This window comes from Microbacterium sp. RG1, assembly GCF_005347485.1.
Lineage (GTDB): Bacteria > Actinomycetota > Actinomycetes > Actinomycetales > Microbacteriaceae > Microbacterium > Microbacterium binotii_A.
In genome coordinates, this window is record NZ_CP034121.1 from 625,273 (window position 1) to 738,413 (window position 113,141).

Sequence of the window (113,141 nt, forward strand, 5' to 3'; positions counted from 1 at the left end):
AGCACAACGCCATCAACGCGGCCGGCGCGATCGCCGTCCTCCTCGCGCTGGGATACGCGTTCGCCGACGCCGTGCGGGCCGTCGCCGGATTCTCGGGCACCGTACGCCGATTCGAGCTGCACGGCGTCGAGCGCGGTGTGAGCGTCTACGACGATTACGCGCATCACCCGACCGAGGTGCAGGCCGCGCTGAGCGCCGCGCGCACGGTCGTGGGCTCGGGGCGGTTGATCGCGCTCCACCAGCCGCACACGTACTCGCGCACGCAGCTCATGTCGGGCGAGTTCGCCCGCGTGCTCGAGGAACTCGCCGATCACACGGTCGTGCTCGACGTCTACGGAGCCCGCGAGGATCCGATCCCCGGCGTGACGGGAGAGCTCGTCAGCGACGCGTTCGTCGACGCCGCGCGTGTGCACTATGTCGCCGACTGGCAGGAGGCCGCCGACTACACCGCCGAGATCGCCCGTGAGGGTGACTTCGTCATCACGCTCGGCTGCGGGAACGTGTACCAGATCATTCCGCAGGTGCTCAGCGCGCTCTCCGCCTCGGCGACGCCCGAGGACTGAGAATGCGTCGACCCGCGCCGTTGCCGCCGCAAGGCGGGAAGCCCGCCGACGCGCCCCTGCGCGCGCGCCCGGCGAAGCCGCCGCGCGAGGAGACTCCTCGCCCCGACGCGGGCGAGGATGTCCAGGAGACGGCGCCGATCGCGCCGCTGTTCCTGAACCAGGGCCCGCCCGCGGCCCCGATGACCGACGCGGCGCCGACCGCCGACGGTGAGGACGCCGCACGCGCCGACACGGATACGGCCCCCGTCGGGTGGCGTGACGTGTGGCGCGCCGCCCGCTCCCGCCGCAAGGCGCTGCGAGCCGAGGTCCGACGGTTCACGGTCCGCCAGCGCCGTCGGCGCATCATCTGGCTGAGCGTCGCCGCGTCTCTCGGGCTCGTCACGATCGCGACCGTCGGTGCGGCCTACAGCCCGCTGTTCGCGGTGCAGCAGATCACCGTCGTGGGGACGTCGCAGCTGGCGGCCGCCGATGTCGAGGCCGCTCTCGACGATCAGCGCGGCACCCCGCTCGCCGCGATCGACACGTCCTCGATCAAGGCGGCGCTCGTGGCGTTCCCGCTCGTGGAGAGCTACACGCTGGAAGCACGCCCGCCGCATGAGCTCGTCGTGCGGATCGTGGAGCGGACGCCGATCGGGGTGATCTCCGGTGCGGCCGGCTACACCCTCGTGGATGCGGCCGGTGTCGCGCTCTCGACCTCGCCGACACCGCCCGCGGGATACCCCCTCGTCGACGCGGCGGGGGGTGAGGACGGGGTCGCGTTCGCCGCGATCGGCAGGACGATGCGCGCCCTGCCGGCCGATCTGCGCGCGCAGGTGACGCAGGTCGAGGCGAAGACCGCCGACGATGTGACGCTCACCCTCGGGGGGACGAACACGCGCGTGGTGTGGGGGAGCGCGGACGAGTCCGCCCTCAAGGCGCTGGTGCTCCAGAAGCTGACGGCGACGCGGCCACCGGACGGCGTGGCCGTCTACGACGTCTCCTCGCCCGAGGTCCCCGTCATCCGCTGACGTCTGCGGCGACGAATCCCGAGGGACTTGGGCGACACGCCCGCGCGCCTGCGGGCGCCACGACGTGCGGCGCATACCTTCGATTCAGGAATTGCATACCGGGCAATACTTTAACCCTTTACATGAGGTTTAAGGTTCAACGCTTCGGTAGGGACGTCGGTTCAACGAGACGAAAGGGCTGGGATGAGCCAGAACCAGAACTACCTCGCGGTCATCAAGGTCGTCGGGGTGGGTGGCGGTGGAGTCAACGCCGTCAATCGGATGATCGAGCTGGGTCTGCGCGGAGTGGAGTTCATCGCGGTGAACACCGACGCCCAGGCGCTGCTGATGAGCGACGCGGACGTCAAGCTCGACGTCGGTCGCGAACTCACGCGCGGTCTCGGAGCGGGAGCGGATCCCGAGGTCGGACGACGTGCCGCCGAGGATCACGCCGAGGAGATCGAGGAGGCGCTGGCCGGTGCCGACATGGTCTTCGTGACCGCCGGCGAGGGCGGCGGGACCGGCACGGGCGGCGCGCCCGTGGTGGCACGCATCGCCAAGTCGATCGGCGCCCTGACGATCGGTGTCGTCACCAAGCCGTTCTCCTTCGAGGGCCGTCGTCGCCAGAGCCAGGCCGAAGCGGGCGTCGCGAAGCTGAAGGAAGAGGTCGACACCCTCATCGTCGTCCCCAACGACCGTCTGCTGGAGATCAGCGACCGGGGCATCTCGATGATCGAGGCCTTCGCCACCGCGGACCAGGTGCTGCTCGCCGGTGTGCAGGGCATCACGGACCTCATCACGACCCCGGGTCTCATCAACCTCGACTTCGCCGACGTGAAGTCCGTCATGCAGGGGGCCGGCTCCGCCCTCATGGGCATCGGATCCTCTCGCGGCGCGGACCGCGCCATCAAGGCTGCCGAGCTGGCCGTCGAGTCGCCGTTGCTCGAAGCGTCGATCGAGGGTGCGCACGGTGTGCTGCTGTCCATCCAGGGCGGTTCGAACCTCGGCATCTTCGAGATCAACGATGCGGCGCAGCTCGTGAAGGAAGCGGCGCACCCGGAGGCGAACATCATCTTCGGTACCGTCATCGACGACACCCTCGGCGACGAGGTGCGCGTGACGGTCATCGCGGCGGGATTCGACGGCGGCGAGCCCAGCCCGCGCCTCGAGCCCGTCACGGCGACGCGCCCCGCGGTCAATCCGCTCACGACGCCGGCCGCGCCGGCCGTCGCCGCCGAGGAAGCCGCCGCGTCGACCCCGGCTCCCGCCGTGGAGGAGCCGCCGGCCGTACCCGTCACCGCGGGTGTGTCGGAGTCGTCCTCGTACGACTCCGCCTTCGGCGATGACGACCTCGACATCCCCGACTTCCTGAAGTAAGCCGCACGCAACGGGCGGGTCGCGGACATCCGCGACCCGCCCGTTCCGATTCTCCTGGAGGACGAGTGGGCGACACCCTCGCATCCCGTCTGGCATCGATCGACGAGCGCATCGCGGATGCGGCGCGAGCCGCAGGCCGAGACGCGACCGACATCACCCGGATCGTGGTCACCAAGTTCCACCCCGCGTCGCTCGTGCGCGAGCTTCACGCGCTCGGCGTGCGCGAGGTGGGGGAGAACCGTCAGCAGGAGCTGTCGACGAAGCGCGAGGAGACGTCCGACCTCCTGGATCTCGTCTGGCACTTCATCGGTCAGGCCCAGACCAACAAGGCGCGCGCTATCCGCGATGCCGCATCCGCCGTGCACACGATCGATCGCGCGCGCCTCGCCGACGCGCTGCAGCGCGCGGGCGGCGAAGGTGACACCCCGCTCGATGTGCTGGTGCAGGTCAACCTCACCGACGACCCCGGACGCGGGGGAGTCGCCCCGGGCGATCTCGAGGCGCTGGTCGAGCATGTCCTCGGTTGCGACACCCTCCGCCTGCGCGGGGTGATGGCGGTGGCGCCGCTGGACGAAGAACCCGCCGCGGCTTTCGCCCGCGTGGCCGAGTACGCTGCGCGCGTGCGCCGACTCGAGCCCGCGGCGAGCTGGATCTCCGCCGGGATGACCGGTGATTTCGTCGAAGCGATCGCCGCGGGCGCGACACACCTGCGGATCGGGTCGGCAATCACGGGTCCGCGCCCGCTACACGGTTAGCCTCGAAGAGGACGAGCAAACGGAGGATGCGATGTCGAACCCGCTGAAGAAGACCATGGTCTACCTGGGCCTCGCTGACGAGGAAGAGGTCTACGAGGAGCAGCCCGCTCCGGTGCGCGAGCGCCGCAGCAAGCCCGAGCAGGTCGTCGAGAAAGCCGCGCCCGTGACCCCCATCCACCGCCCCGCGGTCGTCCGTCAGCCGTCCGTCGGCGCGGTGACCGAGATTCTCACCGTGCACCCCAAGCAGTACCGCGATGCCCAGATCATCGCCGAGAACTTCCGCGAGGGCGTGCCGGTCATCATCAACCTGTCGCAGATGAGCGACGCCGACGCGCGCCGTCTCATCGACTTCGCGAGCGGACTCTCGCTGGGCCTCTACGGCCGCATCGAGCGCGTGACGAGCAAGGTGTTCCTGCTCTCGCCGGAGAACGTCGCCGTCTCGGGCGACGGAGCCGTCGCGCAGGCCGACCCCGAAGCGACGCCGTTCGCTGCACAGCAGTAACGCGTCGTGGAGGTCGTCCGCCTCGTCGCCTCGATCGCGAACATCCTGCTGCTGATCTACCTGCTGGTGCTGTTCGCGCGGTTGGTGCTGGATTACATCCCCATCTTCAACCGCGAATGGCGCCCTAGCGGTGCGGGTCTCGTGGCCGCTGAGCTCGTCTACACGGTCACGGACCCGCCCATCAAGCTGTTCCGTCGTTTCATCCCCCCGCTGCGCGTCGGCCCGATCGCGATCGACTTCGCGTTCACGCTGACGATGCTGCTCTGTTTCATCCTGCTGTCGGTCACCGGTTCCCTCGCAAGGTGATTCACGGCCGACTATGCTTGGCTGAAGCGGCCCGTCCGCGGGCATCATCCCCCTGAAATCGGCACGCCGCCACGCCCCGAAAGAGGAATCATCATGGCATTGACTCCGGATGACGTCGTCACCAAGCAGTTCCAGCACGTCCGGTTCAAGGAGGGCTTCGACCCGGACGAGGTCGACGACTTCCTCGACGAGATCGTCGTCGAATGGCGTAAGACCATCGCCGAGAACGATGAGCTGAAGGCGAAGGTCGCGGCCCTCGAGTCCGGCGCCCCCGCCGCTCCCGCTGCTGCGGAGACCGTCGTCGAGGAGCCCGTCGCAGAGACGCCGGCTCCCGCTCCGACCCCCGCTCCGGCTCCGGCTCCCGCCGAGGGTGCCGCAGCCACCGCCGGCATCATCGAGCTCGCGCAGCGTCTGCACGACGAGCACGTCGCCGAGGGCAAGGCGCAGCGCGACCAGCTCATCGCCGACGCCCAGGCTCAGGCCGCGACCATCGTCGCCGAGGCCGAGGCCAAGGGTCGTGACGAGATCGCCCGCCAGGAGAAGGAGCGCAAGGCGCTCGAGGCCCGCATCACCGAGCTCCGTCAGTTCGAGCGCGACTACCGCGCCGAGCTGCGCAGCTTCATCGAGGGCAAGCTCCGCGACCTCGAGACCTCGCCCAGCGGTTCGTCCAGCACGCCCGTCTCGGCCATCGGTCTCTGAGTAAGGCCTTGTCGGACCGACGACCCCTGCGTCAGGCGGCGGCCGGCATCATCATCGCGTCTCTCGCGGTGCTGGTGCTGGCCGCCGACCAGTTTGCGAAGCTCCTCGCGATCGCCCAGCTGCCCCCGGAGCAGCCGGTGCCCGTCATCGGGGACTTCCTGATCTTCTACCTCGTGCGAAATCCCGGGGCCGCGTTCTCGCTGGGCGAGGGTGTGACCTGGATCTTCACGATCGCGATGGCGGCTGTCGCCGTGGCCATCGTGGTCATCGCTCGCCGCATCCGCTCTCGGATCTGGGCGGTCGTTCTGGGTCTGCTGCTCGGCGGTGTCCTGGGCAACCTCACTGACCGCTTGTTCCGCGAACCCGGATTCGCGGTCGGCCACGTGATCGACTACATCTCGACGCCGTGGATGATGCCCGCGATCTACAACGTCGCCGACATCTTCATCGTGACGATGATGATCTCCGTCGCCCTGCTCGTCCTCGTCGGACTTCGTTTCGACGGGACGCGCGAGCGTCGCTCGAATGCCGCTCCGCAGGCCGAGGATGCGTCCGAGTCGGGCGACGCGACGCCGCTCGGCACCGGTGAGCTGCGCGATCCGCTGTTCCCCACGGCAGACCCCGACGCGGGCGCTCCGCCGGCGGCGGGTGACGGCCGCCGCGAGAGCTGATGGAGTCGCGCAGCCTGCCCGTTCCCGACGGGCTCGACGGCGTCCGTGTCGACGCCGCGCTCGCGAAGATGCTCGGCTTCTCACGGACGTTCGCTGCAGAGATCGCCGACGCCGGCGGCGTGGAGCTCGACGGCCGGATCGTCGGACGCTCTGACCGCCTGCGTGCCGGCGGGTGGCTCTCGGTGAGTTGGGAGCCCAAACGCGAGCCCGAGGTCGTTCCCGTCGAGGTGCCGGATCTCGGCATCGTCCACGACGACGACGACATCGTGGTGGTCGACAAGCCGTCGGGCGTGGCGGCGCATCCCTCCCTAGGGTGGGACGGTCCGACCGTGCTCGGTGCTCTCGCGGCCGGCGGCTATCGAATCGCGACGACCGGTGCCGCCGAGCGGCAGGGCGTCGTGCACCGCCTGGATGTCGGCACCAGCGGCCTCATGGTGGTCGCGAAGACCGAGAGCGCCTACACCGCGCTGAAGCGCGCGTTCAAGGAGCGCGAGGTCGAGAAGATCTACCACACCGTCGTCCAGGGACACCCCGACCCCCTCGCGGGCACGATCGACGCGCCGATCGGGCGGCATCCGTCGCACTCCTGGAAGTTCGCGGTCCGCCCCGAGGGCAAGGACTCGGTGACTCATTACGAGACGCTGGAGGCCTTCCCCGGCGCATCCTTGCTCGAAGTGCACCTCGAGACCGGCCGCACGCACCAGATCCGCGTGCACATGGCCGCGCACCGGCATCCGTGCGTCGGTGACCCGCTCTACGGCGCCGATCCCACGATGTCGGCGCGCCTCGGCCTCACCCGCCAGTGGCTCCATGCCCGCGAGCTCTCGTTCACGCATCCGCTGACCGGGGAATGGGTCACCTTCACCTCCGAGTACGCGCCGGATCTCGCCGCCGCTCTCGCGATCCTCCGGCGCGACTGACCCGCATCTTCCGCGCGCAGTCTCGCGAGACAGAGACAGGAGACGGAGACCGCGCGACGCGGGAGGGGGAGCGTCAGGGCTCGCCGAGGCGGTCGGCCAGCGCGCGCATGTCGGCGCGGGCGGCCACCAGCGCGTCGACCAACGAACGGTGCGCGGTCTCCAGTGCGGTGGGATCGCCGTGCGCCGCGGCCAGCTCGAGCCCGCCGCGGAGGTTCGTCGCGGCGGCGCCGAGACCCGCGGCGGCGATGTCGGCCGCGACGGCCAGATCCGACATGAGGTGGCGATTGCCCAGATCCGCCACCGTCCGAAGCTCCCGCACCAGAGCGAGCGCGAGCTCTCCGAGGGCAGCGGATGCGGCGCAGGCATCCGTCGCGGCGTCGAACACCGTCGGTGACCGGTCCGGGGACTCGGGCAGCGCGAGCGCCGCGCCCAGCCTCTCCGAGGCCTCGGCGTCCGCGTCAGCGCCCGCGACGAGTCGATCGCCCAGCAGATCGAGGGCGAGCGCCCGTTCGCGTGCACGAGGCTCACCGGGCGTGTAGTTGCAGACCATCGTCCCGAGCGCCGCGCCGATCGCCGCCACGACACCTCCCGCGGCGCCGCCGCCCGGGTTCCCGGTCGCCCGGCGCAGCCCTCGGAGGAACGCGTCGAGCGTCCGCGTCATCAATGCGTCCGCGGCCATCACCGACCCCCGGCGAAGCGCGTCGGTCCGTCCTCGAGTGCCGCGGTGACGCGCGCGCGCATCTCGTCATCCAGCCCGGAGAGGTCGTCGAGCGGGTACCAGCCCACGTCGGTCATCTCGCCGTCTGCGGGGTACGGGTCTCCGTCGAGCCATGTGCATCGGAAGGTGAGGTCGAGGTAGTCCGTCTGATCACCGTTCGCGTAGACGACGCGAGGAATCTGGTGCACCCAGGCGAGGCGATCGACCCGGATGCGGACACCCGCCTCCTCTTCGGCCTCCCGGCGCGCGGCATCGGCGGGCTCCTCGTGCGGATCGACGATCCCCGTGATCGGGGTCAGCGCGCCGTTGTCGCTGCGCCGCCCCAGCAGGATGCGGCCCTCGTGCACGATCACCGCCGTCACGCCCGTGAGGGTGAGGGGATGCGTGCCGACCATGCGGCGCAGTTCGAGGATGAACTCGGGGGTGGCCATGCCGCAACGCTAGTCCAAGGCGCTCATCGGGCGCCCGATGTCGGGGGGCTGCGCGTACCCTGGACAGGTGGCAGACTCCTTCGTTCACCTCCATGTGCACAGCGAGTACTCGATGCTCGACGGCGCCGCCAAGATCGGCGCGATGACGCAGGCGGCGTCCGAATACGGGATGCCGGCGATCGCCGTCACCGACCACGGGAACACCTTCGCGGCGTTCGAGTTCTACCGCGCCGCGCAGGGCGCGGGCGTGAAGCCGATCATCGGGCTCGAGGCCTACGTGACTCCCGGAACGCACCGCAGCGACAAGTCGCGCGTGGCCTGGGGCTCGCCCGACCAGAAGAGCGACGACGTATCGGGTTCGGGTGCGTACACCCACATGACGATGTGGAGTCAGACCACCGAGGGCATGCACAACCTCTTCCGGTTGAGCTCGCTGTCCAGCATGGAGGGGTACTACTTCAAGCCCCGCATGGACCGCGAGCTCCTCCAGACCTACGGCAAGGGGCTCATCGCGACGACGGGCTGCCCCTCCGGCGAGGTGCAGACGCGCTTGCGTCTGGGGCAGTACGACGCGGCGCGCGCGGCCGCGGCGGAGTTCCAAGACATCTTCGGCAAGGAGAACTACTTCGCCGAGATCATGGACCACGGCCTCTCCATCGAGCGACGTGTCATGAGCGATCTGATCCGCCTGGCGAAGGATCTCGACATCCCGCTCGTCGCGACGAACGACTCGCACTACACCCACCAGCACGAGGCCGATGCGCACGAGGCCCTGCTCTGCGTGCAGTCCGGATCCACCCTCGATGACCCCAACCGCTTCAAGTTCGACGGTGACGGCTACTACATCAAGACCGCGCAGGAGATGCGTCAGCTTTTCCGTGATCACCCGGAGGCGTGCGACAACACCCTGCTGATCGCAGAGCGCTGCGAGGTCGAGTTCAACACCTCCGCCAACTACATGCCGCGATTCCCCGTGCCCGACGGCGAGACCGAAGACAGCTGGCTCATCAAAGAGGTCGAGAAGGGGCTGCACTACCGCTATCCGCAGGGCATCCCCGACAAGGTGCGCAAGCAGGCCGAATACGAGACCGGCATCATCCTGCAGATGGGATTCCCCGGCTACTTCCTCGTGGTCGCCGACTTCATCAACTGGGCCAAGGACAACGGCATCCGGGTCGGTCCCGGTCGCGGCTCCGGCGCCGGATCCATGGTCGCCTACGCGATGAAGATCACCGATCTGGACCCTCTCGAGCACGGGCTCATCTTTGAGCGCTTCCTCAACCCCGACCGCGTCTCCATGCCCGACTTCGACGTCGACTTCGACGATCGTCGCCGCGGCGAGGTGATCGAGTACGTCACCGAGAAGTACGGCTCGGAGCGCGTCGCCCAGATCGTCACGTACGGCACGATCAAGTCGAAGCAGGCGCTGAAGGATGCGGGCCGCGTGCTCGGCTTCCCGTTCTCCATGGGAGAGAAGCTCACCAAGGCCATGCCCCCCGCCGTCATGGGCAAGGACATGGAGCTCGGCGGCATGTTCAACAAGGAGCATCCGCGATACAAGGAGGCCAGCGAGTTCCGCACGCTCATCGAGAGCGACCCCGAGGCGAAGACGGTCTTCGACCGCGCGTTGGGGCTCGAGGGCCTGAAGCGTCAGTGGGGCGTGCACGCGGCCGGCGTCATCATGTCGTCGGAACCGCTGCTGGACATCATCCCGATCATGCGCCGCGAGCAGGACGGCCAGATCGTCACGCAGTTCGACTATCCGTCTTGCGAGACGCTCGGGCTGATCAAGATGGACTTCCTCGGGCTGCGAAATCTCACGATCATCTCCGATGCGCTCGACAACATCCGCAGCAACCGCGGCGAGGAGCTCGACCTCGAGCATCTCGAGTTGGACGACCGGCCCGCATACGACCTGCTCACCCGCGGCGACACGCTCGGCGTGTTCCAGCTCGACGGCGGGCCCATGCGGTCCCTCCTGCGGCTCATGAAGCCCGACAACTTCGAAGACATCTCGGCCGTCATCGCGCTGTACCGGCCCGGGCCCATGGGGGCGAACTCGCACACCAACTACGCCCTGCGCAAGAACGGGCTGCAGCCCATCACCCCCATCCATCCTGAACTCGAAGAGCCGCTGCGAGACATCCTCGACACGACCTACGGCCTGATCATCTATCAGGAGCAGGTCATGGCGATCGCGCAGCGAGTGGCCGGCTTCTCGCTCGGTCAAGCAGACATCCTCCGCCGCGCGATGGGCAAGAAGAAGAAGTCCGAGCTCGACAAGCAGTACGAGGGCTTCTCGGGCGGAATGAAGGAACGCGGGTTCGGCGACGGCGCGGTCAAGGCGCTGTGGGACATCCTGCTGCCCTTCTCCGACTACGCCTTCAACAAAGCGCACTCCGCGGCCTACGGCCTGGTGTCCTACTGGACGGCTTATCTGAAGGCGCATTACCCCGCCGAGTACATGGCGGCGCTGCTGACCAGCGTCGGCGACTCCAAAGACAAGATGGCGATCTACCTGAACGAGTGCCGTCGCATGGGGATCCGCGTCCTGCCTCCGGATGTGGGGGAGTCCATCAACTTCTTCGCCGCCGTCGGCGACGACATCCGCTTCGGGCTCGGAGCGGTGCGCAACGTCGGGTCGAACGTCGTCGACGGGATCGTCGCCTCCCGAGAGAAGGAGGGCTTCGCCTCCTTCCACGACTTCCTCGCGAAGGTGCCGATGCACGTCGCGAACAAGCGCACCGTCGAGTCGCTCATCAAGGCCGGCGCGTTCGACTCCATGGGCCACACCCGGCGTGCGCTGCTGGAGATCCACGAGGACGCGACCGAACAGGCGGTGCTCGACAAACGGCGCGAGGCCAACGGCGAGGTCGGGTTCGACTTCGACAGTCTGTGGGGCGACGATGAGCCCCAACAGGTCTCGAAGGTGCCGGAGCGGCCCGAATGGACCAAGAAGGACAAGCTGGCCTTCGAGCGGGAGATGCTCGGACTCTATGTGTCCGACCACCCACTCGCCGGTCTCGAGATCCCGCTCGCGAAGCATGCCTCGACCTCGATCCACGACCTGCTGTCCTCGGAGAGCGTGCAGGACGGCGACCAGGTCACGGTGGCGGGCCTGGTCACCAGCGTCCAGCATCGTGTGGCGAAGCAGAGCGGCAATCCGTACGGCATGATCACCGTCGAGGATTTCAACGGCGAGGTCACCGTGATGTTCATGGGTCGTACGTACACGGAGTTCCAGTCGGCGCTGCAGGCCGATTCGATCCTGGTCGTGCGGGGGCGCGTGTCACGCCGGGACGACGGATTGAACCTGCACGCCCAGAGCTGCTTCAGTCCGGATCTGGGAGCGGTGGACGCCACATCCGCTCTCGTCCTCGTGGTCCCCGAGCAGAAAGCGACGCAGTCCGTGGTGGAGGAGCTGGCCGCCGTGCTGCATCGCCACCCGGGCGAGACCGAGGTGACGCTGAAGCTGCACCGCGCGGGCACCGCGAAGGTGTTCGAGGTGCCGCATCCGGTCACGATCAGCGCCGATCTGTTCGGCGACCTCAAGGGCCTGCTCGGTCCCAGCTGCCTGGGTTGACCGTCCTGTGGACGCTATGAGCTCTCATAGCCGTCGCCGTTAGGATCGACTCGCTCTTTCCCCTGCCCGCGCCGAGAGGATGCGACATGACCGATGAGAACCCCGTCGTGAGCGGTGACGACGAGTTCGTCGACGCCGTGGAGGACGACCAGTTCGACGCGCTCGAAGAAGACGACGAGCCGGCGGCGCCCCCGCAGTACGGCGTCTGGCCGTTCTCGATCCGTGAGGTCGTGCTCCTCGGGATCTGGGCCCTCGCGTTCATCGTCTCCTTCTTCTCCCTGAGCTACTTCGCCCCCGTCTCGGTCTGGACGATGGGCATCGCATGGGTGCTGACGATCGGCCTGCCCACCGTGGCCGTGTTCCTGATCGTGCTGCGTCGGCTCTCGCCCCAGGGCATCCGCCGAGTGGGCTCGCTGGGCATCGACCAGTTCGCGTCCGTCGCGTTCGCCGTCTCGGCGGTCGTGTGGGTGCAGATGATCTGGGAGTCCTTCGCGCTTCCGGGGCTGGGCAGCTGGGTCCATTGGGTCGAACTGGTGCTGATGGCCGCCGGGGTCGTCTTCACGGCGATCGCCCCGTTCATCCCCGGCCTCAAGGACGACTTCGAGTACCGCGCGGAGACCGTCTCCCACCGCGTCGCGAGGGGCGCCCGCCCCATCGCGCAGCGTCCGGCACCCGAGCCCGTCGCGCACGCCGCTGCGCCCGCCGCGACCTACCCGGTCGCGCACTCGGAGGCAGGATGGGCGCCGTCCGCCGAGCCCGCCCGTGACGAGGCGGCCGCGCTGTTCGCGACCACGGGCGACGTGTACGCCGACCCACACGCGCAGACCGCCGCATACGACGAGGGCCTCACCCCCGCCGCGGAGCCCGCCACCGAGCAGATCCCGGTGTCGCAGGCGTTCTGGGCGCTCGTACCCGAGGAGCGCGAGGTGCTCGACGAGATGGGCGTGCCGATCTTCCGCGTGGACGCGACGGCGTGGGCGCTGGTCATCGAGGACCGCGGGGAGGTCTTCGTGGTGCGCCACGAGGACGGTCGCATCGGCTACCTGCACGACGTCTCCGGCGTCACGCGCGGCTGACGTACGCGCGGAACCGGATGCTCGAGACGGTAGCCTGAAGGGATGCTTCAGACGATCGATCTCCGCGGTCGCACGCTCTCCGCGAGCGAGCTCTTGGCGGCTGTCCCGCGTGCGGAGATGGCGCGCGAAGCTGCTCTGACGGCGGCGGCGCAGATCGTCCATGATGTCGCCGCGCGCGGCGAGCAGGCGCTGCGCGAGCAGGCGGAGCGTTTCGACGGCGTCGCCGACCACGCGGTACGGGTTCCGGCCTCCCACCTCGACGAGGCTCTCGCGGAGCTCGCCCCCGAGGTCCGCGAGGCGCTCGACGAGGCGATCGTCCGGGTGCGGACCGCCTCTGCGGCCCAGGTCCCGCCGCCCACGACGACCGAGCTGGCCCCCGGCGCCCGCGTGGTGCAGCGGTGGCAGCCGGTTCGACGCGTCGGCGTGTACGTGCCCGGGGGGAAGGCCGTCTATCCCTCGAGCGTCGTCATGAACGTGGTGCCCGCGCAGGTGGCGGGCGTATCGGTCGTTGCGCTGGCATCGCCTCCGCAGCGGGAGTTCGGCGGCCGCATCCACCCCGTGATCCTCGCGGCGGCACGGTTGTTGGGCGTCGACGAGGTCTACGCGATGGGTGGTGCCGGCGCGATCGGAGCCCTCGCCTACGGCGTGCCGTCGCTCGATCTCGACCCTGTGGATGTGGTCACCGGTCCCGGCAACAACTTCGTCGCCGCGGCCAAGCGTGCCGTGGCGGGGCTCGTCGGGACGGATGCGGAGGCCGGCGCGACCGAGATCCTCATCGTCGCCGACGACTCGGCGCAGCCGGCGCTCGTGGCCGCCGATCTCATCAGCCAGGCCGAGCACGACGAGCAGGCCTCAGCCGTGCTGGTCACCCCCTCCGCCGAGCTCGCCGAGAGGGTGAGCGTCGAGCTCACCGTCCGGCGGCCGCGCACCCGCCACGCGGAGCGGGTCGCAGCGGCGCTGTCCGGCCCGCAGTCGGCGATCGTCCTCGTCGACGACATCGACCAAGCGATCGCCTTCAGCAACGCCTACGCGCCCGAACACCTCGAGATCCACCTGTCCGAGCCCCGTGTCGACGAGTTCGTCAACGCGGGTGCGGTCTTCGTGGGCGATCACGCACCCGTCAGCCTCGGCGACTACCTCGCCGGGAGCAATCACGTCCTGCCGACCGGTGGCCAGGCGCGGTACGCGGCGGGTCTGTCCGCATCGACGTTCCTCCGACCGCAACAGGTCATCGAGTACGACCGCGCCGCCCTCGCCGAGGTGCGCGACGCGATCGTCACGCTCGCGCGCGCCGAAGCGTTGCCCGCGCACGGCGAGGCCGTCGAGGCCCGGTTCGAGGACTAATCTGGCCTGGTCATGCATTGCCCGTTCTGCCGCCATCCCGATTCCCGCGTCATCGACTCCCGTACGACCGATGACGGACTCAGCATCCGTCGTCGTCGTCAGTGCCCCGAGTGCGGCGGGCGTTTCTCGACCGTCGAGACGGCGAGCCTGAACGTCATCAAACGCTCGGGGGTCATCGAGCCCTTCAGTCGCGACAAGGTGGTCTCCGGGGTGCGCAAGGCCTGCCAGGGACGCCCGGTCACCGACGGCGATCTGGCCCTGCTGGCCCAGCGCGTGGAGGAGATCCTGCGCCGCACCGGCAGCTCGCAGATCGACACCAACGAGATCGGACTGGCCATCCTCGATCCGCTGCGCGAGCTGGACGAAGTCGCCTATCTGCGGTTCGCGAGCGTCTATCAGGCCTTCGAGTCGCTCGAGGACTTCGAGTCGTCGATCGCGCAGCTGCGCGCCGATCACGAGCTGCGCACGGCCGCAGCCTCGGAGCCTGCCGCCGACTGACGGTGCGCGACGCCGGGCTCGGCAGCGATAGCCTGGCTGTCGATGTATGACCTGCTCTTTCGCCGCGTCCTGTCCCGCATGGATCCTGAAACGGCGCACCACGCCGCCATGTTCGTCATCCGGGCGCTGGGGGTGCGTCCGCTGACGCCGATCGCGCGTGCGTTGACGCGTCCGGCACCCCAGTCCAGGGTTCGCGCCCTCGGGCTGCAGTTCGACTCGCCCTTCGGTGTCGCCGCGGGCTTCGACAAGAACGCGGTGGCCGCCGCCGGTCTGTACGCGCTCGGTTTCGGACACGTCGAGGTCGGGACGGTGACCGCCGTGCCGCAGGACGGCAACCCCCGCCCGCGTCTGTTCCGCCTGATCCCCGACCGCGCCGTCATCAATCGCATGGGCTTCAACAACGCGGGGGCGGATGCGGCTGCCGCGCGTCTGCGGCGACTGCGCCGGAGGCGCAACCGACCCGTTCTGGGCGTCAACATCGGCAAGAGTCGCGTCGTGGATGTCGACGATGCCGTCGACGACTATGTCCGCAGCGCGCGTCTGCTGGCACCCCTCGCCGATTACCTGGTCGTCAACGTGTCGTCGCCCAACACGCCGGGGCTGCGCGGCCTGCAGGAGATCGACACGCTCCGCCCCCTGCTGCAGGCGGTGCGCGCCGCATCCGGCACGACGCCGCTACTGGTCAAGTTCGCTCCCGACCTCTCCGACGACGGCATCCGCGCCGTGGCGCGCCTGGCGGTGGAGCTGGGGCTCGACGGAGTCATCGCCACCAACACCACGATCTCCCGTGAGGGGCTGCGCACAGCGCCCGACATCGTGGAGGCCGCGGGAGCCGGGGGTCTGTCAGGCGCGCCGCTGCGCGAGCGTGCGATCCAGGCGCTGCGGATCGTCCGCGAGGAGGTGCCCTCGGACTTCTGCGTCATCGCGGCCGGCGGCATCGAGACCGCGCAGGATGTCCAGGACCGATTGGATGCCGGAGCAACGCTGACACAGGGCTACACCGGATTCCTGTACCGGGGTCCGTTCTGGGCGCGGCAGATCAACAGGGGCCTCGCCGTCTCGTCGTCGCGCGTGCGCTGAGACGAGAAAGCGGCCGGTCCCTGAGGGGCCGGCCGCTTCGTCGATTCGATCAGGCGGGACGCTGTCCGCGCTTCACCTGGGGCTTGGGCAGGCGCATGAAGCGCATCTGGACCGTCCGCATGGCGCCGTAGAAGCCGAGCCCCTTCTCGATGCGGTCCTCGCCGAACTTCGCGCGTGCGGCGCGCTTGACCCGGATCGAGGTGATCACCATATCGAGCACGGCGACGATGATGAAGGCCCACAGGACCAGGTACGCATAGACCTGGATCGCCGGGATGCCGACGAACATGAGCAGGAGCACCGCGACCATGATCGGCATCACGAGCTCCGCGACGTGCCACGTGGAGTCGACCCAGTCGCGCACGAAGCGGCGCTGCGGGCCCTTGTCGCGCGCCTGCAGGTAGCGGTCGTCGCCGTTGGCCATGCCGATGCGCGCCTTCTCCTGCCGCTCTCGCAGCTCGGCGCGGGCCCGGGCCTTCGCTTCCTTCGTGTCGGCGACGAGGGGGCGCTTGCGCGCGGCTTCGCGCTCGGCACGGGTGGGCGTCGCGCGCCCCTTGCCGGTCGTCGGAGTGCTCGGCGCGTCGTGCGCGGCGGAGTCGGCAGAGGTCTTGGCCACGATGGTCCTCAAAAGAACGGGGGAGGGGTGCGCCTTAAGATTACCCGCATGACCTCCGAGAATCCCAGGAATGGGGCCGTTCACGAAGCGGCCGCCGCCGGCATCCCCGTCGCCCTCGCCGATCTGGGTGCGCTCGTGCGCATCCCCTCGATCGCGTGGCCCGCCTTCGACCAGGACGCACTCGTGCGCAGCGCCGAGGCGATCGCCTCGCTCGCGAAGGGGATCGGCATCTTCGACTCGGTGGAGATCGCCCGCTCGGCGGTGCCCGGGACCGACGAGGTGGGTCAGCCCGCCATTCTCGCCACGCGCGCCGCGCGCGACGGTGCGCCGACCGTGCTCCTCTACGCGCATCATGACGTGCAGCCGCCCGGAGACGACGCCCTCTGGGAGACGCCTCCCTTCGAGCCCACGGTGCGCGACGGGCGTCTGTACGGACGCGGCGCCGCCGACGACAAAGCAGGGGTGATGGCGCACATCGCCGCCTTGCGCGCGATCCACGAGGTTCACGGCGAAGACCTCGCGCTGGGTATCGCGCTGTTCGTCGAGGGGGAAGAGGAGTACGGCTCCCGCTCCTTCGCGCAGTTCCTCGCCGATCACCGTGATCAGTTGCGCTCCGATGTGATCGTCGTCGCGGACTCGGGCAACTGGGATGCGGTGACTCCCGCGCTGACGGTGTCGCTCCGCGGCAACGCCCGTTTCACGCTCACGGTGCGCACGCTCGAGCACGCCTCGCACTCGGGGATGTTCGGCGGCGCCGTTCCCGACGCGACCATGGCGGCGATCAAGCTGCTCGCGACGCTCTGGGACGACGACGGCGCCGTGGCTGTCGAAGGTCTCACGGAGCGCGACGCGCCCACCCCGGCCTACACGGAGGAGACCCTCCGCTCGGAGGCGGGTCTTCCGGCCGGGGTCGCGCCGATCGGACGTGGCACGATCCTGTCGCGCATCTGGAACAAGCCCTCGGTGACGGTGACCGGCATCGACGCGACGAGCGTCGCCGCCGCATCCAACACGTTGGCGCCGGAGATCTCGGTCGTGGTGAGCGCCCGCGTGGCTCCCGGGCAATCGGCGAGCGAGGCGTACGCCGCGATCGAGGACCACCTGCGCCGTCACGCTCCGTTCGGTGCAGAGCTCACCTTCTCCGACATCGACCTCGGCGACGGCTTCCTCGTCGACACCGAGGGCTGGGCCGTCGAGGTGGCCCGCACGAGCCTCGCCACCGGATACGGCGTCGACCCGGTCGATGTCGGCGTGGGCGGTTCCATCCCGTTCATCGCGGACCTCGTGGAGCAGTTCCCGGGTGCGCAGATCCTGGTGACCGGAGTGGAGGATCCGCATTCGCGGGCGCACAGCCCGAACGAGTCCCTGCACCTGGACACCTTCCGTCACGCCGTGCTGGCCGAGGCGTCGTTGCTGGAGTCGTTGAACGAACGGCGCTGAACCCGCCCTCGATGCGGATCGGCGGCGTAGAATCGGCGTGATCCGTCCCCGCGCGGGCGAACCGCCTCGCATCCGACGTCATCGCACCGTACCCAGCAGTACACAAGGAGAGTCATGACCGACACCGCCCTGTCGAACGAAACGACGGCCCGCGCACACGGCGTGGCCCTCACCGACGACGCCGCCGCCAAGGTGAAGAACCTGCTCGAGCAGGAAGGCCGCGACGATCTGCGTCTGCGCGTGGCCGTGCAGCCCGGCGGGTGCAGCGGACTGATCTACCAGCTCTACTTCGACGAGCGCCTGCTCGACGGCGACCAGACCGTCGACTTCGACGGCGTCGAGGTCGTCGTGGACGACATGAGCGTCCCGTACCTCGACGGGGCGAAGATCGATTTCAAGGACACCATCTCGGAGCAGGGGTTCACGATCGACAACCCCAACGCGGCGGGATCCTGCGCCTGCGGCGACAGCTTCCACTGACCCCGCGACACGCCGTGAATCGGCGCGGTCGGGCTCGCTTTCACGCGATCCGGCCGCGCCGATTCGTCGTTCCGGGCTGGAAGCGTGGCCTGAATCAGGTGTGAGCTTGCTCTAGACTGAAGGAAGCTCTGTTCGTGACCTGGAAAGGTGCACCGTGCCTTCGAAACGTCGAATCCGACTAGCCGTTCTTCCGCTGGGGATCGCGACGGCTGCCATCCTCGCTGGATGCAGCCCGACCCAGCTGCACGGCTTCCTTCCCGGATTCACCGAAGACGGCCAGGCTGCGACGAACCACACCGACATGGTCGCCGGGCTGTGGGTCAACTCCTGGATCGTCCTGCTCGCCGTCGGCGTGATCACGTGGGGGCTGATGCTGTGGGCGATGATCGCCTACCGTCGTCGCCGCGGCCAGACGGGCCTGCCGGTCCAGCTGCGTTACAACATGCCGATCGAGATCTTCTACACGATCGTGCCGTTGATCCTCGTGGTCGGCTTCTTCGCCTTCACCGCGCGTGACCAGGCGGTCCTCGAGACCCAGACCGACGACCCCGACGTGTCGATCGTCGCGATCGGCAAGCAGTGGGCGTGGGACTTCCAGTACAACGGCGAGGAAGCCTCCGGCGACGACGCCGTCTGGTCCATGGGCATCCAGGCCCAGACCGACGCCGCCGGCAACGTCGACCAGTCGCAGCTGCCGACGCTCTACCTGCCCGTCGACAAGAGCGTCAAGATCAAGCTCGAGTCCCGCGATGTCATCCATTCCTTCTGGATTATCGACTTCCTGTACAAGAAGGACATGTACATCGGCCGTGACAATTACTGGTCGTTCACGCCGACCCGTGAGGGCACGTACGCCGGCAAGTGCGCCGAGCTGTGCGGCGAGTACCACTCGATGATGCTCTTCAACGTCAAGGTCGTCAGCGACGCCGAGTACGAGCAGTACCTCGAGAGCCTGCGCGACAAGGGTCAGACCGGCGACATCCAGGACGCCTACGACCGACTGGGCAACCTGCCGGGCACCGGCGCAACCGCCAAGGGAGACGAGTGATCATGGCGACGACAGTCCCGCTTCAGGAAGCGCCTTCCCGCCCGACGACCCTGCCGCCGCGTCAGGCAGCTCTGCTGAGCTCCTCGCGGATCGAGCAGAAGGGCAACATCATCGTCAAGTGGATCACCTCCACTGACCACAAGACCATCGGGTACATGTACCTGATCGCGTCGTTCCTGTTCTTCCTGCTGGGCGGCGTGATGGCGCTGATCATCCGCGCCGAGCTGTTCGAGCCCGGGATGCAGATCATCCCGACCAAAGAGCAGTACAACCAGTTGTTCACGATGCACGGCACGATCATGCTGCTCATGTTCGCGACGCCGCTGTTCGCAGGCTTCGCGAACGCGATCCTGCCGCTGCAGATCGGTGCCCCGGATGTCGCGTTCCCGCGACTGAACGCCTTCGCCTTCTGGCTGTTCCTGTTCGGTTCCACGATCGCCGTCGCCGGATTCCTCACGCCCGCGGGCGCCGCCTCCTTCGGTTGGTTCGCGTATCAGCCGCTCGCGAGCGCATCCTTCACCCCAGGCGCCGGAGGAAACCTCTGGATGCTGGGTCTGGGCATCTCGGGCTTCGGAACGATCCTGGGTGCGGTGAACTTCATCACCACGATCGTCACGATGCGTGCCCCCGGCATGACCATGTGGCGCATGCCGATCTTCTCGTGGAACACGCTTGTCACGAGCATCCTGATCCTGCTCGCGTTCCCCGTTCTGGCCGCGGCCATCTTCGCTGCTGCCGCGGACCGCGTGCTCGGCGCTCACATCTACGACCCGCACAACGGCGGCGTGCTGCTGTGGCAGCACCTGTTCTGGTTCTTCGGTCACCCGGAGGTCTACATCATCGCGCTGCCGTTCTTCGGCATCGTGTCGGAGATCTTCCCGGTGTTCAGCCGTAAGCCGATCTTCGGATACAAGACGCTGATCTACGCGACCATCGCCATCGCCGTCCTGTCGGTCGCCGTCTGGGCGCACCACATGTACGTGACGGGCGCAGTGCTCCTGCCGTTCTTCGCCTTCATGACGATGCTCATCGCGGTGCCGACCGGTGTGAAGATCTTCAACTGGATCGGCACGATGTGGCGAGGATCGGTCACGTTCGAGACGCCGATGGTGTTCTCGCTCGGCTTCCTGGTGTCGTTCGTCTTCGGTGGTCTCACGGGCGTCATCCTCGCTTCGCCGCCGCTCGACTTCGCACTGAGCGACTCGTACTTCGTCGTCGCCCACTTCCACTACGTCGTCTTCGGAACCGTCGTCTTCGCGATGTTCGCCGGATTCTACTTCTGGTGGCCGAAGTGGACCGGCAAGATGCTCAACGAGCGTCTCGGCTACATCCACTTCTGGATCCTGTTCATCGGCTTCCACATGACCTTCCTCATCCAGCACTGGCTGGGCGTCGACGGCATGGTCCGGCGCTACGCGGATTACTCGTCCGCCGATGGCTGGACATGGCAGAACCAGGTGTCGACGATCGGCTCGATGATTCTGGCCGCATCGGTCATCCCGTTCCTGCTGAACGTCTGGATCACCGCGCGCACCGCACCCAAGGTCACCGTCAACGACCCGTGGGGCTACGGCGGATCGCTGGAGTGGGCCACGAGCTGCCCGCCTCCGCGCCACAACTTCACGTCCATCCCGCGCATCCGTTCCGAGCGTCCCGCCTTCGATCTGAACCACCCCGAGGCCGCCGTGCCGGTGGGTGTGGGACCCGCGAAGGATGCCCCTGACGCCCCGGTCGTCGATGCGGCCGACGGAGAGGTCAAGTAAGTGCGCACCAATATCAACCTGTGGTGGATCCTGGTCGGGTTCTTCGTCTTCATCGACGTCGTCTACACCGGCTGGAACATCCTGGCCCACCCCGATCTCGCCTGGCACAACGCCATCGAGTGGGTCGGCTCGGTCGCCCTGCTGTTCGGTGCCTTCATGGCGCTCATGATCGGGTTCTACACCCACCGCGTCTACAAGGCGCAGCAGGGCGAGCTTCCCGAGGACACGCTGACGGCCGACATCGACGACGGCGATCCTGAGCTCGGCGAGTTCAGCCCGTGGTCGTGGTGGCCGCTCGTTCTCGCGGCCTCCGCAGCAGTGGCGGCGATCGGTCTCGCGGTCGGCACCTGGATGCTTCCGATCGGTCTCGGCATCTTCGCCGTGGCGATCGTCGGCTGGGTGTACGAGTACTACCGCGGGTACTTCGCGCACTGATCCGTGCCGATCAGGCTCGACGCGGCCGCCGTTTCAGACATCGGCCGCTACCGCACGTCCAACCAGGATGCGGCCTTCACCGCGTCCTGGGGGGCTGCCGTCGCCGACGGCGTCGGGGGAGGACCCTCGGGAGATCTCGCTTCGGCAGCCTTCGTGCACCGGCTCGTCCCCTCGCCGCTGGCGGCGACGGATGCCGAGCAGCTGCTGGTGCAGATCCGCGAGGCGAACTGGGACCTGCGCGCCCACGTACAGCGTGATCCTTCACTTCAGGGCATGGCGACGACCTTCACCGGTGTCTTCGTCGCACCCGAGGATCGGCTGCTGCTCGCCCACACGGGGGACTCCCGTGCGTATCTTCTGCGGCATGCGCAGCTGCGCCGGGAGACGCGAGACGACTCGTACGTGCAGGCGCTCGTCGACAGCGGTCTTCTGACGCCCGAAGCCGCGGCGTCGCATCCGCGGCGCAACATCATCACGGCATCGCTCGGCGGCGGTGAGGAAGACGTCGTGTCCATCGCCGAGCGCGACACCGTCATCGGCGACCGGTGGCTGCTGTGCAGTGACGGGGTCAGCGACTACCTGGACGACGAGGAGATCGGCCTGACACTTCTCCGCCACCGTGGCGTTGCGCAGGCCGCTGCGGCCCTCGTAGCTCTCGCTCTCGACAGCGGATCGCGCGACAACGTCACGGCCGTGGTCTGCGACGTCGTGGACGGCGACGCCGCCGCCGAGCCCGCGGCGTTCAGCGGCTCGGCCGGCGAGCTCTTCCAGGAGAACCTGGACATCTCCGCCTGAGCGCGGAGACTACTCGGGCGCGACGATCGACACGAGCGGGTCACGATGCCGCGGGAGAGGCCCGGAGGCGTTCTCCGCGGGATAGCCTTCGCGCACCCAGTACTCGTACCCACCGATCATTTCTCTCACCTCGTAGCCGGCTTCGGTGAAAGCGAGCGCGCCCTTCGTACCCGCGTTGCATCCTGGGCTCCAGCAGTACACGACGACCGAGGAACCGGTGGGAATCAGCTCCGCAGCGCGCTCGGCGATGTCCCGGTACGGCAGGTGGATCGCGCCGGAGATGTGACCTTGATCCCAGGCGGCGGCGCTGCGCACATCCACGAGGACGAGCTCCTCACCGGCACGCTGAGCGGCGTAGACATCCGAGGCGTCGGTCTCGTGGGCGAGCTTCGCGGAGAAGTAGCTGCGTGCATCCTGCATGGTTCGACTCTAGGGAGTGCGCGGTCGGACGATAGCGATCAGACTGTCGCCGATCAGCGGGATCCTGCCTGTCAGCTCAGGAGCCCACCGATCGTCACGGGACTGTCGACGATGTTGCCGACGATTCCGCGGATGACGTTCTCGCCGGTCTCCTGGCGCAGCCCCGCATACCACGCGGCGGTCGTCTCGGGGTCGAAACCATGGGTCTCGGCCGCCCGCTTGCGCGCCCGGAGCACGAGGTCGCCGGCACGCGCCGTACGGGCCGCCTCGTATCGCCGGAGCGCATCTGCGACACCGAGGGTCGTGGTGGCGAAGACCAGCCCGAGCACGAAGCTGTCCTCGAGAGCCGAGCAGGCGCCCTGACCGATGTCGGGGGCGGTGTTGTGCGCGGAGTCCCCGAGGAGAACAACGCGACCGCGCGTCCACGTGTGGAACGGATCGATGTCCCAGATTTCGACGCGGTTGAGCGACGCGGTCGGGTCGATCGCGTCGAGGAGCACTTGCACGCCCTCGGACCAGCCGGCGAATGCCTCCCTCAGCGGTGCGACGCCCTCGCTGCGGTCGTAGGGGATCCCCGAGGGCTGGGGCACGTCGAAGAAGAAGTAGAAGCGGTCGCCGGCGACGGGCATGACCGAGACGCGCTTGCCCTCACCGACGTACGTGGTCCACTGGTCGATGGGGGAGATGCGGGGATCAGCAGGGACGAGTCCGTTGAAGTTGGTGTAGCCCGAGTAGCGGCGCTCGGTCGGCGTGCCCAACACATACTCGCGCGTCAGGGATCGTGCGCCGTCGGCACCGATCACGAGATCGGCCTGGGCGCTGCTGCCATCCTCGAATGCGACGGTGACCTCGTCGTCGGCTTCCGAGATGCCGGTCATCCGCATCCCGAGATGGATGCGGTCGGCACCCACCGTGTCCATGAGCAGTGCCTGCAGGTCGGCGCGGGCGACCGGGTAGGCGCGCTGGCCCGTCTGCTGAGTGACGGGGTCGAGGCTGAAGCGGCACATCTCGTCGCCGTCGAGCCCGTCGACGTAGGCCATGTAGTCCATGCGGCCGCCCAGCGCGGCCACCTCGTCGCCGAGGCCGAGCCAGTTGAGAACCTTGACTCCGTTCGGCCACAGCGACAGTGCGGCGCCGACAGGACGGTTCTCGCGGATCTGGTCGTAGACGTGGACGTCGTGGCCGAGCCGAGCGAGCGCGATGGCCGCGCTCGTTCCGCCGATGCCTGCTCCGATGATGATGACTCGCACACGGTCACGGTAGCGAGGCGCTGTCACGGGAATGTTACAGACACCAACATCGATGGGCAGAGATGAAGAGAGGGCCCCGATCCGCGGATCGGGGCCCTCTCTTCATCGGGACGAGGTCACTTCTTGTCGTCATCCGTCTCGGGCTTCTCCGCGCCCTCCAGGAACTTCGGAGCGGGGATCTCCACCTCAGCCTTGTCGTGCAGGGCGACGGTCGGGCGACCCTCGGCGGCAGCGCGCTCGGCGGCACCTTCGAGCTCGGCCGCTTCCTCGGTGTCGATGTGGTCGATCTCGTGGTGCTGGTGCGCGAGCGCGGCATCCACCTCGGCCTGCGTGACAGGAGTGAGGCGGTCCTCGAAGAACCAGCGCGAGAGCGACGCGCGCATGTTCTGGTGCCACGGGATGCGGCCCTGGGCGTTCGGGCGCACGACCAGCGGCTCGTTGACCTCGAAGTCCACCAGCTTCCAGCGCTCGTACTCGTCGACGGGCTGGTGCACCTCGATGTACTCACCGCCGGGCAGCCGCACGATGCGGCCGGACTCGTAGCCGTGCAGCGCGATCTCGCGATCCTTCTTCTGCAGCGCGATGCACAGACGCTTGGTCACGAAGTACGCGATGATCGGGCCCACAATGAGCAGGGCCTGAAGCGTGTGGATCACGCCCTCCATCGTCAGATGGAAGTGCGTCGCGATGATGTCCGACGAAGCGGCGGCCCACAGCACGGCGTAGAACGTGACGCCCGCGGCGCCGATGGCCGTGCGGGTCGGCGCGTTGCGCGGACGCTGCGCGATGTGGTGCTCGCGCTTGTCGCCCGTGATCCATGCCTCGATGAACGGGTAGATCAGCACGAGGACGATGAACAGACCCAGGATCCCCAGCGGCAGGAGGATGTTCCACGACCACGTGCGGTCGAGGAAGACGAACTCCAGGTGCGGCGGGACGAGGCGGAGCGCACCGTCGGCGAAGCCGATGTACCAGTCGGGCTGCGTACCGGCCGACACGGGGGACGGGTCGTACGGACCGTAGTTCCAGATCGGGTTGATCGTGAACAGCGAGGCGATCAGGACGATCACGCCGAAGGTCAGGAAGAAGAATCCGCCCATCTTGGACGCGTACACCGGAACCATCGGGTAGCCCACCACGTTGCTGTTCGTACGGGCGGGCCCGGCGAACTGGGTGTGCTTGTTGATGATCATGAGCACGAGGTGCAGTGCCAGCAGCGCGATCAGGATCGCCGGCAGCAGCAGGATGTGCAGCGTGTAGAGGCGCCCGACGATGTCGGTGCCGGGGAACTCGCCGCCGAAGAGCAGGAACGAGATCCAGGTGCCGACGACCGGGATGCCCTTGACCATGCCGTCGATGATGCGCAGGCCGTTGCCGGAGAGCAGGTCGTCGGGGAGGGAGTAGCCGGTGAAGCCTTCCGCCATCGCGAGGATGAAGAGGATGAAACCGATCACCCAGTTCAGCTCGCGGGGCTTGCGGAACGCGCCCGTGAAGAAGACGCGCAGCATGTGCACGCCGATGCCGGCGACGAACACGAGGGCCGCCCAGTGGTGGATCTGACGCACCAGCAGACCGCCGCGCACGTCGAACGAGATGTGCAGCGCGGACTCGAGGGCCGCGGACATCGCGATGCCGCGCATCGGCTCGTACGCACCGTAGTAGTGCGTCTCGACCATGGAGGCCTGGAAGAAGAACGTCAGGAACGTGCCCGACAGCAGCACGACGACGAAGCTCCACAGCGCGATCTCGCCGAGCATGAACGACCAGTGGTCGGGGAAGATCTTGCGGCCGAGCTCCTTGATCAGACCCGACAGGCTGGTGCGCTCATCCAGGTAGTTCGCCGCGGCACCGACGAAGCGGCCGCCGAGAGGCTTGCTGCGCTCCGAGGAGCCTGCAGGCATCGCGGGTTCCGTCGTGACGTTCTCCGTGGGGTGGGTTGCGGTGCTCAATGGCGCTCCCAGAAGCTCGGACCGACGGGCTCGGTGAAGTCACTGCGGGCGACGAGGTAACCCTCGTCGTCGACCGCGATGGGCAACTGCGGCAGCGGACGTGCGGCCGGACCGAAGATGACCTTCGCGCCGTCGGAGACGTCGAACTGCGACTGGTGGCAGGGGCAGAGGAGGTGGTGCGTCTGCTGCTCGTAGAGGGCGACGGGGCATCCGACGTGGGTGCAGACCTTGGAGTAGGCGACGATCCCGTCGTACGACCAGTCCTTGCGATCCTCCGCCTCGATCAGCACCTCCTGCGGCATGCGCATGAGCAGCACGATCGCCTTCGCCTTCTCCTCGAGGTAGCCGTCGTGGTGGCTGAGGGAGGCGAGCTCCTCCGGGATCACGTGGAACGCGGAGCCGAGGGTGACGTCCGACGCCTTGATCGGGCGACCGCTCGGGTCGTGTGCGAGACGCATGCCCTGCTTCCACATGGTGTGGCTGAGCAGGTGCACCGGGTCGCCGGCGTAGGGGTTCTCCGGGCTCGACTCGGGAGCAAGGCCCCGGAAGAGGACCACGCCGGGCACGACCGATGCGACGAGGGCGGCGAACAGCGAGTTGCGGATCATCGCCCGACGCCCGAATCCGGACTCCTCGTTGGCCACGGTGAGCGCCTCGACGACCGCCTCGCGGGTGGTGTCACGGCCGCGCGTCGCGTGGCGCGGCTCGATGAACTCCTTGTCGGACATGATCGCCTTCGACCAGTGGATCGCGCCCACGCCGATGGCCAGCAGCGCGAAGGCGATGCCGAGTCCGATGAAGAGGTTGTTGTCGCGGATGGCCGCGATGGAGCCGCTCTCGATGGGGAACACCATGTAGGCGACCACGGCCCACACGGAAGCCGCCACCGACAGGTAGAACAGCGTGTACACGGTGCGGACGGCGCGCTTCATCGCGGCGGGGTCCTTATCGGTCACGCGCTCGCGGTGGGGCGGCAGACCGGGGTTGTTCACCGGGTCGGACACCGTCACGGCGAGCCCGCTGGAGGGCTTCCAGGAAGCCCTCTCGTGCTCGAGCGCGTCGTCCTCGTGTGCCATGGTGCTCCTCGTACGTTCCGTCAGTTCGTCAAAAAGATCAGTTGGACTTCGCGGTGATCCACACCGTGATGGCGATCAGCGTGCCGATGCCGAAGATCCAGATGAACAGGCCCTCCGAGACGGGGCCGAGAGAGCCGAGCGAGAAGCCACCGGGGGATTCGGTCTTCTGCATGTACAGCAGCGCCGAGATGATGTCGCGCTTGTCCTCGGGGGTGAGGTTCATGTCGCTGAAGACCGGCATGTTCTGCGGTCCGGTGACCATGGCGGCGTACATGTTCAGCGCGCTGGTCGTGTGCAGGTCGGGGGCGTACTTGCCCTCGGTGAGTGCACCACCGGCTCCGGCCACGTTGTGGCACATCGCGCAGTTGATTCGGAAGAGCTCGGCTCCCGCGGAGACGTCTCCCTCGCCGTCGAGGACCTCCGACGCCGGGTAGGTCGGACCGGGAGCGATCGACTGGACGAACTTGGCGATCGCCTCGGTCTGCTCGTCCGTGAACTGAACGGGCTTCTGCGGCGCCTGCGGTGCCTGAGCCTGCAGGGGCATGCGACCGGTCGAGACCTGGAAGTGCACCGAAAGCTCGCCGACGCCGTAGAGCGACGGGCCGTTCTCGGTGCCCTGGAGATCCATACCGTGACAGGTGGCGCAGTTCGCCTGGAACAGCTTCTTGCCGTCTTCCACGGTGAGCTGGGATGCGGCGGTCTGCGTCTCGGTGGTGGCCGCCATCGCGGCCGACGCGCCGGCGTAGATGCCGCCGGTCATCAGGAGGCCGATGCCGATCAGGGCGGCGGCGGCCAGGGGGCTTCGACGACCGGAGGTGCGCCGCTTCTTCTCACGTGCCATGGTGCAGGACTCCGGCTTCTTATTTCAGGAAGTAGATGACGAGGAACAGGGCGATCCAGACCACGTCGACGAAGTGCCAGTAGTAGGACACGACGATCGAGGTGGTCATCTCCTTGCGCCCGAAGTTCTTGACCGCGTAGGCGCGGCCGATGACGAGGAGGAACGCGACGAGGCCGCCGGTGACGTGCAGGGCGTGGAAGCCGGTCGTCAGGTAGAAGGCGGAGGCGTAGGCGTTCGCCGAGATCGGCATCCCCTCGGTGACGAGCTGGGCGTACTCCCACACCTGGCCGGACACGAAGACCGCGCCCATGAAGAAGGTGAGGAAGAACCACTCGACCATGCCCCAGCGACGCAGGTTCCAGATCGAACCGGTGCGGTAGGGCTGGAAGCGCTCGGCCGCGAAGACGCCGAACTGGCAGGCGAAGCTGGACAGCACCAGGATCATGGTGTTGACGGCCGCGAACGGAACGTTCAGCAGCTCGGTCTCCTGGGCCCAGAGGTCGGGGGAGGTGCTGCGGAGGGTGAAGTAGATCGCGAACAGACCCGCGAAGAACATGACCTCGCTGCCGAGCCAGACGATTGTCCCCACGGCGACCGGATCTGGCCGTTTGACCGAACGGAGGGCCTGGTTATATGTCGCTGGCGTCGTCACGCTCACCATTATGACCGATATTCACGGCCGACTCTTGCACCTCGCGCCCTCGAACGCGCCTTGTCGCAGCTTAGGGCGACCTAAGAGATTGGGGCGAGCCCGCCGTGAAGACGCTCGGGATCTGGTGATCCGCGCAGCCCGGGTCGTTTCCGTCCCCGTCGAACGCGCTCGGTAGGATCGGGAACCATGTTCCCCGCGCGCACCTGGTCCGACATCCTCACGGAATTGCTCGGGGGTGCCGACCTCAGCGTGTCGGATGCGACATGGGCGATGCAGCAGATCATGGCCGGCGAGGCGACCCCCTCCCAACTCGCCGGATTCCTCATCGCGCTGCGCGCCAAGGGCGAGACCGTGGACGAGATCGTGGGCTTCCGCGACGCGATCCTCGCGGCCGCCCTCCCGCTTCCCGTGCCCGCCGATGTGCTCGACATCGTCGGGACCGGCGGCGACCGCTTCGGCACCGTGAACATCTCGTCGACAGCCGCGATCGTCGCCGCATCCACCGGCGTCCCGGTCGTCAAGCACGGCAACAAGGCGGCGAGCTCCTCCTCGGGGTCCTCCGACGTTCTCCGCGAGCTCGGCATCGACCTCACCCTCAGTCCGGATGCGGTGGCGGCGACCCTCGAGCGCGCCGGCATCACGTTCGCCTTCGCCGCAGCGTTCCATCCGGGATTCCGTCACGCCGGTCCCACGCGGGCCGAACTCGGTGTTCCGACGGTCTTCAACTTCCTCGGACCGTTGTGCAACCCGGCACGCGCCGAGGCCAACGCCGTGGGTGTCGCGCATCTGGACCGTGTGCCTCTCATCACGGGGGTGTTCCGCACCCGCGGTGCGACGGCGCTCGTGTTCCGCGGCGACGACGGGCTGGACGAGCTGACCACGACCGGACACAGCCGGATCTGGGAGGTCTCCCGAGGCGACGTGCACGAGCACGACCTGGATCCGCGGGATCTTGACATCCCGCTCGCCGACATCTCGGAGCTCATCGGAGGCTCGCCCGCCCACAACGCCGACGTCGTACGGCGGGTGCTCGCGGGCGAACGGGGTCCGGTGCGCGACATCGTGCTGCTCAACACGGCGGCCGGACTCGTGTCGTACCGTCTGTCGCAGGACGCGGCCGAGGTGCAGCGTCCGATCCTCGAGCGACTCGCCGAGGCGAAGGACGAGGCGGCAGCCGCGATCGACAGCGGTGCTGCCGCGCGCACGCTCGCCACGTGGGCGGCGACGACGCAGGAGCTCGCGGCGGGCTGAGTGCGGGCAGGCCGATATTCACGGCGCCCTGCCTTCCGGCGGCTCACAGCTCACCCCTAGGTTCGAAGCACCACCGTTCGAACCCACCGAGGAGCAAAGATGTCCACCGCCACCACCGCCGACACCATCGAGGCGCCCGCCAAGAAGGTCGGCTTCGTCAAGATCGCCGCAGTCCTGGGAATCCTGGGCGGCGTTGCCCTCATCGTCGTGGGCATCGCCGTCTGGGTCATGGTCTCGTCGCAGCTGCGGGCCGAGAACATCGTCGTCCCCGACGATGCGATGGCCTTCCAGGGGCAGGTCGTCGACGGCCCCTTCACCGCCTACGTGCAGGCCGACATCATCCAGCACCACGCGCTGGAAGCGTCTAACGGTGCCACCTATGCCGAACTCGACCGCGACGACCCGGTGCGTGCCACGATGATGAACGCCTCGTTCCTGCGCGCTTCGCTGTTCACCTCGGTCGTCTCCTTCGGCGTCGCCGCGTTCGCGATGGGAATCGGCGTGCTGTCGATCCTGTTCGGCTCGGCCATCTACCGGCTCGCCGCGGTTCCGGTCGTCGTTCGTCGCTCGAACGTCTCCGGAGCCTGATCCGGTCGCGGGTCGGCGCAACGCCCGATCCGACCCGCGTTCATAGACTGGACGGATGAGCCCGCCCGCCCCGCCCCATGCTGGGGGTGCGGGGCGGGCGTTTCCGTTCCTCGTCGTCATCGGTCTGCTCGTCGCGGCGCTGAGCCTGCGCGGTCCGATCGTGGCTCCGACACCGGTGATCCGTCAGATCGAGGACGATCTGGGCATCGGGGCGGCATCCGCGGGGCTGCTCACCACCGCGCCGGTGCTCATGTTCGCGCTGCTCACCCCGATCGCCGCGCTCGTGATCCGCCGGGCGGGTGCCGAACTGGCGTTGCTGGTGACGCTGAGCGGGGTTCTCCTGGGCACCGCCATCCGCGCGCTTCCCGGCTATCCCGCGGTGCTGACGGGGATGATCGTCATCGGTGCGGCGATCACGATCGGAAACGTCGTGATCCCCGTCGTGATCCGCCGCGATGTGCCGCCCGACCGGGTCGCGTTCGTGACCGCGTCATACACCGCGACCCTCAACGCGGGCTCGCTGGTGACCTCGCTCCTGACCGCTCCGATCGCCGAGGTCGTCGGCTGGAATCTGGCGCTGGTGGGCTGGTCCGTGCTGACGTTCGCCGGGGTGGCCGTGTGGAGCGTGCACCTCGCGCGGGAGCGCCGGCGTGGCGCCCTGCGGGGCGAACGCTTCTCCGGCGCGCCGTCGACCGCATCCGCCGGCGTGACGCCCGTCGACGACGTCGCCGCTCTGACAGGCCCGCTGCCGGTCGTCTCCACGAGGGGTGGCGTCTTCCGACGGCCGGTGGTCTGGTTGCTGCTGGGCGCCTTCTCGCTCCAGGTGACCATCTACTACGCGCTCTCGACCTGGCTGCCCTCGATCGGTGCCGACGAGCTGGGGCTCGACCGATCCGGTGCGGGCGCGCTCGCCTCGATCTTCCAGGGCGTGGCCATCGCCGGCTCCTTCCTCGTCCCCGTTCTCGCCCGCTACACCCCGCGCATCGTGGTCCCGCTGACCATCAGCGCGTGCTGGCTGACGCTGACCGCGGGCATGCTGTGGGCACCCGAGCTCATGTGGGTGTGGCTGTCCTTCGGTGCGCTCGCGCACGCGGGCGGGTTCGTCGCGATCTTCTCGGCTGTCGTCACGGTGGCCCGCACGGATGCCGAGGCCACGACGATCTCCGCGCTGGTCCAGGGCGGCGGCTACGGCATCGGTGCCTTCGGCGCCCCGATCGCGGGTGCCCTGCACGAGGCGACCGGCGGGTGGCAGGGGCCGCTTGTGCTCATGCTGGTCGTCGCCGTCGGTTATGCGGTGGCGATCCTCGCGGCGATGGCCTTCGTGGCGCGGGCGAACGCCGTTCCCAGACCCCACTGATCGGCGAAGGCTGCGGCGTCCGGGGAGACCTGACGAAGGGTCGCGTCGAACGTCGGCAGATCGAGGTCTCGCACCACGCGCACGACGGTGGGGGCGACGGCCAGGTAGTCGGCGCCGGCGGCGATCTTCGTGCGCACCCCCGCGCTCATCCCTTCCCCGGCTGTCGCCGCCGCGACGATGCCCGCGAGGTCAGCGTGAGCGGTGAGGAGCGTGGCCGCCGTCTTCTCCCCGATGCCCGCGACTCCCGGAAGTCCATCGGAGGCATCGCCGCGGAGCACGGCGAAGTCGGCGTACTGGCGCGGTGCGACGCCGTACTTCGCATGCACGACGTCGTCCGTGACGATCTCGAGGTTGCTCATGCCACGCGCCGTGTAGACGACGCGGACGGCGGCCGCGTCGTCGACGAGCTGGAAGAGGTCCCGGTCGCCGGTGACGATGTCGACGGGCATGCCCGCATCCGTCGCCAGAGTGCCGATGACGTCGTCGGCCTCGTGCTCGGCGGCGCCGACGATCGGGATGCCGAGCAGGTCGAGGGACTCGCGGATCAGCGGGATCTGCGCCTCCAACGGATCGGGCATCTCCTCCACATCCGGGCCGGTCTCCACCTCGACGACCACGCGATGGGTCTTGTAGCTCGGGATGAGCTGCACGCGCCACTCGGGGCGCCAGTCGTCGTCCCAGCACGCCACGACGTGCGTCGGCTCGTAGGTGCTGACGATCTTGGCGATGATGTCAAGCAGTCCGCGCGCGGCGTTGACCGGCTGCCCGCCGGGAGCCTTCACCGAATCGGGGACGCCGTAGAAGGCGCGGAAGTACAGCGACGCGGTGTCGAGGAGCATGAGGCGGGACACGCGCTCATCCTGCCACGCGAGGCGCCTGTTGCGAGTGCCGCCGACGCGGATCGGTCACCGGGGCAGACTGGTGCGATGGATCCCATCGACGCGCTCCGCGAGATCGCGACGCTGCTCGAGCGTGAGCGGGCGTCGCGCTATCGGTCCCAGGCTTTCCGTACGGCGGCCGAGGCGCTGGCCGCACTGCCGACGCCCGCGCGGTCGGACCCGGAGACCCTGCGGCGCACGAAGGGGATCGGCAAGAGCTCGCTCGAGGTGATCCTGCAGGCGGTCTCGGGCGCCGTCCCCGACTATCTGGCGGAGCTGAGGGAGCGTGTCGCCCCAAAGGAGTCGAGCACGCTGTTCGCTCGGCTTCGCGGCGATCTCCACGCGCACTCGAACTGGTCCGACGGGCAGGCGCCCATCGCGGCGATGGCGGACGCGGCGCGTGCCATGGGCCGCGAATACGTCGCCCTCACGGATCACTCGCCGCGGCTCCGCGTGGCGAACGGGCTCACGGCCGAACGGCTCGCGCAGCAGCTCGAGCAGCTCCCGCGGTACTCCGGCGAAGGATTCTCGCTGCTGAGCGGAATCGAGGTCGACATCCTCGAGAACGGCGCCCTCGATCAGACCCCCCAGATGCTTGCTCGGCTGGACGTCGTCGTCGCGAGCGTGCACTCCAAGCTGAGGATGGCGGGTGCCGAGATGACCGCGCGGATGCTGCGCGCGGTGCGCGACGAGCACACGGACGTCCTCGGGCATTGCACGGGACGCCTCGTGGAAGGCTCCCGCGGGACGCGGCCGCCGTCCGACTTCGACGCGGAGCGCGTGTTCGCGGCCTGCGCCGAGAACGGCGTCGCGGTGGAGATCAACTCCCGCCCCGAACGCCAGGATCCGCCGGATGAGCTGATCGCGATCGCGCTGGATGCGGGATGCCTGTTCGCGATCGACAGCGACGCCCACGCGCCGGGGCAGCTGTCGCTCCTCGACCACGGCGCGGTACGCGCCGAGCGCGCGGGCGTGCCCGCGGAGAGGATCGTCACGACATGGCCTCTCGACCGCCTCCGGTCCTGGCTGGCGCGCGATCGCTGAGCGTCGTGTAACAGAGCCGACATGTGCTCCGGACAGGATGTCCTCATGCCTCTCGCTTCCTCGATCTCCGCCTCCCTGCCCGCCTGGCTCCTCGACGAGCTCGATTCGCTGCCGGAGGTTCTTCCCACCGCCGAGGAGCGGATGGATCTCGTCAACGCCCTCGCCGACCGCAACTGGCGCGAGGGGAGCGGTGGTCCCTTCGCGGCGATCGTCGTCGAGTCCGCGAGCGGGCGTCTCGTCTCCGCGGGGGTCAACGTGGTGCTGGCCTCGGGCCTGACCTCGATGCATGCCGAGGTGACGACGCTGAGCCTCGCGCAGACCGCACTCGGGCGCTGGGACCTGGGCGCGGACGGCGCCGAGCTCGAGCTCGTGGTCAATTGGCGCCCCTGCGTCATGTGCTACGGCGCCACCATGTGGAGCGGGGTGCGTTCCCTCGTGGTCGCCGGCGAAGGCCCTCTCCTGGAGGAGCTCACGGGCTTCGACGAGGGACCCGTCGTGGACGACTGGGCCGCCCAGTTCGAGCGGCGCGGCATCCGCGTGACCATCGGCATCCGTCATGACGAGGCCGTCGAGGTGTACCGGGCGTACGGGGCGAGCGACTCCGTCGTGTACAACGCTCGCGGCGCCGTCGACTGACCGTTGCGCGATCGTGACCGGCGACGGATCGCTCCGCCACGATACTGACCACATGAAGTTCAGCAGACTCGTGCTCGGTGCGGCCGTCGTGACCGTGTCCCTTCTGATGGCGGGATGCGCCGCCGCAGCGTCGTCGTCGCCGACCGGGGACTCGACACCGATCGGCGGCGACATCGTCGCGCCCGTGACCATCTCGGCCGGCGACCTCCAGGGGGCGAGCGTCGATCTTGTGGTGGGCCAGACGCTCAACATCAACACCGGCGACCTCGCGGTCGACAGCTACACCGGCGCCGTCGCGGACGCGGCCGTCGCCGAGTTCGTCGCGGGCAAGGACGACGGCAGCGCCACCTTCAACCCCGGCGTCCTGGCGTTGGCGGCGGGCACGACGAGCGTCACCATGACGAACAAGGACGGCGGAATCCAGCCCCTCGAGTTCACGGTGGTCGTCACGGCACGATGAGGCTGTGAACGAGGAGATCGATCCCGCCGTCTTCACCGAGCTGCTGACGACGGCGCGCCGCGACGCGTCGGCGCGCCTGATCGCGCGGGGCGAGGCGATCCGAGGTGTGCAGGAAGCCCGCAACGATCCCGCCGGCGCCGATGACGAACACGACCCCGAAGGTGCGACGCTCAGCGACGAGTGGTCGCGGCTGGAGGGACTGCGCCGTGCCGCGGACGCCGAGATCGGTGAGATCGACGACGCGCTGCGCCGGCTGGAGGACGGCGTCTTCGGAGTGTGCGCGTCGTGCGGCCGCGACATCCCGGTGGGGCGTCTTCTCGTGCGTCCGACCGCGACGCTGTGCGTGCCCTGCGCTGAGCGGGGCCGCTGAGCGTTCCTAGACGTCCTCGCGTTCGACGAGGCTGTGATGGATGCGGTGCAGATCCTCCAGCAGCGAGCCGATGAGCACCCAGTGCGCGGAGGGCGGCCGCGGGATCTGCAGCGGTGTGGTGAGCGCGGGCGGCTCGTCCGTCGGTGCAGACTCCGATCCGCGAGTGCGCTCCAGATCGTGCGCGGCGCGGCGCATCTGCTCCGCGAGGGCCCGCACCTGCGGATCCGTGACGATCTCGGGGGCGTAGTGGTCGTACACCGCGCGCGTCATTCCCGTGACCTGCGTGACGATCGGCGTGTAGAGGTCCAGACGGTCCTGGAGCTCTGCCAGCTCGGTGCGGTGACGCCGGCTGCGGGGATTGAGTGCGAGAGACTCCGCTCCGCCGCCGATCGCGCGCTCGGCCGCATCCCGCATGGGGCGCAGGAGCCGCGCCTCGACCATCAGGGCCTCCAGCTCGCCGGGGGAGCGTTGCGTCTCGAGTGCGTCGGCGAGACGGTCCAAGGATGCGGCGAGCTCTGCCGACAACCGGTCGGTCGCGTCGCGGGCCGGGGCGATCGCGACCGGCGGGACGATCGCGATGTTGACGACGAAGCCGATGGCCGCGCCCAGCAGGGTCTCCAGGATCCGATCGAGTGCGTAATCAGGGGTGGCCGGACCCAGCGAGAGCACGAGGATCGCGCTGATCGCGATCTGCGTGGATGCGGTGGGGGACAGGCGCAACGCCCAGGCGACCAGGAGCCCCGCGCACGCGGCGAGCAGCACGACCCATGTGCCGTTCCCGAAGGCGAGGCCGAGGGCGGAGGCGAGCAGGACACCGGCAATGACGCCGACGGATCGTTCGATCGCGCGGGTGAACGACTGGTTCAGGCTCGGTTGGACCACGAGGACGGCGGCGATCGCCGCGAACACCGGCGGCGGGCCCGGAATGAGCCACTGGGCGAGCAGCCATGCCGCCACGGTCGCGACGGCCGACTTGACGACCAGCAGAAGCGGTGCGCGCTGTGTCGCGCGCACTGTGACCGGGAGCGACAGCCGGGCCATCAGGGCTGGAGCGCGCGCAGCGACCGGGCGGCTTCCGCCGGCGGACACCCGAGATCGTGGGCGGTGAAGGTCAGGTCGTAGCCGCCGCTGCGCTCCCGCTGCGCCCGCAGGCTTTCGCGTGTGTGGCTGTTGTGTGCGCCGGTGAGAAGAGCCTCCGTCCTGCGCATCCGGATGCCGAGCTCCCCCTTGGCCGTGGTGGCGATCCGATCGACGTCACCCCACGGCGCCGCTCCCATGCGCGCGACGCGGATGCCGTCGGCATCCGCCCGCAGTACGGTGCCGTTGCGGAACTGGCCGATCAGGGAGAATCCGCCGCCCAGGCCGAAGATACCCACGACCGCGACGCCGAGCAGCAGGCTGGGTGTGTTGTCGATGTTGAGTGCGATGATGATCGCGCCCATGGCGGTGATCACAGCGCACAGGGCTGCGAGCACGAGCAGGCGACCGCGCGGTGTGACGAAGCGGATGGTGTCGGTGTCGGAGGCCACCCGTTCAGGGTACGGGGCGCCGCGCCGCATCATCGCGTCAGCAGCTCGTCCACACCGGTGCCCCCGATGGTGACCGTGACCCGCGTGCCCCACGGGTCGTTCGCCGTCACCGTGCGGCCGTCGTCGTCGAACGAGACGCTCGCGCGGCGCAGCCTGTCGGTCAGCGCGTCGAGCGCGGCGCGGTCGGGCACGGCCAGGGCCACCTCGCCGAGGCCGAGACTCGCCGCCCGGGGGCCTGCACCCGCGCTGTTCCAGGTGTTCATGGCGACGTGATGGTGGTACCCGCCGGCCGACGCGAACAGCGCGGTCGGAATGCCGGTGAAGGAGGGGGCGAAGCCGAGGGCCTCGACGTAGAAGCGACGTGCGGGGGCGATGTCACCCACCTGGAGGTGGACGTGTCCGACCCGGCCGGGTTCGGTGAAGACACGATCGAACCCGTCCTGCGTGAGGTGGGCGCGAAGGTACTCGTTGGGATCCAGGTAGACGGTGTCCATCTGCACCTCTCCGTCTACGTGACGCCAGAGGTCGCGCGACCGGTCGGTGTAGAGCTCGATGCCGTTGCCCTCGGGGTCCGTGAAGTAGAAGGCCTCGCTGACCAGATGATCGCTCGACCCCGTGAACCGGGCACGGCCGTCCTGCGCCGTCCGGTAGACGGTGGCAGCGAGGGTCGCGGCGTCGTCGAAGAGGAACGCGGTGTGGAAGAGCCCCGCGGAGCCGGGGGCCGCAAGGGGGAGATCCGGCGTATGCACGAGGCGCACCAGGGGAACACCGCCGCGCCCGAGCACGCGATGGACCTCTCGTCCGCGCGCGCGTTCCTCGATGGGCTCCAGCGCGATCGCGGATCCGTAGAAGCCCGTCATCTTCTCCAGATCGCCCACGCGCAGGGTCACTGCGTCCATCGAGGTCTCATCGGGCAGAAGCTCGCCGGTGGCGGGGTTTCGTGTGCTGTTCATGGTGCTCGTTCCTCGGATACTCATGGAGTGCAACGCCGGCTCGGCGGCGAATATTGCGTCGGATCGGCCCGCGGGCGAGGATCGTCGGATGGAGAACCAGCCCTGTCCGTGCGGGAGTGGGCGCTCCTTCGGTGAATGCTGCGGTCCCGCCTTGGCGGGCACACCTGCGCTGACCGCCGAGGCGCTCATGCGTTCGCGCTACACGGCGTTCGTCCGTGAGGACACGGACTATCTCGTCGACACGTGGCATCCCGGCACGCGACCGACGGAGCTGACCCTCGACCGTCACGTGCGCTGGCGCGGGCTGACGATCCTCGACACGGTCGGCGGCTCGCCGGACGACCGCAAGGGCACCGTGGAGTTCCGCGCCGCGTGGCGCGAGGGCGCATCCTCGGGCGTCCTGCACGAGCGCAGCCGGTTCGTGAAGCAGAGCGCCAGGTGGTGGTACCTCGACGGCGTGCTCGATCCACCCGGCCCCTCCTCGCAGAGCGGTACGTAGGCTGGGGACACGCTCACGACGCGACAGGACGGACCATGTCTCGCATCCTCATCATCGGTGGACACGGCAAGATCGCTCTCCTGCTGGCGCCTCTGCTCGCGGCACGGGGCGACGAGGTCACGTCGGTCGTGCGCAACCCCGATCATGTCGACGACGTCCACGCCGCGGGAGCGACCGCGCTGGTGCTGGACGTCGCCGCCGCGGACACCACGACGCTGTCCGACGCGCTCGCCGGTAACGACGCCGTCGTGTGGTCGGCGGGCGCCGGCGGAGGCGACGCGGCTCGCACCTATGCGGTCGATCGCGACGCCGCGATCCGCGCCATGGATGCGGCGGAGGTGTCTGGGGCGTCGCGCTTCGTGATGGTGTCGTGGATCGGCTCGTCGCCCGATCACGGCATCGATCCCTCCGACTCCTTCTTCCCCTACGCCGACGCGAAGCTGGCGGCCGACGAGCACCTGCGGCGCAGCTCCCTCGAGTGGACGGTGCTCGGCCCCGGAACCCTGACCTCCGACGATGCGACCGGCCGGATCACCACCGAGCCGACGGGTCGAGGAGAGATCTCCCGGGCCGACGTCGCCCAGGTGATCGCTGCAACGCTCGGGGACGCCGCCACGATCCATCGCACAATCCGCTTCGGCGCGGGCGCGACGCCGATCAGCGAGGCACTGAGCGCCTGAGGCGGAATGTGCCGCACCCCGCGGGCGTTGAGGACGGCATGACCGCATCCGATCCCGCCTTCGGCGTGCCCGTGGATGTCGTCGTGATCGGAGCCGGGCAGGCGGGTCTCTCGGCCGCCTACCACCTGCACCGTCGCGGATTCCGACCGCTCGATGCGCAGACGTCCGATGCGCGGACGTTCGTGGTGCTCGACGCCGAGTCCGCGCCGGGTGGAGCCTGGCAGCACCGATGGGAGTCGCTGCGCATGGCGACGGTCAACGGCATCCACGAGCTTCCCGGCTTCCCCGTCCCGCCGGCCGACCCCGCGGCGTCCAGCCGAGATGCCCTTCCGCCGTACTTCGCCGCCTACGAGCAGCGCTTCGATCTTCGGGTGCGCCGTCCCGTGCGGGTCCGGGCGGTCTCGCGTGACGGTGACCGACTGCGGGTCGAGACGGATGCGGGCACGTTCGCGGCGGGATACGTGATCAACGCGACGGGGACGTGGACGAGGCCGCACTGGCCGGCCGTGCCCGGGCGCGAGAGCTTCCGCGGCACGCAGCTGCACGTCCACGACTATGTCTCGGCCGAACGGTTCGCCGGCAAGCGCGTGGTGATCGTCGGGGCCGGTGTGTCGGGAGTGCAGCTTCTCGAGGAGATCTCGCGGGTGACCGACACGTTCTGGGTCACCCGGCGGGAGCCGGAGTGGCGTGACGACGAGTTCGACATCCCGGCGCGCGTCGCCGCGATCGCCGGCGTCGAGGAGCGCGTGCGGCAGGGACTGCCGGCCGGGAGCGTCATCTCGGTCACCGGGATGCACTGGACCCCGTGGGCGCGCGAAGCGCAACGACGCGGTGTGCTCGTGCGGCATCCGATGTTCCGTGCCATCGAACCAGACGGCGTACGGATGCCGGACGGCACCTTCGAGCGCGCCGACGTGATCCTCTGGGCGACGGGCTTCCGCCCGGCCCTCGATCACCTCGCGCCCCTCCGACTGCGAACGCCGGCCGGGGGCATCCGGGTCGAAGACTCACGCGCCCTCGATGAGCCGCGGCTGTTCCTCATCGGCTACGGGCCCTCGCAGTCGACGGTCGGCGCCAACCGTGCCGGTCGATCCGCCGTACGTCAGCTCGTGGCGGATGGTGTGCTCCCGGCGTCGGAGGTGGCGGTCGCCGTATGATCCGTTGCGCTGTGTGTCGCCGTGTGCCCTTCCCGAAACATGAAAGTCGTAGCGTCGACGTATGACCACTCCCGCACCCCTGTCGAACCCGCTCGACGAGAACGGCGCCGAACGCGACCGTTTCGCCGGCGCCTCGCTGTCGCCGGACGAGTTCAAGGCGCTGTTCCGCGGTCATCCCGGTGGCGTCGCAGTCATCACCGCCGAGGGACCGGATGGTCCGGTCGCGCTGACCGCCACCTCGGTGTCGTCGGTGAGCGCACAGCCGCCGTTGCTGATCTTCTCCGTCTCCGCCCTGTCGTCGGCGACCCCCGCGATCCTCGCCGCCGACACCGTCGTCGTCCACCTCCTCGACAGCGAGGACCTCGGTGTCGCCAAACTCGCATCGACCAGTGGTATCGACCGCTTCGCAGATCCGGAGAGCTGGAGCCGCCTCGTCACCGGGGAGCCCGTCTACAACGGCGTCCGGGCCTGGGTGCGCTGCGCCATCATCGAGCGCATGAATGCGGGAGGATCCACCGTCATCGCCGCCCACGCCCTGCAGTCGGGCATCAACCGGGACGTGGAGCCCGGCGAGCACGGCGATGCGCTGGTCTATCACAATCGCTCGTGGCACCGGCTCGGCGATCACTCGCGGATCGACTGACCCTCACACCGAAAAGACCCCCGCCTCCTCGGAGTGCGGGGGTCTTTTCGGTGTGGTCTGCTTACTCGGCGAGGTGGGCCGAGAGGAACCAGCGGTCCTTCTCGAGACCGGCCCGGATGCCGATGACGATGTCCTGGCTCGTGAGGTCGATCTCGTCCAGCCCGTCGATCGCCGTCTGCACGTCGACGATGATCGTGTCGATGTCGGCGACGACGTGGCGGATCATGTCGTCCCACTGCGTGAAGCCGGCGGGAACGGACGACGGGGCGACCTTGGCCGCGATCGTCGACAGGCGGGCGTCCACCGGCAGGCCCAGGGCGACGATGCGCTCGGCGGTCTCGTCAGCCCAGCCCTGTGCGTGCTCCACGACGGAGTCGAGAAGTTCGTGGATGGCGATGAAGTTCGCGCCGCGCACGTTCCAGTGCGCCTGCTTGCCGGTGACGGCGAGGGCCTGCAGGCCGAGGGTGACGGGGGTGAGGAACTGCGCGGCTCCGGCGGCGACGGTCGGGTCGGCAGCGCTGGCGGGGATGGTCTGGTTCTTCGTCATGACAAAGCCTTCCGTTTCGGGCAGTCGCATCTGCTGAATGAAACGCTAACGAGCCGGAGAAATTCCGCAAGCAAGATGAGGCTGGGCTCACACGATCGCAGATCGTGCCGTAGACGGGATTCCGGGGAACCTGCGGCTAACGTCGGAGGGTGCCAGCCTCAGATCCCGCCCGGACTCCGCAGAATCTGGACGAGCCGGCGCGCCTGCGCCGTCGCCAGCCGACCGGCGCATCGCCCGAGCACGCGGAACCCTCGCGCTTCATCCCCCACGTGCAGGGCCTGCGCGCCATCGCGGTGCTGCTGGTCGTGCTCTACCACTTCTGGCCGGGGCGCATCCCCGGGGGCTACGTCGGGGTCGACGTCTTCTTCGTGATCTCGGGGTTCCTGATCACGGGGCATCTGATGCGCGAGCTGACGGCGACCGGGACCGTGCGCCTGGCGCAGTTCTGGGCCCGGCGGGCTCGCCGCCTGCTACCGGCATCCCTCTTGGTCCTGCTCTTCTGCGCGATCGTGGCCGCATCCCCGTACCTCATGCCCATCTCGGGGCTGCAACGGGAGGTCAGCGAGATCATCGCGTCGACCTTCTACGTCGAGAACTGGTACCTCGCCATCGCGTCCGTCGACTACCTCGGCAACTCGGGGGAGGCGGCGATGGTGCAGCACTACTGGTCGCTCTCGCTCGAGGAGCAGTTCTATGTGCTCTGGCCGCTCATCATGCTTCTCGCGGCATGGATCGGGGTGCGATTCTTCGCCGGACGTCGCCGCCGCGCCATCCTGATCGCACTGGGAGCGGTGAGCGCCGCATCCCTCGTGTTCTGCGTCGTGCTGACCCTCAACGATCCGGCGCCGGCGTACTTCGTCACCTTCGCTCGGATGTGGGAGTTCGGCCTCGGTGCCATGGTCGCGCTCGTGCCGGCGCTGCGCGTGCGCAACGCGGCGGCGAGCTTCGTGCTCGGCTGGGCCGGCATCATCGCCCTCGTCTACACGGCTTTCCGCTTCGACTCCTCGACACCGTTCCCCGGCTACGCGGCCCTGCTGCCGGCGCTCGGCGCCGCCGCAGTGATCGCCGCGTCCAACTCCGCCCGATGGTGGTATCCGACTCGCATCCTGTCGATCGCGCCGATGCGCTTCACCGGTGACATCTCGTACTCGCTCTATCTGTGGCACTGGCCGCTGATCATCATCGCGCCCTCTGTGCCCTTCTGGGGATTGAGCATCTACCACCGCGTCGCGCTGCTGGCCATCTGCTTCGTGCTCGCCTGGCTCACCAAGCGGTTCGTCGAGGATCCGGCGCGCTCCTGGCGCTCACTCACCTCCCGGCGTCCCCGCGTGACCCTCTGGGCCTCGCTCGCAGCGATGGTGCTGGTCGCCGGCACCGCGGGCGGCGCGTGGGCGCTCAACGCACCCGCGTACCGAGACGGCGTGGCGCAGCTCGAGCAGCTGCGCAGTGACCCGCCTTCCTGCTTCGGTGCGCAGTCCGTCCTCGACCCTGACTGCCGGGACACGCCTGCATCCGACGTCATCCTCCCGGCGCCGGGATTCGCCGGGGTCGACAAGCCCGCCGATGAGCAGTGCTTCGTCCAGTTGAACGACGCGCGGCCCGTGAGCTGCACCTTCGGCTCCGACGCGCCCGATGCGCCCACGGTGGCGCTCATCGGCGACAGCCACGCGTTCCAGCTGCTGTCGACGTTCGAGCGGATGGCGGACGAGAACGGATGGCGCCTCGTGACCTTCTTCAAGGGTGCGTGCCCGTGGAACGACACCCCGTTGTCGACGCCGGGAGCGTTCGGTGCGGCGTGCTCGGCGTGGCGCACCGCGGTGGATCAGGCGCTCGTGGATGCGAAGCCGGACGTGGTGTTCACCTCCGCCCTCGCGACGACGCCGTACGCGTCGGCCGGTCACGATTCCTCGTACGACGCTGCCGTGGCCGGCTACCGCTCGGCGTGGTCGAAGCTGACGGATGCGGGCGTGCCGGTGATCATGGTCGTCGACAACCCGGTGTGGGAGACCGACCCGAACAAGTGCCTCCGCACCCGCGACGCTGCTGCGTGCGACGGCGCCAGGTCGGACGTGCTCGTCGCCAAGGATCCGCTGCGCGAGGCTGCGGAGGGCGCGCCGGGGGTCACGATGCTCGACTTCACGGACGTGTACTGCGACGACGCGACGTGCTTCCCGGTCGTGGGTGGCGCGGACGTCTACCGGGATCAGGACCACCTCACGGTGACCTTCGTCGACTCGCTCATGCCCCAGTACACCGAGGCGATCCGCGCCGCGCTGGACCGGGCCGCCGGTTAGGGTCGGGACATGACCGTCTCGGAATCCGCATCCGTGATCGCCCTCGGCGACATCGCGCCGGAGGTACCGGCATCCGCTTTCGTGGCCGCCGGTGCGCGCCTGATCGGCGGGGTGCGTCTGGGGGAGCACGCGAGCGTCTGGTACAACGCGGTGCTGCGCGCCGACGGCGACACGATCACGGTCGGGGCCCGCAGCAACGTGCAGGACTCGGTGAGCGTGCATGTCGACGGCGGGCATCCGGTGACCATCGGTGAGGACGTGTCGATCGGCCACAACGCCGTCGTGCACGGCTGCACGATCGGCGACGGAAGTCTGATCGGCATGGGCGCCGTCGTGCTCAACGGTGCACGGATCGGCGCCGGTTGCCTCGTGGCCGGTGGAGCGGTGGTGCTGGAGGGGGCGGAGATCCCCGACGGCTCCCTCGTGGCAGGCGTGCCCGGCAAGGTGCGGCGCTCGCTGACGGATGAGGAGCGCGCGGGTCTGGTGCGCAACGCTGCGGCCTACCTCGCCCACAGCGAGCGTCACGCCGCCGCCGACTGACGGCCTGTCCACAGCCGAGCCGCGCAGGCGCGGCGGCGGGCTGTGACTCCCTTAGCGTGGAACCCCCGGGTGTGCGCAAGGGTTCCGGCGGAGTTTCTTCTGCTCGGTTAGCGTGTGCCGGGTCCCCGCAGCATCTCGAGAATCAGGGCGTCATGGCAGAAGCGACACCGGCCGGTTGGTACCCCGATCCCGCGGGCGGCGGTGGGCGACGTTACTGGGACGGGACGTCCTGGACGTCGCACGTGAGCCCCGATGCCCCGGTGCAGCCCGCGGCCGCCGCGCCTGAGCCGGCCGCGCCCGCATCCGCGCCGGCTCACGCCGCACCCGCACCCGCATCCGCCCCGGCGCCGCGTCCGCCGCGCAAGCGCCGCAAGGGGCTCATCATCGGGCTCAGCGTGACCGGCGGTGTCGCGCTCATCGCCGTCGTGACGCTCGTTGTCGGGATGTTCACGTTCCTTCGTCCCATCGAGGGCGTGCCTGCGGCGCTGCACACCGATCTGTCGGAGCAGTACGACTACACCGACCCGATGCTGGATCTCGACCGTGATCACGAGTTCCACTTCGACGTGGACTACCTCCTCAGGGACGTCAACGCGGCGAACAGCCCGAAGACCGAGCAATCGGGGTACGAGGAGGGTCGTGCGGCGCCGGACTGGGCGTTCCAGGTGTATTACGACGCGGCGCTGACGCATGAGGCGGGCGCGACGGTCGTCCAGCCGGCGAGCTCGACGTCGTACCCGTCCGACGATCGCCGCATCCGCGTCGTTCCCAACGACTCGACCTACGCCCGCGCAGGGGACGGACAGCGGGACATCTCAGACACGGCGTCGTCGGAGTGGTCTCTGCACGACGAGTACTACCTCGTCCAGCGCGCCGACAAGGAGGGCAACCCTCTCGCGAAGCCGATCGTGACGATGTTCACGGTGAAGCGCGAAATGGCGACCCCCGTCGCAAGCCTCGGTACACCGACGGGCGACGGCAGTCTCGCCCTCGATTGGCAGGCCGTGGACGGCGCGACCGAGTACCTGATCGTCGCCTCCGAGGCGCAGGTGACCGGTCCGCGCAGCTACACGCTGCTCGGGTCGACGTCGGACACGACGTGGACCAGCACGTCGGTCGTGAAGGAGAGCGGCCTCCAGAACGAGCCCTGGCCCGAGCGTCAGAACGACGCACTGAAGGCGTACGAAGGATCGAGCGCGGACGAAGAGGGGGCCGGATACCTGCCCGGACCGAACTACGGCACGTCGGGGTGGGACTTCGGCGTCATCGCGACGGACGGGAAGCGCTTCTCGCCGTACCAGAGCTTCGACACGATCGGTCAGGGCGTCGGCGCGCTGCCCTACCAGATCGCCACCGCCACGCTGCGGGGCACGATCGGCACGTCGGTGCCGAGCGTGGCGGCTCTTCCCAAGACCATCCCGTTCACGTCGCTGGACGGTGCGACGCGCGCTGCCATCACCTACGTGGATGCGTCCCAGGCGCGCCCCTACCGCGAGTGGTACATGGTGCCGATGTTCGCTCGGGGGACGCAACTGGGCACGTGGACGTATGTGCCGCAGGCGGCGGTGACGGACTTGCAGGCGGAGGCGGATGCCTTCAACGCTGCCGCGCTGGCGGCAGCGCCGCCGACGGGGGCGGCGGGCTTCCAGCTGGTCTCGGCACCGGTCGATCCCAACATCGAGACGGTCGACACCTACCCCGATGTGGCGTATCCGGTGTTCGGCAGCACGGAGTTGACGCGGTTCATCGCGGCGCACCTGATCGCCGGGTCGAAGGCAGTGGACATCTCCGCGTTGACCTCCGCGCCGGGAGCCCCGCAGGGTGACGACGCGCTGGACGAGGCCCTCGCGCAGAACCCTTATGCGCTCGGTGTGAAGGGGGCGGGCGTCTACGACAACAAGACGCTCTATGTCACCTACGACAAGGACCACTCGGCGATCGAAGCGCAGCAGGCGGAGATCAAGACGGCTGTGGATGCGGCCGTCGCCGCGGCCACGACGCCGGAGATGTCCGCTCGGGACAAGGCAGTCGCGCTCAACGACTGGCTGACCGCTCACGCGGAGTACGACTATGTGGCGCTCGAGGCGAAGAACGCGACGGGGGCCGAGGTCATCCCCGACGGCTACGAGGACGCGTGGACAGCGGCGGGTGTGCTGCTCAAACAGGCCGGCGTGTGCGCGAGCTACGCCGACGCGTATCACCTGCTCATGCAGGCGGCGGATGTGGATTCCGTCGTCGTCACCGGCACGGTGTACTCCGCCGGTCGGCACGCCTGGAACAAGGTGAACATCGACGGGGCGTGGCTGGCCGTCGACTCCACGTGGAACGACTCGCCGGACGCCAACCGTTTCCTCCTCATCCCCGACTCGGGCTTCCAAGGCAACGCGGCGCGCTCCGAGGAGGCGAGCTGGATGGTGGATTCGCTCATCAGCTCGTACGCGACCACTCCGCAGTGATCACGTCTGAGAAAGGCGGCGGATCCGGCCCGTCATCCCCGGTGTCATCGAGGTGCTCGGGAAACTGCACAGGCGGCGGCGTCCCGCGCTCCGCGTGTTCACCGAACGAACCGACCGCGTGTCGGGCTGGGGCGACACGCCTGCGTCGCATCGGCAGGAGATCGCCGCTGAACAGGACGATTCGGCGCGAATCTTCCTGCGGAGAGACATTTCTCCTGCACAGCGGAGGTGTTCTGCATCGGAGGGAATGATGGTCCCCACCGCCCCTCCACCCGCAGCTGCGCCGCGCGCGGAGCCTCTGGCGGCGTGGGCCCAATCGAAGACGCAGGCTTCGCCTGCTTTCGATTCCCGTCACCACACGACATAAGCGTGAAGGCCCGGACGAGCCGGGCCTTCACGCTTATCGGAGGGGATGACGGGAATCGAACCCGCGTAATCAGTTTGGAAGACTGAGGCTCTACCATTGAGCTACATCCCCGGAGCGGCATCGGCCGCAACCTCAGCAAGCATAGCTGAGTTCTCAACGTCGATTCGACGCGCGGGCAGCGTCGGCTAGACTTCTCGGGGCCGAATCCGGTGCACGTTCGCGTGCCCGCCCGCCCGGGGCGTAGCTCAGCTTGGTAGAGCGCCCGCTTTGGGAGCGGGAGGCCGCAGGTTCAAATCCTGTCGCCCCGACACGGCCCCCAAGACCCCAGACCTTCAGCCACCGTGCGTTGGCGCGGAACAGAGGAGAACAACAGGCATGGTCACTAGCACCGTCGAGAAGCTGACCCCCACCCGGGTGAAGCTCGAGATCTCGGTCTCGCCCGAGGAGCTCAAGCCCTCGATCGCTCACGCGTACGAGCACATCGCTCAGGACGTCCAGATCCCCGGCTTCCGCAAGGGCAAGGTCCCGGCTCCGATCATCGACCAGCGCATCGGACGCGGCGCCGTGCTCGAGCACGCCGTCAACGAGGGCCTCGACGGGTTCTACCGCGCGGCTGTCGCCGAGCAGGGTCTGCGGGTCGTGGGCCGCCCCGAGGCCGACATCGTCGCCCTCCCCGAGGTCAGCGACTTCTCCGGTGACCTGAAGGTCACCGTCGAGGTCGACGTGCGTCCCGACTTCGACCTCCCCGCCTACGAGGGGCTCGAGATCACCGTCGACGCCGTGGCCACGGACGAGGCGGCCATCGACGCCGAGCTCGACAACCTCCGGGCCCGTTTCGGCACGCTCGTGACCGTCGAGCGTCCCGCCGCGAAGGGCGACTTCGTCGAGCTCGATCTCGTCGCCACCATCGACGGCAACGAGATCGATCGCGCCGAGGGCGTCTCCTACGAGGTCGGCTCCGGCGAGCTGCTCGAGGGCATCGACGAGGCCATCGAGTCCCTCACCGCCGGTGAGGACACCACCTTCCGTTCGAAGCTGGTCGGCGGCGACCACGCCGGCGAAGAGGCCGAGGTCTCCGTGAACGTCAAGGCCGTCAAGGAGCGCGAGCTGCCCGACGCCGACGATGACTTCGCCCAGATGGCGAGCGAGTTCGACACGATCGACGAGCTGCGCGCGAGCCTCTCCGAGCGCGTCGCCCAGCAGTCGAACTTCACGCAGGGCGCCGCCGCGCGCGACAAGCTCGTCGAGGTCCTGCTCGAGAAGGTCGACATCCCCGTGCCGCCGAAGCTCGTCGAGGACGAGGTCCACGCCCACCTCGAGGGCGAGGGTCGCCTCGAGGACGACGAGCACCGTGCCGAGGTCACCGAGGCGAGCGAGAAGCAGTTCCGCACGCAGGTGCTGCTCGACAAGATCGCCGAAGAGGCGAACGTGCAGGTCTCGCAGGACGAGCTGACCCAGTACCTGATCCAGTCGGCCGCGCAGTATGGCATGGCCCCGCAGGACTTCGTGAACGCGCTGCAGCAGGGCAACCAGCTGCCGGCGCTGATCGGTGAGGTCGCCCGCAACAAGGCCCTCGCGATCGCGCTCGGCCGCGTGAGCGTCGTCGACACCGACGGCAAGCCCGTCGACCTCACCGGCTTCATCGCCGTCGAGGACGAGCCGGCTGCTGAGGCCGACGTCGTCGAGGAGGCCGAGGAGATCGCCGACGCCGCCGCGGACGCCGAGGACGAGGCCGCCGCCGAGGAGGCCAAGCCCGCCAAGAAGGCCGCGGCCAAGAAGCCCGCCGCGAAGAAGGCTCCGGCCAAGAAGGCCGACGCCGAGTAAGTCACGCCGGCACGAAGGGCGGATGCGCGAGCATCCGCCCTTCGTCGTCTCGGAGGAGAACAACCATGACCGACTGGCAGAGCCGCGTCGATGCCGTATGGGAAGACGAGTCGCTCAGCGACGAGGCCCGGATCGGCGAGATCGAGCGTCTGTCGACGGAGCGCGGTGCCGGAGACGCCATCGCCCTGTTCGAGCGGGCCGGAGCCTACGACTCCGCGGGCCGCGAGCAGGAGGCCGAACCTCTGTATCGGGCGGCGCTCGAGGCGGGACTCGACCCCGAGCGGCGCACCCAGGCCGTCATCCAGCTCGCGAGCACCATCCGCAACCTCGGCAAGATCGACGAGAGCCTCTCGCTGCTCGAGACGGAGTACCGCACCGTCGAATTGGGCGGGATGAGGGATGCGGCGGCGGCCTTCTATGCACTCGCGCTGGCGTCGTCGCATCGGGAGCGCGAGGGTCTCGCCATCGTCCTCGAGGCGCTGGCTCCGCACCTTCCGCGCTACCAGCGATCGGTGCGCGGATACGCCGCCGAACTCGTTCATGCGCCGGAGCGTATGCCGACGGCGAACACGGGCGAGGCCTCTGAACCGCGCCGGTAGATTCGTTCTCACGATCACCGAACAGGAGTGAACATGGCCGACCCCCTTGTCGCGACAAGCGTCTTCGACAGGCTGCTGAAGGACCGCATCATCTGGCTCGGATCCGAGGTGCGGGATGAGAACGCCAACGAGATCTGCGCGAAGATCCTGCTGCTCGCCGCCGAGGATTCGCAGAAGGACATCTACCTCTACATCAACTCGCCCGGTGGCTCGATCACGGCCGGTATGGCCATCTACGACACCATGCAGTTCGTGCCCAACGACATCGTCACCGTCGGCATCGGCATGGCGGCCTCGATGGGCCAGCTCCTGCTGACCGCGGGCACCAAGGGCAAGCGCTACATCACGCCGAACGCCCGCGTGCTGCTCCACCAGCCGCACGGCGGATTCGGCGGTACCGCCAGCGACATCCAGACCCAGGCTCAGCTCATCGTGTCGATGAAGAACCGCCTGGCGGAGATCACCGCGGCGCAGACGGGCAAGTCCGTCGAGCAGATCAACGAGGACGGCGACCGTGACCGCTGGTTCACGGCCGACGAAGCGCTCGAGTACGGTTTCGTCGACCACATCCGCGAGTCCGCGACCGACGTCGTCGGCGGCGGCGGCACGGCGAACTGACGAGCGACGGCGAGAAGAGAGAACCCGAATGAACATTCCCACTTTCGGCGCCGCGGCCCACACGCCGCAGGGACTGCAGATGCCGTCGAGCCGCTACGTGCTGCCTCAGTTCGAGGAGCGCACGGCCTACGGCTACAAGCGCCAGGACCCGTACAACAAGCTGTTCGAGGATCGCGTCATCTTCCTGGGCGTCCAGGTCGACGACGCCTCCGCGGATGACGTGATGGCACAGCTGCTCGTGCTCGAGTCCCAGGACCCCGACCGCGACATCATCATGTACATCAACTCGCCCGGCGGCTCGTTCACGGCCATGACCGCGATCTACGACACCATGCAGTACGTCTCGCCGCAGATCCAGACGGTCGTGCTCGGTCAGGCTGCGTCGGCCGCGGCCGTGCTGCTCGCCGCCGGCGCACCCGGCAAGCGTCTGGCACTGCCCAACGCACGCATCCTCATCCACCAGCCCGCGATGGGAGAGGCCGGTCACGGCCAGGCCTCCGACATCGAGATCCAGGCGGCGGAGATCCTCCGCATGCGCACCTGGCTCGAGGAGACCCTCGCGAAGCACTCGCACCGCACCAAGGAGGAGGTCAACCGCGACATCGACCGCGACAAGATCCTCTCCGCCGAGACCGCCGTCGAGTACGGCCTCGTCGACCAGGTGCTGACCACGCGCAAGCGCACGCCCGCCGCTCTCACGAGCTGACATCGTGCGGCAGACGACGCCCCGGTCCGAGCGAGGACCGGGGCGTCGTACCGTCTGCACACATCCTGACGCGCAATACGACCGTTGTCCCCGACTCCGGTTAGGCTCGATGTACCGCGCAGCTATCCGGGGGGGAAGAGAGGCATCATGGCACGAATCGGTGAGAGCGCCGACCTGTTCAAGTGCTCCTTCTGCGGCAAGAGCCAGAAGCAGGTGCAGCAGCTCATCGCGGGGCCTGGTGTGTACATCTGCGACGAATGCGTCGAGCTGTGCAACGAGATCATCGAAGAGCGCATGGCCGAGCAGACCTCCGGCGAGGTCGCCGAGTTCGATCTGCCCAAGCCGCGCGAGATCTTCTCTTTCCTGGAGGACTACGTCGTCGGACAGGAGCAGGCCAAGCGCGCGCTGTCCGTCGCGGTCTACAACCACTACAAGCGCGTGCGCGCGCAGAGCACGATCATCTCCGCCGACCAGCGTGCCGACGAGGTCGACATCGCCAAGAGCAACATCCTCATGCTCGGCCCGACCGGCTGCGGCAAGACCTATCTCGCCCAGACGCTCGCCAAGCGTCTCAACGTGCCCTTCGCCGTCGCCGATGCCACCGCGCTGACGGAGGCGGGCTACGTCGGCGAAGACGTCGAGAACATCCTGCTCAAGCTTCTGCAGGCCGCCGACTTCGACACGAAGCGGGCCGAGACCGGCATCATCTACATCGACGAGGTCGACAAGATCGCCCGCAAGGCCGAGAATCCCTCGATCACGCGTGACGTGTCGGGCGAAGGCGTGCAGCAGGCGCTCCTGAAGATCTTGGAGGGCACGGTCGCCTCGGTGCCGCCGCAGGGCGGCCGCAAGCACCCGCACCAGGAGTTCATCCAGATCGACACGACGAACGTGCTGTTCATCGTGGCGGGTGCGTTCGCAGGTCTCGAAGAGATCATCTCCGCGCGCGTGGGCAAGCACGGCGTCGGCTTCGGCGCTCCGCTGCAGCGCAAGGACGACGCCCCCGACCTCTTCAGTGAGGTGCTGCCCGAAGACCTGCACAAGTTCGGTCTCATCCCCGAGTTCATCGGCCGCCTTCCCGTCGTCGCTGCGGTCTCACCGCTCGACCGCGAGGCGCTCATGGAGATCCTCACGGAGCCGAAGAACGCCCTCGTGAAGCAGTACCAGCGCATGTTCGAGCTGGACGACGTGGAGCTCGACTTCGAACGCGATGCGCTCGAGGCGATCGCGGAGCTGGCCGTCTCGCGCAAGACCGGTGCGCGCGGACTCCGTGCGATCCTCGAAGACGTGCTGGGTCCGATCATGTTCGAGATCCCGTCCAGCGAGGACGTCGCGAAGGTCGTCGTCACCCGTGCCGCCGTCGAAGAGGGCGCCGCGCCCACATTGGTGCTGCGCCAGAAGCGCAAGACCGCCTGACCCGCGTGCGCGGTTTGGGCCGGCCGTGAACGGCGTCTCCGGTCGCGGCCGGGATGCCCGGGTCCGTCCGCTGCGGTGGAACGGTCTGCCCGGACGCGCCGTGCGGTTCCTGATCGAGACGGATGCCGCCTCTGCGCTCGAGGTGGCGCGGTGCGACCTCGAGGCGCAAGGCTTCGCCGCCGGAGACGGCGGATTCGGGGAGCGGGTGGCGCTGTCCGGCTCCGAGTGGATCGCGCACGACCTCTACCTCGGGGATGTGGGGATCTCGCGCAAGCGCGGTGTGCTCACCTGGCTCCTGGAGGACACGGGACTGGAGTTGCTCGTCCCCTTCCGACGGCCCGCGACGCCGACGCTGATCGTGGCGTGCGCCCGGCCGATGCAAGGGGGTGCGGAGCTCGTCATCGCTTCGCACGTGTCCGTGCGGGGTGCGTCCGTGAGCAACGACGCTGCGCCCCTGCTTCATGCCGCGTGGAACATGCTCGAGGAACACTTCCGTGCGGACGGCGTCTTCCTCTCGCGCGACAAGCTCTGGCGGATCGAGAACGACGGCTCGCCCGCATCCCAGAGGGTCGTGCGCGACCTGCTCGGGTGGCGCTGAGGTCTCAGACGTCGAGGCCGCGCCTCCGCAACAGCGGCTCGATGGCCGCATCCCGGCCGCGGAAGTCGCGGTACGCCTCGAGCGGGTCCTTCGCGCCGCCGACGCCGAGCAGTCGGCGGCGGAATCTCTCGCCTGCGGCCCGATCCAGGCCACCCTTCTCGGCGAACCACTCGACGGTGTCCGCGTCGAGGACCTCGCTCCAGATGTAGGAGTAGTAGCCCGCGCTGTAGCCGCCCGAGAAGATGTGGGCGAAGTAGGTCGTGGAGTACCGCGGGGGCACGGCGGGCTCGGTGAGTCCGATGTCCTCCAGGGCGCGCCGTTCGAAGTCGGCGACGTCGATCTCGGCCATGGCGTCGTCGACGCTCAACGAGTGCCAGGCGAGGTCGAGCCAGGCGGCCGCGAGGTACTCGCTGGTCGCGAAGCCCTGGTCGAACGTTCCGGATGCGGTCAGCCGCTCGATCACGTCGGCGGGCATCGGTTCGTCGGTCTCGATGTGGCGGGCGTAGTTCTCGACGACGCCGGCGGCGAGCATCCACATCTCGTTGACCTGGCTCGGGAACTCGACGAAGTCGCGGAAGACCGCCGTCCCCGCGAAGTGGGGGTACCGCGTGCGGGCGAAGAGGCCGTGGAGCGCGTGACCGAACTCGTGGAAGAGAGTGGTCACCTCGTCGAGCGTCAGCAGCGTCGGCTGGCCTTCGCCCGGGTCGGACACGTTGAGGTTGTTCACCACGACGGGCGCGGATCGGCGCAGCTCCGCAGGCGTCACGATGGAGTTCATCCATGCTCCGCCGCGCTTTGTGTCGCGCGTGTAGAGATCGAGGATGTAGAGCCCGAGACCTGTGCCGTCCTCTTCGAACACCTCGAAGACGCGGGCACCGGGATGGTACGCCACGAGGTCGTGTCGCTCGGTGAAGGTGATGCCGTAGAGCGCGGTGGCGGCCGCGAAGACGCCGTCGCGCAGTACCCGCTCGGCCTCGAACCAGGGGCGGAGCCCCGCAGTGTCGATGTCGAGCTGCGTCGCACGCACCTGCTCGGTGGCGTACGCCCAGTCGTGCGCCGCGAGGTCCTCGATACCGGAGACCTCGGCGCGTTCCGCCTTCTCCGCGGCAGCGTTGCGGGATGCGGGCTCCGCCAGACGTCGCAACAATCCGGCGACGGCCTCGGGAGAACCGGCGGTCTGATCGGCGGTGACGGCGGCCGCGTGCGTCGGGAAGCCGAGAAGCGCCGCGCGCTCCGCCCGTAGACGCACGATCTCGCGCACCGTCGCACTGTTGTCGTTGTCGCCACCGTGTCCGCCGCGGGCGCGCGAGGCGTTCATGATGCGCTCGCGCACGGACCGGTCGGCGAGAGACGCCAGCCACGGATGCCCCGTGAACAGTGGGAGCGTGATCAGCCAGCCGTCCAGCCCGCGCTGTTCCGCCGCTCTGGCTGCGGCCGACCGTTCGCCGGCCGCGAGCCCCTCGAGCTCCCGCTCGTCGCTCACAAGCACGGCGAGCTCGTTCGTGTCGGAGAGCAGGTGCTTCTCGAACGTGGTGGTCAGCGACGAGAGCCGCGTGTTGATCTCGACGAGACGCCGTTTGTCGTCGGGGGAGAGCCCGGCGCCTGCGAGGGTGAGTTCGCGGAAGGTCCGCGTCAGCAGACGGAGCGACTCCGCATCCAGATCCAGGGTGTCTCGCGCATCGTGCAGCGCGCTCACCCGCGCGTAGAGCCGTTCATCGAGTCGGATCGCGTCGCCGTGAGCGGAGAGCAGCGGTGCGAGCTCCTCCTCGATCGCCTGAATGGCAGGAGTGGCATCCGCCGACGACACGGTGAAGAAGGTCCTGCTCACACGATCGAGCGTCTCGCCGGCGCGCTCGAGGGCGACGAGCGTGTTCTCGAACGTCGGAGGCGCCGTCTCGGACGCGATCCGCTCGACCTCCGCACGGTGCTGACGAAACGCCTCGTCGAACGCGGGCAGATAGTGCTCGGGCTCGATCGCGGCGTAGTCGGGAAGCGCGTAGGGAAGAGCGGACCGGGAGAGCAGCGGATTGACGGACGCCATCCGCTCAGACTATCGGCGCTCGCGATGAGGCCGAGAGGCGGGCTCAGGCGAATTCGTCGTCGACATCGTGGCGCACGACCGCGGTACCGTCGGCGTCGAGTGACACGATGACGCCCGTGTCGAGCTCCGCGACCGGTCGACCCTCGAGCCAGGTCAGCGTCCATCGCGGCGTCGGCTGCGAGGACCACTGCGACTCGGTGATGGCCGACTCGACGGCGGCGATCTGCTCCCGGAGCGAAGCGGGAACCGAGGCCGGTGGCTCCGTCCTGGCGCTCCACCGTGTGCCGAGCTGCATGTCAGACCTCCTGCGGGGAGAACTCGATATCGACGACCTGGACCGTCTCGGCGTCGACGATAGCGAGATCCGCGATGCGGCCCACGGCCTTGAGATCACCCTCGGCACTCGCTAGGGCGGCGGCGATCGCCGACGGTGCCCCCAGGGTCAGACGCGCGATCGGCGTCTTCTGCGAAGCCTTCGCCTCGGTCTTGGCCCGTCGGATGGCGATGAGCGCGGAGCTCGCCGCGGTGAGGACGGCGGGGTCGTCGGCATCGGCGTCCCCGTGGTTCGCGGTGAGCGGCTCGGGCCACGGAGCGGTGTGCACGGAGCCCTCCTCGAACCACGACCAGGCTTCCTCCGTCGCGAAGGAGAGCACCGGGGCGAGCAGGCGCAGCAGAGTCGACAGGGCCGTGCGCAGCGCCTGCGCCGCCGAGGCCTGACCCACGTCGCCCTGGTCGTAGGCGCGCTCCTTGACGAGTTCGAGGTAGTCGTCGCAGAAGGTCCAGAAGAACGACTCGGTGATCTCCAGAGCCCGCGCGTGGTCGTACGCCTCGAAAGCCGTCGTCGCGTCGCGCACGACACGATCGAGCGTGGCGAGCATCGCCGCATCCAGCGCATGGGTGACCCGGGCGCCCTCGGGAACGGGGAACGACAGCACGAACTTCGCCGCGTTGAGCACCTTGATCGCCAGTCGCCGGCCGATCTTCACCTGGGTGGGGTTCTGCGGGTCGAACGCGGCGTCCGCGCCGAGCCGGCTCGATGCCGCCCAGTAGCGCACCGCGTCGGTGCCGTGCTGATCCAGGATGTCGGCAGGCGTGACGACGTTGCCCTTCGACTTCGACATCTTCTTGCGGTCGGGGTCGACGATGAAGCCGCTGATGGCGGCATCCGTCCACGGCGCGCGGTCGTCCTCGAGGGCGGAGCGCACCATCGTGGAGAACAGCCAGGTGCGGATGATGTCCTGGCCCTGCGGGCGCAGGTCGAAAGGTGCGACGAGGTCCCACAGCTCTTCGTCGCGCTGCCAGCCACCGGCCAGCTGCGGGGTGAGCGAGGAGGTCGCCCACGTGTCGAAGATGTCCTTCTCGCCTTCGAAGCCGCCCGGGACGCCGCGCTGCGACTCGTCGTAACCGGGTGCGGTGTCGGTCGTCGGATCGACGGGAAGTGCGGCGATGTCGGCCGCGATGACACCGCCCTCGATCCGCTCGCCGTTCTCGTCCAGCGGATACCACACCGGGATCGGGACGCCGAAGAAGCGCTGGCGGCTGATGAGCCAGTCGCCCGTGAGCCCGTTGGTCCAGTTCTCGTAGCGCACGCGCATGAAGTCGGGATGCCACCGCATGCCCGCTCCGAGCGCGAGAAGCTTCTCGCGGAAGGCCTCGTCGCGGGCACCGTTGCGCAGGTACCACTGACGCGTCGAGACGATCTCCAGGGCCCGGTCGCCCTTCTCGTAGAACTTCACCGGGTGGTTGAAGGGCTTCGAGACCTCGAGGAGTTCGCCGGAGGCCTCCAGAAGCTCGACCATCTTCTTCTTGGCGCTGAAGACCGTGAGCCCTGCCAGCTCCGCGTACGCGGCCTTCGCCGCATCCGTCTCGAGGGCTGCCGGTGCATCGGGGAGGATGCGGCCGTCCTTGCCGAGGATCGTGCGGTTCGGCAGATCCAGCTCCCGCCACCAGATGATGTCGGTGACGTCGCCGAAGGTGCAGACCATCGCGATGCCCGATCCCTTGTCCTGCTGCGCGAGAGGGTGGGCGAGCACGGGCACCTCGACGCCGAACACGGGCGTGCGCACCGTCTGGCCGAAGTACGGCTGGTACCGCTCGTCGTTGGGGTTGGCCACGAGAGCCACGCACGCCGCGAGCAGCTCGGGGCGCGTGGTCTCGATGTGGATGTCGCCCGAGCCGTCGGTCTTGTGGAAGGCGAGCCGATGGTACGACGCCTGCTGTTCGCGGTCCTCCAGCTCGGCCTGGGCGATGGCGGAGCGGAAATCGATGTCCCACAGCGTGGGTGCGAGCGCCTGGTACGCCTCGCCGCGTTCCACATTGCGCAGGAACGCCAACTGGCTCGTGCGGATCGTGTCGTTCGAGATGGTGCGGTACGTCTGGGTCCAGTCGACCGAGAGGCCGAGCTGGCGGAAGACGGCTTCGAACGCCTTCTCGTCCTCGAGGGTCAGCTCTTCGCACAGGTCGATGAAGTTGCGGCGGCTGATCGGCACCTGGTCGGCCGGCTTCAGGCTCTTCGCGTCGCCGCGGAACGGGGGAGTGAAGTCGGGGTCGTACGCCAGCGAGGTGTCGCAGCGCACGCCGTAGTAGTTCTGCACGCGCCGCTCGGTCGGCAGCCCGTTGTCGTCCCATCCCATGGGGTAGAAGACGGTCTTGCCGCGCATCCGCTCGAAGCGCACCTTCACGTCGGTGTGCGTGTAGCTGAACACGTGACCGATGTGCAGAGAGCCGGATGCGGTCGGCGGAGGAGTGTCGACGGAGAAGACGCCGCCGCGGCCGGAGGTCGTCGCGGCCTCCCTATCGAAGAGGTACGTGCCCTCGGCGGACCAGGTCTGGTCCCACTTGGCTTCGAGGCCCTCGAGTGCGGGCTTGTCGGGAATGGCCATGGGTGTCTCCTCGATATGTGCGGCACCGTGTGAGCGTGCCTGAGTGTGCGGTGCGGCAAGTCTACCGGGGCGCCGACGTGCCGCATCCGAGACCGGGATGCGGCACGTGGCCGGTTCAGGGATCAGGCGCGATCGTGCAGCGTGATCCGGTAGCCGTCCGGGTCGGCGAAGGTGAAGGTGAGTCCGAACGGGCCTTCGGCGGGCGCCGACACGATGGTGTGTCCCGCGGCGACCAGCCCGTCGTGGATCTCCTGGACCCCGGTCGCATGCAGCCAGACGGCCGTGCCGATGCCCGGCTGATCGACGCCGGAGAGGTCGGTGTCGGGAAGGAGGTCTCGCAGCGCGAACGCGATGGGTGTCGTCGTGAACACCACGGCGTGCGGGGGGCCGGCGGGCGAGCGCACGAGTCCGAGGTGGGTCTCGTAGAAGGCCTGCGACGCATCGAGATCTCGTACCTGGAGGGAGATGAAGTCGGGACCGGTGACGGGCATGGGAACTCCTTGTTCTATGTCAGATAACTGACATGCAATCTATGTCAGAATACTGACATGAGTCAAACCGGCCCGCAGATCCATCTCGACACGTCGCTGGGCTACCTCGTCAAGCAGGCGGCGAGCGCGCTGCGCGTCGCGATGGAGGATGTGCTCCGGCCGCTCGGCATGACGATCACGCACTACTCGTGCTTGGAACTGCTCGCGCAGCGGCCCGGCTCGACCAACTCGGACCTCGCCCGGGGCACGTTCGTGACGCGCCAGTCGATGAACGTGCTCCTGCAGGGGCTCGAGCGCGACGGCGAGGTCGTCCGCCCCGCCGATGCCGCCGTCGGCAAGGCCCTTCCCACGCGGCTGACCCCGTTGGGGCGGCGACGCCTCGACGCGGCCAGCGCGGCGGTGCGTTCGGTCGAGGCCCGGATGCTGTCCGGTCTGACCGACACCGAGCAGTCCGCCGCGTTCGCCGCCCTGACGAGCATGGTGCGCTCTCTGCAGGCCGCGCCCGACGCATCCGCCTAGGACGTGCCTCGCGCCTCGGCGCGATCGATCGCAAAGCCCAGGTGCGGCATGTCCACTCCGCGGTAGCCAACCTCGTCCGTTTCGGCGACCTGGATCCACCTCTCAGCGCGCTAGAATCGCAGGTACACGCACAGATCCGGCCATCACCGGGGAGCTCTCGGAAGAACAGCGTTCGCGCCCAGTAGAACCGAGCGGGGCAGGCCCGTCATCGCCGCAGTGAAAGTGGTCGGGGTCTCTCTCCGGCAAGCAGGGTGGTACCGCGGCTTCGGTCGTCCCGGCAGGAAGAGTTCTTCGACCCCTGCGAGATGACGATGACCTACCCCCGTTCCTCGGCCTTCGGGCCCGCTGCCGACGTCACGCCGAGCCCGCGCTTCCCCGAGATCGAGCGCGAGGTGCTCGACTTCTGGTCCGCGGACGACACCTTCCGCGCATCCATCGCCCAACGCGAGGGCGCCGACGAGTGGGTCTTCTACGACGGCCCCCCGTTCGCCAACGGTCTTCCGCACTACGGCCACCTGCTCACCGGATATGCCAAGGACCTCTTCCCGCGCTTCCAGACCATGCGGGGCAAGAAGGTCGACCGCGTCTTCGGCTGGGACACCCACGGGCTCCCGGCCGAGCTGGAGGCGATGAAGCAGCTCGGCATCACCGAGAAGGACGAGATCGAGCGGATGGGAGTGGCGACCTTCAACGCGAAGGCCCGCGAATCGGTGCTGGCCTACACGCACGAGTGGGAGGACTACGTCACCCGCCAAGCGCGGTGGGTGGACTTCGAGCGCGGGTACAAGACGCTCGACACCGGCTACATGGAATCGGTCCTCTGGGCGTTCAAGAGCCTGTGGGACAAGGGGCTCGCGTACGAGGGCTACCGGGTGCTGCCGTACTGCTGGCGAGACGAGACGCCGCTGTCGAGCCATGAGCTGCGCATGGACGACGACGTCTACAAGATGCGTCAGGACCCCTCCGTCACGGTCACGTTCCCGCTCGTCGGCGCGAAGGCCGAGGCCCTGGGGCTCACCGGGGTGCGCGCACTCGCGTGGACGACGACGCCATGGACGCTTCCCACCAACCTCGCGCTCGCGGTCGGTCCCGCCATCGAGTACGCCGTGCTGCCCGCCGGTCCCGCGGGCGCCGCCGACGTCCACCGGGCGCCCGACGGAACGCCTGATGACGCCCTCGAGACCAGCGCGCACCGCTATCTGCTCGCCGCGGACCTGGTCGGCGCGCACGCGAAGGATCTCGGTTACGACTCCGCAGATGCGGCGCGCGAAGCCGTGGAGCGCCGAATCGCCGGCGCGGAGCTGTCGGGTGTGGCGTACGACCGCCTGTTCGACTACTACGCGGACGCCGAGACGTGGGGCACCCAGGACGCCTGGCGCATCCTCGTCGACGACTACGTCACGACCACCGACGGCACCGGCATCGTCCACCAGGCACCGGCTTACGGTGAGGACGACAAGCGCCTCGCGGATGCGGCGGGCCTGCCGACCATCGTCAGCCTCGACGACGGCGGGCGCTTCCTGCCGCAGGTCGCCGATGTGGCGGGTGAGCTGTGGCTCGACGCGAATCGCCCCCTCATCCGTCTGCTGCGCCAGGAAGGGCGCCTGCTGCGCGAAGCCAGCTACGAGCACTCCTACCCGCACTGCTGGCGCTGCCGCAACCCTCTGATCTACAAGGCCGTCTCCAGCTGGTTCGTGCGCGTCACCGACATCAAGGAGCGCCTGGTCGAGCTGAACGAGCAGATCACGTGGGCACCCGAGAACGTCAAGCACGGCCAGTTCGGCAAGTGGGTCGAGGGAGCGCGCGACTGGTCGATCAGCCGCAACCGCTACTGGGGTTCACCCATCCCGGTGTGGAAGAGCGACGACCCCGCCTACCCGCGCATCGACGTGTACGGCTCGTTCGAGGAGATCGAGCGCGACTTCGGTCGCCTACCCCGCGACCCCGAGGGCAACGTCGACCTGCACCGTCCCTATATCGACGAGCTGACGCGGCCGAACCCGGACGACCCCACGGGGGCATCGACCATGCGGCGGATCGAGGACGTCTTCGACGTGTGGTTCGACTCGGGCTCCATGCCCTACGCCCAGGTGCACTACCCGTTCGAGAACCGCGAGTGGTTCGACACCCACGCACCCGCCGACTTCATCGTCGAGTACATCGGGCAGACGCGCGGCTGGTTCTACGTCATGCACGTCCTCTCGGGCGCGCTCTTCGACCGTCCGGCGTTCACGGGTGTCTCCTGCCACGGCATCGTCCTCGGCAGCGACGGGCAGAAGATGTCGAAGTCGCTGCGCAACTATCCCGACGTCAGCGAGGTCTTCGACCGCGACGGATCCGACGCCATGCGGTGGTTCCTCATGTCGAGTTCGGTGCTGCGCGGCGGCAACCTCGTGGTGACCGAGGAAGGCATCCGTGCGGGCGTCCGCGAGTTCCTGCTGCCGCTGTGGAACACGTGGTACTTCTTCTCCACCTACGCCAACGCCGCCGGCGGGCCCGACGGCTCCGGGTACGAGGCGACGTGGCGCACGGATTCGACCGACGTCCTCGATCGCTACATCCTCGCCCTCACCGGCGACCTCGTGCGCGATGTCGCCGCCGACCTCGAGGTGCTCGACTCGACGACGGCCGCCGCACGCCTGCGGGACTTCGCCGAGGTGCTGACGAACTGGTACATCCGTCGCTCACGCGACCGGTTCTGGGTGGGGGTCGCAGGCGATGCCCGCTCGACGGAGGCCTTCGACACGCTCTACACGGTGCTCGAGACGCTCACGCGCGTGGCGGCGCCGCTCATCCCGCTCGTGGCCGAGCGCGTCTGGCAGGGGCTCACGGGAGGTCGCAGCGTGCACCTGACCGACTGGCCCGACGCAGCCGCGTTCGCCGACGCCGCCGACATCCGTGAGGCGATGGATGCGGTGCGCGAGGTCTCCTCGGTCGCCAACGCCCTGCGCAAGCGCGAGGGCAAGCGCGTGCGCCTGCCGCTGCCGTTGCTGACCGTCGTCGTGCCGCACGCGGGTGCGCTCGGCCAGTTCGACGACATCCTGCGCGACGAGCTCAACGTGAAGGCGATCGAACTGGTCGATCTCGGCGAGCACACCGCGGCGGAGTACGGCATCACGCACCGCCTCACGGTGAATGCGCGAGCCGCAGGCCCGCGCCTCGGAAAGCTCGTGCAGCAGGTCATCCGCGCCGCGAAGGACGGGGACTGGTCCGAGCGCGACGGCGTCGTGACGGCGGGCGGCATCGCTCTCGAGCCCGCGGAGTACGACCTCGTCTTCGAGACCAGCGGCCGGCCGGAGGGCGAGGCGCTCGCCGTGCTCGGCGGCGGAGGTTTCGTGCTGCTCGCGACCGCGACGACGCCGGCTCTCGAAGCGGAAGGTCTCGCACGCGATGTGATCCGGGCCGTGCAGGACACGCGCAAGGCCGCGGGCTTCGAGGTCAGCGACCGCATCCGGCTCGTTCTGACCTTCGCGGATGCGGGCGACGCGGACGCCGTTGCGTCGGCGTTCGATGCGGCGGACGTGGCGGGGGAGACCCTCGCGCTTCAGGTGCTGGTGACCGGCGCCGACGGTGCCGAGCGCGTGCGCCGAGCGGTCGACAGCGACGACGTCGAGCACACCGGGGAGTTCGCCGCCGGTGCGTACGCGAACGCGGGTGCATTCACGGTGGGCGTCGCACGAGTGGAGGTCGCACGATGAGCGGAACCGAGAACGAGCGCAATCGCGCGGACGCCGTCTACGCGGCGTTGCTGGAGCGGCAGGGCGAGCAGTGGGTGCAGCCGCGCATCGAGCGCACGCGGCGGGTGCTGGAGCTGCTCGACGACCCACAGCGCACCTATCGCGTCGTCCATGTGACGGGAACGAACGGGAAGACCTCCACGAGCCGGCTGATCGAGAGCCTGCTGCGGACCATGGGGCTGCGCACGGGGCTGTTCACGAGCCCGCACCTGGAGCGTTTCACCGAGCGCATCATGGTCGACGGCGAGCCCATCGCGGATGCCGCGGTCGTGGAGGCGTGGGAGGAGATCCTCCCGTTCATCGAGCTGGTGGACGCGGAATTGCTCGCCGAGGGCGGCGCCCGACTCACCTTCTTCGAGGTGCTGACGGTCCTCGCGTTCGTGGCCTTCTCCGACGCCCCCGTCGACGTGGCCGTGATCGAGGTCGGTATGGGCGGCGAGTGGGACTCGACGAACACCGCCGACGGCGACGTCGCGGTCATCGCCCCCGTCGGCATGGATCACGCCGACCGTCTCGGCGACACGATCGAGAAGATCGCCCGCGTGAAGGCCGGGATCATCAAGCAGGACGCTGCGGTCGTCTCCGCCGCCCAGGAGCCGGAGGTCGATCGCGTGCTGCGCGAGGCCGCCGCCGTTCGGGGAGCGACGATCGCGGTCGAAGGCACCGACTTCGCGCTGCGCTCCTATCGCCTCGCCGTCGGGGGACAGCTTCTCGATGTGCAGGGGCTCGCCGGCGAGTATGCAGAGCTGTATCTGCCGCTCTACGGAGAGCATCAGGGTCGCAACGCCGCCCTGGCGATCGCCGCCGTCGAATCCCTCATCGGCGCGGGCTCCCAGGCACTCGCCCCTGACGTGGTGACCGACGGCCTCGGCCAGGCGTCCTCGCCCGGACGCCTCCAGCTGGTCGGCGCGCATCCCACGGTCGTCGTCGACGCGGCGCACAACCCGCACGGCGCCGCGGCTCTCGTCGAGGCGCTGCGCGGATCCTTCGACTTCGACGAGTGGGGCGTCGTGCTCGGCGTCCTCGGCGACAAGGATGCGGAGGGGATCGTCGCGACGCTCGCCCCCATCGCCGCCCACGTGTTCGCCACGGCTCCCGACTCCGAGCGGGCGAACGACGCCGACACGATCGCGGACCTCGTCGAGGCACGGGGCCTGCGCGTGACCGTCCACACCGACCTCGCGGACGCGGCCGAGGCCGCCCGGGAGTGGGCGGCCGCATCCGATCGACGCGCCGTTGTCATCGCCGGGTCCGTCGTGCTGGCCGGAGAGGCGCTCGCCCTCGCAGAGGCTGAGGCGTGGAAGGACGGGTGGTCGGCATGAGCGGCAAGCGACCGCCGCGGGTGCGGCGTCAGCGCGGCGCGCAGGAGTCGCTCGCACAGGTCGTGCTCGGTTTCGAGACGATCGTCGTCTTTCTCGCGTGGCTCGTGATCTACGGGCTGAAGTCCACGCCCGACGGTGTCGAGCCGTGGTGGGCGATCGTCGTGGGGTCCGTCTTCGCCGTCGTGATGATCGCCGCGAGCGGGGTCGTGCGCTGGCGATGGGGGATCGCTCTCGGATGGGCGCTGCAGGTGCTCCTCGCCGCGTCGGCGATCCTCGAACCCGCCATCCTGCTCGTCGCGTTCATTTTCGGTGGCATGTGGGCGTATGCGACGATCAAGGGAGCCTCGCTGGACCGCCGCAACGCGCGTCTGGCCGCCGCATCCGCGACTGCGAACGGAGATTGACCCATCATGGCCATCGAAGAAACCCTCGTCCTCGTCAAGCCGGACGGTGTGGCCCGCGGCCTCACCGGCGCCATCCTCGCCCGTATCGAGGCGAAGGGCTACGCGCTCGTCGACCTGCGCCTGGTCGAGCCCGACCGGGAGCGTCTCGAGCAGCACTACGCCGAACATGAGGGCAAGCCGTTCTACGAGCCCCTCGTCGAGTTCATGATGTCGGGGCCGTCGGTCGCGATCCGCCTCGCCGGCGACCGCGTCATCGAGGGCTTCCGTTCCCTCGCCGGCACCACCGATCCGACCACCGCCGCTCCCGGCACGATCCGCGGCGACTTCGGCCGCGACTGGGGTCTCAAGGTTCAGCAGAACCTGGTGCACGGTAGCGACAGCCCCGAGTCCGCTGCGCGCGAGCTCGGCATCTGGTTCGGCTGACCTTCCCGCTCACGACGAAGCCCGCCCCTCGCTCGAGGGGCGGGCTTCGTCGTGGAAGTGCTCAGCCGATGATGCTGTTGACCTTGTCCCAGTCCAGCACGATCCCCAAGGGGCCGTCGCTTGCGCTCACACGTCCCGGTGCTCCGAGGGACTGCGCGGGACCGTCGAGGTCCACGAACGCACTGTCGTCCGCGTTGCGCAAGGAGAAGTCGAGCTTGTCTCCGCCGAGAGTGTTGTTCGCTCGGATGATCTGGAGCATCGCCCGCAGGTCGTCGGGGGATACATCGTCTCGCGCGGACGTCCCGCCGACATTGAGCACGACGGCGAAGCCGTCGGTGCTCCGACTCGCCCACACGTCGGAGAGTCCGAGGTCTGCGGACTCCAGCGCCGCCGGAATCTTCTCCTCGTACGACGAATCGAGCGGCGGTGCCGCGAAGCACCCCGTGAGAGCCGCGGGAACAGCGACGACGGCTGCCATGGCCGCCGTCACGCGGCGAAGAAACCTCGAGCGCATGGCGCCCCCCTCTCAATGCCGTCCGATCGGCCGACGATGGTGAACAGGGTCATCGACCCTCGGACGCGGTGAACATGCTGTGCTCGACCACCTCTCCCGTGAGCAGGTCGAGTCCCGGAGGCGCGGTGCCGTAGATCTCCCGGTACTGCGCCTCCCACGCGGCCACGGAGTTGGTGTAGTTCTCGTTGTTGTGCGCCTCGATGGGGTTGCTCATTGGGGGCAGGATCACGCGGTTCACATTCGTGCCCGTCGCTCCGGACACGTTGCCGTCGAGCATCGGCACCGCGTCATTGGCGTGCTGGAACGCGTAGACGGGGATGTTCGGCGGGATGTCGAACGTGTCGATCGGGGAACCGTTGGTCACGACCCCGACCGTGTTGTACGGGAAGGTCGGGTCGGAGGCGAGGTTGGCCGCCATGATGCCGCCCTGACTGAATCCGGTGAGCACGACGTCGTCTCCGGGGGAGATGCCCGCGTCGTTCATCGCTTCCAGCACAGCCCGCTCGTAGACCGTCTTGAACGCAGGATTGTCCATCATCAGTGCGACATTCGAGTCGCGATCGTTGAGCGCGCCCGTATCTCCCATCAGCTGCCAGTCCTGCGTAGAGGGCAGTGAGACGACCCAGTGCTCCTTGCCGTCAGGGCCGACCACGCGCTTGATGTCGATGACGGATGCGTCCTCGCCACCCATGCGGTCGGTCGTTCCGTTGACCGACACGAGATCAGAGAGCGAGTCCAGCGTCCTGACGCCCTGGGCTTCCTCCCACGCCTTGCGCTGCTCCTCGGTCATGTTCGCCGGGTCCAGCTCTTCGACATCGGCGTCTTTCTGGAGGAAGTTCTCACCGGCGCCCCCCAGGATGGAGCCCACGAGACCGCCCCCGAGCGGGCCCAGCGGGCCGAAGGCCGTCCCCAGGACGGACCCGATCGTGCCGCCGATCGCGGGAAGCATCTGCGCGATGATCTCTTTCAGCTCGGCGAGGGCCTCGGCCACGAGGGGCATGAGGCGCTGGATGAGGGATGCGAGCGCGAAGAGTGCTTCGAGCAGATCTGAGACCAGGCGCCCCCCGGCCTGGACGAGCTCGTAGGCGGCCTCGGCGAAGTTCTTGATCCGGTCGGCCGCCTCGAACGGGTTGAGCGTGAAGGAGAACAGCTCGTCGGCGAAGCGCGACAGACGCACCAGCAGGTCGCACACGAACGACCGCGTCGCATCGACGATCCGCGCCGCGAGCCGGAGGGCGCCGGCGGTCGCCGATGTCCACTCCGCTGCATCCGTCGCGATCACCGAAAGATCCTCGTACCGCTCGCGCAGGGCACGCACGGTGCGTCCGTCCAGTTCGGCGAGCGCGTTGCGAGCGCTGGTGAACTGCGGGGCGAGCTGTGCGAGCTCGCTGGCGGAGTCCTCCCAGTTGGCCGCGAACCCTGCCACCTCAGCCGAGTTACCCAGGAGCTGGTCGAACAGCTCTCGCAGCGGCTGGACGTACTGCAGCAGCAGCCCTGCGAAACCCGGAATCTGCGCGCAAGCGTCGCCGCCCGGCCCGGATGCGGGAAGTCCGCGCGCCCAGCTTCCGCTGCGGATCTCGCCCGCGACGGCTGCTGCGCCGCTCACGAATCGTCTCCCTTGTTGAACGCGTCGACCGCATCCTCCTCGAGAGACGAGAAAGCCTTCAGCGCGGTGGCGGTCCCGTCGGCCATCTTCTCGGTCAGTTCGCGTGCGGCGGTCACCAGCTCACGCGAGCGACCGGCGAGCGCCTGTACTGCGGGCACGAGGATCCCCTGGCTCAGCAGACCGAATGCATCACCCGACAGCGGGGTGTCGACCTTGCCGGCCACCGACGAGAATGCGCTCGACGCCTCGCGCAGGGTGCTCACCTGGGATGTGAGGATGTCGCCGTCGAGAACGATCCGCTGGTTCGCTGCCCCGGTCATGATGCTGCTCCCAGAGCGCGCGCGCTCTCGAGGTCGATCTGTGAATATCCGTCCGCGAGCGCAGACAGCGCGGCGCAGATCTTGCGCACGGCTTCCGTGCGGCTCTCGAGCGCGTCCGAGAAACGCAGGCGCGACGCGTCGAAGGCGATCTGCGCCTCACCGGACCATTCGGCGCGAAGCGTCTTCGCCTCGTCATCGAGCCGTTCGAGGATGTCGTCGATGGCCTGCGCGGCGTCGCGGATGTTCGTGGCGGCGTCAGCGAGGCGGATCGGGGTGACGGTCAGCTGTTCCAGCATCGTCTCACCGCAGTTCCGTGCCGGCGCCGAACTGCGCCCGCACCTGATCGCGCGTCTGCGCCACGACGGGGGAGTCTGCGCCGAGCGACTCGGCCATGCGGTTCAACGCGACCTCCGCCGCGGCGCGCTGCGCCTCGCGCACGGTCTCGGTCACCAGGCGCGACAGCGTCCTGGCATCCAGATCGAGCGCTTCGCTCGCGATGTCGACCTGTTCGATCGCCCCACCCGCGCGGGCGGTGACGGTCACCTCGCGGCCGACCGAGCTGATGCTCGCCCGCGCGTCACGCACGTCGTCGGCCATGCGCGCCGCGTCATGGGCGGCGGTGCGCGCCCGTTCGGTCTGCGCGATCACTCGCATCCGTGCCGCTTCGAGCGCGGCCAGGCTGTCTGTTTCCAGCGACATCGAGCTGCCTCCCCTGACTCGCCATCACCCTAGCGAGCCGGAGAAGTTCGTCGGAGACGCCTGTGGACAGCGCCCGGAATCAGAAGAGCGTGGCGAGCACGTGCAACCGCATCTCCGCCAGCACCGCGATGATCGCGAACGCGACCACCGCCATCAGCGGCACCCAAGCGGCAAGGGAGCTCGCGATCTGACGCCCCCGATCGCCGACGGGCACGGCACCGTTGCGCAACACGTGCAGGGTCACCGCGAAGAACGAGGGGATCGTCACCGACCACGTGACCATGCACCAGGGGCAGAGGGTTCCGAGAGAGAAGATGCTCTGCGCGATCAGCCAGCACACGAAGGCGAAGGCGAAGGCCATGCCGGCCCAGAACGCCAGCCAGAACCAGCGGTTGAAGCGGGCGCCCGCGAGGAGAGCGGCACCGACCACCACGGGCGCGACCCATCCGCTCAGGCCCAGGATCGGGTTGGGAAAACCGAACACGCTGCCCTGCCACGACTGCAGGTTGGCGGTGCACTGGACGAGGACGCTGAAATCGCAGGATGCGGTGGCATTCGGGTCGGCGAGGAGGTGGAAGCGCTCGATCGTGAGCGAGAACGCGGCGATCCAGCCGACGACTCCGGCGATGATGAGCCAGACGGCCAGAGCGATCGGGCGTGCGGGTGCCTGGGTGTCGGACATGTTCGGATTATGGCACCGGGTTCTCATGCACGCGCTGAGGGTGACGACGGGCCGGACACCGCGCCTGACGCGGATCGGCGCCGGAAGTGCGATAATGGCTGACGATGTCCTGCGCAGCCGCGCTGTGCGGAACATCGACGCAGACTTCGGGCAATGATCGCCCGCGCAGCCCGTGCCGTGTGCCGGCTGCAGACCGAATGAGCCGACGGCACCGCTGGTGCGGCGCCGCACGAGATTTTGCCGGGCGACGCGCGGTGTCGCCCCGGTGAGGAGTACGCCGGTGAAGGCCGATGACGCAAACCAGTCCGATGATCGCAATGAGCGGGGCGACGAACAGCTGACGTTCCCCGTGGACGAGGCCGCTCCCGCTGCGGTGGAAGAGTCGCCCGGCGACGTCTTGCAGACTGCGGACGCAGCCGACGCGCCCGAAGAGGCTGCGCCGGTGAGTGACGCCGATGCGGATGCCGCGGTCGAGCAGCCCGCTGACGCACCGGAGACCTCCGACGCCGCCGCCCCGTCCGCTGACGACGCATCCGCTGACTCCACGCCGGACGATCCCGCCGCGGTTGCGGCGGAGCCCGCATCCGACGAGTCCGTCGCCGCCGTCGAGGAGCCGGTCTCTGCTCCCGAGGAACCGGCCGCGGTCGTCGAGCAGAAGCCCGAGGAGCCCGCGGAGAAGCCCGGTCCGGTCACGGCCGTCTCGCTGGGTCTGCTTCCCGAGGTCTTCGTGTCGGCGGTCTCCACCCAGCTGCACTTCTACGCTCCCGAGGTCGTGGCGCTGCCCGCCCTGCCCGAGCCGGAGGACGAGGATGCGCCGTCGTCATCGAGCCGTCGACGCGGCCGCCGACGGGGCTCCGAGCGCGACGGCGCCGACAGCGGAGAACCCGCCCGCGCGCCGCGTCAGCGGGCCGTCGAGGTCATCACCGAGCCGCAGCGCATCAAGGGCTCGACCCGCCTCGAGGCCAAGAAGCAGCGCCGCCGGGACGGCCGCGATGCCGGACGCCGCCGCCCCGTGGTGACGGAGGCGGAGTTCCTCGCACGCCGTGAAGCGGTCGATCGTGTGATGGTCGTCCGTTCGAAGAACGGCCGCATCCAGATCGCCGTGCTCGAGGACAACGTCCTCGTGGAGCACTACGTGGCACGCAACCAGGACGCGTCGCTCATCGGCAACGTCTACCTCGGTCGTGTGCAGAATGTCCTCCCGAGCATGGAGGCCGCCTTCGTCGACATCGGTCGCGGCCGCAACGCCGTCCTCTACTCGGGCGAGGTCGACTGGGATGCGGTCGAGACCGGCAACCAGCCGCGACGCATCGAACTGGCGCTCAAGAGCGGCGACAAGGTGCTCGTGCAGGTCACGAAGGATCCCGTCGGGCACAAGGGTGCTCGACTCACCAGCCAGATCTCGCTTCCCGGCCGGTACCTCGTGTACGTACCCGGGGGTGCGATGAACGGCATCTCCCGCAAACTGCCCGACACCGAGCGCGCGCGCCTCAAGCGCATCCTCAAGGAAGTGCTGCCGGAGTCCGCCGGCGTGATCGTCCGCACCGCGGCCGAAGGTGCGACCGAGGAGCAGCTGACCCGCGACGTGCAGCGCCTCACCGCGCAGTGGGAGCACATCAGCCGTCAGAACGAGTCCGTTCAGGCGCCTGCGCTGCTGCACTCCGAGCCCGACCTTCTCGTGAAGATCGTGCGCGACGTGTTCAACGAGGACTTCACGAAGATGCTCATCCAGGGTGAGGAGGCGCAGCACACCATCGAGGGCTACCTCGAGGCCGTCGCCCCCGACCTCCTGGAGCGCGTCGAGCGGTACGAGGGCGGGGGAGACCCGTTCGACGACTTCCGTGTCACAGAACAGATCGAGAAGGCACTCGACCGCAAGGTCTGGCTGCCCTCCGGCGGTTCGCTCGTGATCGACCGCACCGAGGCCATGACGGTCGTCGACGTCAACACCGGGAAGTTCGTCGGCTCCGGTGGAAACCTCGAGGAGACCGTCACCAAGAACAACCTCGAGGCCGCGGAAGAGATCGTCCGCCAGCTGCGTCTGCGCGACATCGGCGGCATCATCGTCGTCGACTTCATCGACATGGTCCTGGAGTCCAACCGCGACCTCGTGCTGCGCCGTCTGATCGAGTGCCTGAGTCGCGACCGCACGAAGCACCAGGTCGCCGAGGTGACTTCCCTCGGGCTCGTGCAGATGACCCGTAAGAAGCTGGGTCTCGGCCTTCTCGAGACCTTCAGCGAGGCCTGCGAGGTGTGCGCCGGGCGCGGCGTCATCGTCCACCACGACCCTGTCGTCAAGCACCGCGGAGGCGCGGGCAACGGCAACGGCAATGGCAACGGCAACGGTGGCGGCAACAACGGCAACGGGCGCCGCTCGCGACAGAACACGCAGCCCCAGGCGCCGGCGGGCCAGGCGCATGTCATCACCGCGGGTGTGAAGTCAGCTCTGGCTCAGATCGCCGCATCCACGATCCACCCGGGTTCCGAGGAGGCGATCGTGTCCGACGTCGAGGTGTCGGTCGCAACGGTCGAGGTCGTCGAGCAGGTCGAGGAGCGTCCTCGCGCCAAGCGGAAGAAGCCGCGCCACGAGGCGAAGCCGAAGTCGGAGAAGGAGCTGCTGCTCGACTCCGTCCTGGACGCGCTACCCGAGCCGAAGGCGCCGGGGCAGGGTCGCGGACGTCGCCGCGTGACGACCGCGGCGCTCACCGGCACGCCGGTCGTCCACGTTCCCGACGGCGAATGAGCCCCGTGTCACCGTCCGCGACGTTCGCGGGCGGTGACACGCAGTCCTGAAGCGATCAACGCGCGAACGAGCGTGTGGCCGTCGACGGCGCGCGCCCCCGCGGACACGAGACGCTCGTGCGCGTCGTCGGGGACGTCGTAATGATCGAGATCGAAGCCCCGCCGGGGGATGCCGTTTGCCGCGGCGAAGGCGTGGAGCTCATCGAGATCGCTGTCACTGATCAGGTGCGACCACAGGCGTCCGTGAGCGGGCCAACGAGGGTCGTCGATGAGGATCGCCATCCGATGATCGTAGGAGGCGGCAGAAGACGCGCGGGCGTGCGCGACACGCGCTCCGGCTCCTTTTGCCACCTCGGCCCTCGATCGGGTAAACTCTTCCTTTGGTGCGTCGCCCTATCGCTGGGCACCCGGCTTGACGATGTGCGAGTCGATGCATCACCGGACTTCTCCGCCCCTGGCGGAGTCCCTCCAGACAATCGGAGCCGAGCGCTCCCAAGACGAAACAGGTGTGAAGTGGTTTACGCAGTTGTGCGCGCCGGCGGCCGGCAGGAAAAGGTCGAGGTCGGCACGATCGTCGTCCTCGACCGCCAGCAGGCGAAGATCGGCGAGACCCTCGAGCTGCCGGCCGTCCTGCTCGTCGACGGCGACGCGGTCACGACCGACGCGGCGAAGCTCGCCAAGGTGACGGTCACCGCCGAGGTCCTCGGTGAGGAGCGCGGCCCGAAGATCGTGATCCAGAAGTTCAAGAACAAGACCGGTTACAAGAAGCGCCAGGGTCACCGTCAGGACCTCACGCGCGTCAAGGTCACCGGCATCAAGTAAGTCCAGGAAGAGGCGAAGAAATGGCACACAAAAAGGGCGCGAGCTCGACTCGTAACGGTCGTGACTCGAACGCACAGCGCCTCGGCGTGAAGCGCTTCGGCGGCCAGGTCGTCAACGCGGGCGAGATCATCGTCCGTCAGCGCGGCACGCACTTCCACCCCGGCGCCAATGTCGGCCGCGGTGGCGACGACACGCTTTTCGCACTGTCGGCCGGCGCCGTGCAGTTCGGCACCAAGGGCGGCCGCAAGGTCGTCAACATCGTGGGCGCCGCGGAGTAATCCGCCGTCACACGCAGACGTCGGCGAGGGGCGGGCTTCGGCCCGCCCCTCGCTTCATATCCAGGAGGGCGCACCCATGGTCACGTTCGTCGATCGAGTGACGCTTCACCTGCGCGCGGGCAAGGGCGGCAACGGCTGCGTGTCGGTGCGCCGTGAGAAGTTCAAGCCGCTCGCCGGCCCCGACGGCGGCAACGGCGGCAACGGCGGAGACATCGTCCTCGTCGCCGACCCGCAGGTGACCACGCTCCTGTCGTATCACCACTCGCCGCACCGCACCGCCGAGAACGGCGGATTCGGGATGGGCGACAACCGTTCCGGCGCGATGGGCGAGCCCATCGAGCTGCCGGTGCCGGTCGGCACCGTCGTGAAGGACGAGGACGGCACCGTCCTGGCCGACATGGTCGAGCCCGGCATCCGTTTCGTCGTCGCGCCCGGGGGACGCGGCGGACTCGGGAACGCAGCGCTGGCGACCACCAAGCGCAAAGCCCCCGGCTTCGCTCTGCTGGGTACCCCCGGGTGGGAGGGGGACGTCCGTCTCGAGCTGAAGACCGTCGCCGACGTCGCCCTGGTGGGCTACCCCTCGGCGGGCAAGTCCAGCCTCATCGCCGCGGTGTCCGCAGCCCGACCGAAGATCGCCGACTACCCCTTCACCACGCTGCATCCGAACCTCGGCGTCGTGCAGGCCGGGGACGTTCGCTTCACCGTCGCCGACGTGCCCGGACTCATCGAGGGCGCGAGCGACGGTCGTGGGCTCGGGCTCGAGTTCCTGCGTCACGTCGAGCGCTGCACCGCGCTGGTCCACGTGCTCGACTGCGCCACCCTGGAGCCCGGCCGCGACCCGTTGTCGGATCTCGACGTCATCCTCGCCGAGCTCGCCGCCTACGAGGTCCCCGAGGGCCAGGTTCCGCTCCTGGAGCGTCCGCAGGTCGTCGCGCTGAACAAGGTCGACGTGCCCGAAGCGCGTGATCTCGCCGACCTGGTGCGCCCCGATCTCGAGGAGCGCGGCTACCGCGTGTTCGAGATCTCCACGGTGAGCCGCGCGGGTCTGCGAGAGCTCACCTTCGCGCTCGGCGAGATCGTCGAGAAGCACCGTGCCGAGGTCGCCGCTGAGCCGGCGCCCGAGCGCATCATCATCCGGCCCAAGGGCTCCGAGAAGGAGTTCTCGGTGCGCGTCGAGGGTGGCACGTACGGTCCGGTGTACCGCGTTCTCGGCGAGAAGCCGGTGCGGTGGGTGCAGCAGACGGACTTCCAGAACGAAGAGGCCGTCGGCTTCCTCGCCGACCGGCTCGACAAGCTGGGCGTCGAAGACGAACTGTTCCGTGCCGGGGCGACGCCGGGCGCGACCGTCGTCATCGGAGAGGGCGACAGTGTGGTGTTCGACTGGCATCCGTCGTTGTCGTCCGCCGCGGAGCTCATGACGGCTCCGCGCGGCACCGATCCGCGCTTCAACCTCGACGGGCGCCGCACGACCAACCAGCGCCGCGAGCGCTACCACGAGCGGATGGACGCCAAGGCCGCCGCCCGCGCCGAGCTGGAGGCAGAGCGCATCCGCGAGGGCGACGAGTGAGCGTGAGCTCGCGCGCCGACCTGCCCGCGGCCAGGCGCCTCGTCGTCAAGGTGGGCTCGTCGTCGATCAGCGGCGACAACGCGGTGAACATCCAGCCGCTCGTGAAGGCTCTTGCCGCCGCGCACGGTCGTGGCACCGAGGTCGTCCTGGTTTCGTCGGGAGCGATCGCAACCGGGATGCCCTACCTCGCGCTCGATGCCAGACCCTCCGACCTGGCCACGCAGCAGGCTGCCGCTGCGGTGGGCCAGAACATCCTCGTCTACCGCTACCAAGAGGCACTGCGCCCCTTCGCCGTGGTGGCGGGGCAGGTGCTGCTGACGGCGGGCGACCTGGAGAATCCGACCCATCGCTCCAATGCCCGCCGGGCGATGGAGCGTCTTCTCGGCCTGCGCATCCTGCCGATCGTCAACGAGAACGACACCGTCGCCACCCACGAGATCCGCTTCGGCGACAACGACCGTCTCGCCGCCCTGGTGGCCCAGCTCATCAGCGCCGACGCTCTCGTCCTGCTCAGCGACATCGCCTGCCTGTACACGCGGCCGCCGGACGAGCCCGGGGCGCGGCCGATCGCCGAGGTGCCGTACGGCGACGATCTTTCGGGCTATGAGTTCGGTTCCGTCGTCGTGAACAGTGTCGGGACCGGGGGAGCGGCCACGAAGGTCTCCGCGGCGCGGCTCGCCGCGGCCGCCGGTGTGGCCGTGCTGGTGACGAGCATCGACCTCGTCGAGTCCGCGCTCGGCGGCGACGAGGTCGGCACGTGGTTCGCGCCGAATCCGCATCCGGTGGAGCACCCGCTGACCGGACCGGTGCTGACGCGTCGCTAAACTGAGCGGATGAGTCTGACGACCGTCACCGCAGGCGAGCGGATGCTGCTCGCGAAGACCGCCTCGCGCGAGATCGCACGGCTCTCGGACGCGCAGAAGAGCCGCCTCCTCGATCGCATCGCGGAAGCGTTGGAGGCCGCGACGGCTGAGATCGTCGCCGCCAACGGCGAGGACCTCGAGCGGGGGCGCGAGCAGGGCCTCTCCGATGCGCTGCTGGACCGGCTGAGCCTCGACGTCGCTCGCGTGAGCGCTCTCGCCCAGGCTGTGCGCGAGGTCGCGCAGCTGCCGGACCCGGTGGGTCGACTGCTGGAGGAGAAGACGCTCGCGAACGGGCTGAACCTCCAGAAGATCTCCGTCCCCTTCGGTGTGGTCGGCTCCATCTACGAAGCGCGGCCGAACGTGACCGTCGACATCGCTGCGCTCGCGCTGCGCTCGGGCAACGCCGTCGTGCTGCGCGGCGGGACCGCCGCCGAGCTCACCAACTCGGCGCTCGTGGATGCGATGCGCGGCGCGCTCGCGGAGGAGGACGTCGACCCGGAGGCGATTCAGACGCTCGACGCCTTCGGCCGTGCGGGCGCCACCGAGCTCATGCACGCGCGCGGGATCGTGGACGTGCTCGTCCCGCGGGGCAGTGCGCAGCTGATCGAGACCGTCGTCACCGAATCCACCGTGCCCGTCATCGAGACCGGCGCCGGTGTGGTGCACGTCTACCTGGACGAGAGTGCGCCGCTGGAGCGGGCCGAAGCGATCGTGGTGAACGCCAAGGCTCAGCGTCCCAGCGTCTGCAACGCGGCCGAGACGGTGCTGGTGCACCGCGCCGCCGCCGAGCGTGTCGTGGGGCCCGTGGTGGCCGCCCTCCAGGGCGCCGGTGTCACGGTGCACGGCGACGAGAGGGTCGCGCAGCTGGCGCCCGACGTCGTCCCCGCCGACGAGCAGGACTGGCAGGCGGAGTATCTGAGTCTCGACATCGCAATGCGCGTGGTCGACGATCTGGATGCGGCCCTCGAGCACATCCGGCGCTACTCGACGCACCACACCGAGTCGATCATCACGGACGACGAGGTCAACGCCGAGCGGTTCCTCGCCGAGGTGGACTCGGCGGTCGTGATGGCGAACGCATCCACGCGCTTCACCGACGGTGGCGAGTTCGGCTTCGGCGCGGAAGTGGGCATCTCCACCCAGAAGCTCCACGCCCGAGGACCTATGGGCCTGCGAGAGCTCACGAGCTCCAAGTGGGTCGTCCGCGGCTCCGGGCAGGTCCGCGGCTGACAGACTAAGCTGGGAGCGCCCGTGCGCCCCACCGATCGATCGGAGAACCGATGAGCCTCGCCCCCTTCCTCACCCTTGTCGCCGAGGAGGCCGAGCACCACGGTAACGTCGCCGCGGAGACCGTCGGATACGGGATCCTCGCGCTCCTCGTCTTCAGCGCCCTCGCGCTCGTGACACTGTCGTATCGCAACGTCGCCAACCGTCACGCGCACAAGGCCGAGGCGTACGCCAAGAAGCACGCTGCCGATCTCGAACCGCACGGACACGGCCACTGACTCTCGGGCAGATGAGCGAAGGTCGAGCGCCGCGCATCGGGGTGATGGGCGGCACCTTCGACCCGGTTCATCACGGTCATCTCGTCGCGGCGAGCGAAGTCGCCGCATCCTTCGACCTCGATGAGGTCATCTTCGTCCCCACGGGCGAGCCGTGGCAGAAGTCGCAGGTGACCGAGAGCGAGCATCGTTACCTGATGACGGTGATCGCGACGGCTTCGAACCCCGACTTCAGCGTCAGCAGGGTCGACATCGACCGATCCGGGCCGACGTACACGATCGACACCCTTCGCGACCTCCAGGCCCAACGACCCGATGCCGAGCTCTTCTTCATCACGGGAGCCGATGCCGTGGCGCAGATTCTCAGCTGGAGGGACCATGATGAACTGTGGGACCTCGCCCATTTCGTGGCGGTCTCCCGGCCCGGGCACCCGCTGTCGGCGGCAGGTCTGCCGAGCAAGAACGTGAGTCTGCTCGAGATCCCAGCCCTGGCCATCTCTTCGACGGACTGTCGGAACCGCGTGCACAACGGTCAACCGGTGTGGTACCTCGTTCCGGATGGAGTCGTCCAGTACATTGCGAAGCACCACCTCTACCGGAGTAAGGCATGAGCAACCCTGACCAGCCCAGCACTCCGCCGCTGACCCGGCGCCAGATGCGCGACCTGCGCAACACCGGATCGACCCCGATCCAGAACCCGCAGGACGCTCCCGCGAGCGAGCCCGAGCCGAAGCCCGAGCCGGCCGCGCCGCTTCCACGCGCCGCCGCGCCGGCCGTCGTCCCGCCCGCGCCCCGCGCGGACGCCAGTGTCGACCTGGGCGTCTCACCGCTCACCCGCCGCCAGGCGCGCGAGCAGGAGCGTATCCGCACCGCGTCGGTGCCCGTGATCACGCCCGACACTGCCGAGCAGACGCCGACCGTGAAGCCCGCTGAGGAGGATTCCTCGGCCCCGGAGACCGGTGGGATGACGGCGCTGTTCACCCCCAGTGCGGATGAGCGACCGGCCGATGAGACGCCGCTGGCCGCGGCCGAGGCGGCACTCGCCGACGAGCCCGCACCCGTGGTTTCGCCGCAGCTGGGCTCCGCGCTACTCAAGGACGGCGTCCCCGAGGTCGCGCTCCCGCCGTCCTTCGACCACCTTCTGACGCGAGAGGGCTCCACGGGCAGCATCGCGACTCCGAACGCCCTGATCCTCTCGCAGACGCCGTCGGCGGATGCTTTCACGTCGCCCATCGCTGCGACCGGTGAGGTGCTCATCACCGGCACCTTCGCGTTGCCCGAGGGGCTCGGCTCGCGCGGTCACGCGCCCGGGACCACCGACGGCAAGGAAGCCGACGCCGTTCTCGTGGACGGCGAGCTGCCGCCCGCATCCTCTCCCACTCCGATCGCGGCCAGTGCCGCGATCAGCACCATCAAGAGCGCGGACGAGATCATCCGCCCGCCGGCGCCCGAGAAGGGCAGCCGCCTCATGCTCGTGCTCGCCATCACCGCCGGTGCGCTCGCACTCGCGCTGGTCGGCGTGCTGGTGTTCGCCGTATCGACAGGACTCTTCTCATGACCCTCACCGACGCATCCGTCGAGGTGCTGCAGATCGCCGCACGCGCGGCCGACGCGAAGGGCGGCGAGGATCTCGTGGCCCTCGACGTCTCGGAGCCGCTGCCGCTCGTCGACATCTTCCTTCTGGTCACGGGGCGCAACGAGCGCAACGTGGCAGCCATCGCCGACGAGATCGAGGAGCAGCTGCTCGAGCACGGCGTCAAGCGTCTGCGCCGCGAAGGTCGCGAGGAGTCGCGCTGGATCCTGTTGGACTTCGGCGACCTCGTCGTGCACGTCTTCCACGAGCAGGAGCGCGTATTCTACGGCCTCGAGCGCCTGTGGAAGGACTGCCCGACGGTTCCCATCGACCTGCCGGTGCCGACGCGCCCGGAGTGACCGGGCTGATTTCGCTCACGACTCATCCGTGTTGTAAGCTGAATGAGTTGCCCGAACGGGTGACAGAGGGCCTGTGGCGCAGCTGGTAGCGCACCTGCATGGCATGCAGGGGGTCAGGGGTTCGAGTCCCCTCAGGTCCACCAACAGGACGCCCGATTGGACATACGTAAGGATGTCTGATCGGGCGTTTGCTTTCGTCTTCGGTACCGGGTTCGGTCGCGCTCCGCGACCGTGGGCACCCCGCGAGAGGTAGATGTGCCGGGTATCGGGGTATCTCCCGTCGGGTGGCATCCGGCGCGACCGCTGTTCGTATTCCGGACCGGATCGTTGCCCGGTCTCACGCGGATCTGAGCCGCGACGCCAGCGATGCGCCGGGGCCGCCGCTACGGTGTCTCCATGGCTACGGCGGTCGAACTACCTAGGGAGGCGCGGACTCGCCCCTGGCTCGACCGGGCGATCACCTGGACTGTTGCTGGTGCAGCAACTGCGGCCGCCGCGTTGGCGCACATGTTCGCCGTCGTCGGATTCCTGCTCTCCATCCCGGCCGCCGATAACGTCGGCGAAGACAGTACCGGCGAGATGATCGGCGCGGCATGCATTGTGGTTGCGCCGGCGATCGCGTTGCCGACTGGCTGGGTGCTCGCACGCAAGGTCTGGCGGTCGAAGTGGCTGCGGGCGCTGCCACTCGCGGTCAGCGTCGCATGGACGTTGCTTGCTGGGCTTCTATTGCCCTTCGGGGTTGCGGCGTTGGCAGCCGCGAGCCTCGGTGCGCTGTCGCAGCTCGTGACTCACTCCGTCCTTACGGCGGGGGCGCTCCCGATCGGGATCGTGCTACTCGTCGCGTACCTCGTCCTGTTGGTGGTGCGAGCGGCGCGGAAGGCGTGACGCAGTACTGCTAATGCGCGGATTTGATCCCCATACGGGCAGTGCACCTTTGACGGACCCGATCGTGCTCTCGACATCGCTCCTAGCCAGGTGCACTAGTAATCGCTCTCGACACACTGCTCGTCATCGCTCGGCTGTCTGCCGAGCGCAGGTCAAGCTCTCGCGGCGCCGGCTTAATTGAAGTTTCCGAAATGGCTGCGCGCATCGCCTGGCGTGTCCTCGAGTGGCTACGCACGCTTCGCGATCACCCCTTCCGTCCAGGCTACGGAGTCCCAGAGATCCCGCTGACAACATCTTTAAGGATCCAGTGTTCGACCACCGAGAGCCTGGACGTCACTGCAGGATCGCTCGCGACACGCTCAAGGTCCTGAATGATCTCGGTGACCTCGCCGCGCCGCAACCCGAGCTCAAAAAGACGCATCGCGAGCGGCGTTGGAAGCCCGTAGTCTTCGAGCTCGGCGACGCTGTTCGGCAGGTACAGGCTCTCGATCTCACGCAGCAAATACTCATAATTAGGGCGCGGCCCGTCCGAGACGATTTCAGCCTGGATGTTCTGCAGTCCTCGAAGCATTGACGGAATCGTGTGCCCCATCCAGTTCCGCTGGAAGCGAAGGACATCAGTGACGACGTCGCTCCTGTCCTGATCCTGCCGCGCATATGTCATCGCCTGATCGACCTGTGCCGCGAGATCGCCGGCATTGTGGCGTGCGTTCTGGAGCTTGCCCCACATCATGTTGAAGTTGATCCCACGGCGCTGGTGACTTTCGAGGAGATGGTAGAAGGCGAACTCGAGAGTCTCACGCGCCTGCGTATACGTCGGGCGGCCCTGCCAGGTGAGGTTCTCCCGCGATGATTGCGGCCGACTTCTCAGTTCTCTCGCCGCGGCGACTTGCAGAGACGGATCAAGACCCCGGTTTCTGCGCAACGTGTCGATACTCAGAACGTCCTGCTCGAACAGTTCGGCCACGCGTTCCATAGCGCGCTCGTCGAGCGACGAGTTGGGGAGCTGGATCAGATCGGCGTCCGCCGCGAGATCCGACTGCGTTTCGATAGGGATGTCTACGACGGTGGCCGTGTCGTCGGGTGGCGACATATACGTGACAACACGTCCGACGAAGTGACGGAACATCCGCCCGGCGCGGCCTCGAATGTTACTGAAGGTGAAGAAGTCGATCAGCTGGCCATCGATCTTCTTCTCGAAGATGATGACGTTCCGAGCCGACGTGTTCACTCCCTCAATCAGCGTCGATGTGCACACCATCACCCCGACAAGGCCCTCGTTGAAGAGGCGCACCATAATCCGCTGAAGACCTCGCGGGAGCGGCCCGGTGTGCACAGCGACGCCGGAGCGCAGGGCAGCGACGATATCCCACGACTCGTCGTAGTTCGAGGCGATCCAGCCAGCCACCTCTGTCGCCAGGCCTCCTGGGACAGCATGACTCGTTGTACCGAGCGTTACCGCAAGAGCCTCTGCCTTCTCAGGACTTCCGGTGAACACGAGAGTCGAACCGTCAAGTTCATGGACAGTGCGAAGAAGGTCCTGGCGGGGGTCCTCCACCTGAGAGCGGTCGATTACGTCAACTGCGACTGGCTTGAACGTCGAGCGGATGAGCGTGCCACGAAACTCTTCCGGGAGCCGCTCGTCGAGCGCGTCAATGTTCGGCCCGATTAGGTAGTACTGCGCGCCAGTCTCCTTGACTCGCCCCGGCATGTCCGGAGAGCGTTTTGCTGGTGTCAGCCGGCTTTTCGGACCGGTTCGATGCGAGCGTAGTCGAGCTGCTCGACCTCGAGGGGCGTGAGGTCGTCGATAGAGCCGTGGGTGCGCTCCGTGTTGAACCAGAGCACCCAGGACGCGGTCGCCGCCTCGACCTGATCGATGTCGTGCCAGGGCCCGTCGTGATGGATGAGTTCGGACTTGTAGAGCCCGATCTGTGACTCCGCGAGGGAGTTGTCGTATGCGTCGCCGACGGATCCGACCGACGGGTCGATGCCTTCGTCGACGAGCCGGTCGGTGAAGGCAATCGAGGTGTAGACGCTGCCCGCGTCGGTGTGGTGCGTGAGCCCGGCGAACCCGATGACGCCTTCGCGGCGGCGGGTGAACAGGGCCATGTCGAGGCAGTCCAGCACGAGCGGAGTTGTCATCGAGGTCGCCGCTCTCCACCCGATGATGCGGCGGGAGTGCGCGTCGAACACGAACGCGACGTAGACCCATCCGGACCACGTCCAGACGTAGGTGAAGTCGGCGACCCAGAGCTGGTTCGTGCGGAACCGGGCGAAGTGCCGGTCGACGAGGTCCGCGGGCCTGGTCTCCCGCAGATCCGTATCGACGGGACGTTTCCGTTTCCCGCGGACGACACCGGTGATCCCGAGCTCGCGCATGAGGCGTTCGACCGTGCAACGGGCGATGTCGTGCCCGTCGCGACGCAACCGCAGCCAGAGCTTGCGGGCCCCGAGCACCTTCCGGTGCGTCTGCCATGTGGTCAGGATGATCGGCTTCCACCTCTCGTCCGACACAATACGTGGTGACGGACCGCGGCCCCTCGCGTCGTAGTAGGTCGATGGGGCGATCTTCACGCCGTGCTGGGTGAGCACGGCGCAGATCGACTCGACACCCCATCGGAGGCCACCGTCGGCGCGATCCCTATGCGCGTCGATGAAGCCGACTATCGCCCTCGTGGCCGGTCGAGTTCGGCCGCGAAGAAAGCCGAAGCCGCCTTCAAGATCTCGTTCGCCCGCCGCAGTTCCGCGTTCTCCCGCTTTAGCCGCTTGATCTCCACCGCGGCGTCGGTCGTGATTCCGGGCCGGTCGCCCGCGTCGACCTGCTGCCTGCGGATCCACGTGCGGATCGTTTCTGACGACCCGACGCCGAGCATCTGCGCGACAGCGGTCATCGCGGCATACTCGCTCGGATAGTCGGATCGCACCTCGGCGACCATACGGACAGCGCGCTCGCGTAGCTCGCGCGGGTACTTACTGGGACGTCCCATGAGACAGATCCTTCCAAGGAATCCTGTCTCCGGACATGCCGGGGCGAGTCACTCAGCGAAATGCTCCGAGGGGTGCGTAATCACCTTGTATGAGTTTCGAAAGCGCGCCACTCGCCGTCGTGTTTCATCAATGAGTGCGATGGTCGGCACGATCAAGACGAGGTTCGACCACCGCTCGGAAGCAAGAAGAGCGTCGATGACCACCGACTTACCAAACGAAGTGGGGGCAGACAGAATGACGCTCTCGCCATCCATCAGACGCTGGTACACCCGCTGCTGTTCCGTATGGAACGTGAATCCGTCCTCGGCCAACTCGGGTGGCGTATGAAGTTCGAGCGCGAAGGCCTCCCATGAGCCGACTCCACTTGCGGTCGAGCTGACGTACGGCAAGAGGCCGAATCGCATGCATAGGGCGTCGACGATTGGTTGCTCGGCTGTATTGCCGGGGTACGTGTCGAGAAAGCGCACGAGGAGCTCGCGCCCGCGGGATGCGTCTTCGGGCGCGCGCGTCAAATCGGCGATCGTGCGCAACTGGTCAAACGTGTCAGGTGTCTCTGTCGGCATGGCTAGAGGTGCTTCCAGACTTCGAGCCGCTGGTGGAACAGATTCGTCAACCGCTTCTTGCTTGCGAGTGGGACGAGAATGAGGTGCAGCGTCACGGGGAAGTCGTCATCGACCGCGGCTGCAAAATTGTCCCACCCCGCAGTAACCTCGGCGGTCAGGGCCGACCGATACGCCTCATCGTTCGCGCTGTGCGTTGCAACGGTCTCGCTGTCATAGGTCAGCATCACGGGTATAACGAGCCGATCGCGGATCTCATCGAGAGTGCGATGTTCATGGAGCAACTGCTTCACCGTCTCGGTGTGCGCCCACGCTGAGTCCAGCTTGTTCGTGATCGCAATGAACTCCCGCCGGAGGAAGCCCGCAGCGACGTGATCCTTCAGCTCCGCGACGACGTCGGTGATGGCTTTGGAGAGGCTCTTGTAGTACTTCACTTCTCCCAACCAGAGCTCTATCTCGCCATCCGACTCAACCAGATGGACGCAATCGAACCCCTTGACCGTGTCATTGTCACTGTCCTTGAAGTGGATCTTGCTGACCGCCGGCTGAGCGTCGAAGAAGTCTTTCACAGCCGCGTGCAACAGCAACTCGCCGAACTCTCCACGCAGGCCGTACTTCTTGGTGGCATAGACCGCCTTCGCGGCCTTGCGCAACATCATCGCTGCCGTATTGCCGTCGATCTCGCTCCACTCGGTGAAACTCAGCGCGAACGAGGCGAGGTGTCGGTCAAAAATGTCTTGGGTAAGTTGATTTGAACGCCACTCACCGTCTTCGAAACCAGCGCACAACGCAGTCAGGGTCGGTGAAAGCGTCATGTCCTGCACGCGTACTTCATGCACGGTTACCAACGGGCCCACACTCCGAGTTCGCGGCGGCTTTATGTGGAGCCTATACGCAAGCGCCAGTTGTGCCCGGCGTGACGCGTCTGTGCGCATCCTCCTTCTGGAATGGAGATGATCCGTCCGAAGGCCGTTCCACGCATGAGCAAGCGTCGCTACCCTCGTGCGATGTGCGCCGCGCATAGCGCAAACGCTAACGATGGCGTCGGACACGCACCAATATCGAAGCTTCGCCAAGCGGGTCGGCTCTACGTCTTCTTCGAAGTCTGCCCAGGTGGGTGGAGCGGGCGGTGGACGGTCCGGCTCGACGACCTCGCAACGTGGGCATCCATGTTGACGGCCTTCGACCAGTAGCCCGACGCCATCCGACAATAATGGTCCATGACCCTTGTCGTGATCGATACCAACGCGGTCCATCGTGACCCCTGGATGAAGAACGTACCTGGGCAGGAGCTCCTCGCACACGCGTCACGTGGCGAGTGCAAGGTGGTGTTCCCACATGTCGTGCTCGACGAGCTGCTCCGTCAGCAGCACGACTGGGTGCAGGACAATCACGGTGCGATAACCAGGGTCGTCGATAGAATGCGCGGCAACCCGATCGACGTGAGCGGCACAGCGAACGAGCTGAAGAGGAGCTTCGATGGTCTGTGGAAGCAGATCGACAAGAGCTTCGATGCGCTGAAGGCGCACTCCGGAGTCGAAGTGGCGCCGATCCCAGTCGCGCATGACCTGACGGCACGCCTGGTCGCGCGCGACCTTGCCCGGAAGCGGCCCTTCCTGGAGGTCGGCAGCGAGGGGTGGTCGGCCGGTTACCGGGATGCCGTCATCTGGGAGACGGTGCTTGAATGCCTGGGCTGGCTCGAAGACGACGAGAAGCTCATCTTCGTGACGGCAGACAAGGGCTTCCTGACCGACGACAAGAAGACGTTCCACGCGGATCTCCTCGACGATCTCGATAGCCGCGCGTTCGCTCGCGGTCGGGTCGTCTCAGCACAGACAACTGCTCGAGCACTGGCTGAGGTCCAGGCCGTCGTCGAGCACGCTGCGAGGACAAGGGAGATGGTCGAGGTCGCAACCAACGAGCTATTCAGCCTCGATGGCAAGGATGTCTCGATGCAGATGGTCTACGGCGGCGACTACGACTACCCGGACTTCGTAAAGTTCCAGATGCCGTCGCTTGAGTCCGCGATGATCGCTGCGATCGATCAGAACACATCGTGGGTGTTCGAAGAGGATGCCTACGGTTTGGTGTCCGGCACGTCCGACGTCGTACTGGCCATCCAGGGTGCGGTAGAAAAGAGCGCGTGGCTCCAGGACGATGAAGGTGTGTTCGAGATCTACGACGATCTGAATGACTGGTACTTCGGCGTTGGAGCGACGATCTTTGCGCGGGCAGTCGTCGAGATCGATGTCAGCGACGGACCGGGGCAGTACCGAGTTACAAGCATCGTGCTCGCGGATGAACCATCGGACCCGAACGTGACGACCGACCTGTCAAACTTCGAGAATCCGACCACCTCGCAGTTTGACAGCGAGCCCGAACATGCCGCTACTAGTGGCGGGGAGCAACGTCCAGCGCTTTGATGCTTGGTTGGCTGATGCTCGCCTTCCCCGCCCTTCCCCCCACGGGCCTGGGTGAACTAGATTCTGCGAGCCGCCGTACGGGCGAGCATTCGTAGGAGCAGGTCGGCGAACTGGACGATTTCCGCCACTTCGACAGGGTCGTCGAAGTGGACAGTGCGGTGGCTCGCCGGGTTCTTGAAGGCGCCGATCGCGCCCGCGAAGAGCTTCATGATGGCTTCGCGTTCCCCACCTTCCGCCGCTTGGTCCGTAAGCGGCCCGTCCGAGTTGAACGCGGCTTGCATGAGCTTGACTCCGACGAGGCTGTCCGGGAGGCCGCTGAGGGTGCGAACCTCAACTTCGACCGCCTTCATCGCGGCAAACGCCGCCGTCTCGAAGTCTCCCCGAGCGAAGGCAGGTTTCGCCGTCTGACGTAGTTGAGGAGACAGGTCCCCAGAGATCAGCCTCTCGGCTTGTAGATGCAGGGCCGCGTCGGCGCGTTGGGCGAGACGAGCCCCTTGCTGAGTCACTCGCATCCAATGCCCGGAAGACTGCAGACCTTGTCCTACGCACTCATGGGCGATCAGCCACGCCCACGCGTCACCGACACGGCCGACGAGCGCCGCGGTATCGGGTTCCGACGAGAACTGCTGCTGTGCGTCGTTCATCAGGTTGTAGCCATTTACGGTTGCGCCCTCACCGCCGAGCCCTCGAAGGAGGTCGAGCGCAATATCTTCCGTGCTTCCTTGACGGAGCAGGTCAGGGTCTAGGGCCATGGACTGACCTTAGACCCCAGTTCGGAGGCGGGCTGACGGAGGAGGTCAGATGCGCCGAGGCGTGGTCGAGGGCGGGCGTTAGCGGGTCGGCCAGCGCCGGGTGGGAACGGTTAGCGCGCCCGCGCGGTCTCGTCGGTTGGTGAGGCCCGTATGGCACGCCCGCGGAAAGGCGCGAAATAGCAACGTCAACTGCAGCATGCTTCACGTTGCGTAAGTGCGACTGCAGGCATCGGCCGAACAGCTTCGATCTCCCCGACGCCGCGCTACTTCAACGCTTTGGCCACGGTGTGTGGGCTGAAACCGATCATGCGGGCGATGCTGTGTACGGACTTGCCGGCTTCGTGAGTGTCGCGGGCGCGAGCGATGTCGTCGTTGCTCATCCGTCGGATGGTGACAATGCCAGCAGTCGTAAGGTACCTGCCCGCGGTCTGCCGGGTGATGCCCACTGATTTCGCCGCCGCGGTGACACTCCCGTTCTCCCTGTCATGGGTGATCAGCGTCTCGATCTCCTCCGGCCGGAGTTGCCTCGCTCGCTTCACAGCCGCCGCGCTGCCGCGTGGATGCTCGGATTCGCGGGCCTCGTCGACGAGGCGCTGAACCGGGGGAGTGCCGCCCAATTGTTTCGAGTAGTGATGCCTCAGGTCCACCCTCGGATACCCTCCACCTCGTTATGAGGTGGAGAGTGTCTTCCTGCTCAGGTGATGACGTCGTCATGGACCGGGACAGTCTCGCTCTCCGTCGTCCACAGCGGGTGAACCATCTGAACGGTGTCCGACATGGTCATGTCGTGCTGGCGCGCGGCCGAGATCAGCGCGGAGGCGGCTCCTCGTACGCCCTCCGGCGGTCGGTGGCCGGCCCGAACGCGAGCCGCGCTTCCGGCCCTCGTCTCGATGAGTCCGTCTGCCTCCAATTCTGTGTACGCGCGCATCACTGTTTCGGCGGCTACTTGAAGATCCTTCGCGAGTTCCTCACCATCGTCTCCGCCGGGATCAGCGCGCTGCTGCTGATATTCAGTCTTGGTTGCGGACTCTCGCTCGGGGCGTTGCTGACGCGATATCGACAGCGGGAGATCGGGCTCTATCGTGCCCTGGGGTGGTCGCGCCGCAAGCTCTCCCTCCAGGACAGCGCTCAGCTCGGACTGCTCGGCCTGATCGCAGGAGTCGGGGGAACCCTCGTCGGCGTGGGCCTCAGCCTCGTCGTCTCCATCCTTCTGCGCGGTGCGACGTTCTGGGGGCTGTCGTTCTCCTCGGCACTGGAGGTCCCGCCGCACACTGGCTCCTTCTCACAGCGCTCGCGCCGACCGTGGTCTCCTCCTCGGAGCCGTGGTGCCACTCGTCAGGGCTCTACGGCTCGACCCGGTTTCCCGGCCGTCCCTCGCTCTCGATACCCGACCTGAGCCCCTTCGGATAACGAACCGATCACGGCGTGTCCGCGGGGATGACAGGTTGTGCAGCGTAATCGACCGATCATGCGCAAACCCGGATCGACCGATCCCGCGATGACAGCCTCGAAGAAGCACCAGACCGCCCCTGAACGGTCTCTCGGTACCCGTCCGAGAGTCCCGCAGTCGCGGAGATCGACGGTGCGGCCCCAGAGGCGGGGCCAGCATTCGCGCGCATGGCGCGTGCGGGTGTCGTCGATGACGAAAGGGATATGCCAATGAAGGCTCTGCCACGCAAGCAGATCGCCGTGATCACCGGATTCGGGCTCGCCATCGCCCTGACCGGTTGCACGTTCGGTGACGCTGACTCGTCCACGTACAAGACCCGTGAGGTCTCGGACGGCACCACGGATTTCGTGGTCGTCGAGAACCCCCGGGGCGGGAAGACACTGTCGTACTCCGCCGAGGGTCCCATCGAGCTCCTCGAGGTCGAGGACGACGGCGCGACGTACGCGTTCAAGGACATGAACGGCAACGGCGAACTCGACACGTGGGAGGACTGGCGCCTCGACTCCAAGGAGCGCGCTGCCGCCCTCGCCGACGAGATGTCGATCGAGCAGATCGCCGGTCTCATGCTGGTGAGCTCCCACGAGCGCAGCCCGGGAGACGGACTCACCGAGGCGCAGGAGACCTACCTCTCCGAGTCGAACCTGCGCAACGTCCTCAACGCCGCCGGCAGCAACGTCGACGAGACGGTGCCGTGGGTCAACCAGATGCAGGCCTACGTCGAGACGCTGGCGACCGACGGCACCCCCTACGTGCCGGTCAACTTCAGCTCCGACCCGCGCTCGACCGCCGGTTCCGGCGGATACAACGCGGACGGCGCCGACATCTCGCGCTGGCCGTCCAGCCTCGGACTCGCGGCAACCTTCGACGCGTCGCACACCGAGGAGTTCGGCGAGATGGCGTCCGCTGAGTACCGCGCCCTGGGTATCGCGACCGCCCTGAGCCCGCAGATCGACCTCGCCACCGAGCCCCGCTGGCTGCGCGTCGCGGGCACGTTCGGTGAGGATGTCGCCCAGAACGAGGAGCTCGCAGCGGCGTACGTCCGCGGCTTCCAGGGAACCGGCGGCGAAGACACGTGGGGCTCCGAGTCGGTCAACGCCATGATCAAGCACTGGGCGGGCGACGGCCCCGGCGAGGGCGGCCGTGAGTCTCACACCGAGGCCGGCAAGTACGGCGTGTACCCGGGCGGCAACCTGTCCGAGCACACCGAGGGCTTCCTCGGATCGCTCGACTCGGCGGCTGTGATGACCGCGTACTCGATCGCGCTCGATGAGAACGGCGAGCCGCTGTTCGACGATCGCACGGGAACGGCGTACGACGCCGGCCGCATGGCGATCCTCCGCGAGGAGAACGGCTACGACGGCGTCGTCGTCACCGACTGGGGTGTCATGACCGGCGTCAACGACCCGGACGCCTTCATCGCGATGGCCTGGGGCGCCGAAGACCTGACTCCGGCCGAGCGCTACGTCAAGGTCCTGGAGACCGGTCACGACATGTTCGGGGGCGTCAACGACGCGACCCACATCCTCGAGGCGGCCGAGCTGTGGCAGCAGGAGTTCGAGGCCGGCGAGCAGGAGATCGACGCGGAGACCCGCTTCCGCGAGTCCGGTGCCCGCATCCTGACGCTCATGCTGAACCCGGGCCTCTACGAGAACCCGTTCGTCGACATCGAGGAGTCCAAGAAGATCCTCGCGAGCGATGACAAGGTGAAGGCGGGCTACGACGCGCAGCTCGACTCCGTCGTCATGCTCAAGAACAACGGTGAGACCGTCACCGCGGCAGACGCCGAGGACTGGTCCGACAAGACGGTCTACATCCCGCGTTCCTACAACGTCGGCATCGCCGGCGCCTTCGGCCCGGCGGAGTACAAGGAGTATGCCGGGATCGACCTCGAGGTCGCCGAGGAGTACTTCGGGACCGTCCTGACGGACGAGGTCGTGCTCGATGAGAACGAGCAGGTCGTCAGCTACACGGCTCCGGACCTGAGCGATGTCGATCTGGTGCTCGTGGGCCTGAACAGCCCCGACAACGGCGGCACCTTCACCAACGCGGGTCGTGACCCGGAGACGAAGGAGTTCTACCCGCTCTCGCTGCAGTACCGCCCGTACACGGCGGACGGCGAGAACGTACGCCAGACCTCGATCAGCGGTGACCTGCTGGCCGACGGCAGCAAGGAGAACCGTTCGTACTACGGCAAGACCTCCAAGGTGCTGAACGAGTCCGACCTCGACGCTTTCGAGCGTGCCCGCGACGCCATTGCGGCATCCGGCAAGGACATCCCGCTCATCACGGTGCTGAAGGCAAGCAACGCGACCATCCCGGCCGAGTTCGAGGCCGACTCCGACGCACTCATCGTCGGGTTCGGAACGAGCGACGCGGCGCTGCTGGACGTGGCGCTGGGCCTGCACGAGCCGAAGGGGCGTCTGCCGATCCAGTTCCCCGCGAACATGGACACGGTGGAGGCGCAGCTCGAGGACATCGCGAAGGACATGACCCCCTACAGCGACGCCGACGGGAACACGTACGACTACGGCTTCGGCCTCAACTACTCCGGAGTGATCTCGGAGTGAGACCTCGGATGCGGTCGGCGGCCGATGTCGCCGACCGCATCCGACACCACGCACACCGGAGCCGATGCGTCGCGCCCCGGTGAGCAGCACAGCAGGACCCGGGCGGTGGAAGCGTCCGGGAGGAACACAAAAGGAGCAGACATGAACACCACCAAGATGCGCGCAGCGGTCCTCGCGACCCTCATCGCCGCCACCGGCACCTTCGGGCTCGCCGCGTGCTCGTCGGGCGACACCGCCCCCGCCACGTCCCAGAACCAGGCTGCCGACGTGGATGTCGCCGACGACCTGACCACGGCCCGTCAGGCAGTGGAGGACGCGCTTGCCGAGAACGCGAACCTCACGCAGATCATGCTCGCCGGCGACGTCAAGCAGCCGACCGAGAAGTACGGCCTGCTCGTCATGCCCTTCGTCAAGTCCGAGGCCGCCGAGCGCGTGACCGGCACGGTCAACGTGAAGGATGGCAAGTACGTCATCGAGGCCGTCTCGGCCGAGTCGGGCACGACCTACCAGATCGACCAGGACGGCACCATCTCCGAGGCCTCCAACTGATATCCGGCTCCACCCGGCGGCTCAGCCGCCGGGTGGGCTGTCCGATAACGCGTCACACCACCGAAGGAGAACCGTCGTGAACGCACGCCCATCCTCGGGCGCCGCGGCCGTGAAGGCCCGAATGTCCAACAAGAAGTACCTGGCGATCTGGATCCCGATCATCGCCCTCGTGACGATCCTGACGGTCGTCGTCAACGTCGCACTCAACGTCGCGACCGGATGGGTGGCGTCGCAGCTCGGCTCCGGCACCTACACGTTCACGAACTCGGAGGAGTCCGAGGGATGGGACACCGAGTACTACTCGGCCGACTACGCCTCGCTCGACGAGGTGGATGCGGCAGCGCTGGACCTCGTCGAGCAGATCGGCGCCGGCGGCATCGTCCTCGCCAAGAACGACGCGGCGGCCCTGCCTCTCGCGGGTGGCGCCCAGGTCACCATGTTCGGTCGCGCGGCCGCCGATCCCGTCTACGGCGGCTCCGGTTCGGGCTCGGTCGACACCAACTCGGCGATCACCGCCCGCCAGGGCATCGAGAACGCCGGCTTCGGCGTGAATGACGCCGTGTACAGCGCCATCGAGAGCTTCGCCGCGGAGAACCCGCGTGGTCACATCGAGATGGACCGCCCTGACATCTCCACGTACAACATCGGTGAGATGCCGGTGGCACAGTACGAGGCGCAGGCGGGCACGTTCGGGCAGTTCAACGACGCGGCCATCGTGTTCATCGGCCGTCCCGGTGGCGAGGGCGGCGACCTGACCCAGGATATGTCGGCGTGGGATGACAACGCCGAGCCCGGTCAGCACCAGCTCGAGCTCAACAAGGACGAGCGCGACATGATCGCACTCGCCCAAGCCAACTTCGAGAAGGTCGTCGTCGTCGTGAACGCCTCGACCACCCTCGAGCTCGGCGACCTGCAGCGCGACGCGGGAATCGACGCCGTGCTGCTGGCGGGCTCGCCCGGCGCAACGGCGTTCAACGCGCTCGGACGCATCCTCTCGGGCGAAGTGAACCCCTCCGGTCGTACCGTCGACCTCTGGGCCGACGACTTCACGGCCGACCCGACGTTCGCCAACTTCGGCAACTTCATCTACGACAACGTCTCCCCGTCGTATCCGGTCCCCGTGACGGAGAGCGCGACGTCGAACGCGACGGTCACCGACGAGGCGCCCTTCGTCAACTACGCAGAGGGCATCTACTTCGGCTACCGCTACTACGAGACCGCCGCGGTCGAGGGCTTCATCGACTACGACCAGGCCGTCGTCTACCCGTTCGGCTATGGACTGAGCTACACCGACTTCGCGTGGGCGATCACCGGCACGGAGGCGGGCGGCGTCGACGGCAACATCGCGGTCACCGTGAACGTGACCAACACCGGCTCGGTCGCCGGTCGTGATGTAGTGCAGCTGTACTACTCGGCCCCGTACACGCCGGGCGGCATCGAGAAGCCCGCCGTGGTACTCGGCGGCTTCGCCAAGACGGGGGTCATCGAACCCGGCTCCAGCGAGCAGGTGACGATCGAGGTCGCGGTCGAGGACATGGCGTCCTACGACTACCTGAACGAGCGTGCCTACGTGCTCGAGGCGGGGGAGTACGAGCTCACCGTCCGGACCGACTCCCACACCGTGGCGGCGGGAACCGAGCCGGTTCGCTACACGGTCGCCGAGGACGTCGTCTACTCCGGTGACGACCACCGCGCCTCGGACCTGACCGAGGTCACGAACCAGTTCGACGACGTGTCGGCCCAGTTCACCACCGAAGACGAGGCGGGCAAGATCCCCGTGTTCTCGCGCGCCGACTTCGCGGGCACCTTCCCGACCGCTCCGACGGGCGACATGCTCGTGGCGGACGAGGCGGTCGCCGCTGGGTTCGACGCGTGGGACGCCGACGCCGAGGCCGACGCCTTCGAGGGTGAGATGCCCGCCACCGGCGCCGCATCCGACCTGTCGCTCATCGACATGCGCGGTCTCGCGAAGGACGACCCGAAGTGGGACGAGCTGCTGGACTCGCTGAGCGTCGGAGACATGTCCGCGATGCTCCTGAACGGTGCGTACCAGACGGCCGCCATCGGTTCCATCGGCAAGCCCCAGACGCTCGAGCCGGACGGCCCCGCAGGCTTCTCGTCCTTCATCAACTCCGCCATCAACGGCACCGCCTACCCGTCCGAAGTGCTCATCGCACAGACGTGGGATGTGGAGCTGGGACGCGCGATGGGTGTGATGCTCGGCAACGAGGCGATCTTCAAGAACATCAACGGTTGGTACGCCCCGGCAGTGAACCTGCATCGCTCTCCGTTCGGCGGGCGCAACTTCGAGTACTACTCCGAGGACCCCGTGCTCTCTGGCGAGATGCTCACGGCCGTCGCGAACGGTGTCGGCACGAAGGGCGTCTACACACTCATCAAGCACTATGCGATGAACGAGCAGGAGACGAACCGCGTCAACAACGGTCTCGCCACCTGGGCGAACGAGCAGGCTATCCGTGAGATCTACCTGAAGCCGTTCGAGATCGGCGTCAAGAACATCTCCATGGACGTCACCTACCTCGCCGACGATCAGGGCACCCTGGACACCACGACGATCGGCGCAGCGGGCATCATGAGCTCGTTCAACCGCATCGGCTCGCATTGGGCGGGTGGCTCCGAGGCGCTCATGGACACGGTCCTGCGGGGGGAGTGGGGCTTCGAAGGCTTCGCCATCTCGGACTTCAACCTCTACCCCTACATGAACCCCAACGAGGGCATCGCGGGCGGCACCGACCTGATGCTGACCTTCCAGCCCTCCAAGTCGTTCAATGACTCGAGCTCGGCCAAGGCCGTGACGGACATCCGTCAGGCGACCCACAACATCCTGTTCACGGTCGCCAACTCGAACGCGATGAACGGACTCGCTCCTGGCGCGACCGTCGCCTACACGCCGCCGGCGTGGGTCGTGTGGCAGATCGTCATCACGTCGGTGATGGGACTGCTGATCCTGGGAGCCGTCGTCATGGTCGTGCTGCGCGTGCGTCGTCACCGTCGCAGCACGGTGACGGCCGGATGAGCCGTGGCCGCCGGGTCGGAGAATCTGCTCGCCGGCCCGGCGGCCACTCACCCCTTCCGCGCTCGACGCGCGGCGTGAACGATCAAGAAAGACCCATTGTGAAAGACACCCCCTCGCTCGTGGCGAGTCTCTCGCTGCTCGAGAAAGCCGCGCTGCTGAGCGGCGCCAACACCTGGCAGACGCGCGCCATCGCGCGCATCTCCCTGCCCCCGGTGTGGATGGCGGACGGCCCTCACGGTGTGCGCAAGCAGGTCGGCTCCGCCGACCACCTCGGCATCAACGGCTCGGAACCCGCCACCTGCTTCCCGACCGCCGCCACGATCGCCGGAAGCTGGGACGACGAGCTGGCCGAGCAGATCGGTGCGGCTCTGGGCCGCGAGGCATCCTCGCAGGGCGTCGGCGTCCTGCTCGGGCCGGGCCTCAACATCAAGCGCAGCCCCCTCGGAGGCCGCAGCTTCGAGTACTTCTCTGAGGATCCCGAACTCGCGGGCCGCCTGGCCGCCGCCTATGTCCGCGGCATCCAGTCCGAGGGCGTCGCCGCCACTCCCAAGCACTTCGCGGTCAACAGCCAGGAACTGCGTCGCATGGTGAGCGACTCCGTCGTCGACGAGCGCACGCTGCGTGAGATCTACCTGACCGCTTTCGAGATCGTCGTCCGCGAGGCCGCGCCCTGGGCGATCATGTCCTCGTACAACCTCGTCAACGGCGTCTACGCCCACGAGAACGCCCACCTGCTGACCGAGATCCTGCGCGACGAGTGGGGCTTCGACGGTGCGGTCATCTCCGACTGGGGCGGGTCCAACGACGCCGTCGCCGCCGTCGCCGCCGGGGCCGCACTCGAGATGCCCTCGCCGGGTTTCGACTCCGCACGCGAGATCGTGGCTGCGGTGGAGTCCGGACGGCTCGCGATGGCAGACCTCGACGCCCGCGTCGCTGAGCTCATCGACATGGTGCGGCGCGTGAGTGAACGCGCGGCCGCGATCGTCGATCTGCCCGCACATCACGCGCTCGCCCGACGGGCCGCTGCGGAGTCCGCGGTGCTGCTGCGCAATGAGGACGACCTGCTGCCGCTCGCGTCAGGCACCAGAGTGGCTCTCGTCGGTGCGTTCGCCACCGTGCCCCGCTACCAGGGCGCCGGCTCTTCGCTCGTGAACCCCACCGTGCTCCCGACACTCGCCGAGGTGCTGCCGGACTCGACCCTCGAGGTCGTGGGCGTCGCGGAAGGATTCCGCCGCGATGGCAGCGCCGACGAGGCGCTACGCGCGGAGGCTCTGACGCTCGCCGCGCGCGCGGATGTCGTGGTGCTGAGCCTCGGGCTTCCCGAGATCGCCGAATCGGAGGGAATGGACCGCACGAGCCTCGATCTGCCGGACGAGCAGGTTCGTCTGCTGCGAGACGTGCACCGGGTGAACCCCCGGACGGTCGTGCTGATCAGTGCCGGAGGCGTGGTCTCGACGCCGTGGGCGACGGATGCGGCCGCGCTGCTGCACACCTACCTCGGCGGCCAGGCCGGAGCCGAGGCCATCGCGGATGTGCTCACCGGTGCGGTCGACCCGGGTGGGCGACTGGCGGAGACGATGCCGCGCGCCCTCGCGGACACCCCCACGGCCGCGTCCTTCCCGAGCGCCGCTCGCACCGCCGAGTACCGCGAAGGACCTTTCGTCGGATACCGGCACTATGACACGGCCGGCATCCCGGTCTCCTTCCCGTTCGGCTACGGCTTGAGCTACACGAGATTCGCTTACTCCGATCTCGTGGTGGATGCCGACGGCGCCGAGGTCACGGTGACGAACACCGGCTCCCGTGCCGGGAGCGATGTGGTCCAGATGTATGTCGGACGCGTCGGAGACAGCGCACTGGCGCGTCCTCGTCGCGAGCTGAAGGGATACGCGAAGGTGCGGCTGGAGTCGGGGGAGTCGCGGCGCGTCGCACTTCCCTTCGGCGACCGCACGTTCCGTGTCTTCGACGCCGCGACCGACACGTGGGTCGTGGAGCGCGGCACGTACGAGATCGCGGTCGGCGCGCACGTGGGCGCACTGGATCTCACAGCGACCGTCGAGCGCGACGGTGTGGCGCTCGCGCCCTCGACGCGTGCCGGTGTCGCTCCGACGGATGCGGAGTTCGCTGCGCTCCTGCGGCGTGAGATCCCCGACCCGCAGTGGCCCGACGGGCCGCTCGGGGAGAACGACCCGATGGATCGTCTCGTCGACTCGCGCAGCCCCCTCGGTCGGTTCGGATTCCGCATCCTCGACGGCCGCCGTCGCAAAGCCGACGCGGCCGGTACCCCCGACCTGAACGTGCTGTTCCTGCTGAACGGCCCGTTCCGGGTCATCTCCAAGATGAGCGGCGGGCTCGCCACCCGCCGGCTCACCGGAGCCGTCCTGACGCTCGTGAACGGGCAGACGCTGCGCGGCCTCGGGCGGGTGATCGCCGCCTACTTCGGGGGCCGACGCGATGAGAAGGCGACGAAGAAGGCGTTCGACGCCGCCGCAGGGAACAGGAGTGCACGATGATCACCGCCATCACGAAATGGTGGGGTCGATTCCAGACCTCACGCCCGGAACTGTCGAAGTTCATCATGTTCCTGCTGCTGTCCAACGGCGTGACCGTGCTGCAGCTGGCGCTCATGCCGATCTTCCGCTGGGCGTTTGCGAGCTTCACGGGTCTCACGGATGTCGGCTTCCAGGTGCTTCCCGTCGGGTCGAACGTCGACGGCAGCCAGTACTACATGTTCGACTACGCGGCGGGCGCGCTTCCCGCAGGCGGCGGCGGGCTGGCGTACTTCCTCGCGGTGCAGATCACGCTGCTGATCGCGCAGGTCATCAACTTCTTCCTGCAGCGCAACATCACGTTCAAGTCCAACACCTCGGTGTGGGTCGCGGCCGGCTGGTACACGGTGGCCTATGTGGCGATCACCTTCATCGCCGCGGCGGCGCAGGGCTTCTACAAGGCGCCGATCTACGACTTCTTCATGGTGACCCTCGGATGGGGCTCGAGCGGATCCGTCGTGGCGGACGTGCTGACGATGATCATCAACGCCGCGATCTCGTTCTGGGTGTTCTACCCGATCTTCAAGGTGATCTTCCGCCAGGTGCCGACCGAGGTCGAGGTGGTGGCGGAGCCCGGCGACAAGGTCGAGCGATGACGAATCGCCCGTCCGTCGTGCCGGCGCTGTCCATCGTGGTCCCGGCGTTCAACGCCGAGGACTATCTGGGACGCGCGCTGTCGGAGCTCGACGCGGTCGCCGGCGTCGAGGTGATCGTCGTCGACGACGGCTCGACGGACGCCACCGGGGCGCTCGCGGACGACTGGGCTGCGCGGCGCCCCGGCTCCCGGCGGGTGATCCACCAGCCCAACCGCGGGCACGGCGGCGCCATCACCACGGGGCTGTCCGACGCGCGCGGCACGTTCGTGAAGATCCTGGATGCGGACGACTGGCTCGACATCGCCTCGCTCGCCCTCCTGGTGCGCGAGCTCGTCGCTCTCGAGGGTGCGGACGTGGACGCGGTCTTCACGGACTTCGTGCACGAACGGGTCGGCAAGTCGGCGCGCCCGGCTCGTTTCGACTCGGTGTTCCCCTCCGACGGCGTGTTCGAGTGGGCGGACACGGAACGGTTCGGGCGCCGTCAGGTGTTGATGATGCACGCGATCGTGTACCGGACGGAACTCGTGCGAGCAAGCGGGCTGCACCTGCCCGAGCACACCTTCTACGTCGACAACCTCTACGTCGTGACGCCGTTGGCACGGGTGCGTCGGATGCGGTATCTCCCGATCCCGCTCTACCGCTACCACGTGGGCAGGCCCGGACAGTCCGTGGCGCCGGAGGTCATGGTGCGGCGGGTGGAGCAGCAGCTGCGGGTGAACAGACTGGCACTCGCCGCGCTTCCCTCCCCGCACGCGGTGGCTCGCGGCGAGGTGCCGGTGCAGCTGTACCGGGCCCTTCTGCACCACGTGGAGGGGGTCTGCGCGGTCACGAGCGCCACGCTGGCCCGTGCCGGTACGGCGGGCCACCTCGTCGAGCGCGACCGCTTCTGGCGAGAAGTGCGCGCGGAGAATCCCTGGCTGTACACGCGGATGCGTCGCAGTCTCCTCGGAGCGGTGAGCAATCTCCCCGGCCAGGCGGGGCGCCGCGCGACGAGCCTCGCGTACGACTGGGCTCGACGCGTCGTCGGGTTCAGCTGAGGCGAGCCGCGGTTTCCGCACGTGAACGGCGTCCCGTCTACGATCGAGGGTGAGACCGGTCGACCCCGCGCCCGGCTCGTCATCATCGCCCTGCGCGCAGCCGTCCTTCGCCGCGCGCGGCGCCGGACGGAGGGTGCCTCGGTGTCATCGCCCCTGCTGACGGTGGCCGTGCCCGCCTACAACTGCGCAGAGTTCCTCGGTAGAGCCCTCGCTGCGCTCTGCCCGAGCGACGCGCGCGTCGAGGTCGTCATCGTGAACGACGGCTCGTCGGACGCCACCGGGCTGCTCGCCGCATCCTATGCGCACACGTACCCCGACCGGATCCGCGTGGTGCATCAGGTCAACGGCGGGCACGGAGCGGCGATCGACACCGGTGTCGCCCACGCGCGCGGTCTCTACCTCAAGGTGCTCGACGCGGACGATTGGCTGTCGTCCGCCGCTCTCGCACGAGTGCTGGACGTCCTCGAACGGGTGGAGGAGACCGGGGGAGTCGACGCGTTGTTCACCGACTTCGTGCACGATCGCGTAGGCAAGGCGCCGCGACCGACGCGTTTCGACACGGTCTTCCCCGCCGATCGCGTCTTCGGCTGGGAGGACACGCAGCGCTTCGCGCGGCGGCAGTACCTCATGATGCACGCCGTCATCTACCGCACGACCCTCCTGCGCGAGGTGGATCTGGACCTGCCGCGTCACACGTTCTACGTCGACAGCCTGTACGTGCTGCGTCCGCTCGCGCGCGTGCGCCGCATGTACTACCTGCCCGTCCCGCTGTACCACTACTTCATCGGTCGCGCGGGCCAGTCGGTCGCGCCGGAGGTCATGCTGGCCCGCGTCGATCAGCAGCTGCGAGTGAACCGGCTCGCGCTCGAGACTCTGCCGAGTGTCGAGGACGTGCGGGCTGGACGGGTTCCGGCACAGCTCTACGCCGCGCAGCTGCACTATGTCCGCGCGCTCTGTGCCACCGTGAGCGCCACGCTCGCGCTGGGCGGCACCGCACACCACCTCGCGGTGCGCCGAGCCTTCTGGCGGGAGGTGAAGCGCGACCGTCCCCGCATCCACGGTCATCTCCGGCGCAGCCTCGTCTGCGCAGGGAGCAACCTGCCGGGATACGCGGGGCGGCGCGTGACCCGGGCCGCGTACCACCTCGCCCGACGCTACGTCGGCTTCAGTTGAGAACAGGCCAGGAAGGAGACAGAGCATGATCCGCATCGGCGTCGTCGAAGACGATCCGGCCAGCATCGACCGCCTGCTGTCGCACCTGGACCGGTTCCAGCGCGAGCACGGCGAACGCTTCCACATCGGGGCGTTCCGCGACGGACGCGACATCATCGAGGACTACCGCCCCGACTGGGACATCCTGCTGCTGGACATCCAGATGGCGCGTGTGGACGGCATGACGGCCGCACGCCGCATCCGCGAGGTCGACAGCGAAGTGCTCATCGTCTTCGTGACCGCATCCCCGCAGTACGCCGTGAGCGGCTACGAGGTCGATGCCCTGAGCTACCTCCTCAAGCCGGTCTCCTACCCGGTCTTCTCGCAGGAGCTCGGGCGCTGTCTCGTGCGCCTGCGGCGACGCGAACGACGGCACATGCTCTTCACCGCCGCCGATGGCGACAGGCACCGCCTCGACATCGCCGACGTCCTGTACCTGGAGAGCGCCAAGCACAACGTCCTGATCCACACGCTGGACAGCGACTACACCGTTGCGACATCGCTGAAGGCGATGGAGGGGGAGCTGGAGGGCGAGGACTTCTTCCGCTGCAACAGCGGCTACCTCGTGAACCTCCGCCATGTGACCGGGGTGGAGGGCAACGACTGCCGCGTCCGAGGCGGGGTGCGGCTGCAGATCAGTCGGCCGCGCAAGAAGGACTTCCTCGCTGCGCTGGCCGCGTACATCGGTACGCGCGGGATCACCGCATGAACGAGCTGTACCTCGCAGACATCCCTCGCAGCTTCACCGCCGTCGCGGAGTGGGGAGCCTGTTTCGTCTTCGTGCTGATCGTCGCTCGGCGGGCCCGTTGGTGGGCGACGGCCGCGGCGTCCGCCGTGGGGCTGCTCGCGCTGCTCGCGGTGCAGGAGGCAGCGGGGCGCCTCTCGCTCGCGTTGTGGATCCCCGGCATGCTGGCCGCCGTGCTCGTCATGTTCGCCATGCTGTACACGACGCTGCGGGTCTCCCCGGTGACCGCGGGCTACCTCACCGCGCGGGCGTTCGTGCTGGCGGAGCTCACCGCATCCATCCACTGGCAGCTCGACCGGTTCTACCTGGACGCGCCCGCCGAGGTGAAAGCCACGATGATGGTCGTGATCTACGGCGGGATGCTGGGGCTCGCCTGGCTCGCAGAGCGCCGTCATCTGGTACGGGGCGAGGTCTTCGAGGTGGGCTACGCCGATCTCGTCGCCGCGCTCTCGATCGCGACCGCCACGTTCATCATCTCGAACCTCAGCTTCGTGACCACCGCGACGCCCTTCAGCGGCCGCATCGGTCACGAGATCCTCTACATCCGCACCCTCGTCGACCTCTGCGGCTACATCGCGCTCTACGTGCAGCACGAGGTGCGCCGTGGCTTCCAGGCGCGCCGGGAAGCCGACGCGATGGCGCGACTGCTGACCAGCCAGCATCAGCAGTACGAGATGTCGCGGCGCACGATCGACGAGGTCAACCGCAAGTATCACGACATGAAGCACCACCTCGATGCGATCCGCGCCGAGCAGGACCCGCAGTCGCGACTGCGCATCCTCGACGATCTCGAGACGTCCATCCGCGACTATGCGACGCAGGTTCGCACGGGGAACGACGTGCTCGACGCGGTGCTCACGGCGAAGCTCATGTACGCCAGGGAGCAGAGCATCCACGTCGCCACCGTCGCCGACGGACGGTTGCTGTCGGGGCTGCGTCCGCTGGACATCACCGCGATCGCGGGCAACGCCCTCGACAACGCCTTCGAGGCCACGGCGCGGCTTCCCGAGTCGCAGCGGATGGTGAAGTTCTCCCTCTTCGCGCATGACGATTTCGTGATGATGCGGGTGGAGAACACCTTCGACGGGCACCTGCGACGACGAGACGGTCGCATCCTCACGCGCAAAGCCGGTGAGGGGCACGGATACGGCCTGCGCAACATCGAGGCCGCAGCGGAGACCTACGGCGGGTCGGTGTCGGTCGAAGGCGGTGCCGAGTGGTTCTCACTTCGGGTGCTGCTACCTCGAGACGTCGCCGCCGCCGCACGCTGAATCGCCCGTTCAGGCGGCGAGTGCGAAACGGACGTGCGCCAGTAGTCGCTCGCGAAGCGGCTCCGCCCGCCGCGTGAACGCCCGCTGCTCTGCGACGTAGACGGCCTTGCCTTCCGCCGTCTCCACGGCGACGGGCGCGTAGCCCCAGTCGCGCAGGTCGTACGGCGAGGCGCGCATGTCGAGCGCCCGGATGTCGCGGGCGAGTTCGAACGCGTCCAGCAGGGTGTCGCCGGGCACGAGCGGACCGAGCTTCACCGCCCATTTGTAGAGGTCCATGCCCGCGTGCAGGCAGCCCGGTTGCTCGTGAGCGGCCTGAGTGTCGCGCGCGAGCAGCGCACGGTTGCGGGGTGCCGCATCGTCGGTGAAGAAGCGGAAAGCGTCGAAGTGCGTGCAGCGCAGCTCGTGCGCCTCGACGACGGCGTCCGTGCCCGCCGAGCCTAACCGCAGCGGCACGGCGTGGCGCGCAGTGGGGGTGCGGTAGAGCATCGCCCACTCATGCATGCCGAAGCAGCCGTACTGTGCGCTCCGCCCGCGGGTGCCCTCGAGGATGGCGGCGACGCCGGTCAGCAGCAGGCGCTTCTCGGCAGCGAAGGCGCGTGCATCGACGCGGATGGAGTCGTCCTCGTCGCGGGCGTACCAGCGCCAGTCGGCACGCGCGTCGTGCGCCGCATCCGCCAGCGCGTACGCCGTACCCGGATGCCATCGGCGCAGCAGCGCCGGCTTGTAGCCGTAGTAGGTGAACAGGAAGTCCTCGACCGGATGCGTCTCGCCCCGAGCGGCCCTCGCGCGACGTCCCGCCGTGAGCGCATCGGCCCGCTCGGCGTGAGTACTCTCTCGAGCGCGCCAGTCGTCGCGTGCGAGCACGGTAGAGGGTGCGAGGACGACGGGCGCGGTGCTCACGCGGGTTCGATCAGCGCGGGCGAATCGTTGCGCACGTTGCCGACGGCGGGGGAGACGACCCGCGTCTCGAGGGTCTCGGCGAGATCGGGAGCCGCGTCGATGGCGGCATCGAGGATGTCGCCGACGTTCTCCGTGTCGGTGTCGAGCCACGCATCGGCGAAGTCGGCGTCGAGGAAGAGGGGCATCCGGTCGTGGATCGACCCCAGAGCGCCGATCGCGTCGCGGGTCAGGACGGTGAAGCTCAGCAGCCAGCGGTCGGGGTCGTCATCCGCCTTGCTCGGATCTCTCCACCACTCGTACAGCCCCGCCAGGAACAGGGGCGAATCGTCGGCCGGGTGGATGAAGTGCGGCTCCTTGCCGTCGGCAAGCTGCTTCCACTCGTAGTAGCCGGTCGTCGGAACGACGGCGCGGCGCTTGATGAGAGCACCGCGGAACATGGGCTTGTCCTCCAGCTCCTCCGCGCGGGCGTTGAAGGCGCGGGCCCCGATCTTCGGATCCTTCGCCCACGCGGGCACCAGGCCCCACCGCGCGGGCTCGAGTCGCCGCGTGGGCGGCTCGGTCTTGGCGGAGTCCAGCACGATGGCCGCCGTGCTCATCGGTGCGACGTTGTACGACGGCGCAGGGAGGGAGGGGTTGATCGTGTCGACGCGCAGTACTCCGACGAGCTCAGACGCGACGTTGGCGACGACGAACCGACCACACATGCCGGTCAGCCTACGCCGGGGCGTACGACACCGGCCTCTTCCAGCCGATCGAGCAGTTCGGCTCCGTCGTCGCCGCTGACCCACGGCACACTCGCGGCGGAGTGGTCGTTCACGGCCGTCCGGCCACCGGCGAGCACGGCTTCTGCGGGCGTCAGGCGGCGGATGGCGACGGCGGCGACGTTAGCGGGATGCGCTCCCGCGAACTCGGTGTAGATCGCATCGTCGGCCTGCCCGTCGTCCCCGATGAGCAGCCAGCGGATGTCGGGGAACTCCTGCGCAAGTCGGCTGAGATTGGTCGACTTGTGCGCGCGCCCGCTGCGGAACCATCGATCGTGTGTCGGCCCCCAGTCGGTCAGCAGCATCGCACCGGAGGGGAAGAGATGTCGGCGCAGGAAACGGGTGAGCGTCGGGGCGACGTTCCACGAGCCCGTCGACAGGTAGACCAGGGGGGCGCCGGGATGCTCGCGCGTCACACGCTCGAGCAGCACCGACATCCCCGGGACGGGCTGCCGCGCGTGTTCGTTGACGACGAAGGAGTTCCAGGCCGCAAGCATCGGACGGGGGATCGCGGTGACCATGACCGTGTCGTCGATGTCGCTCACGACACCGAACCTGGCGCCGTCGGAGACGATGAACACGCGAAGCGTGGTGGTCTGACCGCCCTCCACCTGCGCCGTGAGCGTCTGCCAGCCCGGCTCGAGGGTCGCCGGGAGCACCACGTCCACGACGCCGCCGCGGTCGGCGACGACGTCGTGCGTCTCGCTACCCACGGTGACTCGGACCTGACCGTACGCGACCGGGATCGCGGCGAAGCTCCGCCATCCGCGGATGCCTGCGTACTCGCCCTTGTCCCGGCCGACCGGGGGGATCACGACGCGTGCGAGCACCCGCACCCAGCGTTCGGAACCGTAGCCGGGAAAGGCCGCCACCGATGGTGTGCGCCCACGACGACGGGCGCCCCGTTCACGCCACGCGTGAAATCGACGCTCGAGTCGGGCGATCCAGAGGATCTTGTCGGAACGGGTCGGACGAGAAGATTCGGCCACGCCCTCAGTCTTCCACGTCCGTCGCCCGGGGCTCCGGGGTGGACGCGGGCTCGGCCATGTGCCGACGCTCGACCCGCTCGATGATCTTCTTTCCGATGAACACCAGCACGACGAACACCACGATGATGGCGACGAAGATGTAGCCCGCGTAGTGGATGCGCTCGGAAAGCTCGCGATACGTGCCCGCCGCGGCCGCCGCGACACCGATGTAGAGGCTCGCCCAGATGATGCAGGCCGGCGCCGTCCACGCGAGGAACCGACGATACGGGAAGCGCGCCATGCCGACCGTCAACGGCACGAGCGAGTGGAGCACCGGCAGGAAACGGGAGATGAAGATGGCGGGCCCGCCGCGACGCTCCAGGTACCGCTCCGACCTCGCCCAGTTCTCCTCGCCGATGCGTCGCCCGAGGCGCGACCGACGCAGCCACGGCCCCAGATAACGGCCCAGGACATATCCGAGCGTCTCGCCCATCAGCGACCCGAGCACGACGGCGGCGCCGAGGAGGACGCCTTCCAGGGGTGTGGCGACCGCGGTGCCCGCCACGATCACGATCGTGTCGCCCGGAACGACGAGCCCGACGAGGACGCTCGTCTCCAGCATGATGGCGACGCCGGCGAGAATGACGCGCAGCACCGGATCGACCTCGCGCACGGCATCGAGAATCGCGGTGAGCAGATCGTTCACGCCGTCGAGCCTAGAGGCTCGCGGTGTCGCTAGCCTGGGAGCGTGCCCGCTGCCCCCGTCCGCGTGCACGGCGCGAAAGATCCCGCCGCCGTCCACGCACTGTTCGCCGAGCGCGACCACACGTTCTGGCTCGACGCGGGGCCCGGTGCCGGCGCCGGTTACAGCTGGATCGGATGCGGCATCCCGGTCGACGGCGCCGAGATCCGATCGGTGAGGCTCGCAACGGGCGGTGCTGCGCCGCATCCCGCCGGACCGTTCCGGAGCGGCTGGGTGGGGTGGCTCTCGTATGAGAGCGGCGCGGATGCGGTGGGCGCCCCGGTCGCTGCCGACGACATGCCTCGCGAGAGCTGGATGAGGGTGCGCACCCTCGTGACGTTCGACCACGCCGCCGGCGCGACCTGGGTCAGCGGCGACGACGCCGAAGCCTGGGCGGAGCGCATCGCGTCGGCGTCTCCGGTCGCTCCGGTCGCGGTTCCGGATCGGGGTGCGGCGACCGCGCGGGTCGATGCGCTCCGCTATGCCGACGACATCCGCACCGCCATCGAGGCCATCGGCCGAGGGGATGCGTACCTGCTGTGTCTCACGACGCGATTCGACGTGGCCGGCGAGGTCGACGCGCTCGACGCCTACGCGGCGCTTCGTGCAGACACTCCCTCGCATCACGGACTGCTGCTCCGAAGCGGCGGGATCTCGCTGGCGGGTGCGAGTCCGGAGCGCTTCCTGCTCGCGCGTGACGGACGCGTCAGCACGCATCCGATCAAGGGGACGCGTCCGCGCGGTGCGACTCCCGAGGCCGACGCCGCCCTCGCGGCCGAGCTCGCGGCCGACCCGAAGGAGCGCGCCGAGAACGTCATGATCGTCGACCTCATGCGCAACGACCTGGCGCGCGTGTGCGACCCGGCGACGGTGAGTGTCGACCGTCTTCTGGAGGTGGAGACGTATCCGCGCGTGCATCAGCTCGTGAGCTCGGTCAGCGGGGTGCCGTATCCGGGGACCACGCTGGGGGAGATGCTGGCGGCGGTCTTTCCGGCGGGAAGCATGACGGGGGCACCCAAGCTGTCGGCGATGACACTGTTGCACGACATCGAGGGTGCGCCCCGGGGCGCTTTCTCGGGCTGCGCCGGTTGGGTGGGTGATGACGGTGCGTTCGATCTGGCGATGACGATCCGCACCCTCGTCGTGCACCCCGGGGGCGCCTATGTGGGCGCGGGCGGCGGGATCACCTGGTCCTCCGACGTCGCCGCCGAGGTCGCGGAGGTGGCGCTCAAGGCCACGGCGCCGCTGCGGGCCGCAGGGGCGAGGCTCCCGGCCGACTGGGGTGGTTAGGGGTCGGGTATCCTGAAATTTGCGCCTTGCGCACCTTCCCGACACTCCACGATTGGTCCCTCTGTGTCTACGACCTCGACCGACACCGCAGGCGCGTCCGCCGACGGCGGCTTCGACGCCCACGCCATCCAGGACAAGTGGCAGCAGCGCTGGGCGGAAAGCGACCCGTTCCGCGCCGGCGGCGAGAACGACACCCGCCCGCGCAAGTACGTGCTCGCGATGTTCCCGTACCCTTCCGGCGACCTGCACATGGGCCACGCCGAGAACTACCTCTACTCGGACATCGTCGCCCGGTTCTGGCGTCACCGCGGCTACAACGTGCTGCACCCGATCGGATGGGACTCCTTCGGTCTTCCGGCCGAGAACGCGGCCATCAAGCGCGGCGCGAACCCCGTCACCTGGACGTACGACAATATCGCGCAGCAGAAGGAGAGCCTCAAGGCCTACGGCGTCTCCTTCGACTGGAGCCGTGTCCTGCACACGAGCGACCCGGAGTACTACCGCTGGAACCAGTGGCTGTTCCAGAAGCTCTACGAGCGTGGCCTGGCGTATCGCAAGGAGAGCCCGGTCAATTGGTGCACGCACGATCAGACGGTGCTCGCCAACGAGCAGGTCATCGACGGGCACTGCGAGCGCTGCGGCGCGGTGGTCGTCAAGAAGAAGCTGACGCAGTGGTACTTCCGGATCACGGACTACGCCGACCGGCTGCTCGACGACCTCAACCAGCTCGAGGGCTTCTGGCCGCACAAGGTCATCCAGATGCAGCGCAACTGGATCGGCCGCTCCATCGGTGCCGACATCGACTTCGAGATCGAGGGACGCGCCGAGAAGGTCACGGTCTTCTCCACGCGCCCCGACACGCTCCACGGCGCCACCTTCATGGTCGTCGCCCCCGACTCCGACCTCGCGGCGGAGCTGGCGGCGGGCGCCGGTCCCGACGCGCGCGAGCGCTTCCAGGCCTACCTCTCCCAGGTGCAGCAGACGACGGATGTGGAGCGTCAGAACGCCGACCGTCCCAAGACGGGCGTGTTCCTCGACCGTTACGCGATCAACCCCATCAACGGGGAACGCCTGCCGATCTGGGCGGCCGACTACGTCCTGGCCGACTACGGTCACGGCGCGGTCATGGCCGTGCCGGCGCACGACCAGCGCGACCTCGATTTCGCGCGTGCGTTCGATCTGCCGGTGAAGATCGTCGTCGACACGACGGCTCCCATCACGGGTGCCGTGCCGGTGATCGAGCTCGACGCCGACGGCAACCCGATCGACCCGCTCGAGGGCACCGACACCCTCGACGACATCGACCCGGTGCGCACCGGCGTCGCGCTCAGCGGAGACGGCCGCCTCATCAACTCGGGCAGCCTGAACGGTCTCAGCAAGCGCAACGCGATCGCGCGCGCGATCGAGGAACTCACGGTGGCCGGGACGGGTCGCGCGGCGAAGACCTATCGCCTGCGGGACTGGCTGATCTCGCGCCAGCGGTTCTGGGGCACCCCCATCCCGATGCTGCACGGCGACGACGGCCGCATCGTTCCGGTGCCCGACGACCAGCTGCCCGTGCGCCTGCCCGACCCCGAGGGTCTCAACCTGCTGCCGCAGGGCACCTCGCCGCTGGGGGGCGCAACCGAGTGGGTGCAGGCGAGCGACCCGGAGACCGGCGAGCCCATGCGTCGTGACCCGGACACGATGGACACCTTCGTCGACAGCTCCTGGTACTACCTGCGCTTCCTGTCGCCGGGGGATCCCGACGCCGCATTCTCGGGTCGCGAGGCCTCGAAGTGGGCGCCGGTGGACTTCTACATCGGTGGCGTCGAGCACGCGATCCTGCACCTGCTGTACGCCCGGTTCATCGTCAAGGCGCTCTACGACATGGGCTATGTCGACTTCACCGAGCCCTTCTCCAGCCTGATCAACCAGGGCATGGTCATCCTCGACGGCGCGAAGATGTCCAAGAGCAAGGGCAACCTCGTGCTGTTCCAGGACGAGCTCGACGCCCACGGCGCCGACGCGCTGCGCGTCGGACTCGCCTTCGCGGGCCCCGTCGAGGACGACAAGGACTGGAAGGACGTCTCGACGACCGGCGCGACGAAGTTCCTCGCGCGTGCCCTGCGCATCGCGGGTGAGGTCTCCAGCCCCACGGATGCGGTGTGGGCCGAGGGTGACACGGCGCTGCGCCGCGTCACGCACCGCCTGTGGGCGGACGCGCCCTCGCTCATCGAGCAGACGAAGTTCAACGTCGTCGTCGCGCGTCTCATGGAGCTCGTCAACGCCACGCGCAAGACGATCGACTCCGGCGCGGGCGCGGCGGACCCCGCCGTCCGCGAGGCCGCCGAAGCCACCGCGATGATCCTCGACCTGTTCGCGCCGCACACGGCGGAGGAGATGTGGTCGCAGCTCGGCTACGAGCCGTCCGTCGGTCTCGCATCCTGGCGTCAGCCCGACGGCACGCTGCTGGTGGAGGACACCGTCACCGCTGTCGTCCAGATCGACGGCAAGGTGCGCGCGACGCTGGAGGTGTCCGCCAAGATCGGCGGCGAGGAGCTCGAGCGGCTGGCGCGCGAGGACGTGCGTGTCCAGCGCGCGCTGGGCGAGCGTGAGATCGTCCGGGCGATCGTTCGTCCGCCGAAGGTCGTGAGCTTCAGCACGCGCTGAGCGAGCTGCTCTCCCCATCGGAGGAACCCCCGCGGTGCATGCACACCGCGGGGGTTCCGTCGTTCGGGTCGGGGTGCTGATTCCTAGCGTGGGCGTGTGAAGCCCGCATCCGATGCCGCAGGACGTGTGCGCCTGGGTGTCGGTGCCGTCGTCGTGCTGGCGCTGCTCGTGTTGGCCGTGACGGTCGTGGTGGGGGTGCTTCGCAGCGCGGCCGTGCCGCCGCCGGCGCCGGTGCCGACACCGACTGCAGCGGCCGAGACCGCGGAGGTCTACGTGCACGTCTCGGGTGCGGTGGCTGCGCCCGGACTCTACGTTCTCGCGTCGGGTTCGCGGGTCGCCGACGCGATCTCGGCGGCGGGCGGGTTCGGTGACAACGCCGACGCTGCGGCGGTGAACCTCGCCCGACCGCTCAGTGACGGCGAGCAGCTCATCGTGCTCGAGATCGGGCAGGCGCCTCCCGCAGGCGCGGCCGGGGGCGAGAGTGGAGGCGGCGGCCCGATCAACATCAACACCGCGGGGGTGGAACAGCTCGACGAGCTGCCGCGTGTCGGACCGGCCATCGCGCAGCGGATCGTGGACTGGCGGGAGCAGAACGGCCCATTCACGAGTGTGGACGATCTGCTCGGCGTGCCGGGGATCGGCGAGAAGATGCTCGCCGGGCTCCGCGATCTCGTGACCGTGTGATGGACCGGCGCGCGTGGCGGCTCGCGCCCGCTGGGGTTCTCTCGTGGATGGTCGCCGCTGTCGCGATCACGCACTCGGCGGCGGCGCCGTGGCTGGCCTTGCTCTGCGGCGGCGGTGCCGTGGCGACCGCGCTGACCGCGGTGCTGATCGGGCGATCGGGGCGGGCGCGCATGTGGGCTCTCGTGACGCTCGCCCTGCTGATGGGGGCGATGCCGGCGATGTCGGTGGCCGTGCAGGATCCGCCCCGCGCCGCCGCGATCGAGGTGGGCGACGGTCACCAGGTGGGCGGTGAGTTCTCGATCGTCGGCAAGATCGAGACGACCTCTCTCGGCTATCGGACGGATGCGCTCACGGTGTCGGCGTCGGCCGGTCGCGAGCCGGTCGCCGCCGGGGTGCCGGTCACGGTGTTGATGTCGGAGCGTCCCGACGGAGCCGAGATCGGCGCCGTCGTGCGCATCGACGGCGGCGCCTTCGCGGCGGAGCCGGGCGACCGTGCCGCGCTCGTCGTGCGGGCGGAGCGGGTCGAGCTGGTGCGGGCGCCGGAGGGGGTGGCGGCCGCATCCGCCTGGCTGCGCGCACGTCTCGCTGCGTCGACGGAGGGGCTGCCCGCACCGGGTGCCGGCCTTATCCCCGGCCTCGCCGTCGGAGACACCGGCGGCGTCGACGCCGAGCTGGAACAGCAGATGCGCGCCGCATCCCTCACCCACCTCACCGCCGTCTCGGGGGCGAACTGCGCCATCGTCGTCGGGCTCGCGTTCCTCCTCGCGGCGCGGTGCGGAATCGGTCGCACGGGGCGTGTGATCGCCGGGCTGTCGGCGCTCGCGGGCTTCGTCGTGCTGGTCACGCCCGAGCCCAGCGTCGTCCGTGCGGCGACGATGTCCGCGATCGCGATGCTCGCGCTGCTGCTCGGACGGCGGGGAAGCGGACTCGCCCTCCTCGCCCTGGCGGTGTGCGTGCTGCTGGCCGCCGATCCGTGGCTGGCGCTGTCATTGGGGTTCGCGCTGTCAGCGGCGGCCACGGGCGCGCTGCTGGTGCTCGCCCCGCCTCTCGCGCGGGGGCTCTGCAGGTTTCTGCCGGCGTCTCTCGCCCTGGCGCTGGCCGTACCGCTGTCGGCGCAGCTCGTCTGCGGTCCGCTCATCGTGCTCGTCAGTCCCGGTGTCGCCGTGTACGGAGTGCCCGCGAACCTCCTCGCGGCCCCGGCCGCCCCGGCCGCCACCGTACTCGGGCTGGCAGCGTGCCTCGCGGGTCCCGTGCCCGTGCTGCAGGCGGGACTGAGTGCCCTCACCTGGGTGCCGGCGGCGTGGATCGCGGGGATCGCGGGTGCCGTAGACGCGCTGCCCGCGCGAACCCTCCCGTGGGCGGAGGGCTTGCCCGGGCTCGTCGGCCTGGTCGTGGTGACGGCCGCAGGAACGGTCCTCCTGCTCCCGCCGGGACGAACACGCGTCGCTCGCCTCGGCCGCGCACTCTCGGCCGTGATGACCGCATCCACCGCGGCGGCGATGGTGGGGATTCTGGTGGTCGACTCCGTCGTGGTTCCGCTCACGACGCCGCAAGGTTGGAGCGTCGCGATGTGCGACGTGGGTCAGGGCGACGCTGTCGTGGTCCGCTCCGCCGGCGCGGTCATGCTCGTCGACACCGGCCCGGAACCCGAGGCTCTCGCCTCCTGTCTCGCGAGGTTGGGGATCACGCGGATCGACCTTCTGGTGCTCACCCACTTCGACATCGACCACGTGGGCGGGCTCGACGGCGTTCCGGCACCCGTGGGTCTCCTGATGCACGGTCCCGCGGACGAGCGCGACACCGCGCGGGTGCTCGCGGTCGGGGCGCGGGATGTCGTCGCCGCTGCCGCGGAGATGGGGGGAGTGTTGGGAGCCGCCCGCTGGCGGATCCTGTGGCCGTCGGCAGACGCCGTGGTGCCGGGCAACGACGCGAGCATCGTCGTGGAGGTCGGGGGCGGCGGGGTGCCGCGCACACTCATGCTGGGGGACCTCGGCGCCGACGCGCAGCGGGCGCTGCGCGCGAGCGGAGAGCTGAGAGGGCCGTACGACGTCCTCAAGGTCGCGCATCACGGCTCGGCGGATCAGGATGCGGGGCTGCAGCGTCAGGCCGCTCCGGCGCTCGCGTTGATCGGCGTGGGTGCGGGCAACGACTACGGGCATCCGCGGGCGGAGATCCTCGACATCCTCTCGGCCCAGGGCACGACTGTGGCGCGCACGGATCTGGACGGCCTCATCCTCGTGGGGACGAGCGAGGGGCGCACGACGCTGTGGCGCGAGCGGGCGGATGCGGCGTCGGCCGCCCTCGGTAGGCTGGGAGGATGGCGATCCGAAAGTCCACCCCGACGCGCAGTGCGATCCCGCAGCAGTCGTGGCGGACCCCGGAGCCGGCGCCGATCGTGCTGATCTCCGGACCCGAGGAGGTCTGTGCGGAGCGCGCCACGGCCAGGCTCCGCGACTATCTGCGCGCCGAAGACCCGAGCCTCGAGATCTCCGACATCGACGCCTCCGACTACACGGCCGGAACGCTTCTGGCGGTCAGCGCGCCGTCGCTGTTCGGCGAGCCGCGACTCGTCCGCATCCGCAGTGTCGAGAAGTGCTCCGACGCGTTCCTCTCGGAGGCCTTGGCCTACCTGGAGAACCCGCAGGAGGGGGCGACGATCGTGCTGCGTCACACCGGCGCGAGCGTGCGGGGCAAGAAGCTCTTGGAGGCGATCCGGGCCGGGGCCGGCGGAGGGGTGGAGGTGGCCTGCCCCGCCATCAAGCGCGATTCCGACCGGTACGACTTCGCCGCGAGCGAGTTCCGCGAGGCCGGCAGGCGTATCGTGCCCGCCGCGCTGCGCGCCCTCGTCGGTGCGTTCTCCGACGACCTGACAGAACTCGCCGCGGCCTGCCAGCAGCTGGTGAACGACGTCGAGGGTGACATCACGGAGCAGATCGTCGAGCGGTACTACGGCGGTCGCGTGGAGACCTCTGCCTTCACCGTCGCCGACACGGCGATCGCCGGTCGTTACGGCGAGGCGCTCCTCGCACTGCGGCAGGCGCTCGACTCGGGCGCCGACCCGGTTCCGATGGTCGCGGCGATCGCGATGAAGCTGCGCACGATGGCCAGGGTGGCCGGCACGCGTGAGCCGTCCCGGCAGCTTGCGACGCGGCTGGGCATGAAGGACTGGCAGGTCGACCGGGCCCGTCGCGACCTGTCGGGGTGGACCCAGGAATCGCTCGGTCTCGCGATCCAGGCGACCGCGCGCGCCGACGCCGAGGTCAAGGGTGGCTCCCGCGACGCCGTCTTCGCGCTCGAACGCCTCGTCACGGTCATCGCCACACGCGCTCCCTACGCGGCCTGAGCCCTGTCCTCGACAACGACGAGGGCCCGCCGCAACAGCGACGGGCCCTCGAGGAGGAAGCGGCTCAGAGAGCGGAGACCTGCTTCGCGATCGCGGACTTGCGGTTCGCGGCCTGGTTCTTGTGGATGACGCCCTTGCTGACGGCCTTGTCGAGCTTCTTGGTAGCCGTGACGAGCGCCTTCTCGGCGGCGGCCTTGTCGCCACCGGCGACGGCCTCGCGGGTGCGACGCACCGCGGTCTTCAGCTCGCTCTTGACGGCCTTGTTGCGCTCGTGCGCCTTCTCGTTGGTCTTGTTGCGCTTGATCTGCGACTTGATGTTTGCCACGTGTCGTGAACTTTCGTTTCGGAGTCTGCTCGGAAGTTGCCGGTCAGCGGTAGAGGGGCGCTTCGCGGCGGTCGTGAAGAGCGGGAAAACCCTTCACGCGCAAGCCAAACAAGGAGTCTACCAGACGGGGTCCCGCGCGCCCGCCTCGATCGTCGCGACGGCGAGTGCGATCACCGCGTCGAAGGCCTCGGGGCGCATCGCCGACACGAGGTGGCTCGTGCGGGGGATGACGATGAGTTCCGCGTGGGGCGCGATGCGCTGGAAGAGACGCTCGCTGACGCGCAGTTGGTCGTACTGGCCGTTGACGAACCACAGCGGTACGTGGATGCGGGCGAGAGAGGCAAGCACGTCGAGCCGAGCGAGCTGCGCGAGCGCGCCGTCCTGGGCGTCGAGGGCGTATCCGCCCGCGCCGAAGTCGTCTCGAGTGTGCTCGGGAAGCGTTCGCGAGAGCACGTACCGGGTCAGCCGCATCCCGCGATCGGGGAGCGCGTCGAAGCCGCGGGCCAGCGTCCGGTAGATGCGCAGTCCCAGCCCGCGCGGCACCGCGGTGCAGGATGCGGCGATGAACCCGGCGATCGGCGGGGGATCGACGCGCCCCGCGTACTCGATGCACAGCAGTCCGCCCATGGAGTGACCGACCAGCAGAACGGGCCCGCGCTCGGCCGCGGCGCGCACGGCACGGTCGATCGTCGCGAACGCCTCGTCGAGGGTGAACGGCTCGGCCATGCGCTTGCCGTGACCGGGAAGGTCCACGGCGGCCACGCCGATGCCCGCGGCCTCGAGGCTCGCCCGCTGGGCGCGCCACATGGAAGCGGACGTCCGGATCCCGTGCACCAGGACCACCTGCACCGTCATCGCCCCAGCCTAGGCTCGGGCGGGCGGCTGCTCCCCGTAGAATCGACGGAACATGTCACCGCGCGCCCTCAAGCCCCTGCAGCCGTCCGCGACTCCGCCCGAGCTGATCCGCAACTTCTGCATCATCGCCCACATCGACCACGGCAAGTCGACGTTGGCCGATCGGATGCTGCAGATCACCGGTGTCGTCGCCGACCGCGACATGCGGGCGCAGTACCTCGACCGCATGGACATCGAGCGCGAGCGCGGCATCACGATCAAGAGCCAGGCCGTGCGGATGCCCTGGTCGGACGCGAACGGCACGTACGCGCTCAACATGATCGACACCCCCGGGCACGTCGACTTCACCTACGAGGTGAGCCGATCGCTC

At 68.4% G+C, this 113,141-nt stretch carries 110 protein-coding genes and 3 tRNA genes (2 of these 113 only partly in view); 75 read left to right on the plus strand and 38 right to left on the minus strand.

From position 1 onward, the window contains the following. From murC to EHF32_RS02955, 9 genes are all read left to right on the plus strand, one after another. A protein-coding gene (murC, locus tag EHF32_RS02915; protein WP_137416732.1) for a UDP-N-acetylmuramate--L-alanine ligase crosses the window boundary here: on the plus strand, window positions 1-563 show its 3' portion. Its footprint begins 844 nt before the window's first position; 563 of the gene's 1,407 nt are visible here — the last part of the coding sequence; the start codon falls outside the window, past its left edge; its stop codon occupies window positions 561-563. A gap of 2 nt (window positions 564-565) precedes the next feature. After that, entirely contained in the window at window positions 566-1,570 is a 1,005-nt protein-coding gene (locus EHF32_RS02920) for an FtsQ-type POTRA domain-containing protein (protein WP_137416733.1), read from the plus strand. 183 nt (window positions 1,571-1,753) lie between these two features. Next, on the plus strand, window positions 1,754-2,926 hold the full coding sequence (gene ftsZ, locus EHF32_RS02925) for a cell division protein FtsZ (protein WP_137416734.1): 1,173 nt from the start codon (window positions 1,754-1,756) through the stop codon (window positions 2,924-2,926). 65 nt (window positions 2,927-2,991) lie between these two features. Beyond that, window positions 2,992-3,681 carry a YggS family pyridoxal phosphate-dependent enzyme gene (locus EHF32_RS02930; protein WP_137416735.1) on the plus strand — a complete coding sequence of 230 codons (690 nt, stop codon included), beginning with the start codon at window positions 2,992-2,994 and terminating at the stop codon, window positions 3,679-3,681. A gap of 31 nt (window positions 3,682-3,712) precedes the next feature. After that, window positions 3,713-4,183 (plus strand): cell division protein SepF, encoded by a 471-nt coding sequence (locus EHF32_RS02935; protein ID WP_137416736.1) that lies wholly within the window; start codon window positions 3,713-3,715, stop codon window positions 4,181-4,183. Between the two features lie 6 nt (window positions 4,184-4,189). Then, on the plus strand, window positions 4,190-4,489 hold the full coding sequence (locus tag EHF32_RS02940; protein WP_137416737.1) for a YggT family protein: 300 nt from the start codon (window positions 4,190-4,192) through the stop codon (window positions 4,487-4,489). 93 nt (window positions 4,490-4,582) lie between these two features. Beyond that, a complete protein-coding gene (locus tag EHF32_RS02945) occupies window positions 4,583-5,188 on the plus strand; it encodes a DivIVA domain-containing protein (RefSeq protein WP_137416738.1) in 606 nt (201 codons plus the stop codon). An 8-nt stretch (window positions 5,189-5,196) separates the two neighbouring features. After that, complete coding sequence (lspA, locus tag EHF32_RS02950) at window positions 5,197-5,859, plus strand: signal peptidase II (protein ID WP_192900684.1); 663 nt, start codon at window positions 5,197-5,199, stop codon at window positions 5,857-5,859. After that, entirely contained in the window at window positions 5,859-6,779 is a 921-nt protein-coding gene (locus EHF32_RS02955) for an RluA family pseudouridine synthase (RefSeq protein ID WP_137416740.1), read from the plus strand. The genes lspA and EHF32_RS02955 overlap by 1 nt, the downstream gene beginning before the upstream one ends. A gap of 73 nt (window positions 6,780-6,852) precedes the next feature. Here EHF32_RS02955 and EHF32_RS02960 read toward each other — a convergent pair whose 3' ends face one another. After that, window positions 6,853-7,458: a cyclodeaminase/cyclohydrolase family protein gene (locus EHF32_RS02960; protein ID WP_137416741.1), complete on the minus strand. Its 606-nt coding sequence runs from the start codon at window positions 7,456-7,458 to the stop codon at window positions 6,853-6,855. Continuing rightward, complete coding sequence (locus EHF32_RS02965) at window positions 7,458-7,928, minus strand: NUDIX hydrolase (protein ID WP_137416742.1); 471 nt, start codon at window positions 7,926-7,928, stop codon at window positions 7,458-7,460. The genes EHF32_RS02960 and EHF32_RS02965 overlap by 1 nt, the downstream gene beginning before the upstream one ends. A gap of 112 nt (window positions 7,929-8,040) precedes the next feature. Between EHF32_RS02965 and dnaE the strand changes: the two genes are divergently transcribed. The 5 genes from dnaE to EHF32_RS02990 all read left to right on the plus strand — a co-directional run bounded on the left by dnaE (window position 8,041) and on the right by EHF32_RS02990 (window position 15,509). After that, the gene (dnaE, locus tag EHF32_RS02970) at window positions 8,041-11,511 is read left to right on the plus strand and encodes a DNA polymerase III subunit alpha (RefSeq protein ID WP_238343828.1); all 3,471 of its coding nucleotides are present in this window, start codon (window positions 8,041-8,043) and stop codon (window positions 11,509-11,511) included. A gap of 86 nt (window positions 11,512-11,597) precedes the next feature. Next, window positions 11,598-12,587 (plus strand): hypothetical protein, encoded by a 990-nt coding sequence (locus EHF32_RS02975; RefSeq protein WP_137416744.1) that lies wholly within the window; start codon window positions 11,598-11,600, stop codon window positions 12,585-12,587. 42 nt (window positions 12,588-12,629) lie between these two features. Beyond that, complete coding sequence (gene hisD, locus EHF32_RS02980) at window positions 12,630-13,931, plus strand: histidinol dehydrogenase (protein WP_137416745.1); 1,302 nt, start codon at window positions 12,630-12,632, stop codon at window positions 13,929-13,931. A 12-nt stretch (window positions 13,932-13,943) separates the two neighbouring features. Further along, window positions 13,944-14,429, plus strand: a complete 486-nt coding sequence (gene nrdR / locus EHF32_RS02985; RefSeq protein WP_137416746.1) for a transcriptional regulator NrdR — start codon at window positions 13,944-13,946, stop codon at window positions 14,427-14,429. 42 nt (window positions 14,430-14,471) lie between these two features. Next, entirely contained in the window at window positions 14,472-15,509 is a 1,038-nt protein-coding gene (locus tag EHF32_RS02990) for a quinone-dependent dihydroorotate dehydrogenase (protein WP_137416747.1), read from the plus strand. A 49-nt stretch (window positions 15,510-15,558) separates the two neighbouring features. Here the strand turns inward: EHF32_RS02990 and EHF32_RS02995 are convergent, their stop codons facing one another. Further along, window positions 15,559-16,125 carry a DUF3043 domain-containing protein gene (locus tag EHF32_RS02995; protein ID WP_137416748.1) on the minus strand — a complete coding sequence of 189 codons (567 nt, stop codon included), beginning with the start codon at window positions 16,123-16,125 and terminating at the stop codon, window positions 15,559-15,561. A gap of 48 nt (window positions 16,126-16,173) precedes the next feature. Here EHF32_RS02995 and EHF32_RS03000 point away from each other — a divergent pair, with 48 nt between their 5' ends. The 6 genes from EHF32_RS03000 to EHF32_RS03025 all read left to right on the plus strand — a co-directional run bounded on the left by EHF32_RS03000 (window position 16,174) and on the right by EHF32_RS03025 (window position 22,086). Continuing rightward, window positions 16,174-17,565 carry a dipeptidase gene (locus tag EHF32_RS03000; RefSeq protein ID WP_137416749.1) on the plus strand — a complete coding sequence of 464 codons (1,392 nt, stop codon included), beginning with the start codon at window positions 16,174-16,176 and terminating at the stop codon, window positions 17,563-17,565. Between the two features lie 114 nt (window positions 17,566-17,679). Beyond that, a complete protein-coding gene (gene erpA / locus EHF32_RS03005) occupies window positions 17,680-18,045 on the plus strand; it encodes an iron-sulfur cluster insertion protein ErpA (protein WP_137416750.1) in 366 nt (121 codons plus the stop codon). 154 nt (window positions 18,046-18,199) lie between these two features. Next, entirely contained in the window at window positions 18,200-19,093 is an 894-nt protein-coding gene (gene ctaC / locus EHF32_RS03010) for an aa3-type cytochrome oxidase subunit II (protein WP_137416751.1), read from the plus strand. Between the two features lie 2 nt (window positions 19,094-19,095). Beyond that, window positions 19,096-20,856 carry an aa3-type cytochrome oxidase subunit I gene (ctaD, locus tag EHF32_RS03015; RefSeq protein ID WP_137416752.1) on the plus strand — a complete coding sequence of 587 codons (1,761 nt, stop codon included), beginning with the start codon at window positions 19,096-19,098 and terminating at the stop codon, window positions 20,854-20,856. After that, window positions 20,857-21,291 carry an aa3-type cytochrome oxidase subunit IV gene (ctaF, locus tag EHF32_RS03020; RefSeq protein ID WP_137416753.1) on the plus strand — a complete coding sequence of 145 codons (435 nt, stop codon included), beginning with the start codon at window positions 20,857-20,859 and terminating at the stop codon, window positions 21,289-21,291. Window positions 21,292-21,294: 3 nt separating this feature from the next. Beyond that, window positions 21,295-22,086, plus strand: a complete 792-nt coding sequence (locus tag EHF32_RS03025; protein WP_137416754.1) for a PP2C family protein-serine/threonine phosphatase — start codon at window positions 21,295-21,297, stop codon at window positions 22,084-22,086. Between the two features lie 9 nt (window positions 22,087-22,095). Here EHF32_RS03025 and EHF32_RS03030 read toward each other — a convergent pair whose 3' ends face one another. The 6 genes from EHF32_RS03030 to ctaE form a co-directional block, all read right to left on the minus strand. Further along, window positions 22,096-22,506 carry a rhodanese-like domain-containing protein gene (locus EHF32_RS03030; protein ID WP_137416755.1) on the minus strand — a complete coding sequence of 137 codons (411 nt, stop codon included), beginning with the start codon at window positions 22,504-22,506 and terminating at the stop codon, window positions 22,096-22,098. Window positions 22,507-22,577: 71 nt separating this feature from the next. Beyond that, window positions 22,578-23,756 (minus strand): FAD-dependent urate hydroxylase HpxO, encoded by a 1,179-nt coding sequence (hpxO, locus tag EHF32_RS03035; RefSeq protein ID WP_137416756.1) that lies wholly within the window; start codon window positions 23,754-23,756, stop codon window positions 22,578-22,580. Window positions 23,757-23,872: 116 nt separating this feature from the next. Continuing rightward, window positions 23,873-25,657, minus strand: coding sequence for a cytochrome bc1 complex cytochrome b subunit (gene qcrB, locus EHF32_RS03040; protein WP_137419091.1), 1,785 nt, complete (start codon window positions 25,655-25,657; stop codon window positions 23,873-23,875). 44 nt (window positions 25,658-25,701) lie between these two features. Continuing rightward, window positions 25,702-26,781: a cytochrome bc1 complex Rieske iron-sulfur subunit gene (qcrA, locus tag EHF32_RS03045; protein WP_137416757.1), complete on the minus strand. Its 1,080-nt coding sequence runs from the start codon at window positions 26,779-26,781 to the stop codon at window positions 25,702-25,704. A gap of 37 nt (window positions 26,782-26,818) precedes the next feature. Continuing rightward, window positions 26,819-27,622 carry a cytochrome bc1 complex diheme cytochrome c subunit gene (qcrC, locus tag EHF32_RS03050; protein WP_137416758.1) on the minus strand — a complete coding sequence of 268 codons (804 nt, stop codon included), beginning with the start codon at window positions 27,620-27,622 and terminating at the stop codon, window positions 26,819-26,821. Window positions 27,623-27,641: 19 nt separating this feature from the next. Next, complete coding sequence (gene ctaE / locus EHF32_RS03055; RefSeq protein ID WP_137416759.1) at window positions 27,642-28,283, minus strand: aa3-type cytochrome oxidase subunit III; 642 nt, start codon at window positions 28,281-28,283, stop codon at window positions 27,642-27,644. A 177-nt stretch (window positions 28,284-28,460) separates the two neighbouring features. Here ctaE and trpD point away from each other — a divergent pair, with 177 nt between their 5' ends. From trpD to EHF32_RS03070, 3 genes are all read left to right on the plus strand, one after another. Next, window positions 28,461-29,525 carry an anthranilate phosphoribosyltransferase gene (gene trpD, locus EHF32_RS03060; RefSeq protein ID WP_137416760.1) on the plus strand — a complete coding sequence of 355 codons (1,065 nt, stop codon included), beginning with the start codon at window positions 28,461-28,463 and terminating at the stop codon, window positions 29,523-29,525. A 99-nt stretch (window positions 29,526-29,624) separates the two neighbouring features. Then, window positions 29,625-30,113: an aromatic ring-opening dioxygenase LigA gene (locus EHF32_RS03065; protein ID WP_137416761.1), complete on the plus strand. Its 489-nt coding sequence runs from the start codon at window positions 29,625-29,627 to the stop codon at window positions 30,111-30,113. 55 nt (window positions 30,114-30,168) lie between these two features. Further along, entirely contained in the window at window positions 30,169-31,470 is a 1,302-nt protein-coding gene (locus tag EHF32_RS03070) for an MFS transporter (protein WP_137416762.1), read from the plus strand. Here EHF32_RS03070 and EHF32_RS03075 read toward each other — a convergent pair. Beyond that, window positions 31,401-32,309, minus strand: coding sequence for a 5'-3' exonuclease (locus EHF32_RS03075; protein WP_137419092.1), 909 nt, complete (start codon window positions 32,307-32,309; stop codon window positions 31,401-31,403). The genes EHF32_RS03070 and EHF32_RS03075 overlap by 70 nt on opposite strands. Before the next feature lie 87 nt (window positions 32,310-32,396). Here EHF32_RS03075 and EHF32_RS03080 point away from each other — a divergent pair, with 87 nt between their 5' ends. Genes EHF32_RS03080 through EHF32_RS03095 form a run of 4 tightly spaced genes read left to right on the plus strand, consistent with a single transcriptional unit; the run spans window position 32,397 to window position 34,858 of the window. Next, window positions 32,397-33,392, plus strand: coding sequence for a PHP domain-containing protein (locus tag EHF32_RS03080; protein WP_137416763.1), 996 nt, complete (start codon window positions 32,397-32,399; stop codon window positions 33,390-33,392). A gap of 45 nt (window positions 33,393-33,437) precedes the next feature. After that, window positions 33,438-34,028 (plus strand): nucleoside deaminase, encoded by a 591-nt coding sequence (locus EHF32_RS03085; protein ID WP_137416764.1) that lies wholly within the window; start codon window positions 33,438-33,440, stop codon window positions 34,026-34,028. Between the two features lie 52 nt (window positions 34,029-34,080). Then, the gene (locus tag EHF32_RS03090; RefSeq protein WP_137416765.1) at window positions 34,081-34,488 is read left to right on the plus strand and encodes a hypothetical protein; all 408 of its coding nucleotides are present in this window, start codon (window positions 34,081-34,083) and stop codon (window positions 34,486-34,488) included. A 4-nt stretch (window positions 34,489-34,492) separates the two neighbouring features. Continuing rightward, complete coding sequence (locus EHF32_RS03095; RefSeq protein WP_137416766.1) at window positions 34,493-34,858, plus strand: TraR/DksA family transcriptional regulator; 366 nt, start codon at window positions 34,493-34,495, stop codon at window positions 34,856-34,858. Between the two features lie 6 nt (window positions 34,859-34,864). Here the strand turns inward: EHF32_RS03095 and EHF32_RS03100 are convergent, their stop codons facing one another. The 3 genes from EHF32_RS03100 to EHF32_RS03110 are packed head-to-tail and all read right to left on the minus strand — an operon-like array spanning window position 34,865 to window position 37,340. Continuing rightward, window positions 34,865-35,947, minus strand: coding sequence for an FUSC family protein (locus EHF32_RS03100; protein WP_337678152.1), 1,083 nt, complete (start codon window positions 35,945-35,947; stop codon window positions 34,865-34,867). Continuing rightward, window positions 35,899-36,387: a hypothetical protein gene (locus tag EHF32_RS03105; RefSeq protein ID WP_137416767.1), complete on the minus strand. Its 489-nt coding sequence runs from the start codon at window positions 36,385-36,387 to the stop codon at window positions 35,899-35,901. The genes EHF32_RS03100 and EHF32_RS03105 overlap by 49 nt, the downstream gene beginning before the upstream one ends. 29 nt (window positions 36,388-36,416) lie before the next feature. After that, window positions 36,417-37,340, minus strand: a complete 924-nt coding sequence (locus tag EHF32_RS03110; RefSeq protein WP_137416768.1) for a VOC family protein — start codon at window positions 37,338-37,340, stop codon at window positions 36,417-36,419. Window positions 37,341-37,428: 88 nt separating this feature from the next. On the opposite strand from EHF32_RS03110, the gene EHF32_RS03115 reads away from it, so the two are divergent. The 4 genes from EHF32_RS03115 (at window position 37,429) to EHF32_RS03130 (ending at window position 40,319) form a co-directional block, all read left to right on the plus strand. Continuing rightward, entirely contained in the window at window positions 37,429-37,839 is a 411-nt protein-coding gene (locus tag EHF32_RS03115; protein WP_137416769.1) for a YchJ family protein, read from the plus strand. A 35-nt stretch (window positions 37,840-37,874) separates the two neighbouring features. Beyond that, window positions 37,875-38,519 (plus strand): SDR family oxidoreductase, encoded by a 645-nt coding sequence (locus tag EHF32_RS03120; protein WP_137416770.1) that lies wholly within the window; start codon window positions 37,875-37,877, stop codon window positions 38,517-38,519. A 38-nt stretch (window positions 38,520-38,557) separates the two neighbouring features. Next, window positions 38,558-39,676 (plus strand): NAD(P)-binding domain-containing protein, encoded by a 1,119-nt coding sequence (locus EHF32_RS03125; RefSeq protein ID WP_137416771.1) that lies wholly within the window; start codon window positions 38,558-38,560, stop codon window positions 39,674-39,676. A gap of 61 nt (window positions 39,677-39,737) precedes the next feature. After that, a complete protein-coding gene (locus EHF32_RS03130) occupies window positions 39,738-40,319 on the plus strand; it encodes a flavin reductase family protein (protein ID WP_137416772.1) in 582 nt (193 codons plus the stop codon). 61 nt (window positions 40,320-40,380) lie between these two features. Here EHF32_RS03130 and EHF32_RS03135 read toward each other — a convergent pair whose 3' ends face one another. Beyond that, on the minus strand, window positions 40,381-40,866 hold the full coding sequence (locus EHF32_RS03135) for a Dps family protein (RefSeq protein ID WP_137416773.1): 486 nt from the start codon (window positions 40,864-40,866) through the stop codon (window positions 40,381-40,383). Window positions 40,867-41,015: 149 nt separating this feature from the next. On the opposite strand from EHF32_RS03135, the gene EHF32_RS03140 reads away from it, so the two are divergent. The 3 genes from EHF32_RS03140 (at window position 41,016) to EHF32_RS03150 (ending at window position 46,156) form a co-directional block, all read left to right on the plus strand. Beyond that, window positions 41,016-43,160 carry an acyltransferase family protein gene (locus EHF32_RS03140; protein WP_137416774.1) on the plus strand — a complete coding sequence of 715 codons (2,145 nt, stop codon included), beginning with the start codon at window positions 41,016-41,018 and terminating at the stop codon, window positions 43,158-43,160. A 9-nt stretch (window positions 43,161-43,169) separates the two neighbouring features. After that, on the plus strand, window positions 43,170-43,700 hold the full coding sequence (locus EHF32_RS03145) for a gamma carbonic anhydrase family protein (RefSeq protein WP_137416775.1): 531 nt from the start codon (window positions 43,170-43,172) through the stop codon (window positions 43,698-43,700). A 152-nt stretch (window positions 43,701-43,852) separates the two neighbouring features. Continuing rightward, window positions 43,853-46,156, plus strand: coding sequence for a DUF2510 domain-containing protein (locus EHF32_RS03150; protein ID WP_137416776.1), 2,304 nt, complete (start codon window positions 43,853-43,855; stop codon window positions 46,154-46,156). A 407-nt stretch (window positions 46,157-46,563) separates the two neighbouring features. Here the strand turns inward: EHF32_RS03150 and EHF32_RS03155 are convergent. Then, window positions 46,564-46,634: transfer RNA gene (locus EHF32_RS03155), tRNA-Gly, on the minus strand. A gap of 123 nt (window positions 46,635-46,757) precedes the next feature. Between EHF32_RS03155 and EHF32_RS03160 the strand changes: the two genes are divergently transcribed. From EHF32_RS03160 to EHF32_RS03190, 7 genes are all read left to right on the plus strand, one after another. Next, window positions 46,758-46,831, plus strand: a tRNA-Pro gene (locus EHF32_RS03160). Window positions 46,832-46,898: 67 nt separating this feature from the next. Then, window positions 46,899-48,347, plus strand: coding sequence for a trigger factor (gene tig / locus EHF32_RS03165; protein ID WP_137416777.1), 1,449 nt, complete (start codon window positions 46,899-46,901; stop codon window positions 48,345-48,347). Between the two features lie 65 nt (window positions 48,348-48,412). Then, the gene (locus EHF32_RS03170; RefSeq protein WP_137416778.1) at window positions 48,413-48,946 is read left to right on the plus strand and encodes a tetratricopeptide repeat protein; all 534 of its coding nucleotides are present in this window, start codon (window positions 48,413-48,415) and stop codon (window positions 48,944-48,946) included. A 33-nt stretch (window positions 48,947-48,979) separates the two neighbouring features. Further along, complete coding sequence (locus EHF32_RS03175) at window positions 48,980-49,564, plus strand: ATP-dependent Clp protease proteolytic subunit (RefSeq protein WP_137416779.1); 585 nt, start codon at window positions 48,980-48,982, stop codon at window positions 49,562-49,564. A 28-nt stretch (window positions 49,565-49,592) separates the two neighbouring features. Continuing rightward, window positions 49,593-50,270, plus strand: a complete 678-nt coding sequence (locus tag EHF32_RS03180; protein WP_137416780.1) for an ATP-dependent Clp protease proteolytic subunit — start codon at window positions 49,593-49,595, stop codon at window positions 50,268-50,270. 147 nt (window positions 50,271-50,417) lie between these two features. Next, window positions 50,418-51,686, plus strand: a complete 1,269-nt coding sequence (gene clpX, locus EHF32_RS03185) for an ATP-dependent Clp protease ATP-binding subunit ClpX (RefSeq protein ID WP_137416781.1) — start codon at window positions 50,418-50,420, stop codon at window positions 51,684-51,686. A 25-nt stretch (window positions 51,687-51,711) separates the two neighbouring features. Next, window positions 51,712-52,284, plus strand: coding sequence for a hypothetical protein (locus tag EHF32_RS03190; RefSeq protein ID WP_137416782.1), 573 nt, complete (start codon window positions 51,712-51,714; stop codon window positions 52,282-52,284). A gap of 4 nt (window positions 52,285-52,288) precedes the next feature. On the opposite strand, the gene EHF32_RS03195 is transcribed toward EHF32_RS03190, so the two are convergent. From EHF32_RS03195 to EHF32_RS03210, 4 genes are all read right to left on the minus strand, one after another. After that, a complete protein-coding gene (locus EHF32_RS03195; RefSeq protein ID WP_137416783.1) occupies window positions 52,289-54,325 on the minus strand; it encodes a M3 family metallopeptidase in 2,037 nt (678 codons plus the stop codon). A 43-nt stretch (window positions 54,326-54,368) separates the two neighbouring features. Continuing rightward, complete coding sequence (locus tag EHF32_RS03200) at window positions 54,369-54,620, minus strand: hypothetical protein (RefSeq protein ID WP_137416784.1); 252 nt, start codon at window positions 54,618-54,620, stop codon at window positions 54,369-54,371. 1 nt (window position 54,621) lies between these two features. After that, window positions 54,622-57,207 (minus strand): valine--tRNA ligase, encoded by a 2,586-nt coding sequence (gene valS, locus EHF32_RS03205; RefSeq protein ID WP_137416785.1) that lies wholly within the window; start codon window positions 57,205-57,207, stop codon window positions 54,622-54,624. 122 nt (window positions 57,208-57,329) lie between these two features. Then, the gene (locus EHF32_RS03210) at window positions 57,330-57,698 is read right to left on the minus strand and encodes a VOC family protein (RefSeq protein WP_137416786.1); all 369 of its coding nucleotides are present in this window, start codon (window positions 57,696-57,698) and stop codon (window positions 57,330-57,332) included. Window positions 57,699-57,755: 57 nt separating this feature from the next. On the opposite strand from EHF32_RS03210, the gene EHF32_RS03215 reads away from it, so the two are divergent. From EHF32_RS03215 to ndk, 5 genes are all read left to right on the plus strand, one after another. Further along, a complete protein-coding gene (locus EHF32_RS03215; protein WP_137416787.1) occupies window positions 57,756-58,217 on the plus strand; it encodes a MarR family winged helix-turn-helix transcriptional regulator in 462 nt (153 codons plus the stop codon). Window positions 58,218-58,528: 311 nt separating this feature from the next. After that, window positions 58,529-61,915 (plus strand): isoleucine--tRNA ligase, encoded by a 3,387-nt coding sequence (gene ileS, locus EHF32_RS03220; RefSeq protein ID WP_137416788.1) that lies wholly within the window; start codon window positions 58,529-58,531, stop codon window positions 61,913-61,915. Continuing rightward, window positions 61,912-63,276, plus strand: coding sequence for a bifunctional folylpolyglutamate synthase/dihydrofolate synthase (locus tag EHF32_RS03225; protein WP_137416789.1), 1,365 nt, complete (start codon window positions 61,912-61,914; stop codon window positions 63,274-63,276). Before ileS ends, EHF32_RS03225 begins: the two co-directional genes overlap by 4 nt. Then, a complete protein-coding gene (locus EHF32_RS03230) occupies window positions 63,273-63,680 on the plus strand; it encodes a DUF4233 domain-containing protein (RefSeq protein ID WP_137416790.1) in 408 nt (135 codons plus the stop codon). Before EHF32_RS03225 ends, EHF32_RS03230 begins: the two co-directional genes overlap by 4 nt. A gap of 6 nt (window positions 63,681-63,686) precedes the next feature. Continuing rightward, on the plus strand, window positions 63,687-64,103 hold the full coding sequence (gene ndk, locus EHF32_RS03235; protein ID WP_137416791.1) for a nucleoside-diphosphate kinase: 417 nt from the start codon (window positions 63,687-63,689) through the stop codon (window positions 64,101-64,103). A gap of 61 nt (window positions 64,104-64,164) precedes the next feature. Here the strand turns inward: ndk and EHF32_RS03240 are convergent, their stop codons facing one another. From EHF32_RS03240 to EHF32_RS03265, 6 genes are all read right to left on the minus strand, one after another. Further along, entirely contained in the window at window positions 64,165-64,617 is a 453-nt protein-coding gene (locus EHF32_RS03240; RefSeq protein WP_137416792.1) for a hypothetical protein, read from the minus strand. 49 nt (window positions 64,618-64,666) lie between these two features. Next, window positions 64,667-66,223, minus strand: coding sequence for a hypothetical protein (locus EHF32_RS03245; protein WP_137416793.1), 1,557 nt, complete (start codon window positions 66,221-66,223; stop codon window positions 64,667-64,669). Next, the gene (locus tag EHF32_RS03250) at window positions 66,220-66,543 is read right to left on the minus strand and encodes a hypothetical protein (protein ID WP_137416794.1); all 324 of its coding nucleotides are present in this window, start codon (window positions 66,541-66,543) and stop codon (window positions 66,220-66,222) included. Before EHF32_RS03250 ends, EHF32_RS03245 begins: the two co-directional genes overlap by 4 nt. After that, entirely contained in the window at window positions 66,540-66,839 is a 300-nt protein-coding gene (locus EHF32_RS03255; protein WP_137416795.1) for a WXG100 family type VII secretion target, read from the minus strand. The genes EHF32_RS03250 and EHF32_RS03255 overlap by 4 nt, the downstream gene beginning before the upstream one ends. A gap of 4 nt (window positions 66,840-66,843) precedes the next feature. Then, window positions 66,844-67,242, minus strand: a complete 399-nt coding sequence (locus EHF32_RS03260) for a YbaB/EbfC family nucleoid-associated protein (protein WP_137416796.1) — start codon at window positions 67,240-67,242, stop codon at window positions 66,844-66,846. Between the two features lie 79 nt (window positions 67,243-67,321). After that, window positions 67,322-67,924: a vitamin K epoxide reductase family protein gene (locus tag EHF32_RS03265; RefSeq protein WP_137416797.1), complete on the minus strand. Its 603-nt coding sequence runs from the start codon at window positions 67,922-67,924 to the stop codon at window positions 67,322-67,324. Between the two features lie 280 nt (window positions 67,925-68,204). On the opposite strand from EHF32_RS03265, the gene EHF32_RS03270 reads away from it, so the two are divergent. Then, window positions 68,205-70,667 carry an Rne/Rng family ribonuclease gene (locus EHF32_RS03270; protein ID WP_443189853.1) on the plus strand — a complete coding sequence of 821 codons (2,463 nt, stop codon included), beginning with the start codon at window positions 68,205-68,207 and terminating at the stop codon, window positions 70,665-70,667. Window positions 70,668-70,675: 8 nt separating this feature from the next. Here the strand turns inward: EHF32_RS03270 and EHF32_RS03275 are convergent, their stop codons facing one another. Continuing rightward, entirely contained in the window at window positions 70,676-70,948 is a 273-nt protein-coding gene (locus tag EHF32_RS03275) for a DUF4031 domain-containing protein (RefSeq protein WP_137416798.1), read from the minus strand. A 231-nt stretch (window positions 70,949-71,179) separates the two neighbouring features. Here EHF32_RS03275 and rplU point away from each other — a divergent pair, with 231 nt between their 5' ends. The 11 genes from rplU (at window position 71,180) to EHF32_RS03330 (ending at window position 78,515) form a co-directional block, all read left to right on the plus strand. Further along, the gene (rplU, locus tag EHF32_RS03280; RefSeq protein WP_137416799.1) at window positions 71,180-71,488 is read left to right on the plus strand and encodes a 50S ribosomal protein L21; all 309 of its coding nucleotides are present in this window, start codon (window positions 71,180-71,182) and stop codon (window positions 71,486-71,488) included. Window positions 71,489-71,508: 20 nt separating this feature from the next. Further along, the gene (gene rpmA, locus EHF32_RS03285; protein ID WP_137416800.1) at window positions 71,509-71,766 is read left to right on the plus strand and encodes a 50S ribosomal protein L27; all 258 of its coding nucleotides are present in this window, start codon (window positions 71,509-71,511) and stop codon (window positions 71,764-71,766) included. Between the two features lie 76 nt (window positions 71,767-71,842). Further along, entirely contained in the window at window positions 71,843-73,333 is a 1,491-nt protein-coding gene (obgE, locus tag EHF32_RS03290; protein WP_137416801.1) for a GTPase ObgE, read from the plus strand. Then, window positions 73,330-74,157, plus strand: a complete 828-nt coding sequence (gene proB, locus EHF32_RS03295) for a glutamate 5-kinase (RefSeq protein WP_137416802.1) — start codon at window positions 73,330-73,332, stop codon at window positions 74,155-74,157. The genes obgE and proB overlap by 4 nt, the downstream gene beginning before the upstream one ends. 9 nt (window positions 74,158-74,166) lie before the next feature. Then, window positions 74,167-75,426, plus strand: a complete 1,260-nt coding sequence (locus EHF32_RS03300; protein ID WP_137416803.1) for a glutamate-5-semialdehyde dehydrogenase — start codon at window positions 74,167-74,169, stop codon at window positions 75,424-75,426. A gap of 50 nt (window positions 75,427-75,476) precedes the next feature. Beyond that, the gene (locus EHF32_RS03305) at window positions 75,477-75,701 is read left to right on the plus strand and encodes a hypothetical protein (protein ID WP_137416804.1); all 225 of its coding nucleotides are present in this window, start codon (window positions 75,477-75,479) and stop codon (window positions 75,699-75,701) included. An 11-nt stretch (window positions 75,702-75,712) separates the two neighbouring features. Next, window positions 75,713-76,309 carry a nicotinate-nucleotide adenylyltransferase gene (gene nadD / locus EHF32_RS03310; protein WP_137416805.1) on the plus strand — a complete coding sequence of 199 codons (597 nt, stop codon included), beginning with the start codon at window positions 75,713-75,715 and terminating at the stop codon, window positions 76,307-76,309. Then, the gene (locus EHF32_RS03315; protein ID WP_137416806.1) at window positions 76,306-77,256 is read left to right on the plus strand and encodes a hypothetical protein; all 951 of its coding nucleotides are present in this window, start codon (window positions 76,306-76,308) and stop codon (window positions 77,254-77,256) included. The genes nadD and EHF32_RS03315 overlap by 4 nt, the downstream gene beginning before the upstream one ends. After that, window positions 77,253-77,630: a ribosome silencing factor gene (gene rsfS / locus EHF32_RS03320; protein WP_137416807.1), complete on the plus strand. Its 378-nt coding sequence runs from the start codon at window positions 77,253-77,255 to the stop codon at window positions 77,628-77,630. Before EHF32_RS03315 ends, rsfS begins: the two co-directional genes overlap by 4 nt. A gap of 67 nt (window positions 77,631-77,697) precedes the next feature. After that, window positions 77,698-77,773: transfer RNA gene (locus EHF32_RS03325), tRNA-Ala, on the plus strand. 253 nt (window positions 77,774-78,026) lie between these two features. Further along, complete coding sequence (locus EHF32_RS03330; RefSeq protein WP_137416808.1) at window positions 78,027-78,515, plus strand: hypothetical protein; 489 nt, start codon at window positions 78,027-78,029, stop codon at window positions 78,513-78,515. 262 nt (window positions 78,516-78,777) lie between these two features. On the opposite strand, the gene EHF32_RS03335 is transcribed toward EHF32_RS03330, so the two are convergent. The 4 genes from EHF32_RS03335 to EHF32_RS03350 all read right to left on the minus strand — a co-directional run bounded on the left by EHF32_RS03335 (window position 78,778) and on the right by EHF32_RS03350 (window position 82,878). Beyond that, window positions 78,778-80,226, minus strand: coding sequence for a hypothetical protein (locus EHF32_RS03335; RefSeq protein ID WP_137416809.1), 1,449 nt, complete (start codon window positions 80,224-80,226; stop codon window positions 78,778-78,780). 23 nt (window positions 80,227-80,249) lie between these two features. After that, a protein-coding gene (locus EHF32_RS03340; RefSeq protein WP_137416810.1) for an IS3 family transposase occupies window positions 80,250-81,502 on the minus strand; the annotation gives its coding sequence in 2 pieces (ribosomal slippage) (window positions 80,250-81,220 and window positions 81,220-81,502; 1,254 coding nt in all). A 48-nt stretch (window positions 81,503-81,550) separates the two neighbouring features. After that, complete coding sequence (locus EHF32_RS03345; protein WP_137416811.1) at window positions 81,551-82,066, minus strand: DEAD/DEAH box helicase; 516 nt, start codon at window positions 82,064-82,066, stop codon at window positions 81,551-81,553. Window positions 82,067-82,068: 2 nt separating this feature from the next. Further along, window positions 82,069-82,878, minus strand: coding sequence for a HamA C-terminal domain-containing protein (locus EHF32_RS03350; protein WP_137419095.1), 810 nt, complete (start codon window positions 82,876-82,878; stop codon window positions 82,069-82,071). 405 nt (window positions 82,879-83,283) lie between these two features. Here EHF32_RS03350 and EHF32_RS03355 point away from each other — a divergent pair, with 405 nt between their 5' ends. Then, window positions 83,284-84,486 (plus strand): PIN domain-containing protein, encoded by a 1,203-nt coding sequence (locus tag EHF32_RS03355; protein ID WP_137416812.1) that lies wholly within the window; start codon window positions 83,284-83,286, stop codon window positions 84,484-84,486. Window positions 84,487-84,542: 56 nt separating this feature from the next. Here the strand turns inward: EHF32_RS03355 and EHF32_RS03360 are convergent, their stop codons facing one another. Together EHF32_RS03360 and EHF32_RS03365 are read right to left on the minus strand one after the other, a co-directional pair. Beyond that, a complete protein-coding gene (locus tag EHF32_RS03360) occupies window positions 84,543-85,238 on the minus strand; it encodes a TIGR02391 family protein (protein WP_137416813.1) in 696 nt (231 codons plus the stop codon). A gap of 263 nt (window positions 85,239-85,501) precedes the next feature. Continuing rightward, a complete protein-coding gene (locus EHF32_RS03365) occupies window positions 85,502-85,885 on the minus strand; it encodes a helix-turn-helix domain-containing protein (protein ID WP_137416814.1) in 384 nt (127 codons plus the stop codon). A gap of 299 nt (window positions 85,886-86,184) precedes the next feature. On the opposite strand from EHF32_RS03365, the gene EHF32_RS16000 reads away from it, so the two are divergent. From EHF32_RS16000 to EHF32_RS03420, 10 genes are all read left to right on the plus strand, one after another. Continuing rightward, on the plus strand, window positions 86,185-86,634 hold the full coding sequence (locus EHF32_RS16000) for an FtsX-like permease family protein (protein ID WP_137419096.1): 450 nt from the start codon (window positions 86,185-86,187) through the stop codon (window positions 86,632-86,634). 263 nt (window positions 86,635-86,897) lie between these two features. Continuing rightward, window positions 86,898-89,255, plus strand: a complete 2,358-nt coding sequence (locus EHF32_RS03380) for a glycoside hydrolase family 3 N-terminal domain-containing protein (protein WP_238343777.1) — start codon at window positions 86,898-86,900, stop codon at window positions 89,253-89,255. Window positions 89,256-89,396: 141 nt separating this feature from the next. After that, window positions 89,397-89,804 (plus strand): hypothetical protein, encoded by a 408-nt coding sequence (locus EHF32_RS03385; protein ID WP_137416817.1) that lies wholly within the window; start codon window positions 89,397-89,399, stop codon window positions 89,802-89,804. Window positions 89,805-89,880: 76 nt separating this feature from the next. After that, window positions 89,881-92,841, plus strand: a complete 2,961-nt coding sequence (locus tag EHF32_RS03390; protein WP_238343778.1) for a glycoside hydrolase family 3 C-terminal domain-containing protein — start codon at window positions 89,881-89,883, stop codon at window positions 92,839-92,841. A 98-nt stretch (window positions 92,842-92,939) separates the two neighbouring features. Then, the gene (locus EHF32_RS03395; RefSeq protein ID WP_238343779.1) at window positions 92,940-95,354 is read left to right on the plus strand and encodes a glycoside hydrolase family 3 C-terminal domain-containing protein; all 2,415 of its coding nucleotides are present in this window, start codon (window positions 92,940-92,942) and stop codon (window positions 95,352-95,354) included. Continuing rightward, window positions 95,351-95,986, plus strand: coding sequence for a hypothetical protein (locus EHF32_RS03400; protein WP_137416819.1), 636 nt, complete (start codon window positions 95,351-95,353; stop codon window positions 95,984-95,986). Before EHF32_RS03395 ends, EHF32_RS03400 begins: the two co-directional genes overlap by 4 nt. Then, window positions 95,983-97,023: a glycosyltransferase family 2 protein gene (locus tag EHF32_RS03405; protein ID WP_137416820.1), complete on the plus strand. Its 1,041-nt coding sequence runs from the start codon at window positions 95,983-95,985 to the stop codon at window positions 97,021-97,023. Before EHF32_RS03400 ends, EHF32_RS03405 begins: the two co-directional genes overlap by 4 nt. A 141-nt stretch (window positions 97,024-97,164) precedes the next feature. Continuing rightward, window positions 97,165-98,196 (plus strand): glycosyltransferase family 2 protein, encoded by a 1,032-nt coding sequence (locus EHF32_RS03410; protein ID WP_137416821.1) that lies wholly within the window; start codon window positions 97,165-97,167, stop codon window positions 98,194-98,196. Between the two features lie 25 nt (window positions 98,197-98,221). After that, window positions 98,222-98,944, plus strand: a complete 723-nt coding sequence (locus EHF32_RS03415; protein ID WP_137416822.1) for a LytR/AlgR family response regulator transcription factor — start codon at window positions 98,222-98,224, stop codon at window positions 98,942-98,944. Continuing rightward, window positions 98,941-100,251: an ATP-binding protein gene (locus EHF32_RS03420; RefSeq protein ID WP_137416823.1), complete on the plus strand. Its 1,311-nt coding sequence runs from the start codon at window positions 98,941-98,943 to the stop codon at window positions 100,249-100,251. Before EHF32_RS03415 ends, EHF32_RS03420 begins: the two co-directional genes overlap by 4 nt. Before the next feature lie 9 nt (window positions 100,252-100,260). Here EHF32_RS03420 and EHF32_RS03425 read toward each other — a convergent pair whose 3' ends face one another. The 4 genes from EHF32_RS03425 to EHF32_RS03440 are packed head-to-tail and all read right to left on the minus strand — an operon-like array spanning window position 100,261 to window position 103,586. After that, window positions 100,261-101,151, minus strand: a complete 891-nt coding sequence (locus EHF32_RS03425) for a 3-methyladenine DNA glycosylase (protein ID WP_137416824.1) — start codon at window positions 101,149-101,151, stop codon at window positions 100,261-100,263. After that, window positions 101,148-101,855, minus strand: a complete 708-nt coding sequence (locus EHF32_RS03430; protein WP_137416825.1) for an SOS response-associated peptidase — start codon at window positions 101,853-101,855, stop codon at window positions 101,148-101,150. Before EHF32_RS03430 ends, EHF32_RS03425 begins: the two co-directional genes overlap by 4 nt. Before the next feature lie 5 nt (window positions 101,856-101,860). Beyond that, window positions 101,861-102,901, minus strand: coding sequence for an App1 family protein (locus tag EHF32_RS03435; RefSeq protein WP_234073008.1), 1,041 nt, complete (start codon window positions 102,899-102,901; stop codon window positions 101,861-101,863). A 4-nt stretch (window positions 102,902-102,905) separates the two neighbouring features. Beyond that, on the minus strand, window positions 102,906-103,586 hold the full coding sequence (locus EHF32_RS03440) for a DedA family protein (protein ID WP_137416826.1): 681 nt from the start codon (window positions 103,584-103,586) through the stop codon (window positions 102,906-102,908). A gap of 42 nt (window positions 103,587-103,628) precedes the next feature. Here EHF32_RS03440 and EHF32_RS03445 point away from each other — a divergent pair, with 42 nt between their 5' ends. From EHF32_RS03445 to holA, 5 genes are all read left to right on the plus strand, one after another. Beyond that, window positions 103,629-104,912, plus strand: coding sequence for an anthranilate synthase component I family protein (locus EHF32_RS03445; protein ID WP_137416827.1), 1,284 nt, complete (start codon window positions 103,629-103,631; stop codon window positions 104,910-104,912). A gap of 63 nt (window positions 104,913-104,975) precedes the next feature. Further along, window positions 104,976-107,564, plus strand: a complete 2,589-nt coding sequence (leuS, locus tag EHF32_RS03450) for a leucine--tRNA ligase (protein WP_137416828.1) — start codon at window positions 104,976-104,978, stop codon at window positions 107,562-107,564. Window positions 107,565-107,660: 96 nt separating this feature from the next. After that, entirely contained in the window at window positions 107,661-108,248 is a 588-nt protein-coding gene (locus EHF32_RS03455) for a ComEA family DNA-binding protein (RefSeq protein ID WP_137416829.1), read from the plus strand. 47 nt (window positions 108,249-108,295) lie between these two features. Next, window positions 108,296-110,650 carry a ComEC/Rec2 family competence protein gene (locus tag EHF32_RS03460; protein WP_238343780.1) on the plus strand — a complete coding sequence of 785 codons (2,355 nt, stop codon included), beginning with the start codon at window positions 108,296-108,298 and terminating at the stop codon, window positions 110,648-110,650. Next, complete coding sequence (gene holA / locus EHF32_RS03465; RefSeq protein ID WP_137416831.1) at window positions 110,566-111,591, plus strand: DNA polymerase III subunit delta; 1,026 nt, start codon at window positions 110,566-110,568, stop codon at window positions 111,589-111,591. Before EHF32_RS03460 ends, holA begins: the two co-directional genes overlap by 85 nt. A 64-nt stretch (window positions 111,592-111,655) precedes the next feature. Here the strand turns inward: holA and rpsT are convergent, their stop codons facing one another. After that, window positions 111,656-111,916: a 30S ribosomal protein S20 gene (gene rpsT, locus EHF32_RS03470; protein ID WP_137416832.1), complete on the minus strand. Its 261-nt coding sequence runs from the start codon at window positions 111,914-111,916 to the stop codon at window positions 111,656-111,658. A 117-nt stretch (window positions 111,917-112,033) separates the two neighbouring features. Further along, complete coding sequence (locus EHF32_RS03475) at window positions 112,034-112,771, minus strand: alpha/beta fold hydrolase (RefSeq protein ID WP_137416833.1); 738 nt, start codon at window positions 112,769-112,771, stop codon at window positions 112,034-112,036. A gap of 52 nt (window positions 112,772-112,823) precedes the next feature. Here EHF32_RS03475 and lepA point away from each other — a divergent pair, with 52 nt between their 5' ends. Then, window positions 112,824-113,141, plus strand: the start of a protein-coding gene (lepA, locus tag EHF32_RS03480) for a translation elongation factor 4 (protein WP_137416834.1). The gene runs 1,527 nt beyond the window's last position; the window shows 318 of its 1,845 coding nt (coding positions 1-318); it begins with the start codon at window positions 112,824-112,826; its stop codon lies off the right edge, out of view.

Coding starts and splice junctions, on each gene's coding strand:
- EHF32_RS02920 (WP_137416733.1), top strand. CDS start 566: ATGCGTCGACCCGCGCCGTTGCCGCCGCAAGGCGGGAAGCCCGCCGAC.
- ftsZ (WP_137416734.1), top strand. CDS start 1,754: ATGAGCCAGAACCAGAACTACCTCGCGGTCATCAAGGTCGTCGGGGTG.
- EHF32_RS02935 (WP_137416736.1), top strand. CDS start 3,713: ATGTCGAACCCGCTGAAGAAGACCATGGTCTACCTGGGCCTCGCTGAC.
- EHF32_RS02945 (WP_137416738.1), top strand. CDS start 4,583: ATGGCATTGACTCCGGATGACGTCGTCACCAAGCAGTTCCAGCACGTC.
- EHF32_RS02955 (WP_137416740.1), top strand. CDS start 5,859: ATGGAGTCGCGCAGCCTGCCCGTTCCCGACGGGCTCGACGGCGTCCGT.
- EHF32_RS02960 (WP_137416741.1), bottom strand. CDS start 7,458: ATGGCCGCGGACGCATTGATGACGCGGACGCTCGACGCGTTCCTCCGA.
- EHF32_RS02965 (WP_137416742.1), bottom strand. CDS start 7,928: ATGGCCACCCCCGAGTTCATCCTCGAACTGCGCCGCATGGTCGGCACG.
- dnaE (WP_238343828.1), top strand. CDS start 8,041: ATGCTCGACGGCGCCGCCAAGATCGGCGCGATGACGCAGGCGGCGTCC.
- EHF32_RS02975 (WP_137416744.1), top strand. CDS start 11,598: ATGACCGATGAGAACCCCGTCGTGAGCGGTGACGACGAGTTCGTCGAC.
- hisD (WP_137416745.1), top strand. CDS start 12,630: ATGCTTCAGACGATCGATCTCCGCGGTCGCACGCTCTCCGCGAGCGAG.
- nrdR (WP_137416746.1), top strand. CDS start 13,944: ATGCATTGCCCGTTCTGCCGCCATCCCGATTCCCGCGTCATCGACTCC.
- EHF32_RS02990 (WP_137416747.1), top strand. CDS start 14,472: ATGTATGACCTGCTCTTTCGCCGCGTCCTGTCCCGCATGGATCCTGAA.
- EHF32_RS03000 (WP_137416749.1), top strand. CDS start 16,174: ATGACCTCCGAGAATCCCAGGAATGGGGCCGTTCACGAAGCGGCCGCC.
- erpA (WP_137416750.1), top strand. CDS start 17,680: ATGACCGACACCGCCCTGTCGAACGAAACGACGGCCCGCGCACACGGC.
- ctaD (WP_137416752.1), top strand. CDS start 19,096: ATGGCGACGACAGTCCCGCTTCAGGAAGCGCCTTCCCGCCCGACGACC.
- EHF32_RS03030 (WP_137416755.1), bottom strand. CDS start 22,506: ATGCAGGATGCACGCAGCTACTTCTCCGCGAAGCTCGCCCACGAGACC.
- qcrB (WP_137419091.1), bottom strand. CDS start 25,657: ATGCCTGCAGGCTCCTCGGAGCGCAGCAAGCCTCTCGGCGGCCGCTTC.
- qcrA (WP_137416757.1), bottom strand. CDS start 26,781: ATGGCACACGAGGACGACGCGCTCGAGCACGAGAGGGCTTCCTGGAAG.
- qcrC (WP_137416758.1), bottom strand. CDS start 27,622: ATGGCACGTGAGAAGAAGCGGCGCACCTCCGGTCGTCGAAGCCCCCTG.
- ctaE (WP_137416759.1), bottom strand. CDS start 28,283: ATGGTGAGCGTGACGACGCCAGCGACATATAACCAGGCCCTCCGTTCG.
- trpD (WP_137416760.1), top strand. CDS start 28,461: ATGTTCCCCGCGCGCACCTGGTCCGACATCCTCACGGAATTGCTCGGG.
- EHF32_RS03065 (WP_137416761.1), top strand. CDS start 29,625: ATGTCCACCGCCACCACCGCCGACACCATCGAGGCGCCCGCCAAGAAG.
- EHF32_RS03070 (WP_137416762.1), top strand. CDS start 30,169: ATGAGCCCGCCCGCCCCGCCCCATGCTGGGGGTGCGGGGCGGGCGTTT.
- EHF32_RS03075 (WP_137419092.1), bottom strand. CDS start 32,309: ATGCTCCTCGACACCGCGTCGCTGTACTTCCGCGCCTTCTACGGCGTC.
- EHF32_RS03080 (WP_137416763.1), top strand. CDS start 32,397: ATGGATCCCATCGACGCGCTCCGCGAGATCGCGACGCTGCTCGAGCGT.
- EHF32_RS03085 (WP_137416764.1), top strand. CDS start 33,438: ATGCCTCTCGCTTCCTCGATCTCCGCCTCCCTGCCCGCCTGGCTCCTC.
- EHF32_RS03090 (WP_137416765.1), top strand. CDS start 34,081: ATGAAGTTCAGCAGACTCGTGCTCGGTGCGGCCGTCGTGACCGTGTCC.
- EHF32_RS03110 (WP_137416768.1), bottom strand. CDS start 37,340: ATGAACAGCACACGAAACCCCGCCACCGGCGAGCTTCTGCCCGATGAG.
- EHF32_RS03115 (WP_137416769.1), top strand. CDS start 37,429: ATGGAGAACCAGCCCTGTCCGTGCGGGAGTGGGCGCTCCTTCGGTGAA.
- EHF32_RS03120 (WP_137416770.1), top strand. CDS start 37,875: ATGTCTCGCATCCTCATCATCGGTGGACACGGCAAGATCGCTCTCCTG.
- EHF32_RS03125 (WP_137416771.1), top strand. CDS start 38,558: ATGACCGCATCCGATCCCGCCTTCGGCGTGCCCGTGGATGTCGTCGTG.
- EHF32_RS03130 (WP_137416772.1), top strand. CDS start 39,738: ATGACCACTCCCGCACCCCTGTCGAACCCGCTCGACGAGAACGGCGCC.
- EHF32_RS03135 (WP_137416773.1), bottom strand. CDS start 40,866: ATGACGAAGAACCAGACCATCCCCGCCAGCGCTGCCGACCCGACCGTC.
- EHF32_RS03145 (WP_137416775.1), top strand. CDS start 43,170: ATGACCGTCTCGGAATCCGCATCCGTGATCGCCCTCGGCGACATCGCG.
- EHF32_RS03150 (WP_137416776.1), top strand. CDS start 43,853: ATGGCAGAAGCGACACCGGCCGGTTGGTACCCCGATCCCGCGGGCGGC.
- tig (WP_137416777.1), top strand. CDS start 46,899: ATGGTCACTAGCACCGTCGAGAAGCTGACCCCCACCCGGGTGAAGCTC.
- EHF32_RS03170 (WP_137416778.1), top strand. CDS start 48,413: ATGACCGACTGGCAGAGCCGCGTCGATGCCGTATGGGAAGACGAGTCG.
- EHF32_RS03175 (WP_137416779.1), top strand. CDS start 48,980: ATGGCCGACCCCCTTGTCGCGACAAGCGTCTTCGACAGGCTGCTGAAG.
- EHF32_RS03180 (WP_137416780.1), top strand. CDS start 49,593: ATGAACATTCCCACTTTCGGCGCCGCGGCCCACACGCCGCAGGGACTG.
- clpX (WP_137416781.1), top strand. CDS start 50,418: ATGGCACGAATCGGTGAGAGCGCCGACCTGTTCAAGTGCTCCTTCTGC.
- EHF32_RS03195 (WP_137416783.1), bottom strand. CDS start 54,325: ATGGCGTCCGTCAATCCGCTGCTCTCCCGGTCCGCTCTTCCCTACGCG.
- EHF32_RS03200 (WP_137416784.1), bottom strand. CDS start 54,620: ATGCAGCTCGGCACACGGTGGAGCGCCAGGACGGAGCCACCGGCCTCG.
- valS (WP_137416785.1), bottom strand. CDS start 57,207: ATGGCCATTCCCGACAAGCCCGCACTCGAGGGCCTCGAAGCCAAGTGG.
- EHF32_RS03210 (WP_137416786.1), bottom strand. CDS start 57,698: ATGCCCGTCACCGGTCCCGACTTCATCTCCCTCCAGGTACGAGATCTC.
- EHF32_RS03215 (WP_137416787.1), top strand. CDS start 57,756: ATGAGTCAAACCGGCCCGCAGATCCATCTCGACACGTCGCTGGGCTAC.
- ileS (WP_137416788.1), top strand. CDS start 58,529: ATGACCTACCCCCGTTCCTCGGCCTTCGGGCCCGCTGCCGACGTCACG.
- EHF32_RS03225 (WP_137416789.1), top strand. CDS start 61,912: ATGAGCGGAACCGAGAACGAGCGCAATCGCGCGGACGCCGTCTACGCG.
- EHF32_RS03230 (WP_137416790.1), top strand. CDS start 63,273: ATGAGCGGCAAGCGACCGCCGCGGGTGCGGCGTCAGCGCGGCGCGCAG.
- ndk (WP_137416791.1), top strand. CDS start 63,687: ATGGCCATCGAAGAAACCCTCGTCCTCGTCAAGCCGGACGGTGTGGCC.
- EHF32_RS03240 (WP_137416792.1), bottom strand. CDS start 64,617: ATGCGCTCGAGGTTTCTTCGCCGCGTGACGGCGGCCATGGCAGCCGTC.
- EHF32_RS03250 (WP_137416794.1), bottom strand. CDS start 66,543: ATGACCGGGGCAGCGAACCAGCGGATCGTTCTCGACGGCGACATCCTC.
- EHF32_RS03255 (WP_137416795.1), bottom strand. CDS start 66,839: ATGCTGGAACAGCTGACCGTCACCCCGATCCGCCTCGCTGACGCCGCC.
- EHF32_RS03260 (WP_137416796.1), bottom strand. CDS start 67,242: ATGTCGCTGGAAACAGACAGCCTGGCCGCGCTCGAAGCGGCACGGATG.
- EHF32_RS03265 (WP_137416797.1), bottom strand. CDS start 67,924: ATGTCCGACACCCAGGCACCCGCACGCCCGATCGCTCTGGCCGTCTGG.
- EHF32_RS03275 (WP_137416798.1), bottom strand. CDS start 70,948: ATGGCGATCCTCATCGACGACCCTCGTTGGCCCGCTCACGGACGCCTG.
- rpmA (WP_137416800.1), top strand. CDS start 71,509: ATGGCACACAAAAAGGGCGCGAGCTCGACTCGTAACGGTCGTGACTCG.
- obgE (WP_137416801.1), top strand. CDS start 71,843: ATGGTCACGTTCGTCGATCGAGTGACGCTTCACCTGCGCGCGGGCAAG.
- EHF32_RS03300 (WP_137416803.1), top strand. CDS start 74,167: ATGAGTCTGACGACCGTCACCGCAGGCGAGCGGATGCTGCTCGCGAAG.
- EHF32_RS03305 (WP_137416804.1), top strand. CDS start 75,477: ATGAGCCTCGCCCCCTTCCTCACCCTTGTCGCCGAGGAGGCCGAGCAC.
- nadD (WP_137416805.1), top strand. CDS start 75,713: ATGAGCGAAGGTCGAGCGCCGCGCATCGGGGTGATGGGCGGCACCTTC.
- EHF32_RS03315 (WP_137416806.1), top strand. CDS start 76,306: ATGAGCAACCCTGACCAGCCCAGCACTCCGCCGCTGACCCGGCGCCAG.
- rsfS (WP_137416807.1), top strand. CDS start 77,253: ATGACCCTCACCGACGCATCCGTCGAGGTGCTGCAGATCGCCGCACGC.
- EHF32_RS03330 (WP_137416808.1), top strand. CDS start 78,027: ATGGCTACGGCGGTCGAACTACCTAGGGAGGCGCGGACTCGCCCCTGG.
- EHF32_RS03335 (WP_137416809.1), bottom strand. CDS start 80,226: ATGCCGGGGCGAGTCAAGGAGACTGGCGCGCAGTACTACCTAATCGGG.
- EHF32_RS03345 (WP_137416811.1), bottom strand. CDS start 82,066: ATGCCGACAGAGACACCTGACACGTTTGACCAGTTGCGCACGATCGCC.
- EHF32_RS03350 (WP_137419095.1), bottom strand. CDS start 82,878: ATGACGCTTTCACCGACCCTGACTGCGTTGTGCGCTGGTTTCGAAGAC.
- EHF32_RS03355 (WP_137416812.1), top strand. CDS start 83,284: ATGACCCTTGTCGTGATCGATACCAACGCGGTCCATCGTGACCCCTGG.
- EHF32_RS03360 (WP_137416813.1), bottom strand. CDS start 85,238: ATGGCCCTAGACCCTGACCTGCTCCGTCAAGGAAGCACGGAAGATATT.
- EHF32_RS03380 (WP_238343777.1), top strand. CDS start 86,898: ATGAAGGCTCTGCCACGCAAGCAGATCGCCGTGATCACCGGATTCGGG.
- EHF32_RS03385 (WP_137416817.1), top strand. CDS start 89,397: ATGAACACCACCAAGATGCGCGCAGCGGTCCTCGCGACCCTCATCGCC.
- EHF32_RS03400 (WP_137416819.1), top strand. CDS start 95,351: ATGATCACCGCCATCACGAAATGGTGGGGTCGATTCCAGACCTCACGC.
- EHF32_RS03405 (WP_137416820.1), top strand. CDS start 95,983: ATGACGAATCGCCCGTCCGTCGTGCCGGCGCTGTCCATCGTGGTCCCG.
- EHF32_RS03415 (WP_137416822.1), top strand. CDS start 98,222: ATGATCCGCATCGGCGTCGTCGAAGACGATCCGGCCAGCATCGACCGC.
- EHF32_RS03420 (WP_137416823.1), top strand. CDS start 98,941: ATGAACGAGCTGTACCTCGCAGACATCCCTCGCAGCTTCACCGCCGTC.
- EHF32_RS03430 (WP_137416825.1), bottom strand. CDS start 101,855: ATGTGTGGTCGGTTCGTCGTCGCCAACGTCGCGTCTGAGCTCGTCGGA.
- EHF32_RS03460 (WP_238343780.1), top strand. CDS start 108,296: ATGGTCGCCGCTGTCGCGATCACGCACTCGGCGGCGGCGCCGTGGCTG.
- holA (WP_137416831.1), top strand. CDS start 110,566: ATGGCGATCCGAAAGTCCACCCCGACGCGCAGTGCGATCCCGCAGCAG.
- EHF32_RS03475 (WP_137416833.1), bottom strand. CDS start 112,771: ATGACGGTGCAGGTGGTCCTGGTGCACGGGATCCGGACGTCCGCTTCC.